Source organism: Selenomonas sp. ND2010 (assembly GCF_000702005.1).
GTDB lineage: Bacteria > Bacillota > Negativicutes > Selenomonadales > Selenomonadaceae > Selenomonas_A.
This window is the reverse complement of sequence record NZ_KL370847.1, coordinates 88886-174115: the sequence shown is the minus strand read 5'-3', so window position 1 is coordinate 174115 and position 85230 is coordinate 88886. Positions and strand designations below refer to the sequence as shown.

74 protein-coding genes (1 of these 74 running past the window's edge) are annotated in these 85230 nt (G+C 45.8%); 6 read left to right on the top strand and 68 right to left on the bottom strand.

Annotated elements, in window-relative coordinates; all coding sequences use genetic code 11:
- On the top strand, window positions 1-200 hold a 200-nt coding region (locus T504_RS0112790), incomplete at its 5' end, for a transposase (protein WP_033171407.1).
- Between the two features lie 172 nt (window positions 201-372).
- Here T504_RS0112790 and serA read toward each other — a convergent pair.
- Window positions 373-1956 (bottom strand): phosphoglycerate dehydrogenase, encoded by a 1584-nt coding sequence (serA, locus tag T504_RS0112785; RefSeq protein ID WP_033171406.1) that lies wholly within the window; start codon window positions 1954-1956, stop codon window positions 373-375.
- A 504-nt stretch (window positions 1957-2460) separates the two neighbouring features.
- Between serA and serC the strand changes: the two genes are divergently transcribed.
- A complete protein-coding gene (serC, locus tag T504_RS0112780) occupies window positions 2461-3552 on the top strand; it encodes a 3-phosphoserine/phosphohydroxythreonine transaminase (protein ID WP_033171405.1) in 1092 nt (363 codons plus the stop codon).
- Window positions 3553-4266: 714 nt separating this feature from the next.
- Here serC and T504_RS0112775 read toward each other — a convergent pair.
- Entirely contained in the window at window positions 4267-5250 is a 984-nt protein-coding gene (locus T504_RS0112775; protein WP_033171404.1) for a sensor domain-containing diguanylate cyclase, read from the bottom strand.
- Window positions 5251-5423: 173 nt separating this feature from the next.
- On the opposite strand from T504_RS0112775, the gene T504_RS0112770 reads away from it, so the two are divergent.
- Together T504_RS0112770 and T504_RS14680 are read left to right on the top strand one after the other, a co-directional pair.
- Window positions 5424-6206: a DeoR/GlpR family DNA-binding transcription regulator gene (locus T504_RS0112770; RefSeq protein WP_369793651.1), complete on the top strand. Its 783-nt coding sequence runs from the start codon at window positions 5424-5426 to the stop codon at window positions 6204-6206.
- Between the two features lie 133 nt (window positions 6207-6339).
- The gene (locus T504_RS14680; protein WP_156033552.1) at window positions 6340-6492 is read left to right on the top strand and encodes a hypothetical protein; all 153 of its coding nucleotides are present in this window, start codon (window positions 6340-6342) and stop codon (window positions 6490-6492) included.
- Between the two features lie 36 nt (window positions 6493-6528).
- Here T504_RS14680 and T504_RS0112765 read toward each other — a convergent pair whose 3' ends face one another.
- From T504_RS0112765 to T504_RS0112735, 7 genes are all read right to left on the bottom strand, one after another.
- On the bottom strand, window positions 6529-8178 hold the full coding sequence (locus T504_RS0112765; protein ID WP_081823472.1) for a DUF4127 family protein: 1650 nt from the start codon (window positions 8176-8178) through the stop codon (window positions 6529-6531).
- A 69-nt stretch (window positions 8179-8247) separates the two neighbouring features.
- Window positions 8248-8937 (bottom strand): hypothetical protein, encoded by a 690-nt coding sequence (locus T504_RS0112760; protein WP_033171403.1) that lies wholly within the window; start codon window positions 8935-8937, stop codon window positions 8248-8250.
- Between the two features lie 5 nt (window positions 8938-8942).
- Window positions 8943-9632 carry a DUF2225 domain-containing protein gene (locus tag T504_RS0112755; RefSeq protein ID WP_033171402.1) on the bottom strand — a complete coding sequence of 230 codons (690 nt, stop codon included), beginning with the start codon at window positions 9630-9632 and terminating at the stop codon, window positions 8943-8945.
- 86 nt (window positions 9633-9718) lie between these two features.
- A complete protein-coding gene (locus T504_RS0112750; RefSeq protein ID WP_033171401.1) occupies window positions 9719-10936 on the bottom strand; it encodes an ABC transporter permease in 1218 nt (405 codons plus the stop codon).
- Window positions 10926-11648 (bottom strand): ABC transporter ATP-binding protein, encoded by a 723-nt coding sequence (locus T504_RS0112745; protein ID WP_033171400.1) that lies wholly within the window; start codon window positions 11646-11648, stop codon window positions 10926-10928. Before T504_RS0112745 ends, T504_RS0112750 begins: the two co-directional genes overlap by 11 nt.
- Before the next feature lie 22 nt (window positions 11649-11670).
- Entirely contained in the window at window positions 11671-12798 is a 1128-nt protein-coding gene (locus T504_RS0112740) for an efflux RND transporter periplasmic adaptor subunit (RefSeq protein ID WP_033171399.1), read from the bottom strand.
- The gene (locus tag T504_RS0112735) at window positions 12795-14228 is read right to left on the bottom strand and encodes a TolC family protein (protein WP_072022748.1); all 1434 of its coding nucleotides are present in this window, start codon (window positions 14226-14228) and stop codon (window positions 12795-12797) included. Before T504_RS0112735 ends, T504_RS0112740 begins: the two co-directional genes overlap by 4 nt.
- Window positions 14229-14400: 172 nt before the next feature.
- Between T504_RS0112735 and recQ the strand changes: the two genes are divergently transcribed.
- Window positions 14401-16182, top strand: coding sequence for a DNA helicase RecQ (gene recQ, locus T504_RS0112730; RefSeq protein WP_033171398.1), 1782 nt, complete (start codon window positions 14401-14403; stop codon window positions 16180-16182).
- A gap of 200 nt (window positions 16183-16382) precedes the next feature.
- Here recQ and T504_RS0112725 read toward each other — a convergent pair whose 3' ends face one another.
- The 44 genes from T504_RS0112725 to T504_RS0112510 all read right to left on the bottom strand — a co-directional run bounded on the left by T504_RS0112725 (window position 16383) and on the right by T504_RS0112510 (window position 66789).
- A complete protein-coding gene (locus T504_RS0112725; RefSeq protein ID WP_033171397.1) occupies window positions 16383-17528 on the bottom strand; it encodes a S41 family peptidase in 1146 nt (381 codons plus the stop codon).
- Window positions 17529-17562: 34 nt separating this feature from the next.
- On the bottom strand, window positions 17563-18687 hold the full coding sequence (locus T504_RS0112720) for a murein hydrolase activator EnvC family protein (protein ID WP_033171451.1): 1125 nt from the start codon (window positions 18685-18687) through the stop codon (window positions 17563-17565).
- Window positions 18688-18706: 19 nt separating this feature from the next.
- A complete protein-coding gene (ftsX, locus tag T504_RS0112715) occupies window positions 18707-19594 on the bottom strand; it encodes a permease-like cell division protein FtsX (protein WP_033171396.1) in 888 nt (295 codons plus the stop codon).
- Window positions 19584-20270: a cell division ATP-binding protein FtsE gene (gene ftsE / locus T504_RS0112710; protein ID WP_033171395.1), complete on the bottom strand. Its 687-nt coding sequence runs from the start codon at window positions 20268-20270 to the stop codon at window positions 19584-19586. Before ftsE ends, ftsX begins: the two co-directional genes overlap by 11 nt.
- 110 nt (window positions 20271-20380) lie before the next feature.
- Entirely contained in the window at window positions 20381-21472 is a 1092-nt protein-coding gene (csaB, locus tag T504_RS0112705; RefSeq protein WP_033171394.1) for a polysaccharide pyruvyl transferase CsaB, read from the bottom strand.
- On the bottom strand, window positions 21469-23529 hold the full coding sequence (locus T504_RS0112700) for a DUF5693 family protein (RefSeq protein ID WP_033171393.1): 2061 nt from the start codon (window positions 23527-23529) through the stop codon (window positions 21469-21471). The genes csaB and T504_RS0112700 overlap by 4 nt, the downstream gene beginning before the upstream one ends.
- A gap of 12 nt (window positions 23530-23541) precedes the next feature.
- Entirely contained in the window at window positions 23542-24237 is a 696-nt protein-coding gene (locus tag T504_RS0112695; protein WP_187620251.1) for an LmeA family phospholipid-binding protein, read from the bottom strand.
- 58 nt (window positions 24238-24295) lie between these two features.
- A complete protein-coding gene (prfB, locus tag T504_RS0112690) occupies window positions 24296-25402 on the bottom strand; it encodes a peptide chain release factor 2 (protein ID WP_033171392.1) in 1107 nt (368 codons plus the stop codon).
- Between the two features lie 36 nt (window positions 25403-25438).
- A complete protein-coding gene (secA, locus tag T504_RS0112685; RefSeq protein ID WP_033171391.1) occupies window positions 25439-28063 on the bottom strand; it encodes a preprotein translocase subunit SecA in 2625 nt (874 codons plus the stop codon).
- Between the two features lie 162 nt (window positions 28064-28225).
- Entirely contained in the window at window positions 28226-28768 is a 543-nt protein-coding gene (hpf, locus tag T504_RS0112680; protein WP_033171390.1) for a ribosome hibernation-promoting factor, HPF/YfiA family, read from the bottom strand.
- Window positions 28769-28988: 220 nt separating this feature from the next.
- On the bottom strand, window positions 28989-29189 hold the full coding sequence (locus tag T504_RS0112675; RefSeq protein WP_033171389.1) for a cold shock domain-containing protein: 201 nt from the start codon (window positions 29187-29189) through the stop codon (window positions 28989-28991).
- 152 nt (window positions 29190-29341) lie between these two features.
- Window positions 29342-30061, bottom strand: a complete 720-nt coding sequence (locus T504_RS0112670) for an amino acid ABC transporter ATP-binding protein (RefSeq protein ID WP_033171388.1) — start codon at window positions 30059-30061, stop codon at window positions 29342-29344.
- Window positions 30048-30713 carry an amino acid ABC transporter permease gene (locus tag T504_RS0112665; RefSeq protein WP_033171387.1) on the bottom strand — a complete coding sequence of 222 codons (666 nt, stop codon included), beginning with the start codon at window positions 30711-30713 and terminating at the stop codon, window positions 30048-30050. Before T504_RS0112665 ends, T504_RS0112670 begins: the two co-directional genes overlap by 14 nt.
- Window positions 30714-30894: 181 nt before the next feature.
- Window positions 30895-31680: a basic amino acid ABC transporter substrate-binding protein gene (locus tag T504_RS0112660; protein WP_033171386.1), complete on the bottom strand. Its 786-nt coding sequence runs from the start codon at window positions 31678-31680 to the stop codon at window positions 30895-30897.
- 126 nt (window positions 31681-31806) lie between these two features.
- Window positions 31807-32097, bottom strand: coding sequence for a zinc-ribbon domain containing protein (locus T504_RS0112655; RefSeq protein ID WP_033171385.1), 291 nt, complete (start codon window positions 32095-32097; stop codon window positions 31807-31809).
- A 142-nt stretch (window positions 32098-32239) separates the two neighbouring features.
- Window positions 32240-33958, bottom strand: a complete 1719-nt coding sequence (locus T504_RS0112650) for an O-linked N-acetylglucosamine transferase, SPINDLY family protein (RefSeq protein ID WP_033171384.1) — start codon at window positions 33956-33958, stop codon at window positions 32240-32242.
- Window positions 33959-34076: 118 nt separating this feature from the next.
- On the bottom strand, window positions 34077-34781 hold the full coding sequence (locus T504_RS0112645) for a glycosyltransferase family protein (RefSeq protein ID WP_197018724.1): 705 nt from the start codon (window positions 34779-34781) through the stop codon (window positions 34077-34079).
- Between the two features lie 9 nt (window positions 34782-34790).
- Window positions 34791-35729, bottom strand: a complete 939-nt coding sequence (locus T504_RS0112640) for a methyltransferase domain-containing protein (protein ID WP_033171382.1) — start codon at window positions 35727-35729, stop codon at window positions 34791-34793.
- Complete coding sequence (locus tag T504_RS0112635) at window positions 35729-37000, bottom strand: glycosyltransferase family 9 protein (protein ID WP_033171381.1); 1272 nt, start codon at window positions 36998-37000, stop codon at window positions 35729-35731. The genes T504_RS0112640 and T504_RS0112635 overlap by 1 nt, the downstream gene beginning before the upstream one ends.
- Window positions 37001-37028: 28 nt before the next feature.
- On the bottom strand, window positions 37029-38144 hold the full coding sequence (gene glf, locus T504_RS0112630) for a UDP-galactopyranose mutase (RefSeq protein ID WP_197018723.1): 1116 nt from the start codon (window positions 38142-38144) through the stop codon (window positions 37029-37031).
- Window positions 38145-38170: 26 nt separating this feature from the next.
- Window positions 38171-39010, bottom strand: a complete 840-nt coding sequence (locus T504_RS14060) for a class I SAM-dependent methyltransferase (protein WP_051635393.1) — start codon at window positions 39008-39010, stop codon at window positions 38171-38173.
- Window positions 39011-39021: 11 nt separating this feature from the next.
- Window positions 39022-40608, bottom strand: coding sequence for an O-linked N-acetylglucosamine transferase, SPINDLY family protein (locus tag T504_RS0112620; RefSeq protein WP_051635392.1), 1587 nt, complete (start codon window positions 40606-40608; stop codon window positions 39022-39024).
- Window positions 40609-40624: 16 nt separating this feature from the next.
- Entirely contained in the window at window positions 40625-41389 is a 765-nt protein-coding gene (locus T504_RS0112615; RefSeq protein ID WP_197018722.1) for a nucleotidyl transferase AbiEii/AbiGii toxin family protein, read from the bottom strand.
- A gap of 109 nt (window positions 41390-41498) precedes the next feature.
- The gene (locus T504_RS0112610; protein WP_033171380.1) at window positions 41499-42083 is read right to left on the bottom strand and encodes a type IV toxin-antitoxin system AbiEi family antitoxin domain-containing protein; all 585 of its coding nucleotides are present in this window, start codon (window positions 42081-42083) and stop codon (window positions 41499-41501) included.
- Between the two features lie 77 nt (window positions 42084-42160).
- Complete coding sequence (locus T504_RS0112605; RefSeq protein ID WP_033171379.1) at window positions 42161-43105, bottom strand: sugar phosphate isomerase/epimerase family protein; 945 nt, start codon at window positions 43103-43105, stop codon at window positions 42161-42163.
- Entirely contained in the window at window positions 43102-44349 is a 1248-nt protein-coding gene (locus T504_RS0112600) for a sugar phosphate isomerase/epimerase family protein (RefSeq protein ID WP_033171378.1), read from the bottom strand. The genes T504_RS0112605 and T504_RS0112600 overlap by 4 nt, the downstream gene beginning before the upstream one ends.
- A gap of 22 nt (window positions 44350-44371) precedes the next feature.
- The gene (locus T504_RS0112595) at window positions 44372-45289 is read right to left on the bottom strand and encodes a nucleotidyl transferase AbiEii/AbiGii toxin family protein (protein WP_033171377.1); all 918 of its coding nucleotides are present in this window, start codon (window positions 45287-45289) and stop codon (window positions 44372-44374) included.
- Complete coding sequence (locus T504_RS0112590; RefSeq protein ID WP_033171376.1) at window positions 45276-45905, bottom strand: DUF6088 family protein; 630 nt, start codon at window positions 45903-45905, stop codon at window positions 45276-45278. The genes T504_RS0112595 and T504_RS0112590 overlap by 14 nt, the downstream gene beginning before the upstream one ends.
- Before the next feature lie 87 nt (window positions 45906-45992).
- Window positions 45993-48239, bottom strand: a complete 2247-nt coding sequence (locus T504_RS14835) for an adenylyltransferase/cytidyltransferase family protein (protein WP_197018721.1) — start codon at window positions 48237-48239, stop codon at window positions 45993-45995.
- Between the two features lie 48 nt (window positions 48240-48287).
- Window positions 48288-49622, bottom strand: coding sequence for a glycosyltransferase family 2 protein (locus T504_RS14055; protein ID WP_051635391.1), 1335 nt, complete (start codon window positions 49620-49622; stop codon window positions 48288-48290).
- Window positions 49623-49635: 13 nt separating this feature from the next.
- Window positions 49636-50874, bottom strand: a complete 1239-nt coding sequence (locus T504_RS14050; protein ID WP_051635390.1) for a glycosyltransferase family 2 protein — start codon at window positions 50872-50874, stop codon at window positions 49636-49638.
- A 63-nt stretch (window positions 50875-50937) separates the two neighbouring features.
- Window positions 50938-52560: a CDP-glycerol glycerophosphotransferase family protein gene (locus T504_RS0112570; protein ID WP_033171375.1), complete on the bottom strand. Its 1623-nt coding sequence runs from the start codon at window positions 52558-52560 to the stop codon at window positions 50938-50940.
- A gap of 21 nt (window positions 52561-52581) precedes the next feature.
- The gene (locus T504_RS14045; protein ID WP_051635389.1) at window positions 52582-53940 is read right to left on the bottom strand and encodes a glycosyltransferase family 2 protein; all 1359 of its coding nucleotides are present in this window, start codon (window positions 53938-53940) and stop codon (window positions 52582-52584) included.
- 136 nt (window positions 53941-54076) lie between these two features.
- Complete coding sequence (locus T504_RS14040; RefSeq protein ID WP_051635388.1) at window positions 54077-55330, bottom strand: glycosyltransferase family 2 protein; 1254 nt, start codon at window positions 55328-55330, stop codon at window positions 54077-54079.
- Window positions 55331-55413: 83 nt separating this feature from the next.
- The gene (locus T504_RS0112555) at window positions 55414-55899 is read right to left on the bottom strand and encodes a DUF1919 domain-containing protein (RefSeq protein ID WP_304412688.1); all 486 of its coding nucleotides are present in this window, start codon (window positions 55897-55899) and stop codon (window positions 55414-55416) included.
- Window positions 55851-56240: a hypothetical protein gene (locus T504_RS0112550; protein ID WP_033171373.1), complete on the bottom strand. Its 390-nt coding sequence runs from the start codon at window positions 56238-56240 to the stop codon at window positions 55851-55853. Before T504_RS0112550 ends, T504_RS0112555 begins: the two co-directional genes overlap by 49 nt.
- A 17-nt stretch (window positions 56241-56257) precedes the next feature.
- On the bottom strand, window positions 56258-57685 hold the full coding sequence (locus T504_RS0112545; protein WP_033171372.1) for a glycosyltransferase family 4 protein: 1428 nt from the start codon (window positions 57683-57685) through the stop codon (window positions 56258-56260).
- A 121-nt stretch (window positions 57686-57806) separates the two neighbouring features.
- Window positions 57807-59342, bottom strand: coding sequence for a glycoside hydrolase family 99-like domain-containing protein (locus T504_RS0112540; protein ID WP_051635387.1), 1536 nt, complete (start codon window positions 59340-59342; stop codon window positions 57807-57809).
- Window positions 59343-59345: 3 nt separating this feature from the next.
- Window positions 59346-60347: an FkbM family methyltransferase gene (locus T504_RS14035; RefSeq protein ID WP_051635386.1), complete on the bottom strand. Its 1002-nt coding sequence runs from the start codon at window positions 60345-60347 to the stop codon at window positions 59346-59348.
- A gap of 130 nt (window positions 60348-60477) precedes the next feature.
- Window positions 60478-61365 (bottom strand): TylF/MycF/NovP-related O-methyltransferase, encoded by an 888-nt coding sequence (locus T504_RS0112530; RefSeq protein WP_033171371.1) that lies wholly within the window; start codon window positions 61363-61365, stop codon window positions 60478-60480.
- A 108-nt stretch (window positions 61366-61473) separates the two neighbouring features.
- Window positions 61474-62874 carry a glycosyltransferase family 9 protein gene (locus T504_RS0112525; RefSeq protein WP_033171370.1) on the bottom strand — a complete coding sequence of 467 codons (1401 nt, stop codon included), beginning with the start codon at window positions 62872-62874 and terminating at the stop codon, window positions 61474-61476.
- Between the two features lie 47 nt (window positions 62875-62921).
- The gene (locus T504_RS0112520; protein ID WP_033171369.1) at window positions 62922-64133 is read right to left on the bottom strand and encodes a radical SAM/SPASM domain-containing protein; all 1212 of its coding nucleotides are present in this window, start codon (window positions 64131-64133) and stop codon (window positions 62922-62924) included.
- Between the two features lie 21 nt (window positions 64134-64154).
- Window positions 64155-65210, bottom strand: a complete 1056-nt coding sequence (locus T504_RS14030; protein WP_051635385.1) for a glycosyltransferase family 32 protein — start codon at window positions 65208-65210, stop codon at window positions 64155-64157.
- 376 nt (window positions 65211-65586) lie between these two features.
- The gene (locus tag T504_RS0112510; protein WP_033171368.1) at window positions 65587-66789 is read right to left on the bottom strand and encodes a CDP-glycerol glycerophosphotransferase family protein; all 1203 of its coding nucleotides are present in this window, start codon (window positions 66787-66789) and stop codon (window positions 65587-65589) included.
- Window positions 66790-67021: 232 nt separating this feature from the next.
- Here T504_RS0112510 and T504_RS0112505 point away from each other — a divergent pair, with 232 nt between their 5' ends.
- The gene (locus T504_RS0112505; RefSeq protein WP_231473918.1) at window positions 67022-67840 is read left to right on the top strand and encodes an Rpn family recombination-promoting nuclease/putative transposase; all 819 of its coding nucleotides are present in this window, start codon (window positions 67022-67024) and stop codon (window positions 67838-67840) included.
- Window positions 67841-67975: 135 nt separating this feature from the next.
- Here T504_RS0112505 and T504_RS15125 read toward each other — a convergent pair whose 3' ends face one another.
- The 15 genes from T504_RS15125 to T504_RS0112435 all read right to left on the bottom strand — a co-directional run.
- Window positions 67976-68128 carry an IS3 family transposase gene (locus T504_RS15125; RefSeq protein WP_156033551.1) on the bottom strand — a complete coding sequence of 51 codons (153 nt, stop codon included), beginning with the start codon at window positions 68126-68128 and terminating at the stop codon, window positions 67976-67978.
- A 37-nt stretch (window positions 68129-68165) separates the two neighbouring features.
- Window positions 68166-69089 carry an NAD-dependent epimerase/dehydratase family protein gene (locus tag T504_RS0112500; protein ID WP_033171366.1) on the bottom strand — a complete coding sequence of 308 codons (924 nt, stop codon included), beginning with the start codon at window positions 69087-69089 and terminating at the stop codon, window positions 68166-68168.
- Window positions 69086-69574, bottom strand: coding sequence for a hypothetical protein (locus T504_RS0112495; protein WP_033171365.1), 489 nt, complete (start codon window positions 69572-69574; stop codon window positions 69086-69088). The genes T504_RS0112500 and T504_RS0112495 overlap by 4 nt, the downstream gene beginning before the upstream one ends.
- Before the next feature lie 508 nt (window positions 69575-70082).
- On the bottom strand, window positions 70083-70829 hold the full coding sequence (locus T504_RS0112490; RefSeq protein ID WP_033171364.1) for a glycerophosphodiester phosphodiesterase family protein: 747 nt from the start codon (window positions 70827-70829) through the stop codon (window positions 70083-70085).
- Window positions 70826-72196 carry a Gfo/Idh/MocA family oxidoreductase gene (locus tag T504_RS0112485; protein WP_033171363.1) on the bottom strand — a complete coding sequence of 457 codons (1371 nt, stop codon included), beginning with the start codon at window positions 72194-72196 and terminating at the stop codon, window positions 70826-70828. The genes T504_RS0112490 and T504_RS0112485 overlap by 4 nt, the downstream gene beginning before the upstream one ends.
- Window positions 72196-74691, bottom strand: a complete 2496-nt coding sequence (locus T504_RS14025) for a hypothetical protein (protein WP_051635383.1) — start codon at window positions 74689-74691, stop codon at window positions 72196-72198. The genes T504_RS0112485 and T504_RS14025 overlap by 1 nt, the downstream gene beginning before the upstream one ends.
- Window positions 74692-74767: 76 nt before the next feature.
- Complete coding sequence (locus T504_RS0112475) at window positions 74768-75907, bottom strand: FkbM family methyltransferase (protein ID WP_033171362.1); 1140 nt, start codon at window positions 75905-75907, stop codon at window positions 74768-74770.
- Between the two features lie 5 nt (window positions 75908-75912).
- A complete protein-coding gene (locus T504_RS0112470) occupies window positions 75913-77139 on the bottom strand; it encodes an autotransporter strand-loop-strand O-heptosyltransferase (protein ID WP_051635382.1) in 1227 nt (408 codons plus the stop codon).
- 15 nt (window positions 77140-77154) lie between these two features.
- A complete protein-coding gene (locus T504_RS0112465; RefSeq protein ID WP_033171361.1) occupies window positions 77155-78738 on the bottom strand; it encodes a glycosyltransferase family 2 protein in 1584 nt (527 codons plus the stop codon).
- 18 nt (window positions 78739-78756) lie between these two features.
- Window positions 78757-79983, bottom strand: coding sequence for a glycosyltransferase family 8 protein (locus T504_RS0112460; protein WP_033171360.1), 1227 nt, complete (start codon window positions 79981-79983; stop codon window positions 78757-78759).
- Between the two features lie 19 nt (window positions 79984-80002).
- A complete protein-coding gene (locus tag T504_RS14020; protein WP_051635381.1) occupies window positions 80003-81172 on the bottom strand; it encodes a DUF5672 family protein in 1170 nt (389 codons plus the stop codon).
- Window positions 81169-82515 carry a glycosyltransferase family 9 protein gene (locus T504_RS0112450; RefSeq protein WP_033171359.1) on the bottom strand — a complete coding sequence of 449 codons (1347 nt, stop codon included), beginning with the start codon at window positions 82513-82515 and terminating at the stop codon, window positions 81169-81171. The genes T504_RS14020 and T504_RS0112450 overlap by 4 nt, the downstream gene beginning before the upstream one ends.
- A gap of 8 nt (window positions 82516-82523) precedes the next feature.
- A complete protein-coding gene (locus T504_RS0112445) occupies window positions 82524-83672 on the bottom strand; it encodes a glycosyltransferase family 2 protein (protein ID WP_051635380.1) in 1149 nt (382 codons plus the stop codon).
- A gap of 4 nt (window positions 83673-83676) precedes the next feature.
- A complete protein-coding gene (locus T504_RS0112440; RefSeq protein WP_051635379.1) occupies window positions 83677-84876 on the bottom strand; it encodes an autotransporter strand-loop-strand O-heptosyltransferase in 1200 nt (399 codons plus the stop codon).
- On the bottom strand, window positions 84873-85230 hold the end of the coding sequence (locus T504_RS0112435) for a glycosyltransferase family 2 protein (protein ID WP_051635378.1). The gene runs 632 nt beyond the window's last position; 358 of the gene's 990 nt are visible here — the last part of the coding sequence; its start codon lies off the right edge, out of view — the gene reads right to left on this strand; the stop codon is at window positions 84873-84875. The genes T504_RS0112440 and T504_RS0112435 overlap by 4 nt, the downstream gene beginning before the upstream one ends.

The window sequence follows — 85230 nt, the reverse complement described above, 5'->3', positions numbered from 1 at the left end:
ATCGCAGCATTCAGGCAGAAGGAGCCTTTGCCGTGGTAAAAGCGGATATGAGCTTCCGCCGATTTTTAACCCGTGGCAATAAAAATGTCCTTGTGGAAACGATGCTGCTTGCAATGGCTTATAACATTCAAAAGCTGCATTGCAAAATACAGGCAGAAAAGCTTAACCGGCACTTAATCCCTGTGGATAACGCTGCTTAAAAAATCAAAGAGCGCAAGAAACAAAGACGATTTTCAGACCGTCTGGTGTCTTGCGCTCAAAATTCCTGTATTTTGCTCTTACTTTTAAGATATCGTCAAGTTGAAAAGCTAATGGGGCTGTGCATAAGTAATTTCTCACTCATGCAACAGCCCCTCTTGCTATTGTCAATCCTTAAATGGTATAAAAATTAACGAGCTTAGCATCGGAAATGCCATCCATTCCCTTGATAACTTCCATGACGGCTGTCGGGATGTCATTGTCGATGGTCAAAACCATGAGACTCATTCCCTCTACCTCCGTCTTGCCTACCTGCATAGCCGAAATATTGATGCCATTATTGCCGAGCAGGGAACCAATCGTACCGATAACACCCGGACGGTTGATATGCGGGCAAACCAGAATGCGAGCATGCGGATCGACATCGACACGGAACTTGTTGATGCGAACGATACGGCCTTCCGTACCAAACAACGTGCCCTGCACCGAAAGTTCTTTTCCGCCAGCCACAGCTTTGACCGTAATGAGGTTCGTGAAATCCTCGACTTCGCGTTCCTTGACTTCCATGACTTTAATTCCGCGTTCTTTGGCCATTCCCGGAGCATTTACATAGTTTACTTCATTTTCCATAATCGGATTCAGCATGCCCTTGACCACTGCCGTCGTAAGCATCCCCGTATTGACCTCGGTGATTTCGCCATTATAGATAACTTCGACCTTCTCTACCGGACCATCGGCCAATGATACCACCGTACCTCCCAGACGCTCAGCCAGCGTAAGATACGGTTTGATTACCTTCATGACCTGCGGAGATACCGGCGCCATATTTACTGCTGTTGATACGGGCTGACCTTTCAGTGCGGCCAATATGCCCTCGGAAACATCCAGCGATACCCCGATCTGAGCTTCGACCGTCGATGCACCAAGATGCGGCGTCAAAACGATGCCCGGTACACCGACCAGCGGATGGTCTGGGCCCACCGGCTCACTGGTGTAAACATCGATAGCCGCACCAGCTACAATCCCCTGTTTTACTGCCTCAGCCAAATCTTCCTCGACGATAATACCACCGCGGGCACAGTTGACCAGGCGTACGCCTTTCTTCATTTTCTTCATCTGCTCCATGCCAATCATGCCTTTGGTATCCGGCGTCAATGGCATATGCACCGTGATGAAATCCGATTTGGTAATGACATCCTCAAACGTGCCAATCGTAACGCCCAAAGATTTGGCACGTTCTTCATTAATATAGGGGTCGTAAGCAATGACATCCATATCGAAGGCCATAGCGCGTTTGGCAACGCCAGCACCGATACGGCCCATACCGATTACGCCTAACGTTTTGCCGCGAAGCTCAACGCCAACATACTGCTTGCGATTCCACTCGCCCTTCTGCATGGTCTCGTTGGCAATCGGAATATTGCGCGACATCGAAAGCATCATTGCCATGGTATGCTCCGTAGCCGCAATCGTATTTCCACCCGGAGAATTGATGACGATAATGCCCTTAGCCGTAGCAGCGGGAATATCGATATTATCGACACCGACACCAGCACGGCCAATAATCTTGAGTTTCTCGGCCCGCGCAATCACTTCTGCCGTGACCTTGGAGGCCGAGCGCACCATCAATGCATCATACTCTGGGATGATTTCCAGCAGCTCTTCGGCGGAAATCTTATCTTTGACATCGACATCGAATTCTTTCTTTAAAAGCTCAATACCTTTTGGGGAAATACCATCTGCAGCCAAAACCTTCATATCCATCGCTCCTCCAATATCTTTGTGGAAAACACTTTCCTCGTTAATTTCTACACAGACAAAACAAAAACCTCTTGAAAATAAAAAATGCCCCGTCCCAATTTGGGACGAAGCTATCAGTTCCGTGGTGCCACCCAAGTGATATCCGAAAATATCTCTCTTGCCGCTGTATCGGGCGCCCCGTCTGACTCATCGCCAGCCGCTCCAAGGCGGAACAACAGCTTTTCCCTCTGACTCGCACCTTCCGTCAGTTCTCTTTGCGGGCAACCACTATTGCTTCCTCTTCCTCGCGTTATCTGTTCCTATTCTCCTGTGCATAACCGTATTATAGCTCCTCCGCCTCTCATCGTCAAGTGTGTTTTTCAGAAAAACAAATTTTATTTTCTCGCTTGCTTTTCATAAATTTCCGCGTTAAAATATAACAAAACGCCTGATGTCCGCAAGTCACGGACGCTCCGTTTTATAACAACGTAAAGAATCATCAGGATTTTAGGAGGTTATCCCATGGAAGCAGACCGCGTTTATAATTTTAACCCAGGTCCGGCCACACTGCCCCTGGAAGTTCTCAAAGAAGCTCAAGCTGAATTCTTGAATTTCCACCACAGTGGCATGTCTATCCTGGAAATCAGCCATCGTGCCAAACAGTATGATGAAGTTCACCAGCAGGCAAAAGCTGACATCAAAGAGCTCATGGGGCTCGGCGATGACTACGAAGTCCTGTTTTGTCAGGGCGGCGCCAGCCAACAGTTTGCCATGATTCCGCTAAACTTTGCTACCAAAGAGCATCCGGGAAGTTATGTACTCTCAGGCAGCTTTGCTACCAAGGCTTACCAGGAAGCAGAACTTCTCGGCGTTGGAGAAATCGCCGCTTCCTCTAAGGATGTGGATTTCCGCCATATCCCCACACAGGATGAACTCAAAATCAATCCGGAAGCTTCCTACGTTCACCTCTGCTATAATAACACCATCTATGGCACAGAGTATCATTACGTACCGGATACCAAGGGAGTTCCCCTCATTGCCGACATGTCCTCCGACATGCTTTCCCGTCCCGTAGATTTTAAGAAATTTGACTTTATCTATGCCGGGGTCCAGAAAAATCTCGGACCAGCTGGCGTTGTTCTCGTCGTTGCTAAAAAGGACATGCTCGCCCAAAGTCCGGAAACCCTGCCAACGATGCTTCGTTACAGCACGTTCCTCAAAAAGGACTCGCTCTACAACACGCCACCGGCATTCTGCATCTACATGGTCGGCAAGGTTGCTGCCTGGATCAAAGCCAACGGCGGCCTCGGCGAAATGGAAAAACGCAATCAGAAAAAGGCCAAAGTCGTTTACGATGCCATCGACAATTCGAACGGTTTCTATCGTGGCCACGCGGACAAAGACAGCCGTTCCTTCATGAATGTCACCTTCCGCCTGCCCAGCGAAGAACTCGAAAAGAAATTCGTTGCCGAAGCCCTCGAACATCAACTCAGTGGCGTCAAAGGCCATCGCAGTGTCGGCGGCATGCGCGCCTCGATTTACAACGCTATGCCGTATGAAGGTGCCCTTCGCCTTGCCGAATTCATGGAAAAATTCCGCAAGGAAAACGCTTGACTTATCCATAACAAAAAGGGACTGAGAAAAATCCCTTTATATTGGCATAAAATATAGAAGCCTCCATAAGATGGATTCATCTACCTTATGGAGGCTTCTATGAATTTATCCAGGCACTTTTTACAAATTACAGTTTGCAGGGGAGTAGTACCCAGTTCATGTTCGAGGTAAGTTACCGGCGGCGGGGGCCCCAGTACCAACGCTCCACCGGTGACAACCCGCTACAAGAAATTTTTGCCTTTTAATTAAGAGTTGGAAAACAGTTAAACGCGCTTCGCTTGGACGAAACTGCTTTTCCAACGAGAACGCAGGCAAAAATTTCTTGCTTCACGCGGAACGTCAAGGCTACGCTTATGGTACTGGGGCCCCCGCCGCCTCGGTTAGAGTCGGCACGAAGCTACTATGCCCTCGGAGGGTGAAGCTTGGGAAACTCGCCACATCCTCAGCCGCCGCTAGGGGCAGTGCCATAAACGAAGCGTTTGATGTTTTCCGTGAAGAACGAAATTTTTATCCTCACTTTTTGTCGAAAAATTGCTACCGTTCAAGCGAAGCGCGTTTTGCAACTTTTTCGATGCTTAATTAAAGATAAAAATTTCGTTTAGGAAAACATCTCCCGTGGAGTGTTGGCACTGTCCCTAGCAGCGGCGAAGTGCTGTTTCGAATGAGATTCTTGTAACCTGCAAACTGTAATTTCACAGCTCCTTTTTTCGCTCCCTATTCGGCCACGCAACTGGTATTGCGGCCCTGTGCCTTGGCTGCATAAAGCACCTTATCGGCGCGGCCATAGACATCCGCAAAATCCTCCTGATTCCTGACCATCACACCGCCGATGCTAATGGTTACCCCCATCCCCAAATCCGCTTCTTCAAAATTTTTTACCGCCACGGAATTGAGCCGTTCACAGAAATCACACAAAAAATCATAACCAGCAATCTTCGGCAGATAAATGCAAAATTCATCTCCCCCCAAACGTCCTATGACATCAGTTTCACGTATCGACGAACGAAGGCTCTCCGTGAGCTTTTGCAGCACGCGGTCCCCAGTCATATGCCCCATAGTATCATTGATTTCCTTGAAATGATCCACATCAAGCATAACAAAACCACTTACTGCCCGTTCTGGACGTTCCTTGAGCATACGTTCAATAAGGAACCGCACCGTTCCGGAATTATACACCGCAGTCAGGCCATCAAGCTCCGCCCGGGCGCGCAAGGCCTCTTCCTCATGCACCTCGCGAGTGACATCCATCAGGATGCCCACCGTCGAGCATAAATTGCCATGCTTATCATTAAAGGAATTGCAACGAACGCGGAAAATTCCCGTACTACCGTCCTGCCGTACCAATTCCAAATTCTGCTCGTTCTCTGCTGCCTCTAGGATGCGCGGAATATTTTCAAGGCCCTTTCGAAGTTGTGGATTTCTCGTATTCCCCATTACCTTCGAAAACTGAAAGATATGCCTAGGAATCCCCAACATCACCGAAAAATGCTCCGATAGCAACAGCTCATCATTGACCGCATCGTACTCAAACATATACATATCCGATGCGCCCAGCACCCACCAATAACGCTCCTGTCGGGAATGAAGCTGAAGCCTCGCATAAAAAAGCTCCCCGAGCAGTAACAGGATGACTATGCCCATCACTATGATTATCCCCCATAGTGCCTCATTGCTGAAACTGCCTACGATATCTCCCATAGGATCTCCTCATTTATTTTCCTCGTATTTCTTATCATTCTAAACTTCTTTTAATTTTACTACAACCGTCCTTCAATCGCAAGGACTATTTTCCTATTCAGAAAGATTCTCCCAGCCGATTTCCTGCCCCGCTACCTTTTCCCGTTTCTTCAGCTGTGTTATAATCTATCTAGATGACGGAAGTATTTATGGAAAAGGTAGGATTTTATACTATGCACATGAGACACTCTCAACTTTTGAACATTGTCAACCAAAAAAAACGGGTTGCAGTCACCGAACTAGCCAAAGCACTTGACGTATCCGAGGTAACCGTCCGCAAAGATTTAAATCTCTTGGAACACAAGGGACTTCTCCGCCGCGAACACGGCTATGCGGCCATGACTTCCAGTGACGATATCGCCAACCACCTTTCCTTCAATTATGAACGCAAACGCCTCATTGCCCATCGCGCAGCCGAGAGCATTCACAACGGCGAAACCGTCATGATTGAATCCGGTGGCTGCTGTGCTCTACTGGCCGAAGAACTGGCGGCTAACCGCCGTGACATCACGATTATTACCAACTCAGCATTTATCGCGGATTTCATCCGCAAACAGCCCAACGCCCATGTCATCCTGCTTGGTGGCGAATACCAGAACGAGTCCCAGGTTATGGTCGGTCCGATGATTCGCAATTGCGTAAAGGACTTCTACGTCAACAAATTCTTTGTTGGCACCGATGGCCTCAATGAACAGGGATTCATGTCTAATGACCTCATGCGGGCCGAAGCAGCTCGCGCCATGGCCGAAAGTGCCGGTCAGATCATCGTTCTCACCGAATCCACCAAGTTCAAATCCAGCGGCGTTGTCTCCTTGCTCCCCTTGGATAAAATAAGCGCGGTTTACACCGATGACCAGGCTGACAGTGAATCACTGACCATGCTGAATAACCACGGCATTCACGTTTACCCATTCTGATTCACTTCCTCGTGAAATTTATCGCCCCCGAGTCAAAAAAGACCTTGCGAAATTACAGAAACCTGCTATAATTGTTTCTTGTGAGTTGGTACTAATACGAACTTACAAATTCATAAACAGGAGGTAAATAGTAATGCGCGACTTGGCAAAAGTCCTCGGTCAGGAAATCGATAGTCTTGAGTTCCGTGCCGCTTGGGAAGAAAGTTCCATGGAATATGATTTTATGGATCGTATTGTAACGGTATGCGCCCAGGTAGCTCGTAACGCGGAAAAGAACAACGGTTGATACGTTGCTGAAATAAATAAGGCATCCCTTCGAACCTTAACGAAGGGATGCCTTTTTTTTGCGTTTTTTTACGTTTTTCTTGACGGGCTGCGTTAATCTCTGGAAGAAGTGGACTTCTTTATGTTCACTTCTTGCGATGTCTGCCTCAAACATACGGTTCCAGGGGAAAGTCACCTGTATCTCTTCCAAACTTTTGAACTTGGGAAGATTCTTTTCTGCGAATCGGGAAATCCATTGCGCTGTACGAATGCCCACAGCCTTGCGTTTCTCATCCAGGCTGCCATAATAGCCCTCACCGCGAAGCCAACTAAGTTGGCGCTGCACCGTATTGCGTACATTGCTCTGATATACCCAATCATCCAAATATCGGGTCAAAAGCAGCTCCTCGATATCCTCAGCCTTCATGTACTTGGTCAACACGCCAGCACCGATCACAAAGCCAGTGCTATTCGTTGCCGTATTCCAGCCAGCATAAGCCCGGATCCTAAAGAGCAGGTCACGCTTTTTCAGCTCTTCCATCAACGCATTATCCGCGCCATTCGCATAGATGATATCCGCAATTCCTACCGGATAGCCCTTTTCCACATACTCTTTCACCAAGTCCGCAAAATAAACCGAACTGTGGCGCGCCGAATCACTGTCATTCGACGGGTCATTCGCCTCATAGGTCTTGCCTTGGATATCGGTGTTGACCATCAAGACCAAATCCGCCTGCGAAGGGTCCGTTGTAAGGGTCCCATAAGCCGCCGTAACGGCAGAACGAATGGAATCGCTGATTTTCTCATCGGAATAGGCAGGAACCGTATTGGCGCCACGCCCCCAGTTATATTTCACATAAACCGACGGCATTTTCTGATGTGCAATGTTTACGGCCCGCGAAATAAGCAACATTCCCATTTCGTCAATACCAGCCATAATCTGAAAACGCGCATTATCAAGATCCTGGCTCTCTTCCATCAAATGACGGCTTTCCTTATGGGTCTGGGAATAAGGAGCATTATCATCCCGGCCTAGGATCAGATAATTGAACGTATCCTCCCGTGCCATCCGGATGAGTTTTTCATTAACCGAATAGTTTTTCTTCCGTCGGCCCAGCCAATCCTTGAGATCTGCGGAGGGAATCAATTCCTGCAAGAATGCGGCTTCTTTCTGCTCACGCCTGGTTAGGCCAGTTAGTTCTTCCTTATCCTTTAGCACCGTATAACGAAAAATATCGGAACCATAGCTTCGATAGTAATCTGGCTCTTCGCGTCCGGAGGCTTCTCCCGATTTCGGCGTTCGCATGATAGAGCCAAAAACGTAAAGTGGCAGCTTGGGATATGCTTGATGCAGTTTGCGGAACCGCTCGGTGCGGATTAAGAGCTCTGCCTCTGAGCAATTATGCTTGCGGGATCCCACCAGACTGCCATACAGCATAGAATCCGAAGAAATCACTGCCGCATCGGCATCATCAAGGTTATCCTCCAGCCAGCGCCAAAGCTCCTCCGGATTTCCCAGATTCTGCCGGTCACCCAGTATTTTATCCGGCGGTACTACCACCTCAATGCCTAGTTTTTGGGCTACCTCAGTTGTCTGTTTGTCCGATATTGGCCGGTTATCATGAGGCACATAAATAATCTTCTGCAGCGCAGACGTTTCCTTATCCTTGTGCCGTGCAGAAGCTGCTGGCAATAGCGTAACCATCATCAACAGCACAGCCAGCACCGACAGAATTCGTCGTCTCAACGAATCGCGCTCCCTTCTTTGTGTTTTCGTTTAGTCTTCCGTCCCATCCGCTACCAACTGCATGAGCACGTTTTTCACGGAATCCGGAACGTTTAGTTTGGTCTGAAATTCAATTCCGCCCTCTTTGGGAACTGCCCCTTCCACCTCGATGAGATCCAGCAAGCGATAGCCCTGAAACTCCGCTTTGCCAAAATCCGAGGCCGCCAAAACTTTACTGTAATCGATATTTATCGTATTCCGGTGAATATTCACCGGCAAATCATCGGATATCTCGATTTTTCCCACCAAACGCTCCGCCATCGACAGCGAAATACGCGAAAACACCCAGGACATGAGTCCATGAGAAGGAATATTGCGCTCTCTGACCCGATAAACCGCATAGGACTTATCTCCGGAATGAACAAATTCCTTGATTTCCCCAGACAATTCAATCTTGCCTACCGAAGTGGTATCCGTCACGATGTCCATGCGGCCATTCGCATGCGATACCACTTTGAGCGCCGTTACCCGGCCATTGGCAGGAATTCGCTGTGCAATCGCCTCATTCACCACCTCATCCGGGACAAACAGTTTCCCCTGGCTGATTTCCTGCAGGGATTCCCGATTCCAGGTATGCTGAATGATCTGAATCACTGGACCATAATCCTGAACCTTCTCTTCAAGTTTTGACCAATCAATCGTTTGCAACTGTTCCTGCCAACTGGCGGGTAAATCAATCATATTCTTTATGCCTCCGGTTCATCGCCCTTAAGCTGGCGGATATCCTGCCACAAATCACGGGCGCGTTTATAAATCTGGACCTCGTTATTGCGAATATTCTGGTCCCCAATGATACGAGAAATGTACTGCGTGGCTTTTTCATAATCCTTCATGCGGAAATAAATCGCACCGACCAAATACATAGCCATCGAATCCGACATGCCGTTAATCGGATAGCGTTCCGTCATCAGCGATCTGTCATATAGTTCGGCCGCCCGTTTGAGCATTTCATTCTCATTTTCTTCATCCTCGGCATCGCGATAAATCCACGCGAGCTCCAAATAAAGTCCGGCGCGTTTTGCCAGTGGCTGATCCGTCAATTCGGCATAGAAAATAGCCAACTTGAACGAAGCCACTGCCTCTGGCGTTTTGCGCTCTTCCACGAACTCCAGCCCCAGCTTACGCTTGGCAAGGAACTCCTGGATTTTACGCTTGTGAAGCTCCGGAATCGTTCCTAAAAAGGTCTTCTCATCCGCAGCGAAACCACATTTCTCACAAAACCAAATCTTATAGAAATACGGATTGAATCGCTGATAATGAACGCAGAAATCTTCATCCATGTGATCCATCAACAGCTTGGATTTTGTCTTTACCACACGCGTCGATTCCCCACAAATCGGGCACGTTTTCTCGACAACAAAAGTAAATTCTCCCATAATGTCCCCCTTATGATAATTGATTCCTTTTAGACAATATATTTAGCATACCACACAAATCTGGAAAAATAAATGAAGGAGACACCTCATTCATACCGCAGCGCTTCAATCGGGTCAAGCTTCGCGGCTTTCCGAGCTGGATAGATGCCAAAGAACAATCCAGTTCCTACGGCAAACACAAAGGAAATAACAATCGGTGTCACGGTAATGACCGTCTTGAAATTCCCCACTGTTGCGATAATCTGCGAGGCTGCACAACCGAATACAATGCCGATTATGCCGCCGATGACACCGATGACCATAGACTCGATGAGAAACTGCGTCATGATATTCATAAACGTAGCCCCAAGTGCCTTGCGGATACCGATTTCCCGGGTACGCTCCGTCACCGAGACCATCATGATGTTCATGATGCCAATGCCGCCAACGAGCAGGGAAATCCCCGCAATCGCCCCCAAGAGCATCGTCAACATGGCCGTAGACTGGCTGACCGTCTCCATGAGACTCGTGAGGTTGCGGACGTTAAAATCATTTTCCTTATCCCCCACCAGATGATGACGGGTGCGCAAAAGCGTCTCTACCTCCGCCTGCACCTGATCCATGTATTTCTGGTCGCTGACCTGGATGTTAATCGACTGAACATACGTAATGCCCAGCATTCGCTCCTGCGCAGTCGTAATCGGCACATAAATCATATCGTCCTGGTCCTGTCCCATGGAAGACTGCCCCTTGGAATCGAGCAAGCCGATAACTTTATAGGGTTGGTTGTTAATGCGGATATTCTTGCCTACCGGATTTTCCTGATCGAAAAGATTTTCCGCCACCGTCGTACCGATAACCGCCACACGGCTTCGCTTATTCATATCATTTAACGAAATAAACGAGCCGTTGCTGATAGAAAGCGAGCGGATTGCCATGAACTCCGGCGTTACACCCTGCACGGACGTCTTCCAGTTATTATTGCCATAGACGACCTGATAGGAACTCGACACCGAGGGCGATACGTAATCGATGTTTTTGATTTTTTCCTTGATTGCCGTGGCATCGTCATATTTCAACGTCTGCATAGACCCAGCACCGCCACGCGTACCGCCACGATTCGACGAACCTGGCGATACAATCAGCATATTGGAACCCAGGCTGGCAATGGAACTCGTGACATTGCTGCGCACGCCCATACCAACCGATACCAGCGCGATAACCGCCCCAACACCAATAATGATGCCCAGCATAGTCAGCAGGCTTCGCATCTTATTCGCATAAAGGGAAGTGAGTGCCATCTGGAAGCTTTCTCTAAACAACATCCATGACCACACCCTTTCCTTCATCACGGGTTATCTTGCCATCCCGCACTAAGAGCTGCCGGCTCGCACAAGCAGCAATTTCCGGCTCATGCGTAACCAGGATAATCGTTCGCCCCTTCTCATGCATAGCCTCGAAGATATCCATGATTTCCCTAGTCGATTTGGTATCCAAATTACCTGTAGGCTCATCGGCCATAATGATATGCGGGTCATTGACCAGTGCCCGGGCAATCGCTACGCGCTGGCGCTGACCACCAGACAACTCATTGGGCTGATGGTCGGCGCGGTCACCAAGGCCTACCGCCTCCAGATAATGCTGCGCGCGCTCCAGCCGCTCCTTGCGGCCAACTCCCGCATAAACCAAGGGAAGCGCCACATTTTCCAGGGCCGATATCCGGGACAGCAGATTGAAGTTCTGGAAGACAAAACCGATTTTCTTATTGCGCGTTATCGCCAAAGCATCATCACTAAGTCCCGAAACCTCCTCGCCATCCAGCTTATAAGACCCTTCGCTGGGTCTGTCCAGACATCCCAGGATATTCATCAGCGTCGACTTTCCGGAACCTGACGGCCCCATGAGAGCAGCAAACTCCCCCTGATAAATATTGGTGGTGATTCCGTCTAGCGCTGCCAGCGTTTCTCCACCAATATGATAGAGTTTACGAATGCCGGAAAGCTGTATCGTTGGATAACGATCTTCCGTTTTTTCCATAGGAAACCTCACCTTCCGTGCCTTACATAGGCGGCCCGCCCGGGCCATTTTGCTTTTTTGCCGTTGCCGAGCTCTTCTTGGCCGTATACGTGCTTACCACCTGTTCCCCTTCGTAGAGGCCATCGATAATCTCTACATACTCATCGCTGTAGATTCCCGTCTGGACATAGCGGTTCTCCTGCTTACCATCCGGATTCTTGACAATAACATACGAACCGTTGGAATCCGTTTTCAACGTCGAGATGGGCACGGCCAGCACATCATCCTTGCTGGCGGTATTGATTTCCACCCGGGCTGTCATGGCTGGCAGCAGGAGATTGTCCGGGTCATCCACGTCAAGGGTTACGTAGTAATAAATAACGCTGGCCGACGACGAACTCGACGACGAACTCGACTTCGTATCCCAGCTATTGCTCGTATCGGTCTGCGAAATATTGGCTACTCGCGCCGTAAACGTACGCCCCGTATAAGTATCTACCGTAAACGTAGCAGTCTGCCCCACCTTGATGCTGCCGATATCCGTTTCATCGACCTTGGCCTGAATCTGCTTGCTGGACAAATCGGCAATGCGCATGATTACCGTCGGATTATCCGAACCCTGCGTGGCCATAGTTCCGGCAGTCTTTGGCTCACCGACAACCACACCGGACATTGGTGCCGTGATGGTCATCTCGTTCATATCGGACTCTGCTTCCGAGAGTGCCGATACTGCCGTATCGTAATTCAAAGCCGCATCTTCCAGCTCTGCCTGCGTATTGGCACCGATGCTGTAAAGATAGCTGACGCGATCGTACTTGGCTTTTGTATTCGTTACCTTGAACTTGGCCTGATCGCGTTTTGCTTCGTAATCCTTACCATCGAGCAAAGCCACGGTCTGTCCAGCCGTTACCTGTTCATTTTCCTTTACCAGCACTTGCTTGATACGTGCCGTGACCTTGGAACTTACCTCAACGGAATTCACGGGACGAATCGTTCCCGTCGCTGATACCGTTGACTTCATATTCATGCGGACAACTTCAGTCGTTTCCACTGCCGCCGCTTTCTTGGCCTGCTGCTGTCCCTGGTAGTATTTCCAGCCGCCAAAGGCTGCTGCCGCCAAAACCAGGACAGCGATTCCTGCCTTGACCTTCCAATCGAATTTAAGTTTCATTTCGCTTCCTCATCTCTTTCTGCCTGTTTCTGTTCTGCGGCCCGCAATGCTGCAGCCGTATCCCCAGCGCGTTCTGCTACCGAAGACGCCGAAAGCGTCGTATCCACATCGGTCTCCAGTTCTGCGGCAGAAGCCCGTTCACTGGCATTCAGCCCCATTCCCATGGCATTTTCCACCGTGGCTTTATAACGGGCATAATCGTACTGCGCACTGATCTGATTCAACCGCGCCGTCGACAAGGCCTCCTGGGCGTCGATGATATCGAGCATCAAGCCTTCGCCAGCACGATACTTTTCGCGGGCGATATAGTAATCCTGTTCGGCCTGATTGACCGCATCCTTGGTGGAGTTGAATCGCTTCTCCGCCTCACGCATGCTATAATATGCCTGTCGTACCGAAAGGTCGATATCTTCCTTATCCTTCAACAGATTGAGACGGGCCACATCATAATCGGTCTTAGCCGATTTCACCTCAGCCCGCGTAAGACCACCATCAAAGATATTCCACGACAAGCCAACCCCAGCCGAAGCTCCATGGCTTGACGAACTGGACGGCTTATAGCGTTCCGTTTGATCGAGTCCCAGGCTGACCTTTACCGATGGCAAATAGCCTGCTTTCGCGGCTTTTATCGCCTGCTCCTGCTGTTCCAGCTTATATTGATCGATCAGCAAATCCTTGCGATTTTTATAGGCGTAATCAATACAATCATTCATATCGATGCCAAACACATCATAGGAAAAATCCGAAGTGAGATTCAAGGGTTCCGTGCGATCCATATTCATATAGTTGCGCAGCGTCGCCAAATCCACTTCGTAATTATTCTCAGCCTTGATGAGATTCTGCTGAGCATTGCTGAGCTCTACCGAAGAGCGGATTACATCAATCCGCGCCTTGGCACCTGCCGAATAAAGCTGATTGACATTGTTGTAGTGTTCCTTATATTTATCGACAGTCTCCTGACGAACCCCTACCGTCTTCTTGGCTTCCAACGCATTATAATATGCCTTGATTACATTTAGTTTAAGATTCTCGCGGTCGCGTTCCGTCTGTAAATCGGCCGCCTTCACCCCAATCTTAGCTTGTTTGATATTGGCCTGATTTTTTCCGCCAGAATAAATGGGCACCGAAACCGTTGCCGCCAATTTTCCCGACGCATCCGTTGCTCCCGAATCTTTCTTTTCGGCATTCAACTCGCCAGTAACAGACGGAGCAATACCATTCTGTACTTTCGCCTTAGCCAGTTTATATTTCGCAGAATCCTCGCCCTTCTGCGTGACTTTAAGTCCCGTATTCTCCGAAAGCGCACGATTGATGGCATCCTGAAGTGAAACATCAGCCGCCATAGCTTCCGGCATCATCATAAACATAGCACCAGCCAAAGCCAGTGCCAGGTGTTTCTTTTTATTTTTCATGATGCGATGATAATTCATGAAGGTTTCCTCCTACAGGTTCGTTTGAAAAAAGTCCATTTTCTCTAATTCTATACTTTACTACAAATTCCTCCAACTGTCTGAACCTATTTTATCAGATTATGATAGAATAGAATAGTTGCGTAAACATAAAGAAACGCTAAGAAAACCATTAAGATAGGAGCCATATTCCATGGACAACCCATATTTTGACCAGGCGCTGAAACTTCTGCGCCGCTTCTACGGCTATCCCAGTTTCCGCCCAGCGCAGGAACCGATAATAAACAGCCTGCTTTCCGGCAAAGACACCGTTGCCATTATGCCAACTGGCGCTGGCAAAAGCATCTGCTTTCAGATTCCTGCTATGATTTTCCCGGGACTGACCCTCGTCATCTCCCCCTTGATTTCCCTGATGAAGGACCAGGTCGATGCCCTGGCCGAGCAGGGCATTCCAGCAACCTACATCAACAGCACACTATCTCTGGCAGAATCCGACGCGCGATTAAATGCCATCGCCGCGGGTCAGTACAAACTGGTCTATGTCGCCCCGGAGCGTCTCGATACCAGCTACTTTCAGTATATCCTTGAACATCAGACCATCTCCATGGTTGCCGTGGACGAAGCCCACTGCCTATCCCAATGGGGCCATGACTTCCGCCCCAGCTATCGTCAGATTGCTCCCTTTATCGCAGGTCTCCCACGCCGCCCGCTGGTCGCCGCCTTTACCGCTACCGCTACGCCGGAAGTAAAAGATGACATCATAACCCTACTCGACCTAAAGGCCCCGCAAATTCACGTCACGGGATTTGACCGCCCCAACCTCTACTTTGAAGTTCGCCGCGGCGAGGACAAGAAAAAATTCATCGTCAACTACGTCAAAAATCATCCGGAGGAATCCGGCATTATCTATGCCGCCACCCGCAAGGAAGTCGACAAAGTCTACGACCTGCTGAAAAAAAAGAAACTTGCCGTCGGACGCTACCATGCGGGCCTTACCGAAAAACAGCGCACCAAGGCGCAAGATGACTTTCTCTACGACAACATTCAGGTCATCGTTGCCACCAACGCCTTCGGTATGGGAATCGACAAGAGCAACGTCCGCTATGTCATCCACTACAACATGCCCAAGAACATCGAAGCCTATTATCAGGAAGCAGGCCGTGCAGGCCGTGATGGCGAGCCGGGCACCTGCATCCTGCTCTTTTCCCCTCAGGACCCCATGACCCAGAAATACCTTATCGATGTGTCCATAGAAGACCCCCAGCGCAAGGCCCATAACCTCGGTCGCCTGCAAAAAATGGTCGACTACTGCCACACCCCGGAATGCCTGCGCCATTTCATCATCCATTATTTCGGCGATGCTACCGCTCCTGAAACCTGCGGCAACTGTGGCAACTGCAAAGCCGGTCTTGAGCGCATTGACGTCACCATCGACGCCCAAAAAGTCTTCTCCTGCATCTACCGCATGCGCGAACGCTTTGGGCTGACCCTTGTCGCCCAAGTTCTCAAAGGCTCCCAGGATAAACGAGTCAAACAGTTCCACTTCGAGGAACTATCCACCTACGGCCTCATGAAAGAACGCAGTCTCGCTGACATCAAACTTTTGATTCAGCGCTTCATCGCCACCGACTATCTAGCCCTGACGGAAAGCCAGTATCCTGTACTTACCCTGCAGCCCAGTGCCTATGCCGTACTAAAAGGGCAGGAAAAAGTCTATCAAGCTGTACCGAAACCAGAACAGGAAAAAGAGCCGGCCGCACCAGAACTCTTCGATTACCTCCGCGCCCTGCGCAAAGAAATCGCCACCCGTGACCACATCCCGCCATACGTGGTATTCTCCGATGCCACCCTGCGCGACATGTGCCGCGTTCAGCCCGAAACCCTCGACGAAATGCTAACCGTCAAAGGTATCGGCGAACTGAAACTCGAAAAATACGGCGAAGCCTTCCTGCAATGCATAAAGGAACATCGATAAATTTTGATTTCCTCCCTCAACTCAGAAAACAAATCCTTGGCAGAAACGCTGCCTGCTTGATTCATAGGAATCCGATTCAAAAAACCATGAAACGGTGTAGCACGCGATACCCTAGAAATCATTTTATTCTATTCCATCGACAAAAAGAGCAAGCAATCTTTCGATTTGCTTGCTCTTTTGACTGATATTGCTTTATCGATTTATGGCATCTTTCCCTGCAATACTTCTTTTGCTTTTTCTAACTGCACATCCGTCGTGTCGCCTTCTTGGAAATCGATGGCTACATCTGGTTCGATGCCGATACCGTCGATGCAGCGGCCATTTGGTGTGTAGTATTTGGCAATGGTGAGTTTCAGGCCATCATCGTCAAAAAGCGGAACTACTACCTGCACCGACCCTTTGCCATACGACTTGGTTCCCACCAACGTACCGGCTCCCGTATCCTGCAGGGCACCGGCTAAGATTTCCGAAGCGCTGGCACTGTTGCCATCAATCAGCACGACAACTGGCACCTTTGGTGTCTCCAAATTCGAATCATGTTCCTCTTTGGAACCATCGCGCTGAACCACCGAAACGATTGGGCCTTTTGGCACCACCATATTGGCCACTTCCACACAGCTCTTGATGAGTCCGCCTGGATTCTCGCGCAAATCGATGATAAGTCCCTTCATGCCGGCTTCTTCCAGCTTTTGAAACTCCTCTTGGAATTCCTTGCCGGTATTCTCGCCGAAGGAGGCGATGCGAATATAGCCCATCTCCGTCCCTTCCAGCATCTTACCTTTCGCCGAACGGATGGTGATAGTGTCACGCTTAATGGTGTAGTCCTCGTTTTCACTGCCCGCCCGATGGATTGTCAGCTTGACTTCCGTACCGACTTCACCGCGAATATGCATGGAAACTTCCTCCGGCTGATATTCGCTGACGGGCACATCATCCACCGCTACAATCTCGTCGTTGGCCTTGAGTCCTGCCGCCTCTCCCGGCGTCCCCTCGAGAACCGAGACAATCGTGACTTTATTATCCTTGAATCCCATGGTCACGCCGATGCCGCCGAAGGCACCTGCTGTATGTTCCTTAAGGGATTTGTACATATCCGCCTTCATATAGATGGAATGCGGGTCTCCCAATGATTTGACCATGCCATCAATGGCGCCATCCATCAGTGACTGCGAATCCACTTCATTTACATACCGGAGTTCTATCATACGCTTGACGCCCAGGAAACGAACCATATCTAAAGTACGCTGTCCATCAAGGCCCAATAAAGCCGCGAGTCCCATCAGCGTCAGCATGCTGGAAATGACCGCAGTCGCCAAGATTCCCAAGACGATTTTCTTTTTCTTCAAACTATGCACCTTCTATCTAATGACCGGTCAATCGTTACAAGTAATTATAAGGGCTCACCGGTTCACCGCCGCTTCGAACCTCAAAATGACAATGGGGCCCCGTGCTATTCCCCGTTGAACCACAGTAGGCGATAGTCTCGCCCTGGCTGACCTGCTGGCCAGCGGATACAGCCAAGGACTGATTGTGGCCGTAAAGGGTGGTAATACCGCCGCCGTGATTGATGATGACCGTATTGCCATAGCCGGAAATCCAGCCCGCATATTCCACGGTGCCGGACTGGGCCGCCGCAATGGGAGTGCCATAATCAGCACCGATATCGATTCCGCTGTGGTATTTACGCGTACCGGAAATCGGATGGGTACGCCAGCCAAACTCCGAGGTCACAGTTCCCCCTACCGGCCAAATCATCGAACCATCCCCCGACACAGGCATATTGGACATGCTGCTGCGCTGGAGCATCAGGGCAATCTGCTTGGAGGCCGCCATGAGTTCATCGTACTCACGGTCAACCGTCGCCTTATCCGACTTCATCTTATCGATGAGTTCCTGACGGCGGCGCACCTTTTCCTCCATAACTTGTTTCGCCTGCCGAGCCTTTAACTCCTGTTCCTCCCGGATTTTTTTATCCTTTTCCAAGCTTGCCTGGGTGGTCTCGATATCCTGTTTTTCATCGAGAACGCCGTGTACCAGGTCATAATCCTGCCGAATGATTTTCTTCAGCAAATCCATGCGGGTCATGAAGTCCGAAAAATCCTTGGCCCCAAACAGGACATCCAGATACGAAATCTGGCCATTGATATAGATATCGCGAACGCGTTTGGACAGACGGGCACTTTTTACCTCATAATCTGCCTTTACTTCCTTTAACCGCGCTTCATTATCGGCCATACGGCTCGTTGTCTCGTCAAAGGCTTCTTTGCACTTTTTGTGTTCATTTATCGCCGTTTCGGCTTCTTCATCCAGCAGGCGCTTTTCCTCCGACAGGGATTCCAGCTTTTGAGATAATGCCTCACTAGCAGCCTTTTTCTGTTCAGCCTTGCGCTCGTAATCGGCCTTGTCATCCTCCAGCGACGCCAATACCGTATGCGCAGGCACCGAAGCCAAAACACCTGCCGCCAGAATTGCCGCCAGCAGGCGCTGCCTTGTATTCTTCTTCATCATTTTGTTCCTCCCGACCTTACGCCTTCAGGAACCGCTTCAACGAGATTGCCGATCCCAGGGCACCGATTATCATACCGGATAATACGATGACCACGGTGACGTAAGTCATAAAGGGATACTGGGGCATCAACGGGAAAAAGGCCAGGGTACTGTAGATTTTCGCCGCCATAGCTGCATAGAAGCTGCGCAGGGCTACTGCAGCAATGACACCGCCCACAAAGCCCAGAACTACTCCTTCCAGCACGAAGGGCCAGCGAATGAACCAGTCCGTTGCCCCCACGTATTTCATGATGGCAATTTCCTTCCGGCGGGCAAATACCGTTAGCCGGATCGTATTGGAAATGATAAAAAGCGTCGCTCCAGCTAAGAGAACCATCAGTGCCAAGCCAAACAAGCGGATAAGCCGCGTGATATCAAAGAGGTGCTGAACCACATCCTGCCCGTACTTAGCGGACTCTACTCCGTCCATCTTTTCGATGACCTTGGCCGCAGTCTCAACCATATCAGGATGGGATACCGTAAGCTCAAAGGCGTTTGGAAGTGGATTTTTATCCCCCAACGCCTCCAGCAGATATTTCTGGTCACCCAGGCGCTCAGACAAGCGCTCCTTAGCCTCTTCCCGGCTCACGTATTTCACCGATTCAATGCCTTGCATCTTCTCGATGTCCTGCTTGATTTCCTCACGCTGCGTCGGCATGACCTTATCCTCCAGATAAACGCTGATCTGTACTTCAGACTCCAAGGTTGCCGCCAGCCGATTCATATTGAGCACCAAAGTCAGGAAAACGCCGAGTACAAACAAGGACACCGCCACGGTACCAATGGAGGCAAAGGACATCCAGTTGTTGCGCTTCAACGAGCGGGCAACCTCCTGGATGTAGTATTCCCCATTCCTAAGCTTCATAGCCATAGCCTCCTCTCAGCTGGTCACGGACGATTTGACCGTTTTCGATAGCAATGACGCGTTTTTTCATCGTATCGACAATCGCCCGATCATGCGTTGCCATGACGATCGTCGTCCCCGCTTTATTGATGCGCTTGAAGATATCCATGATATCCCAGCTCGTATCAGGGTCCAGATTGCCCGTCGGTTCATCGGCGATGACGATTGCCGGATCGTTGACAATCGCCCGGGCAATCGCCACGCGCTGCTGCTCACCACCGGAAAGCTGGGAGGGGAAGCATTTATACTTATCCCGCAAGCCTACCACATCCAGCACCGAGTTGACACTTCGCTGCATCAGACGACGCGGTGCTTCGATAACCTGCATGGCAAAGGCTACATTCTCAAACACCGTCTTATCCGGCAGCAGGCGATAGTCCTGAAAGATAACGCCGAGCTCGCGGCGCAGATAAGGCACCTCCCGATGCTCCATATGCACGACATCGTGACCGTTGACCATCAGCTTACCGCTGGTGGGCAGCTCCTCCCGAAACAGCATCTTGATAAAGGTGGATTTGCCGGCACCACTGGCACCAACGATAAAGACGAATTCGCCCTTCTTGATATCGACATTGACATGGTCTAAGGCTACCGTGCCTGTGTCGTATTGTTTACAAATATTGCGCATATGTATCATAAGATTCTCATCCTTTACATACTTATACTTTCAAAAAACACTGTCTTTTATTTTACCATACAAATCTTAAAATTAGCAAAAAAGCCCTCCTAATAGAGGAAGGCTTTTTATTATTTATGGGCCAAATTCAACGCAAGTTCCGCGTTGCTTGCCGCTTGGTCGCGGAGCTTCACCAGCAGTTCTGCATTCTGCTGGCGGAAGGTCTGCTTGTCGTTCCACTTCCGGCGAATCTCCGCCATCAGTTCATCGGCTGTCACATCGCGCAAATTGCCAACAGGCTCTTCACCGATTGACTGCAGGAAGCGGTCAATTTTGGGGTCATAGGATATTCCAATCATCGGGACTCCCATTACGCCTGCAAAAATCAACGCATGAAGGCGAATCCCCAGCATGAGATCCATATTGCCAACGATTGACAGGAACTCACTCGTTGTATATTCATCTTTGAGGACGGTACAAGGTTCTTTTGTCCTCGCCGCAATAGCCTGCGCTGCCCGAACATCATCGGGGAACTGCATGGGAACAAAGACGACCCGGGCACCTAGTTCCCGAACCACCCGGTCCGAAACCTCTGCCAACACCTCTTTGTAGTGGGTCCAGCCCAGCCATTCACGAACGGAGATGCCCACCACCGGCTTGGCTCCATCGGCGTGATAGGCCTTGAATATCGCCCGCCCCGCTTCACGGTCCACCGGATGGATGGCCAGCACGGGGTCAGCCGTGCAATGAATCGGCGGCTTGTGAATTCCCAGCCGGGAAAGCTCCGCTAAAGACCCTTGGTCGCGAACGGTTATGAGATCCACTCGATTGCCAATCCATTTCATAGCAAAGGCCGCAACTCGTCCCAGGATAGGACCAATCCCCTGCGCATAAAGCATCACTTTGGTACCCAGGAATCGCGCCAGAAAAATGATTGCCAGATAATAATAGAGACTGCGCCGGCTCGTGACATTCTGCAACAGACTGCCACCACCGCTGATCAAAAGATCCGCCTGGCGAAGTTCGCGAATGATGGCGGGCAGCCCCAGCCAGGAAATCGCCGCAACGCCATGACGTTTGCGCGTATCTTCGGGATTTGCAGAAATCACCGTAATATGAAGTTTTGGGTCGAGATCTCCGAGGACCTCCAGCATTGCGGCCAGCATTGCCTCGTCACCGGCATTCTTCGAGCCGTAATATCCCGATACGACGATCCTGCTCATGAATCTGCCCTACTCCCCTTTGCTTTTGCCAAAATAACCTGCCAAAGTTCCACCAAAACCATGGCAATCGCACCGATGCCAGCGCCCATAACAATACCACCAATGCCGCGCATAAACGACATATAAACCGGTGTACGCATATGCGCAAACGTCTCAACCATAGACCCCTGACCAATCGTAGCCACGAGAACCAAGGCAAAGAAAACCATCGTCGGCCACTTCCGCAGAACAGCCATAGCAGCCAGCATGAAGGCCGGATGACCGATCAAGAGCTCTTTCGTCCGCGGACGGGCATAGAATGCCTGCTCCAGGAAAGCCCGGAACCGAAGTTCCGACTGTGCTACCGGCATACCAGACGTATGACCACTGCGGGCCACAAAAATAACACCAGCCACCAGCACAAAGAACAACATCAGCAGCGTCTTAACGCGAACCGGCATATCGAGAATCTTCTTGAGCTGATTGAGCACGCCATCCGTATCATCCATTTTGCCATCAAAAATGTCAAAACGCTGCAGGAAAGCAATGCCGACCAAAATCAATGGCATGACAAAGGTCAGTTTGATACCGCGGAAAATCTGGAATTCCAACAGATATTCCGTATCTGCCAGCGAACCAGACAGATATGCGGCACCAACGTACGACATAGCGCCCGTAACAAAAAGTGCCAGGGCTGCCGTGATGATCAAACGCGGCAGAGCGACTCCCGCTTTATTCTTGAACGAACGAATGCGGTCAAGCTGGAAGATAACCGCGAGGGCGGGGAAAACATTGGCGCTGGCCAATGCCGCCAGCACGCGGATTTTCGTGCCATTTCCCATCACCATCGGCACCGCTGCAGCCAGCGCAAACACGGCAAACAGCAAGTACGCATATTTCGGCCGCGCATTGAGCCAAGGAATCACCAAGGTCAGATACAGGACCACCGCAGCCGCCACACCTACCATTACCAGGGCGCGAAGCACCTTGCTCGGGTAGAATGGTACAAAGGTAGCAGCCGGTCCAATGGTATAGCCATGTGCTACCAACTTGTCATGCGTATCGCGGAAATATTTCATATTCGTCTCAAGAAGCGTCATGTCCGGAGACGGCGTATCGTAGATGCGCATGAGGTCAATGCGGATATTGCGTTCTTCATCCGTATTCGACCAACGCTCAACGATTGCATCAATCTTTAATTTGGGCTGCTCATCTTTCGGAACCGAATAGAGGCGGGCCACTTTATCATACCCAAGCCCTTTGGCGACTTCCTCCATCCCGCTCTGCTTGAAGAACTGCAGCTGGGTCGTTGCCTCGATGAGGCCAAAGGTCAAATTGCGATCCTTCATCTCATCGATCGTAGTCTGCAACGCTTTCGGGGCACCAAGTACCTGCTTGCCCGAGAATACGATTTCCGAAACCTTATAACCATCCAAACGGTCAAAAACAGCCTGAACATCTTCCGGCGTGCAGTCCTCGTAATTGCTCGGCCGCGCCAGGACATAGAATCCGGCATCATTTACCGCTTTGAGTTCATCGGTTGGCATACCAATGTTCATCTTCAAGAAGGATTCGTAATGGGCTTTTACTGCCATGACTTCTTCCGTCCCGACCGTAAACAGCTCCACTCGGTCATTTCCCAAACGGCGTGGAAGATCCTCTTTGAGTTCTTTCCAGGTCTGGGCATCGTGACCGACAACATAGACTTCATTGCCCTTAATCTTGCCAGCAGCAATGAGATTCTGCCAGAGAAGATCCGCTAAACGGCCACTATGATAGTCTGCGAGCAACTGACTGCCGGCAATAGCCGTTGCCTTACCATTCTCATTGAACTTCTTAAACGTCGTTTCATATACAGCCAGCGAAGTGATACCAGCGTCTTTCGCCTGACGCAGAACATCCTCGGCCGGCAATCCTTCACGGTCAGCCAGCTCCAAAAGACCCTCGTAATCAATCGCCATATCTACTTGGCGATTTTGCTGTTCCACACCATGGCGCTGAAAACCGATAGCGAGCGCAGCCACCAGGCCGATAACAATTGGCAGTATCAGCCATCGGTTGTACTTGAATACCTTCATTATTTTTCCACCTTATTCCTTGTTATCCCGGCTGGCAGTAAGGATTACTGCCCCATCGGTCTGCTCTACCTGACGGATTTTCATGCCAAAGGGCAGTTTATTCGGTGCCGTCAGCTGGATATTGCCAAACATGTCGCCGAGCTTGGCCGTACCGATACGGGTATTTTTCATATCAAGTCTCGTCATGAAAAAATACAACGAGCCACTGTCTTCGAGAATCTTCCCCTCCATCTCGATATCGGCCACGCGGCCAAAGACCTTCGCATTAGCCGTCACCAGAATCCGCTCCCGGTTGATATCGACTTGGACATTCTCGATTTTGTCAATCTTGCGCTGGAGGACTTCGCGCAGATTTTCCTCATCCACGATTCCCTTTAAGGTAAGTTCCTCCGCATTTTGCACTTGAACGCCTTCCTCTCGGAACAGAGCCGGCATATCGAGCTGGACATTGCGGCCTTTAAGCGTCAATTCCTTCAAGTAGACCTGTCCCACCTTAGCTTGATGCAGCACGGCATCCAGGTTTTGAATCCGCCCCAACGCCAACAAGGCCGACGGACTCGAGCCAAGGGTCACCTGGACATCTTGAGTAGCAGCCCGCTGCCCCAGTTTGGTCCGGAAGGTTGACTGTGCCAGAAACGGCAGCACCGTTTCGCTTGACACGATTAATATTATGAATAACAAGCCCAGAATAGTCAAGCTTTTTCGCAAATCAAATCCCTCACAATGGAACAAGGAGCCAGGAACTACCATCCTGACTCCTCAAAAATCAAAATTCGTGATTGGCCTTGGCATTCAAGAATGCGCGAATGAACGGATCGATTTCGCCATCCATGACGGCCTGGACATTACCCGTTTCATGATTCGTGCGATGATCCTTGACCATGGTGTACGGCTGGAATACATACGAACGAATCTGGCTGCCCCACTCGATATTCTGCTGGTCGCCCTCGAGTTTGGCAAGCTCTGCTTCCTTCTTCTCGAGCTCGAGTTCAAAGAGTTTTGCACGGAGCATTTTGAGGCACTGTTCGCGGTTCTGGAGCTGTGAACGCTCATTCTGACACTGAACGACGATACCCGTCGGCTCATGCGTCATGCGAACTGCCGAAGACGTCTTATTGATGTGCTGACCACCGGCACCAGACGCGCGGTAGGTATCGACGCGAACATCCGACATATTGATGTCGACCTCAACGGCATCGTCGATTTCCGGCATAATATCGCAGGCCGAGAACGACGTATGACGGCGGGCGTTGGCATCAAACGGCGAAATGCGCACGAGACGATGAACACCTTTTTCCGATTTCAAGAAACCATAGGCATTGTGTCCCTTGATAAAGAGCGTTGCCGACTTAACACCAGCTTCATCGCCCGGCAGCAAGTCTGCCGTCTCAACGGTAAATCCATGACGCTCAGCCCAACGGCCATACATGCGCAGAAGCATCTGCGTCCAATCCTGCGCCTCCGTTCCGCCGGCACCAGCGTGCAGCGTAAGGATGGCATTGTTGGCATCATAGGGACCAGAGAGCAAGACCTCGAGCTGGAGGGCTTCCAGGCCTTCGGCTACCGCATCGAGCTCAGCCTTGATTTCCTCTTCCATGCTCTGGTCGTCTTCTTCCATGCCCATCTCGAACATGGTCTCAGCATCTTCATACTTACTCAAAAGACTCTTATACTTGTCCACGCTGATCTTGACATCGTTGAGTTCCTGATTGATTTTCTGTGCCTGCTCGGCATCGTCCCAGAAAGTCGGCTCGCCCATCTTATACTCGAGTTCGGCGATTTTCTCTTCCTTTGCCGGAACTTCCAGGGATACTTCCATCTGGGAAAGTTTTTCCTTGAGCTCTCCCAGTTGTGGTTTTAAATCTTCTAACATGGTTCCACCTTTACTTTATCGCAAATCACTGCTGGCTTATTCGTTTCTGCCACAACAGTTCTTATACTTCTTGCCACTGCCACAAGGACATGGATCATTGCGGCCAACTTTCTGACCGTCGTTTGTCACCGGCTTTTTCTTTGCGCCGGCAGCACTGACTTCATCGCCATGGGAAGCCTGCGCATTCTGCAGATGGTCGGAAAGCTGGGAACGCTGCTGCTCGATAGTCTTCTCGAGCTTCTGTTTCTGCGTCTCGTTAGCAGCGGGGGCCTCGCCCTCCGGCTGTGTTTCCATTGCCTGCTGCTGTTCCGGCGTGATGATGCTTACATGATACATCATCGAAGCGATCTGATCCTGAATTGCAGCTTCCATCTCCTCAAACATGTCAAGGGCTTCGATTTTATACTCGACAAGCGGGTTGCGCTGACCATAGGCCCGGAGGTTGATACCCTCACGCAGCATGTCCATATGGTCGAGGTGCTCCATCCATTTGTTATCTACGACGCGAAGCATAACGACTTTCTCGAGTTCGCGCATATTCTCTTCGCCAAAAAGGAGCTCGCGCTGATGATAGCCGTCTTCGGCAACTTTCTCCAGCTCTTCCTTGAGATCATCACGACTCATAGCAGCAAGTTCTTCCTTCTTGAGTCGTCCTGCCGGAGCGTAAATCTTCTCGGCATCCTCGATGAGTCCATCGAGCTGCCACTCCTCCGGATACAGCTGCTCATTGGCATACTGATTCATCTCGTCTTTGATGATATGCTTGACCATTCCCATGATGTTCTCGCGCAGGTTATCCCCCGTGAGAATCTTGCGGCGTTCACCATACATGACTTCACGCTGCTGATTCATGACATCATCGTACTCGAGGACATGTTTACGAATGTCGAAGTTACGCGCCTCCACCTTCTTCTGGGCATGTTCGATGGAGTTGGTGATGAGCTTATGCTCGATTGGCTCATCTTCCTCCATACCGAGCTTGTCCATCATGCCCGAGATGCGATCCGAAGCGAAAAGACGCAACAAGTCATCTTCGAGCGACAGGAAGAAGCGGGACTCACCCGGATCACCCTGACGGCCCGAACGGCCGCGCAGCTGATTATCGATGCGACGGGACTCATGGCGCTCTGTACCAACGATGAAGAGACCACCGAGCTCGGCTACCCCTTCACCCAGTTTGATATCCGTACCACGGCCTGCCATGTTGGTAGCGATGGTAACCGCGCCACGCTGGCCAGCATCGGCAATGATTTCCGCCTCTTTCTCATGGAACTTCGCATTGAGAACATTGTGCGGAATGCCGCGTTTATGGAGTACCGCACTGAGTTCCTCAGACTGCGTGATAGACGTCGTACCGATAAGCACCGGCTGACCCTTCTTATGCAGCTGTTCCACCAATTTACCAACGGCTTTGTACTTCGCCTTTTTCGTCTTGTAGATGAGATCCGGATGATCGATACGCTGTACCGGCCGGTTGGTCGGTACTACGATAACCGGCAGATTGTAAATCTTCAGGAACTCGTCTTCCTCGGTCTTAGCCGTACCAGTCATACCGCCCAGCTTGTCATACATGCGGAAGTAGTTCTGGAACGTAATCGTAGCCAGCGTCTGGGATTCACGCTGAATCTTGACGCCTTCCTTTGCCTCGATTGCCTGATGCAAACCATCGGAGTAACGGCGGCCTTCCATGAGGCGTCCCGTAAACTCATCGACGATGATGACCTCATCCCCACGAACGACATAGTCGCGGTCGCGCTTCATCAGTGCCTTCGCGCGAAGTGCTGCCGTGAAGCAGTGGGAAAGCTCGATATTTTCCGGTGCATACAGATTATTGATGCCAAGGATTTTCTCGATTTTCGGAACCACACTATCGGCTGGAGCAACGGTCTTCTGCTTCTCATCGACCGTATAATCCGTCCCCTCTTTGAGTCCGGCTACCGCTCTGGCCATAACCGCGTACATATCCGTGGATTTTGCACCAGGGCCGGAAATGATAAGCGGCGTACGTGCCTCATCGATCAGGATCGAGTCAACCTCATCGACGATGGCGAAGTTGAGCTCACGCTGAACCATCTGGTCTGGGTAGATAACCATGTTATCACGCAGGTAATCGAAACCAAACTCGTTATTCGTACCAAACGTAACATCACAGCCATATGCATATTTGCGCTCTGGGAAATCCATATCATGAACGACAAGACCAACCGTAAGGCCAAGATAACGGTAGAGCTTGCCCATCTCTTCGCTGTCGCGACGAGCCAGGTAGTCATTGACCGTAATCATGTGAACGCCCTTGCCAGCCAACGCGTTGAGGTAAACCGGCAGCGTTGCGACAAGAGTCTTACCTTCACCGGTACGCATCTCGGCAATTTTGCCTTCATGCAGGCACATACCACCGATGAGCTGAACATCGAAGTGACGCATGCCCAACACGCGGCGCGATGCCTCGCGTACGACCGCGAAAGCCTCCGGCAGGAGATCATCCATCGTTTCCCCAGCCGCCAGACGCTCTCTGAACTTATTCGTATAGCCAGTCAGCTTATCATCCGTCAGATTCTGCATCTGCGGCTCGAGTGCGTTGATTTTCTCGACGACCTCGCGATAACGGGCTATCTCTTTATCGTTATTGTCACCTAAGAATCTTTTGAGAAATCCCAGCAAACAAAATCACTCCACTTCATTAATAGTCTTACCTTACAATATTAACAAACTGCTTGCTATAAGTCAATTAATGCAAGATTATTATCCAACTCTTTTCCTATATATAATAAGGAAAGGCATCAAAAAAGACCTTCCCCGCAGGGAAGGTCCGAATTTTCCATGTTAGTTTCCGGATTCGATCAGGCCATAATTGCCATCCGTACGCTTGTAGACGACGTTGACTTCTTCCGTCTCAGAATCACGGAACACGAAGAAGTTGTGGTTCAGAAGATTCATCTGCATAACAGCTTCCTGAACATCCATCGGTTTTACGATGAATCGTTTCGTCTTCACGACCTTGTACTCCTCATCCTCCTGTTTTTCCGGGATAACCGAAGACTGCAACGCCTCAGCCTTAAATCCGCCACCACGGAATCGACGAGCCAGTTTCGTTTTCTGTTTGTGAATCTGACGCTCCAGTTTTTCTACGACCAGATCAATTGACGTGTACATGTCCATCGTGGCTTCCTCGCCGCGAAGCAGGATTCCGCCCTGGACCGGCACCGTAACCTCCACAATATGGCGGCCTTTGGATACCGTGAGAAGCACCGAAATGTCACCGACATTTTCAAAGTACTTCGTGACTTTGCCAACGCGTTTCTCTACGTACTCACGCAGGGAAGGAGTGATTTCAATGTTCTTGCCTCTTACAGTGAATGTTGCCATAAGACACATCCCCTTTCTTATGATGGACCACGGCTTTTGCCATGGCTCTAATCGTATTAACCTGCCTTTCAGAAGGTTTATACTCATAGTATTCGCCACAATAACCATAATCCCTTCTTTTCCTGCTAAGAAAAATCTGAAATTTCTATGAAAGAATTCACCGTTCCCATCAATCCATCAAAAAATCCCAGTTCTGCGAACTGGGATTCATCGTCAATTATTAGGCAGTCTTTACGACATTCGAAGCCTGCGGGCCACGTGCACCTTCCACGATATCAAACTCTACCGCCTGACCTTCGCTGAGTGTCTTAAACCCTTCGTCCTGAATTGCCGAAAAATGTACAAATACATCATCGCCGTCTTCACGAGCAATGAAGCCATAGCCTTTTTCTGCACTAAACCATTTAACTTTGCCAACCATTGAGATTCCTCCTAAGTAGAAACTACCTTTTCCACATTTATCCTGTGGTCACTATCAATTATAATTGTTAGTAATTAAACTGTCAATATTTCTTATATCTATCAGGAGGCTTTTGAACGATATTTTGTCTTTATACAGTGTACAAATAAAAATCAAAGTACCTTCGATAAAAACATTTTTGTGCGTTCCTGCTGAGGATTTTCGAATACCTCTTTCGGATCGCCCTGCTCAATGATGCGTCCTTCATCGACAAACAACAGGCGATCGCCAACTTCACGGGCAAACCCCATTTCATGGGTGACGATAACCATCGTCATCCCAGCTTTCGCTAGCTTACGCATGACATCCAGTACCTCGCCTACCATTTCCGGATCAAGCGCCGAGGTCGGTTCGTCAAATAGCATGACCTTTGGCTTCATCGCCAGCGCCCGTGCAATCGCTACACGCTGCTGCTGACCGCCGGAAAGCTGCGTCGGATAATTGTCTGCTTTATCTGCCACTCCGACGCGGGCTAAAAGTTCTCTAGCTTCCTTCTCGGCTGCCTCACGCGAAACCTTCCGCACCTTCATCGGCGCCAGCATGATGTTTTCCAGGACCGTCATATGCGGGAACAGATTAAAGCGCTGGAAAACCATGCCAACTTCTTCGCGGACCTTGTTGATATTGGCTTCCCCATCCAGCAGGATGCCATCCACAGTGACCTTTCCCTTGGTGGGAACTTCCAAATAGTTCATGCAACGCAGAAGCGTACTCTTACCTGAGCCAGAAGGCCCGATGATGACAACGACTTCTTTTTCTTTGACATTAAGGTCAACGCCCTTCAAAACATGGACATCACCATACGATTTATACAGGTTCTCAATGTTTATCATCAGTCTTGAACCTCCATTCCAGATAAGCGACAAAACGGGAAATCGACAGCGTCATGATCAAATAGATAATGGCAACGCACGTCCAAATCTCCACCGAAGCATACGTCTTAGCAATGATCAGCTGTCCGCGACGAGTGAGCTCCTCAAAGCCGATAACCGAAACCAGAGAAGAATCCTTGAGCAACGCGATAAACTCATTGCCGAGCTGCGGAATAACACGTTTGAATGCCTGGGGGATGATGATATACCGCATCGTTTGTACCCAAGTCATGCCCAGCGAACGGCCAGCCTCCATCTGCCCCTTATCAATCGACTGAATTCCCGAACGGAAAATCTCAGCAACATAAGCACCAGAATTCAACCCACACGCGCTGATTGCGGCCACATACGGATCACTGCGCTGACCGGTCAAAAGCGGCAACGCAAAATAAACGAGAAAAATCTGAATCAAAAGCGGTGTGCCGCGGAAAAAATCCACATAAATTGCCGCGAGGATACGGAATACGCGAATACGGACCAGACGGGCAATCCCCATGAATAACCCAATGATGATACCGACAGCCACCGAAAGTGCCGTAATCTTAATCGTAATCCCTGCGCCCAACAACAGGAGGGGGAACGAATCCTGCACCAGCTGGAAATTAAAATCCATAATTCTTCACCTAATTCCTCTAAATCATCTATTACTTAATAAATATTCAACCAACTGTAAACCTATAAACCTATTATATTTCAATGTCCTCCGCCTGTCAACATCGAGGTTATTTGTCTTTTGAGCAAAAAAAATCATCGGTGAAATTTATCACCGATGATTTTTTATACATTTTTTATGATTATTTTTTCTCGCCAAACCATTTTGCGAAAATCTTATCGTATTCGCCATTCTCTTTGAGTTTCTTCAGAGCTGCATTGATTTTCTCCTGCAGTTCTTTGTTATCTTTGCCGATAGCGATACCATAATCCTCAGCCGTCAGTCTCTCCTCGAGAGCTTTGACGCCCTGTGCGCCGTTCTTCGTGATGAAATAATCGTTGACCGGACGGTCATTTACAACAGCATCAACACCGCCTGCTTTGAGTTCCATGAAGCAGTCAGCCGGCGTATTGAGGACTTTGACCTCGACGCCTTCAATCTTCTTGACTTCTGCCTCGCTGGTCGTGCCAATCTGAACCGCAACCTTCTTGCCCTTGAGATCGGCGAATTTCGTGATTGCCTTCTCATCATTGCGGACAACCATCGTCAAACCGGACTGATAATACGGATCCGAGAAGAGTACATTCTGTTTGCGCTCGTCATTAATCGTCATACCAGAGATGATGACATCGATGTTCTTGCCCTGCAAAGCCGGAATCAAACCATCGAAGCCCAGATTCTGAATCTCCACTTCATAACCCATCTCTTTGGCGATTGCACGGATCAGATCCATATCGAATCCCTGATACTCTTTCTGGCTCTCATCCTGGAACTCGAACGGAGCAAAATCGATAGAAGAACCAACCTTGAGCACCTTCGCTTCCGAGCTGCTGCTCGATGACGTATTGCTGCTGCCACCGCAGCCAGCCAGTGCAAATACCGCAAATGCGCAGACAGCGATACCTGCCAGTACCTTTTTCATTTTCATGAAAATCCCTACTTTCTCAAATTATTATACGTTACACTGAAACAAATAAAGCCCGAGCGTTTCGCTCGGGCTCCATTGCTCACGCACATTTATTATTATAGCACACACTGAGCAAACTTCAAGAGATTACTCTCTTTCCGCTCTTTTTTTGTTGAAGCAGTCACGGCAATATACCGGACGATCATTTTTCGGCTCAAACGGAACTTCCGTCTCCTTGCCGCATTCTGCACAAGTTACCTTGAACATCTGGCGCTGCTCGCCACCTTCACGAGTGCGGCGACGCTTGTCACGGCAGTCACGGCAACGTGCCGGTTCGTTCTCGAAACCCTTCTCAGCGTAGAATTCCTGCTCACCAGCAGTGAACGTGAACTCTTTACCACAGTCTTTGCATACGAGTGTCTTGTCTTCGAAAGCCATAAGATAATCCCCTTACTAGAAAAAATAAAATAAACTAAGATGTCCCCACTTCTCAAAGTGTTATAAAACGCTAAGAATCAAGAACGTCCCATACGTTATTATACTTGACTACTGTCAAAAATGCAAGTTTTTTTGTTATAGTTTAATTTGTGCAAAAATTCTTCCATATCTGACGATAGCCATTTTGCAGCTCATTCATGTATTTTTTACTATCCATGAGCGGCGATTTGAGTAAATTAGCCCGCAAACCAGAATGATATGCTCCCACCAATTCCGGCGATTTCCCCAGCTGAACGGCCCGGCGCACATAGTTCAAATCATTTTCCACAACGAGCTCCCGCACGCCAGCATTCGTGAGGATTGACGCACCAAACCGGGATCCGTGGCTGCGTCCGCGCAGGCTTACCACCGGTACCCCCATATAAAGCGCCTCGCAAGTTGTGAGGCCACCATTGTAGGGCATCGCATCCAGCGCAATATCGATATCCCGATACTGTTCCAGATAATCGGGACTGTACGGGCGAAGTTCAATCCGCGCCATATTTACCCCCAGGCGGGCCAACCGTTCCCTCACAATAGCCTGTCCAGAGGGAATGCTGCAGATTTTCCCCTTGATGACCAAGCGGGAATCCGCCACCTGATCCAAAATACTGCGCCACATGAGCAATGTCTCATCCGTCACCTTGGCAAAGTTATTAAAGCTGCCAAAGGTGACATACCCATTGCGCAAACACGGTGCCTCAGTGCCCGCTGCTGGTATCTCCCGGGCAAATCCCGGACGATAGCAAAGATGGGAACTCGGAAGACGCAGGATCTTCTCCGTAAAGCCTTCCGCGGTAACCTCCCCGGTAGGCAGACATACCTCATCGGACAGGAAGTAATCCACAGTCGACAACCCTGTCGTATTCATGTAGCCAATCCCAGCCAGCTGGACAGGCGCCGGCCGAAAAGCCATAATCGGCAGGCAACTCCCCTGGGTATGCCCGGATAAATCCATCAGGATATCAATCTGGTCTTCAGCTATGAGCCGGGCCGCAGTCCGCGGGCTGCGGCCTCTGAGGTCACGCCAGTGGACATGGCAGGCCCGTATCTTCTTCGTGACGTGGTCGGAACGCCCTGTCGAGTAACAGTAAACCGAAAAATGCTCGCCATCATACTCTTTTAGCAGCGGTTCCAAAAAAGATGCCACCGCATGCTCGCGAAAATCTGGTGACAAATAACCGATACGAAGCTTTTTTTCCGGCAGTTTCTTCACATCCTCATGAAGATATGGCGTAATCGAAAGCATCGGCTCATACGCTTCTGCAGCTCCACGGCTCTCATAGATCGACTGCTCCCGATAATTGCGCATAAAGAGGTACTTACTGTACATCTCTGCCTTCTCCAGCGGGTCCTCACAGATTTCACTACGAGCCAAAAGCTCATCAGCCGCTTTATCCGGCCTGGCTGCCAAATACTCAGCATCTGCCAGCCAGCCACGAGTTTTCTTTAGGATATGTGTCAATACCCCAAAGTATGCATCATCTGGTTCCAGTGCATCTCGCTTGTGCTGTACTTCCGCAATAATCTCCTGAAGCAGTGGAATTTCCTCATCCAAACGGAACTCCACAGCAGCCAAACCAGCTTTTACCATGCGTCCCCGCAAATGCCTTGGCTTCTTGGCTAGGATTTCCTCCACCAGTGCCTGCGCTTCCTCGCGTTCACCGGAATACAGGGCGGCCTCAGCCATGACAGCTGCACCGTCCATACTATCCGCATCCATATCCCACAACTCTTTTGCACAGGCGCGCATCCCCTTCGGGTCGCCCTCTGCTGCAAACTTGTCTGCCAAGCTAAGCCAATTCAAAGCATCGTGATCCATTCCAAAAGAACTCCTAATTTGTCTCATAGTTTCGCATATTTTCCTATATTCTACAAAGTTGATTAATTTCCTGCTTCTCTTTACAAAAAAAGCCCTTCCAATTAGGAAAGGCCTTCTCTTACACTTCCGGATTCAATTCCCCACCGTATTCTTTTACAAAGATCTTCTGATATCCTTTATACTCCTTCGCCAGTGGTTTTTCCTTCGGACAATGGATACACCAGAAATCTTTTTCTTGATTGGGAACCACAACTTTGAGCCCACGCCGCTGCATCTCCTTGCAAAGCGACGTATCATAGAGATGGAATCCCGTAAACAAATCCTCGCGCCACGGAATGTCATACTGCGTCGCGATAAAGAGACCATCGACAGCCTCCACCTCTTGGCAGTTTCCCTCCGGCTCTCGGCAATGCGAATCCACGACACTCTCGGGTTCGCAGGCGTGAAGCACGCGGCCATACGTCCGCAAACCGTCCCACCAGACACCGCTTCGCGGCAAACTGCGGCAGCCAATCACACCGACTGCTCCTACGTTTTCCTCGACAAAAAGCTGGCGCAAATCCGCCACCAGATTCTTATTGACCACCAACGTATCCTGATGCAGGTAGACCTTGTATTTTGCATCGGACTGATTCATGCCGCTGTTGTATCCCGCACACATCGACGCCGCCCCCCGCACAGGAATAAATTCAGCCGTCATTCCTGCCGGGATCTTGAGACTCTCCAAATAAAGGCGGCATTCGCTGTACCATTCCTCACTATTGACGCAGGTAATGAAGGCTACCTTTGTGTCGTCCAAATCTTTTTTTATCGTCAAATCCATCCTCAACCCTCACTTCATTCCCTGCAGCTCCTGCTCGATTTTATCAATCCACCGAAGCTCATCATGCGAAGTAGCATTTTCGCGCGTGCATTCGAGCATCGCCAAAATCTCATCGAGCTCCCGACGCGAATACTTCATCAACCGCCGATAAAACGATTCCGGATGGAACACCGCCTGACGGATAAAGTTCGCCACATAGTCAGCAAACAACGCCGACTGTTCGTAAAACGCCCAGAACAAGCGGCACTGATTTTCCGCATCCACATCATACTCAATACGATGCAGATAATCCGAAAGCTCCTTGCGCTGCTCTTTCGTATACATCGACTTCAAAAGTGCCATCTCCGGCATGGAACGTTCCGCCCTTACCAGCCAAAACTCCGTCTCCAAATCCTCATGGATGTTTTCAAAACCAGCAGCCACCAGCCGCTCCACAATATCATCCTCAGCCCGGCGAAGCTGCGGCCGCACGCGGACATTTTTATAATAAGACGCATAAAGCAGCCGTTCAAAATCCGTTTTGGCATAGAGCCTGGTTACCAGATGGTAAAAATGCCCCTCCATCATCTCCTCAAGCACGGACCAATGACGGATATTGCGAAAGCTTGTCAAAAAAGCCCCTGTCTGTTTCAGATACATCGAAAATCCAGCCGCAATATCCTGCGGATTCGCCACGGCCTCGAGCGTCAAATCCGAAATGATGTAATCGAAATACTCGCGCTCAAACGGCAGTCGCTCCGACAGATAGTCCAACACACAAAAATCCACCTGACAATCCTGGTACGGTTCGATTGCTTCCTCTTCTGCCGCTACCGCAAAAATCTCTGCCTGCGGAAACATCTGCCGAAGCTCCGGCAGATAATAAAGGCTCTCCACCACCAAAATCCGATACGGCACACCACTTGCCTGCAAAAATCCCAAAAGTTCCGGCTTTATCTCTTCGGCCATTACATTCCTCCATCTGTCTGTGCCAACATTGCTACAGCTTTTACGATATCCTCTGGTTTTACCTGTTTGATGCAATGACTGTATCTTTCTTTGCAGCCACCATAATTCAATTCCTTCGCACAATCACCCATTTGCTCATCCGGGCAGCAGATTACATAATTCGTCTGCCAAGGCGCAAATCTTTGATTCTCACTGAGCACGCCCGCTAAACTGCCACAAAAATCATCCGCTTCCCGCGAAACCATGACAACGGGCAAACCAGCTGCCGCCGCCATATGCATGACGCCAGTATCATTGCCGATATACATATCGCAAAACGACAAGACTGCCGCCGTCTCGAGAACCGATGTCTGCCCAGCCAGGTTACAGGTAAGCGCCTCCGGCAATAGTGCCTGCAGACTTTGGGCCTCTTCCTGCTCTTTCGTTCCACCCAGCAGGACAAAATATACCTCCCACCTCCGGCCAATCTCCCGAAGTGCCTCTGCATATTTTTCTACAGGATATTTGCGGCTATCCTGGCCAGCCCCCAAACCGATTGCCATCATAAAACGGCCAGACTGACGCCCCTCCTGCAACAAGCATTCTGCCCTACGCACATCGGCCTCACTATACCAGATTTCCATGCGTTCGTCTGCCACATCCATTTCCAGCAGCCGCAGCAAATACAGCATCCGCTCTGCCTCATGGATGATATCTGCTGGAATGACATACGAATCCGTCATCAAAGCCGATTCCATCCGAGTGTCTTTCACTGGATATCCATATACAGTATCGACATTACAGCTATATCCCACACGCCTTTTAGAACCACTCAGATATGCCGCCAGTTGGGATGCTGTCTTATCGTCGCCCCATTGCGGGCAGATGCTGATGGCATAGCGCTCAGACCAGAAGTTCTCTGCACAAAGCTGCAAAAGCTCAGCAAAGAATCTTTTCTTGTCGATGTAGAACAACAGCTTATCAAGAACCAATATCCGATTGACATAGGGACACTTCTGCACCAACGGATAGATTGCGGGACTGACCAAAAGCGTGATATACGCCGCCGGATGATTGCGCCGTACCTCCCGAACAAAAGCTGTCGTAAGGACCATATCCCCCATCGCATCCAGCCGTATCAGCAGGATATGCTGCTGACCCTTGCTGTGTTCGTCACGGAAGCCCTGCCTAGCAAACACCGGCTCGAAAGCCTGGACAAGACCTTGCCAATCCCACTTGGCAAAATCTGCCCCTTGCGCATATTTCTCTGCCACCTGCACCAAAGTCTCCATCCGGTTCACCCCCTGGCAAACTATTACTTTATTCTTCAGCTGCTTCTCTCTTCACCGCTGACAATGCCGTCTCGATGACTTTATCCATGTCGTAGTATTTATACATTGCCAACCTGCCGCCAAGAATCAGCTTATCCTCCTTCGCCGCCAGTTCGGCATATTTTTCATAAAGCTGCTGATTCCGTTCGTCATTGACCGGATAATAGGCCTCTTCGCCTGGCTTCCACTCCTGCGGATACTCGCGGGTCACATAGGTTACCGGCTGCGTGCCGAACTCAAAGTGCTTGTGCTCGATAATGCGGGTATACGGAACTTCCGCCGCCGTATAGTTCATGACCGCCACACCTTGATGATTTTCCTGTTCCAGCCGCTCCGTCTCAAACTTCAGGCCGCGATACTCCAGCCGCCCGAGCTGATAGGCAAAATATTCATCCAAGGCTCCTGTATAGACCACCTTGCGAGCCACGCCTTCATACTCCCCTCGGGATGCATTATAGTCGACGCCAGTCCTTACCTCGATGCCCTCCAGCAATCCCGCGATGATCTTATTATAGCCACCGATAGGGATTCCCTGATACAGTGCATTGAAATAGTTATTGTCATAAGTATAGCGCACGGGCAGCCGCTTGATGATGAAGGCTGGCAGCTCGGTACACTTGCGGCCCCACTGCTTCTCCGTATATCCCTGGATCAGCTTCTCATAGATATCACGGCCCACCAGCGAGATGGCCTGCTCCTCGAGATTCCGCGGCTCACCCTCTATCTCAGCCCGCTGCGCGGCAATCTTTGCCGCTGCCTCAGCCGGCGTCGTCACGCCCCACATGGCATGGAACGTATTCATATTGAAGGGCAGATTGTAAAGTTCCCCACGGAAATTAGCCACCGGCGAATTCACATACTGATTGAAGTCCGCAAACTGGTTCACATACTGCCATACTTCTTTGTTATTCGTATGGAAGATATGTGCGCCGTATACATGCACATTGATGCCATCCCGCTCCTCGCAGCGGATATTGCCGCCCACGGCCTCACGCTTCTCTAGCACCAGGCACTTCTTGCCCCGCTTCGTCATTTCATGCGCAAACACCGCACCAAACAGACCCGAGCCTACAATCAAATAATCAAATCCATCCTGTCGCATCATGTTCTACTCCCGACTCCTTATCTATCCTATGATTTCAGACCGATTCTTCTCTGTTCTCCTAGTACATAATCCGGCCGAGCTGGATCATTCGCCTGATCCAATTCACGTGGAAGGATCACTGCCGCCTCCATATCCACCGAATACAGCTGCTTATTCACCAGCGTAAGCTCCAAAGTATCTGGTATCACCTGTCCTGCCACCGTGAGTGCAAAACCGCAATTGTTCCCATGCACATGCACCAGATAATGGGTCTGGTTCAGTTTGTGCAACACGCTTAAGATCTGCGCCCGCTTTTGGTCGGTATGCGCTTTGATCAAATCATGTATCTCTAACACAATTTGGTCGAACTGAGTCAATAGCAAAGGATTTACTTGCTCCAAGCCGCCCCATTCTGCGCCCTCCACATCCATCTTCAATAACATATGCTCCTCCTGCATATGTTGGTTTTTCCATAGGAACCAATCCAGGAAGTGCAGCGGCGACTCATCCCCCGCCTTATCGGCCAGCCCTTTCTTGAACCAATGGAATTCCTTCCGCTCATACGGCAAGGCGTTAATTGTGTGGTCATACATATAAACATCATAGCCACGATTAGCTATATCTTCATCCCAGGAAACATCCGTATTGATTCCAAAGGAATAGGCAACTTTCCCGTGAAAATCATCCAACATCAAATAACCGCCATCATATTCCCGGCCGATACGGCAGAACGACTTTCCCAGCGGATTCACTATCGGCAGCTCTTGCCAAAGCAATCGATAGAAATCTACCGATGCATCTAAATCGATTTCAACAGGAACCGATATAAATCCCCCTTCAACGCCCGATACGCTGACATATCTGTTTCCCGAAAAATGAATGTTCATAAGCTGCCTCCTTATGCCTCATAACACCTTTTTTCATGAAGCCGCCAATACAAGGCTTCCAGTGCCCGCATATACACATCGCCATCCATAAGCGGCGACGCCTGCATCATCCGACGAAGATTTGCCCGCAGCAATGAGAGCAATTCCGAGTCGCCTGCAATCTTCACGGCAATGTCCACATAGCCTTCCGCATCCTCAGCCACCAGTTCCTGCAAGCCCAAGTTTGCTAGGAAACTATAGCCGAATCTTGCCCCATGGCGATTGCCCTTGAGCGTCACCACTGGTACGCCCATATACAGAGCCTCACAAGTCGTAAGACCGCCTGGATACGGACTGGTATCCAAAGCGATATCCATATCATTATATTGTTCGAGATAATCCTTCGATAATCCTCTAAACTCGATGCGCTCCATCGGCATCCCGAGCCGCTCAAAACGCTGCCGTGTATAGGAAATTCCCTCCTCAATCCCCAGAAGCGAGTGTTTAAGCAGCAAACGCGAATCCGGCACACGCTGCAGGATTTCCTTCCAAACCAATAGCATGCCATCATTGACCTTGGCGAAATTATTGAAGCAGCCAAAGGTCACATAACCGTTTTTAAGGCATGGCAGACTTCCCACTGCAGGGAATCTGCTAAAAGGCTGATAGCAGAAATGGCTATGTGGCAGTCGCAAAAGTTTTTCGGTAAAGTATGGCGAAGATTCCTCCGGAGAACAATAAACATCCGATAAAAAGCCCTGCATCTGCTGCATCCCCGTGCTATTGAAATAGCCAATGCCAGAAATCTGCACCGGCGCCGGCTGGAAAGCGAAAATCGGCAAAGCATTCTCAGCCGAATGCCCCGCCAAATCCACCAACACATCGATTTCATCGGCACGTATCTGCTGCGCAATCTCTGATAGCGAGCAATCCGAAACATCCCGCCAGACATCACAGCCCTGCCGCAAGGCATTTGTCACTCCGTCTGGCCGCCTCACCAGTGAGTACCCATAAACGCTAAACCGTGCCGCATCGTAGTGGCAAAACAATGGCCGCACAAACTGTGCCACCGCATGATCCCGCAAATCAGCCGACAAATACCCCACACGTATCTTCTTATGCTGCCAGCCTGCCGCCGGATACGGCTCTATCGCCAAATCTGCTAACAACTTACGATACAGCGCATATAGCGACTGCATGTATTCCGCAGTAACACCATCGATGGCATTGGCCGAAAATAGCGCATTACTGCACTCCACGAGCTTCTGCTCCTTATCCGGCTCAAGCTCCACAGATTTTTTAAACGCTTCTACCGAAAGCTCGCTCTCCCCAAGCCGCCGCAACACCGAGCCCAACATACTCCAGGCATCAGCCAAAAGTTTTGCCTCACCTGAATCCGCAAAACGTTCCAGCAGCTCCTCCAGCACCTTGACTTCTGACACATACTTCTGCTGGTCGCGCAGGATATACGCCATAAGCAGCATCCCACGCAAAGATTTCATGCTACTTTGCTGCCAAAACTCATCCAGCAACTTTTCCGCCTCAATCAAACGCCTTTGTTTCCATAAGCGGAACGCATTCCGATAAGCCTCGATTAACCGCTGACGCCCATTTTCCATATCCCAACCACCTTAACTATATCGCTTCTACTTGGCTTGATAAAGCTCTAAAAAAATCTGTTCCCCAAAGCTGCAATTTTTCTTCCGTTTTGATAAAACTCCTCACATCCTGCTTTGCCTGTTCATAATCGATCGAATCAAATCTCTCAGCCAACATATTCCTCAAATCCTGAATGGTCAAAGTATCTTCCTTATTCCAGTGTCCAGTCTGCTCCAGGCGCTTTTGTAAATGGAACAGATTGACCTTTGTCCTATTCGTAATATACCAGACAAAGTCATAAATGTCTCGCCCTTTTACCCTGTTTCGCCAATTTCGACAAAGCACAGCATGTAATTTACCGGCAAACAACGACGGTTCATCATACAATCGAACCATGTAAGGAACAGGGCGCAGGCCGTACTTGATATCATACGAAGCGCCCGCAGGAGGATTCGTATCAATCTCCATCTTGATTTTTATTACCTCATGTGGTGCAATCCCTGGAAATCCACGCTCCTCTTTATCCCATATCGTAATCAATTGGATTATGGTTTCGCCCTTGATAAATGCCGACTGAACGTCGGTTTGATTGGCCTTGATCTTTTTAGAAACCGACATTTCCAGGCCATGACTTGCCAAAGCTTCCTCCACATAGGAAAAATATTTCTCCAACGAAAAGTCCGCATTCGGCTCAGCTAGGGAAAAATCCATATCTTCAGAAAAACGATCCAGCCCGTAAAAGATCCGCAATGACGTCCCACCATAAAAAGCCGCTTTTTGAAAAAAATCACTGTGGCTCAATCCATATAACGCAATCTCCTGGACAATCTCTTTCAGCGCATTCCTATAGTCATCCGCCGTCTGTGGTTTATAGAACTTCATATAGTCATTCAATAACGTATCCACCAGCTCACCGCCCCTTGTCCAATAATTCCCCTAGCAAATTCAAAGTGCGCCGTCTATAGCGTGGCACCAGCTGCTGTAGCTCTTGTCGATTTAGCTGCGCAAAAGCTTCCTCATCAATACGCAAATCAGCAAACAACAATTCCCTCAATGCCTTTTGACTATATACGGGTTTCTGAACATACAGCATATCGCATAATGCCTTTTCTGGCGATGCAATTGCATAAAACATATCATTCTCCCTCTCACACTTAACCCCAAGCGGAAAAGCAGCCGCAGGAATATCACGATATGTAAAAACGCCCAAATCATTTTTATATATCTTGGAACGATTCTTCCGAAAAGTAGCTGAGGTACAAGCGTAAACACGCTCCGGAATCAAACCATATCTTGAAAGCGCAGTTTCAAACGAGATATACGACGGCCCATATATAACACCTGCTACTAGATATGAGGAAATTTTAGTGGTTGTTACATATAATCCTCTTCGCAAACGAAAAAGATTCCCCTCCTGAACCATTCGCTTGATTTTCATATCAGGATTGGCATAACCAGAAAAAGAATCTAATAAATCATATGTCGTTCTAATCATATCACTTTCCTCCACTAACTATAATTATATGATAGTTAGTGGAGGAAATCAAGATATCTTCAAATACTCTAAATGAGTTAAACAGAAATTCGTGTAGCAAAATACTGTCCAATCTTATGAATAAACTTCAAGGCATCCTCTTTCATCGCATCCGGAAATGCCGTCAACACCGGTGCCGTTTCAAAACTCAATACACCTTGATACTCAATATTCTGCAAGCCACGGATAAAACCTTCCCAATCCGTGGACGATGCATTTTCCCGCGTCCGCGTGAACGTAAAGGGGATCTGATGCAGATCCAGCCGCCCATCGTTATCATGGATATGCAGCACCTTCAGCCGATTACCAAGCCGCGTAAGAAAATACTCGAAATCAAGGCCTACCAGGTTCGCATGACCCGTATCAAAACAGAAGCCCAGCACCTCAGCACCATACTGCTCATTGATGCGGTCAATCCGCTCGACAGCCTTATCCACATTACAGCACGGTCCCTCAACGATATGGCCATTCAAGTTGTCATAAAGATTCTCGATACAGACCGTTATTCCCATCTCCTTGGCCATCGGTGCCAGATAATGAATGAACCGCTCCGTCTCCGCCCACTCGGCCTCCTCAGCACCAAGGAAATACGTAAGCTTGAACCCATGGATTACGATATACGGACAGTCAAAGAACTTGCAAAGCTGCATACTCTTGGGCGCCATTTCCTCCCATAGATAACGGTTGAGCTCGTTATTCCCCTGCGGCACATAGGCAGGATAGGGCATATGCATCTGCCCAATCGTGATGCCTATCTTCGCAGCCGCCTGCTTATGCGGCTGGAAAAACGCCTCGAGCTCCGCCATTGACTTGTCAAAGAAATGGCTATTCTTCATTTTATAGATATCCGTATTCCGCATATAACCATTCAAACTGAAATCCACATGCGAAAACCCAGCCTCCCGCAAAAGCTGAAAACCAATCCCCGGACAGGCATCATCGATTGCCTCTTTCGTCTGTACACCAATTCCCCGTACCGTCATCCCTTCACCTGCTCTTTCCACGCATCCGACTCTAGCCGCTCAAAATGAAACGACGGCATGAACTCATCATTAAACCGCTCAATGGGATTCTTCAGTCCCATATCCCGCAGCTGTCGCTCGATTTCTTCATAATATATATTGCAGATAAATATCGCACAATCCTCCGGCAAACTCCGTAAATCCTCCGGCGCATGCACCAAAAGCCCACAGAACTCTTTCCCCCAGACCTGCGGATTATTGTCACAAGTATAAAGCGGTGGAAATTCCTCGCCATAGCATTTCATATAAGCCCGGCACATATTCCCCGCACCAAACAATACCCGACTGGAATAACGCCGCAAACATTCCTCCATCTGCACCTGCCAGGTCAGATACTCTGCCACCTTATGCGCAAAGGATAGCATCGCAGGACGCAACAACCCTGACAAAGCCGTAAGCGTCGTCCGGAAATCCAGTACCGCAACGCCAGAAAAATGTACTGCCCGCAATCCGCGGATAAGATTCAGCCAATCCATGCGCGAACCGCCGCCATGCGCCGACGAAAACGGCAGCAGCGAATCGTCATGAACGCCATCGTTTTCCCGCAGGATAACCGCCTGCAAGCGTGCCCCCAAAGCAGTCACGAAATCATACATATTGATTCCTATGAGGTTACACACCCCCGCATCAAGACAAAAGCCCAACACCTCTGCCCCTAACGCCGCATTGATTTCATCGACAAATGCCACCGCCTGCGCTGGCTCACCACAGAAGCCCCGCACCAAATGACCATTCATATCCCTGTAGCTGTTCACCACGAGCAAGCGTAGCTTTACCGCTTGCGCCACTTGCCCCAGCCGCAGAAAGTATTCACGATTCTTCGCTGCATTCTCCGCATAACTGCCACCAGCCAAGCCGCACACCACTAGAGTCTCAATCCCATATTCCGCAGCCTTTTGGATGCAGATTTCCGCCAGTCTTCTCTCCAGCTCTTCCCTATCGGCAATCGTCTGCTCCGGCTGAAAATGCGGAGCAAAAGCCAGGCTAAGCGGCATTCCCTGTCGCTTAGCCTCCTCAACATATCGATTGGCCCACTCCTGCCAGTGTGCCTCACTCTCGCTCCGCCGCGTTTTCACAGCGAAACCACCCGCAAACAGCCCAAAATCCAGCACAGTCTCAGCAAAGCCACTCTGACCAAGCTTTTCCAATCCACCGCGCGGCCGTCTAGACTCAACAATCCCCATGGGAGAACCAATTACCTTCATATCTTACACCTCCCCTCCCTTACTATACTCCTCTAGATGTGAATATCCCACTTTCAACGATCTTCTCTATCGCCGTTATCGCTTGTTCATAAGGTATTCGTGTAAATAACAACATTTCCGTTATTTTCTCATAATCAGTTTTAAAATAACTTGTACTTACTATCTCCGCTAAAATCTTTGTTGGATTATGTTCCTCTTGCACAGAAACACAGCGGCTATCCTTAAGTCTTTCGTTGCGAACTTCCTCCACCAACTGTCTATCTATGTCAGCCAGTGAAATATGCTCTAGAATTTGGTAGATATCATAAATATGACGGGAATATCTTTCCGACTGCCCAGCCAGATAATAATCACACAAAGCAAAAACCTTATCCACAAAGGTTCTTCTTATGTCCATCACCAACATCGTGAACGGCTCTAATTCAAATTCCCTAACCGCATCCTCATCATATTTCGCTAAAGTTTCACCTACAAATGAATCGATTTTTCCTTGTATCACAGGAAACGCTAATATAGTTATAAACGTCTCTACAATAATCTGCGGTCGCACCGTCGACGTAGCAAACACAGATTCGTACTCGAAAACGTAACGATTAAAATTTCGCCTTCTTTGAATCTGCTCTTTATTCTGTAGCTTGAGCCCTATAGTCTCACCAACAGCCATAATCGTATCCGCCATTTCACGACGCTGTCCCTGAGTAAGATGCTGTGATACAGTCAAATCGATATCTTCCGAAAATCTATCAATCACCTTATAACACTTAGACAGCGAAGTGCCTCCCTTAAAGATAAAACCTATCGCTGATTCTGAAAGCTTTCTAAGCATCATCGTCACATAATAATCTTTTTCCAGCATACCGACATCAATTCTCTTTTGATGCTCATCATCTGTTTGCGCCAAGATATCCTCAAAGGCTTCTTTATCCTTATGTAAAAGCACTATAAGCCTCCATTAAAACAATGTTCTCAATCGCTTCCTTAGGATATTCCTTAATAATACTCTGCACTTGAGTCGCCCTAATATTATTTTTTCGTACAAAATCCTGAATCATCCTCTTGGTATCTTCCCAATCATATTCAGAATACCGATTTACAACCGTTAATAAATCAAGCAACTCCATTGCCTTGATATTGTCCTTCGTAATTCTCACCCGTGGTGCCTTCAAGTACACAGTTCTTTCGCCCACATTGATTTTACGTTTTTTACTCGAAGTAGCGTTGGTAACTATGGTTTTCACCGCTGCCATCTGCGTTGTTATTCCCGCCAGATTTGCTAACGCCAAATCAGAATAATAGCCATTAGGCTCCGCCTCATCCCCTAGATATTTACTCTGGATTACCTTCTCAGAACTTAACTTCTTTTTCCCAAAAAAACGAGACTCCTTGGGAAAGTAATATACGCCGTGCCCCCATTTTTCAACGATTCCCTGATTCTTCCATCGCTTCAGCGCCTGAACCACCGTGTTGACATCCAAGGACAACCGTTCCGCAATTGCCTGTGCAAACAGCGGCGTATCCTCTCCATATATCACTCTTACTTGCTCCTGCAGGACCATACTTACTCACCACCTATAATGATATTATATTATTTTTTACCAACATGGTCAAAAAAGATGACATTAAAAAATTACTTCATTTCACTTTTATATCAACCGTTCCGTAATCAATTTCTTGAGCTTTGTCGACGACGTACTCTGCGTATACGGGAAGAATACCATCGTGCTGCCCCGTTCCTCCAGCCACTCTTTCTTTCGCAACCACACCGGATCATGCTCATAGTCGCTGCCAGAGAATTGTACATCGAAGTGATAAAGCTTCCAAGCCATATTGGTATCCGGATGCTCGAAGGGGATTTCATGTGCCTCATCCACGTAGCGGCAAGCTCGCACCATTTCCAAGCGCTCCTCAAACGGCACAAAAGGCTCCACCTTCTTGCCCTCACGCACCTGACGGTCAGAAACCACGCCAACAATCAGATAATCGCACTGTTCCTTTGCCCGGCGCAAGAGATTCAAATGCCCGATATGGAACAGGTCAAACACCCCAGCTACATAGCCAACATGGTATTTCTTTTTCTCTTCCGCTGCATCCGGCTTCACATTATCCGTTATAGGTGTTCGCGGAATTGCATACGACTTGCCCGGATCAAAAATACTGTAATCGTCAATTTGCATGGACTCCAATTGCTCCATGACCGGCAAGAAATTCTTGATGCAAACAAGAACCTTGTACTCTCCTGAGTCCATATTCTCCAAGAGTACCGGAGACTGAACCTTTACCCCATGAATCTCCGTCCCCCAGGCAGCTTCATTATTGTCCACGATTGCATATACCGGATAACGGACACGGTAAAGATCCATATACTCTCTGGCATATCTGCCACTGCCAAAGAGAATTATTTTCTTGCTATCGGCATCCTGGAAAATATCAAAAAACAATCTGCGATAGTCACGCCCCAAACAGTTCATATAACTCCGATTTGCTGCTACCAAACCATTATCCCGCCGTACTAAGCGGTGGTAATCTGCCAGAGGTTCCTTCTGCAGCAACTCCCGCAGGAAAGCCCACTCCATCTCCAACCATCTTTGCTTCTCCTCCAGCAAACCATAGCGGGCATATAAATCATCTTTCGAAAGTATCTTCTCCAGCTCAGAATTCCCTGCATAGAATGTTGCAATCATACGTGTCAGTACCACATTCACGGGATAATTCTCTGCCGAAAACTCCTGATCAAAGAAAACAAATTGTCCATCTAGATAAAAGCTATTCAGCGGAACCATATCGAGAAAAGCCTCGTCAAAAAGCTCAGTTTCCCCCGTATTTCCCTTCGCATCTGTAAACTCTCCCCAATGTATTGGCGAAGATGCTAAAATAGCCTCCCGAAAAGCATCCATGGCCTGCAGGAAAGCTTCTTTATCCCGTTGGAGCAAATCTTTTAAATAAACTTGCCCCGTAACCGAATCGATATATGGCATGATATAGCGGCCATCCGCATCCAAATGACCTTCTACCACGGGCACGCCCTGCTCCTGTAATTTCTTCATATGCTGCGCCAAACGTCTCAGCCGTGCCATCCCTTTCGGATAAGCAGCCTCTTTGCTGACCGTTCCGTCCGCATGTATCACCGTCATCATAGCATTGTCTTTGCCCCGCTCCAATGACGACGTAACATAAAGCGCATCCGCAAAATCTGCCTTAGGCGAACATTCAATCAAATAAGCATTCGCCATAGCATGAAACAGTCCATTATCCGCTAACGTACGATACAAAGACTCTTCCTGTAAAAAAACCGACCGAGGATTATGGTAGCTGGGAAAAAGTCTATTAGCCAAATCTTCTTTCGGCAATTGTCCATCAGCGAACAGGAATACCGGCTCCTCCAGATTCGGCAGAACCGAATAAAACTTTCGCCGTGACCAACCAGCAGTATCCAGCATGCTCTCAATCTCGCCTCGGGCATACATCCGTCCCCACGAAGATTGTCCCTGTCGGTAATCCTCTATCCCATCAAATATTTTATTAGTATACAGGTCACGATCCCCGCAAAAATAGCGCATCCCCAGGCGATTATTCATTGCCAGCAACAGCACGCCATCCTCTACCAGTAATTGGCGAAGCCCTACCAAAACTTCTACCGGATCAATTGCTTGCTCTAAAGTGCTTATCGCTACCACATAATCAAATTTACCTTCTATGCTGCTTATCTGTTCAAGACCTGCAGTAACCACATCCATCTGAAAGACCTGCCGCAGCATATCCGCCATAGAACCATCTTCGTCCAGGCACAAAACTCTGCTCCCATGTCGAAACGGATACCAGCGAAGCAGTGCCGTAGGCAGCTCCGCAATCATTCCCGCCCATTTTGCCTTAGTTGTCTCTTCTAAAAACATAGTTTTTCCTCAATTCACTTCATACATCTTGTCAATAAACACCACAAATCAAAGCTGTTTACGCAACATTTGATCCATACGATATACGTGTTTAAATCCATATTTGACCAAGTTTTTATATAGCTCATACTGAAGCGATTCCGTCACAGCGATGACTACAGCCCCAGACGCAGCGTATTGTTGGAGGTCCTGGAGTTCCTGTACAGGAATCCCACCACACCTATCAATGGATTCATCTTTTTGCGTTACAGCAAAGCAAGTAACCGGAATACCTCTGGCCTGCAGTCGCTCATGAAGCCATTGCCCTACTTTCCCGGCTCCATATATTATCAATTGAGGATACTTGGTAAGACCAGTAATCCACCCATCCACATACAGATCTTCATTTTGAAATTCACAAAGTTCAAAGCGCGGATCATGTAATTCTTTGGCACTTGACAAGAAAAAGGCGTATAAATCTTCATGCATACGGCTAATTTTGTCCCATACATCAGGACGGAATACACCTTTTTTAATACGCCCTGCATGAAAATCAGTCGCAAAAGAATTGGCCATCTTTAGCAGCAATGCATATTGATAAGGTGCTGCCACACGATAATAATGATTCAGATAATCTCCATATTTCGTAGCAACAAAATTCTGTTCAAGAACCGGAAAATGTTTCCATTCCTCTTCCAATATTTCTTCCAACCACTCATATTCATCAAATACGTTCATTATCCGACGCGGATTATGCATAGATGAATCCCCATTGTCCCGACGATAATACACAAACGCATCTGGTAATAAATATATTCGCTTGGCTTTTACCCATACTTGTATCGCGAAGGATATATCCTGGAAAGCTGCACCTGTTGTTTCATGAAAATATATTTTCTGCTGCTCTAGAAAGGAACGACGATAAATCCCCGCCCAAATAGCCTCTGCCCGATCAATAATCTTAGGATACGTCAGTGCATTAAATACACATTCGTTAGGGTAATCATGCAATAAATCCTTAAATTCCGTCCTATCTTCATAAAAATGATAGTAGTTCGCCTTGACCACATCAGCATCTTGCTCAATTGCGGCTTTGTATAATTTTTCAAAAGCCTCCTGAGCGATAAAATCATCGCTCTCCAGTATACCTACATATTCACCTTCTGCTTGAGAAAGTGCCACATTCATTGTGTTGCCATATCCAGTATTTCGCTTATGAATAACCTTGATTCTGGAATCCTTTACTGCATATTCGTCAATAATTTTGCCACTGGAATCCGTGGATCCGTCATCAACCACAATAATTTCGATATCCTGCAATGTTTGTACCAGGAGGCTGTCAAGGCACTTAGCTAAATATCGCTCAACGTTATAAACTGGAACTAATATTGAAACTTTCGGCATTATAAATCCTCCATTACAAATACGCTAACGATAAAATTGAAGCCATATCTTTTTTATATGACTTTATGCAGACTATCTTGTCTTTCGGTACATTCCATTGCTCATGAAGCTCCTTAACTGCATCTTCAGCAACAGATTTATTGTATATTGCTACGACAAGATAATCATAATCCACATCATTTATAGCAGAAATAGGCTTCACTTCATATTTCAGCCTTTCCATATAATCACTTGCTATAGTCTTATTCTTCTTTGGCATATCATAGTTCTTATCTACCACTGCAACTATGTCATCCATGTGGCCTTGCAGCCAAAACTCCTTGTATAATGCCTGCCCGCAGGCTCCTGCTCCGTAAACAATAATTCTATTTCCATATAGTTTTTCCATTTCTGGAAAACACCAAGAACTAATCTGTCCTAAATCTATGCCATATAAGCCACGAAGCACTCTATTATTCAGATAAATAGCATTTTGATATAATTGCGGCATCAAAACATCTCGATGAGGAGAATTGTCAAAGGCCTCTTTTAAATTAGAAAACAATCGATACATATTTTCTGGTTCATTTTCATTAGGCTTTAATTCAGCAGAACTGACACGTTTGACATAATGATAAAAAGGCTTACGCATTATGTAAATACTATGGCAAGCCAAACAACACCTATATAAAATCATCTCATCTTCACAATAAAAGACTCGCGTATCAATTTCTTTTACAATTTTTTTTAATATGCTTGCACGAAACAATTTAGGAACTAGATAACAACGCATTGCTTTCATATTTATCGAAAAATCATGTAACATAGTTGGATATATATCCTTACGAAGATTCGTATACAAACCTTGTTCATAATTGTCGTAGTCAATCCATTCATTACCATCTACACCATGAACCAAAACATCTGACGATACCAAATCGCAGTCATTTTCTATCATAGTATTATATAACGAGCTATACATATCCGACTCTATCCAATCATCGCTATCGACAAAACCTATATATTCTCCAGTTGCCCATTCTACACCATTCTTTCGAACAGTAGCTATTCCTTTATGCTCACATTTATAGATTTTTATTCTATTATCTTTCTCTGCGTATTCAGACATTATTTCATAGCTATTATCTGAAGAACCATCATCAAGCAATAAAATTTCTAAATCTTTATAAGTTTGTGCAATAATACTACTCAAGCATTTGCTTAGGTATTTTTCAACATTATACACTGGTACAATTATAGAAATTTTAGCCATTTAACCACCCCCAGTTAAAGTTATAATCCCATATATAATAATTTCCGAATCGCAAAGATTATCCTATTTCATACTCGATTCATAATTTGTCATTTTTTCTTCTTTTACTTTTTCGTCAATTAAATCGGAAATAAATTTTGCAGCGCGCTCTGCCGCATGTCCATCTTCACGAACTCCATATTTATTAAAGAAAACTTTTACATCATTTTTATACTTTTGTTCATCAAAATCAACAATGTTTTTCCGTAACTCTTCATTACTTTTAGCAATAGGAAACGGCAATGTTTCATAATCGATATAAAAATCTCTTTCCTGCGACGTATATTCTTCTAAATCTGTAGCAAAAAGAAAAACTGGAATATTGATATATGCTGGCTCAAACATAATACTAGAATAATCTGTAACAAGTGCATCACACGCCGCTACTAATTCCTCTGCATCTTGATAATTACTAACATCAATAACATAATCGGGTATGACTATTTCTTTACTATACTTCGCTACCATTGGGTGAAGACGCAAAAGAATACACCAATCTCCCCCGAATCTAGACTTCATGGATTGACAAGCCATTTCAAAATCCAATTCATGTCGATAACCAACATTTGACATATCCTTGCCTGTTCGCCTAAAGGTAGGAGCATACAAAAGAAGTTTTTTTCCTTTTAACTCCTGATAATCATTAAAGAAGGGCATTTTTCTATCATTTCTAAATAAAATATCCGACCTAGGTGAACCTATCCGTATATATTTATCATCTATATTAAAACCGCTACGACAAGTTTCCTCATCAAATTCACTTCCGACCATAATGTAGTCGATATGCTGTTTATAACTCAAAATAGCATCTTTAACAGTCTGATTTTCTCCGACAGCTTTCTCATCCAATGCAAACTTTTTCAACGTAATACTAGACCAGTGTTTTAAACCAATACCAATATGTCCATACTTTTTAGCAACAGTAGGAAAGCCACTACCTCCACTATCACCTATCCAAACATAAGAAGTCTTATATTCAAACTCACGTGCGCATCTATTTTCCATAAGTCTTTTCACTATTTTATTATCAAGTTTTGTATACCAATTCTTTACAATCCACACAATTTGAAGATCCGTACGCATAGACAAAAGACATCTAACTATCTCCTTAGCGTGGCCTGCGCCATCACAGTCACTATAAATACATATTTTTTTAGGATTTATAGCATTCATTTGTATATTTTTCAACCATACGTCTCGACTATACATTGAAATATTATGATGATATATTCTTTCCATCATCTCCATACAAAAAACAGAATAATATTTCTTTATACCATAGCTTTCTAATTCTTTTGCTATCTCATCAAAATAGTTAAAGCTAGAAATAAGAACTATAGGATTTTTATCACCACTGTTTTCTAATTCTTTTGGTTTTTCTATAGTCACCGAACAACAGCCGTCGAAATCAGCGGTAAGCATTGACAGTGTTAATCCTTGTACTTCTTCTTTATTATCAAACGCCCTCTCAACCTTTGAAAAATTACCATATTTGAAAAAATATAAATCCGCTCCTGCTCCTATACCGAATAAATAAAACTTTCCTTTTCCCACATCGATTTCAAAATCTCGCCATGTCTTGTTATAAATATTCAACGGCAAATTTTTATATCCTTTTCTAGCTATTATTTTGTCTATCGAATCCATTTTAATATACTCCATCTTTCCTTAATCAGCGTTACATTTGCCACAAAGTAGCAATCTATCTTTTGCTTTTTCCAAATTACGACCATCAAAAAAGCCTTGTCTAAGCATTGGTGCCAAATAAAAATTTTTAGCGCCATTTTTTTTCAACGCTGACCTAATTTCGTATAAATATTTTCGGGATACCCCTAAAAATATTCGCATATTAGGAAGACTGTCTAAAACATCATCTATACTATATACTCTTGTTCCAGCGATTTCTACAATATCATTACCCTTTTCAGAAACAATAAATCCTTCTACTTTAATATTTAAATGAGATAAATATTTATGCAATGTTTTTCCTACTTTTCCAGCTCCGTAAATATAGGCCACATTGTCTCCGACAAATGACTTACATTTCATATTATATCTTTTTTGAGTTGCAGAAACAAATTCATTAATCTTTGTATTTAAAATTAATCTGCTCAGTTTTTTTTCTTTTATGTTAAGCCAATTTTCATCTATTTGTTGCAATGCACTTTGCAAGTCAAGATATATTTGTTTTTCCAGCCGCGATGGTATTTTTTTATTATAAAACAAACCACCAAGCCTAGCTACCAACAACGTAAAATACAAGTATAGTAAATAATTACGAACAGGTGAAGTATATATGTCCATTTTACCCAGTATCATCCGAACTGCTTTTGAAAACTCTAGTGAACTATCCACCGAATTATCATGTGTCATACTTGCAGGATGCAATCGATAATGATACAAGTCATACGGTAAATATGATACTTTATTTGCTCTTGGAAACACAAGACAAGAAGTAACGAAGTCATCCCCAAGACTGATTTCACTAGGAAATACGGTTTCATCTAATAATTCTCTCTTGAAAAGCTTACTCCACAAATCCCAACCTATTACTCTTGTTGTAAGAAAGTTCATCATGGCATCTTGCGATTTCATAATTTTTTTTTTCCACTTTTTTCGCCCAGGCATTTGCGGGCTTCCACAGCACTCAGGAATAAAGCATACCATTGTAATATCAACATCATCGGACATTGCCTCAACTAAACACTCATACATATCAGGCTCGATCCAATCATCACTATCAACAAATCCAATGTATCTTCCAGTAGCTTGCTTATATCCCGCTAATCGTGCTGCATGAGCGCCAAGATTCTTTTGATGTATCACCTTAAATCTACTATCGGCAGCTACATATCTATCACATATTTCTCCTGAACTATCCGTCGAACCGTCATCTACTAATATGCATTCAAACTTCCTGTAACTCTGCATTGCAATTGACCCTAGACATTCTGGTAAATACTTCGATACATTGTATACAGGAACAATAATGCTGACAACTGGCTTTTCTTTATTTTCTATTTTCATTTACAACACCTTCTAAGCAAGTTATCATTCAAATAGCAGCTACAAATAATACGATAATCATCCGTACTCCTCTAAAAACATCCACACTAACTGAATATACTACAACATCATAATGCCGTAACATTTTTCTTGTCCATTATAGTTCCCCTGCCATAATTACGTTTTTGAATCCCAATCTATATGCATTATTCGCCAACTCTTGCTGTAGTTTTGATCCAACAGCAATAATAACAACATTTTTTTTGTGTTCGTCCGCCAAATCTGAAATCGATGAAACATATGCCGATTTGATATTATTATAGCACTCATTTCTTTTTTTAGTTATCGCCACTTTATAATTATAGAATCCATATTCCCGTAATAGACTAATAATTTCTGTTCCAACATTTCCATTTCCATAAACGATTATCTCTTTACACCCCATCAGTTTTTTTATACTATCAAGTGAAATTTTTCCTTCTATATGTTTGTATCCAGCTCTTATTATTGTCTTCCACTCAAGCAATTCAATAAAACTGATATCATGTGAGTGTTTAATATCTTCACCGCGCAAGCTTCCCTTAATCATTTTATCACGAGCTAACTGCCGAACATAACAAATAAAATTTAGTACTGATGCTATAAAGTCTTTTTCTAAAGCACCATCATATCGTTCTATATTTTCTATAATATCAACATTTCCTCTAATTAAGCCAATTACTTTTCTTGTTTCCATTATCATAGTCGTAATAGAATTATCTCTCCGTCTATATAGATAACAATTACGACGCAAAAAAGCCATTCTATCTGCCCACATCAATGCACAAATAGAAAATGGATTATCTTCATGCAATATACCTTCTCTAAAGAACAAATTATGTGACAATAAAAACTTTCTTTTCCACAAGCAAAGGACCGCCATAAGCTGTAAATCATTATTATTGGTTTGCAATGTAAATAATTCTTGCCCAGTGTATACACTGGTATAGTCATATTTGTGGGGATGAAATTCTGTTAAATTATTATGATTAATTGTTGTTTCATTTTTGCTATCTAAGTCAAACATTACTCCATCGACTTTAGTTTCCACAGCTTTATTATATAAAGCAACCAAGCTACCTTCAGTAAGCATATCATCAGAATCAACAAACATAATGTAGTTACCGCTGGCTATTTCTAAACCTCTATTACGTGAATATGATAATCCCATATTTCGTTTATTGTGGATGACTTTGACTCGTTTATCTTTAGAGGCATATTCATTAAGAATAGCCACAGATTTATCTGTACTGCAATCGTCTATCCCAATAATCTCTATATCTACTAGCGATTGACTTAATATGCTATCTAAGCACTCCGACAAATATTCCTCTACATTATAGACAGGAACAATCACACTGATTTTTGGCATAAACACACATCCATATCTTACTTAAATCTATATTCTATATTACCTTCTAACAGCAGAGCCCATACAGCATAATATATAAGACGTCACGCTGCCATACTCAATACATATTCCCACAATTTCGTATTTTTGTTCTTTCTCTCTATATATGGCTTAACTGGTATTATTGACGGAGAAGTATACCCTTCTTCTCCTACAAAGCACACTTTCTTTTTAAATGGAAGCTGATTAAATTCTTTTATACATTGATCAGAATGTGTATACATCATCACAAGTAGATTATCCCAGTTTATGCGCTCTACACGTTTATACCATGCTGTTTCTCCTTCTTCAATGCTATGACAATGATTCATATGTAATTTTATATCCCCTAGATAAAATACTGGATAATCAAATTTTTCTACTGGATTAACTTCTGTATTACAATATATTAGTGGTTCTTTTATATATCCTCGTAAATCATGTAACAACCGTAAATAATCATCATTCTCTATATACATATTTATAAATGGCGACTGGAACCTCATACACAAATAATTATACGTAACTCCAGCCCAACAATTATTTGATATGATAGAAACCGGATTTTTATCAATTGAGTATATTTTTTAAATGAAAAATTTTCCAAAAATAGTGCCTTGGATGATATTATTTTCTCTTTATCTATTCCTAATGAAACTGCTACAGTATAAATATCATAATATGCATTGTTTGCAGCTACTATAACATAATCAAAGTCTACTGCTCTCAACTTAGCCTTTGGTATAAATTTTATGCCATCAACAAATGAATAATAATTATCATCTGATGTTAATCTAACAATACTTATATCGCCTATTGTTTCCATATATTTCAAGCTACTCAAACATGCATTATAACCTTTCCCGGTCCCCCATATCAAAATTTTATACACCACTATGTCTCCTTGAGTTAGCATCCCTTTTTATATTCTTGAATAGTCTTATTAATTTCCATTTCCAATCTATCACCAAATATTTTCATACTAAAAATTTTGTCATACACCTCTCTAGCTGCCTGTCGCATATTATCCAGTTCATTAATATTCTGTATAACATACCTCATTTTTTCTGATAACTTAGTTGCATCATCAGAAGGAATAACAAATCCATTTACTCCGTCTAACATATAATCTGCAATACCTGTTGCATCCGTTGTAATACATATTTTACTATGCATCATCCCCTCTATAACAGCAATTGAAAGTGTCTCTTCACGCGATGGGCATACCACAACATCAATTTTTCCAAACGTTTTCCTCAAAGCAATACGATCTAGTTCACCTGTAAAGATGACTTCCGGCAATCGTATCGCTTTATCCTTGATTGCAGTTGAATATTTATTTTTATAACAAGCTCCTATTATTAAGAACCTAGCTTTTCCCCTAATATCAACAGAAAGGCTCTCAATTGCCTCCAAAAAAATATCTTGCGCCTTTCTCTCTTCTATACCACCAATTACAGCAAATACACACGGTTTATCCACAGTACTTCCATAAACATAATTAGATTCATCTGGTATTCCTAATGGCAATATCGAGTCTATACAATTAGGATAATATTTTTCAAACGCATCAGCTGCCCACTTTGAAACAGCAGATACACGCGCTTTAAAAAAACTCCTTGGGCTATCATATTCGGAAAAAATTGTTCGATTACTATCATATACACCTGCATATTTTTTACCATTTTCATGTATCCACCATAAAGTCGGTATATAGTTGCATAGCTCACAAGCTATACGAATATTCGGAAAGGTGTTTATTATAGCAATATCATAATCAATAAATTGTTTATATTTTTCTCTTTCAAGAAATTTCAACGATTTATTGATCTTTACATCAACACCATGCTGCAGAAGATTTTCTTTTATACTCTCATTGCACGATAATGTTAATAATGTAACATCATATCCTCTAAAAGACAATTCCTTCGCAACATGGCATATTGCCATTGAACTGCCATCATATCCTACAGATATTGCTATTAACAATATTCTTAATCTGCCAGATTCTTTTTTTACTTTAGAAACAAAAACTTCCGTTTCATCTCCCGACAAATACGCATAATACGCTTCCCAGCACATTATCTTATCGTTCGGAATACCAAGTCTTAATAACTGTTCTCTCATTTCTACGTAACTTACACTCATTATGACTATAGTATCCCATTCTTTTCCACTTATTTCTTCCGGTAAATATACAGGCTTATCCTCAAACGACCGTATAGCATCAGCCCTGTTATCAACAAACCCAACAATCGTATCGTATTTGTTACACTCTTCAATATAACCTTTACGATTTAGGTAAAAGTTACCAATACCAAATATTAACAGTTTCATATATTTATCCCTAAACATAGTTTTTAATCAAAAATCTAACTAAAATGATTGCTATACATTCAGTATATTAAATAATATTCCCACCATTTCTATAAAGAAAAATCCCTTTTCTTTATAAAATTTAAAAGATAAACAGTCTATCAATTGGTATTATATCAACATCAGATATTTTTTTAATTTCACTTGCAATATTATCATAATCATATAACACAGTTACAATCACAACATCCACTTTAGGTAAGTTTTCCTGCAAAGTATATAATGGTATGCCATCTGCCTTTCTTTCTATCTGCCGATCTATGACATATTTCACATCAAAACCTTTTTTTTGTAACTGAAATACCAAATGCTTACCTAACATTCCATAACCATAAACAGCAACGCTATCATATCCCGCTTTTTTCAAATAAGTTAAAGGTGTATCACTTTTCTCTAACATGCCAACCCAAAGATCTAACACACGCCAATAACTACGATATCTATCAAGTGAATGCCTAAGTGATAAATTTTCCTCAAACAAAAAAGCATTGTTAGTAACATCTCGAACATCTAAATCATTTACATTTAAGCGTTCAACATCTTTCTTTGCTTGAAGAAATGCTTCTAGAAATCCATAACCAAACTTTTCATCTGGTTCTAGATACATCCCCTCTCCCCATTCGTTCCAAGCATTTATAAAAACAAAGGGGGAATCATTTTTTTCCGCTTTCAAAAGTAATTTTTTTATTCCTTCATAAAAAACATATGGGCTACGATAACGAATAACTGAGCCACCATGTCCACGCCGTGGTGTATCATCATAACCTACAAATCCGCCGAGAGAAGCATTTACAGGGACATCTTTTTGTATAAGCTTACCCCAAACTTCTTGATAATCAAGGCTCTTCATAACATTGTCTTTATTGTTATATTTTTCTGGAAATAAACGTATAATAGTATCTGCCGGTTCATGTATATTCAATCCCTTAAGACCATATTCACTCACATCCTGAACCATCGAACCTATAGTATATAATCCTGGAAAACCATCTTTTCTAGCCAAATCATCCCATCTTTCAACCATTTGCCTCAAACATGGGATATTATCTGGTCTATGAAACATAAAAACTGGCATTTCATTATATTTTATATAGCGCTTGTCATGAAAGAATTTTGCCAAGTAGTTATAATGATCATCCCAATCGCGCTCATCACCATATTCCTGTTTTAACAATACGCCATCATTATCATTTAAATTTGGTAAGTTTTTTTCATATTTCTCTGACCAAGAATTACCATCACCAGTTGAAATTTTACTCCAAGAACGAACCCATGATTCATTGGCCCATGAAAAGCAAAACGGCATATCGATATCCTTCCAGTCCAAAAGATTTTCAGCAGGCTGTTCTAGGATTTTTCTTCCGTCCTTGAAATAGTAATGATAAAAACACATTCCATCTATTTTATATTTCTTCATCAACTGAGACTGCCAGTGCATAGTTTTCTTGTCCAACAAATCATAATAATATTCATTTAACGGAACCCGAGGCTGCTCATGTTCATCAAACATTTTTTCAGCACTTTTTACAGCTATCCACTCGGTAAAGCCTTCTCCCCACCATTCATCGTTTTCTTTTACCCTATGAAATTGTGGCAGATACATAGCAATAACTCTCATTTATTACCTCACCTGTTCTGCGTGAAAAACTCTATATTTCTGTAACAAAGCTTCAACTGAGATAAATTTATCATCCAATTCCTTATGCTCATCTGCAACATAATAACGGTTGACGCCATGTGAAAATACGAAATGATATGCCTTATTTAGGAGCAATCCCTCCCACTCTTCATAACACGGCATATCTGTATTAGGCAATGTAGACTCCATCACAATACACCAAGGTCTATAGCTATCAAAATCTGCCCCTAGAAGGACTTCTTTTTCTGCACCTTCAACATCAACTTTCAGAAAATGAATGGGTTGATTATCTCCAATGTATTTTTTACAAATATCCCGTAAGGTATATACGTCTATGGTAATGCTCTGCTTGTTATATGCATCAACACCATATTCTTTTAATGTACTGCCTTCCCCAGTTGTCATTCCCTGCAAGTATAATGTCATCTGTGAATTTTCTTTGCCAATACCTGCGCAAACAACAATATCCCGTGGTCGTTCTATTGGATATAATTCTGCCAATTCAGGAATAGGCTCAATATTTATTCCAGACCCACCATGATCATAAATCAATTTTGTTACCGAAGATGTCCACGGATCATTAGCTCCAACATCGATATAGAAAATGTCTTTATTATCGTGAAAGATATTGTACAATATTACATCTTCCATATCATCCAAATGTGAATATGAAACTATCGTTTCTCTTTTGTTATATTTCCAAAGATCCGTCGCATCAAATATAGAATATCTTTTAACTCCAACATCATGTAGTTGTTTTACAATGGCTGCTTGATATTTATCACCACAAACTACAAATACATGATAATTTTCCTTTTTGTTCAAAAAATCATCAATACCAATCACCGGAATGCCATCTATGTTTGTACCCCATTTCCCAGGATTATTATCTATAAAATAACAAACGTTTTTATTTTTTGATTTAAAAAAATTCAGCGCTTGCTTTCCTATTTTCCCAGCTCCAAATAAAGCAATAGATTCCATGCTACAAATCGCCCTCCTCTCATCAAAGACAAATATATACATTTTGTAATCATTACCTACTGTACATCATTCAAGTACTTTATAACTAAAAAAAGGTATACCCTTACCATAAATTTTAGTATGCATTTTTCTATTTCACAATGGCCAAGCTCAAATAATCAGCAATAGGGAATTTATGAAGTATTATTCCATTCTTGTCTTCATAATCATTAATCGCCCGTTTCACACCTGGCAAATCCGGATTAAAATAATCATGCACTAATATTACTCCCCCAGGAACCATTTGTGGATAGAAAAATTCTAGTCCTGCTAATATTGGTGCATATAAATCTGTGTCAAGATTTACGAAACAAAATTTATCTACAACATTCACTGCACTATCAGGAAAATATCCAACATGAAATTCGCACTGCTGAATATACAGCATACGGTTCTTTACAATATCTATATTTGTTGATAAAAAACAATTCTTTGTATTAAACACACTTTTATTGAAAGCATCATCACTAAAATTACGTTCAGCTTCTAAATCTTTTTCAGAGAATCCTTCAAATGTATCAAAAAGATAAAGCTTTCTATCTGAAAAATACTTATTTATGTAGTAAGCAAATTCACCTCTATTCACTCCACATTCAGCTACATTGCCATTCATATTTATAGTTTTTACATATTCAGCAAAAGAAGCCAACCACACAACACGCCTATCGCTTTCTTCATCATAACGATTAATCGCCGAAAAAACTTTTGTCCTCAGCTCATTATTTTCAACTAAAAAAATGACCTTATCCATATCCACAGACAACCCCAGCAATTGATCTTTGATTGCTCTTCTGTCTTCAAAGTATTGATTAGAAACCACCAATAAATCATATTCTATTTCTTTCATTTTAGAAGGGGGCCACGCCTTTACTGAAGCATTGTTGTCAATATAACCCAAAAATTCATCATCACTATAATCTTGAATATACTTTCGTAATGTTTGGCCATTGCCACCCGCTCCCCACACTAAAATTTTCATTTTATATCACCTCTAAAAAAATACATTTACATTTAACATTCAATTTTAACAAACTACCATTTAATCTATCATATCTCTATAGCGAATCATATTCAACTCACCAACAAACTATAGAATATTGCTCAAATAATTATCAACTTCTTTATACACCATATCTACACTTATTGCTTCCATACATGCCGGCGTTTCCAGATAACGTGCACACTGATAAAAATTGCTCTCAACGCCACAGCAATTATGACAATCACCAGCTTTTATGTTAATATTAGTGGGATAACCAAAAGCTTTTATTGATGTTGGTCCAAATAAAACAACGCATTTTGTCCCCAATTGTGTCGCTATATGTACCAAACCTCCCTCAATATCTATATGCAAAAACGAATTAAGTAATACATACTTCACCAGCTCTAAGTTTTCCCCCAACAAATAATTGTCACAATTCGTTATTTTATCTGCTTCTACAACACCTAACTGTATAATTTTTAATCGTGGATATTTTTTCTTAATTTTATCAACAAGCTCAGAAAATCTGCCTAAAGGCCATTGTTTTGATATATTATTGCTACCTATTCCATTGCCAAAATTTATAGTTATATAATCGCTTAGATATTGCTGATCGAACTTCATCTTCCACTCTTCTCGTAATGGAATATCAACATGAGTATCGTTGATGGCTAAAACACTCTCGAAATAATCAGGAAAATGATATATCATTTTATTTGCATAATCTGCTCTTTCAAAAAAAATACGCAAGCGCTCATTCACCGCACAATCATCATTATATTTTTGAACAGATTTATATAATTTTTTCATTATATGAGCAAATTTGTTATCAAATGTTTTTATTTCTTCAAATTTAAAGGAGAAAAAATTCAATATAAACTGTATTGAAACAGCTATATGGTAACTATCATAGCAAGAATAAAATGTCCCTTTACTCGGTGTAATAATTGCATTTATTCCATCATTTTGATCATAAAAGATTGATGCCATATCGTTACTACAATATATATCTATATTCAAATATGTTGAAAAACATTGCAACTGCTTTATAAATCTCTTAGAAATAATAACATCACCAATTCCACTTGGTACTTGAACTGCCACCGATATACCTTTTCTTTCAAATGCTAATATCTCTCCCCCACTTTTCATATTTTTAACATATAACGAATCTATTTCTTTCCTTTTACCAACAAAAACGATCTTATCTTGCGGTACATTAAATTTACTTAAATCATCTATTATTTTATTGTTATATGTCGGATTTTTCATTGCAATAATAATGTAATCAAATTTCATTTTCGTTACTTCTTTTAAACTAAAAACCGGAACTACTAAATTATTTATATTAGCAGCATTTTTATCCACAAAGCCAATAACTCTACAATAATTTGTGATTTTTATTTGTTTTAAATATTCTATACCTGTATTTCCAGCTCCGTATATTAAAACATCCGACTTCGCTCTAATTTTCTCGAACGGGAATAAAAACGTATACTCTTGCATTGCAAAATCACTCTCAATAAAACACGCCACAAACTCTATTTTTTATATTATATATCAAAACTTTGAGCATATACACATTTACGGCAAAGTAAGTCTCCTTCATTTTTATTTTCTTCTATAACCTTGCCCATTGTTATACCTCTTAAAACCTCTTCATAATCTTGGCTTTTTAAATTTCCTAATACACGTTTCATACCAAAATCCATACAACACAGTAACAAATCTCCATTAGGCAACAATACATTATGATTCATATTTAATGCTCGTGTACAATAAATATTATTTTCATTTGCCACTACAGACTGTAATTCATCTCCTTCCAAATTTCCAGCTCTATCAATCAATTGCCAGGAAATAGGGAAGCGATTCTCAATCAATTTTACAACATCTGGATTAGGTTCTGCTTGACAATTAGCCATGTCAACAAATGGCATACCATCCTTTTTTTTCTTCAAAATTACATATTGCAGTATTTCAAAATATTCTTTCGTTAATGGTATATTAGCATATTTCTTTACATCCGGTATATGTAAAACCACAAACTTAAAAGGGATATCTTCAATTTGTTTAAAGCCTTCCAATGTTAATCCAACCAAAGTAGTAAACAGTCGAATATCTCGTCCCTTTTCATAAGCATATTTGATCATTTCAACACCATCATGTGCTAAAAACGGCTCAACAAACCCCGAAAAATCTATTATACAATCCTCTGGTGTTTTATCTACATAGTATTTAAAATCATCTATACTCATTTCCTTTTTACAATCACGATTTAGTTTATTATATGTTCTCAAAAACAATTCCTGTGGACAAAAATGACAATTAACACTACACCCAATCCGTGGAGTTATTTCAATAACTGGACGAAAAAACGTCTCATCAAAAAGTTCTTCTGCATATTTAGGTAATTTAATATATGAATTTACCCCTCTACTATTCATTTCATCTTCTAATATTTTTTGTGCCGATGGCTTTATTGCTAATAAATAAACGTATTTTTGTCTTCTATTTACCAATTCATCTATTGTATGTACTCGAATTCCGAACATTTTATCACGATTATATTTTATATTTGTTACGCCGATTGCTGCTATCGGAATATTATTATTTCTCAACATCTGACATATCTTCATTCCGTACATACCAGCTCCATATACAACTATACTATAGTCTTGTTTCATATAATTATTAACAGCACTGATATATTCACTTTTAATATTATCTAAAACTGCTTTTTTCTGACTATATGATTCCCGCACTAATATCCCCCATCTCTACCATCAATCAACTGTCTTTTTTCTAATCGATTTGCTAAACCACGATAAATTTCCCCAATGAATCCAGAATGTTTTTTTATTAACACGAGACTCTTCATTCAAATAATCACGCCCCTGAAATATTGCTGGATATATATTCATTCCTTCAAAGCACTGGAATTTATCGCTTGTCTTATACCCCAATTTTCTCAATACTTCATACTGATGAGAATTACAACTGCGTCTATCTATATTTCCATCACTATTACGAAAATGTAACGAATTATAATAGTCTCTAAATTTGCGAATAATTTCGCACCCAGGCTTAGCACCAAATCCCGAACCTAAATTTAACGTTAAACTTGAATCCACACAACCAAAGCAATCTTGATATAGTAATTCATCTAATGATCTCTTTAATTCGATATCTGTATCTAAATATATTCCCCCATATTTATATAAAACATCTAAACGCAAATAGTCAGGAACATATCCATACAATTTTGACTCATATGCTTCTCTTAGGTATGTAATTTTATTCATGTCATAGTTTTTTTCATTCCATTCTACAATTTCGAAATCTGGACAGTATTTTTTCCAATTACTAATATTATCGACAACTTCCTTAGGTTTCTCCCCACCGACCCAAACATAATGGATTTTTTTTGGTATTACCGGATAAGTATAGTCTTTGACGATTCTCGAGTAGTCAGAATTTATAAATACATTATGTGCCAACTCTGCGTAGGAATAAACCTCTATCCTGTGATAAAAATCACATTTTTCTAGCTGCTTGTAGATTTCATTGTGAGAAAAAGCCGTAATAATAATGACTGTATTATCAGTCATTCTACTAGCAACATCATCTATAGAATAAATATTTATTTGTGCGCTATCTAACTTTAATACCGAGCCATGTTTTTTATTATCAATATATCCGATCATATTGGAGAATAAGCCCTTATCCAGCATGAATTTCCCCATTCTTTCTCCTTGAATTCCCGCACCAAAGAGGAATACCCGTTTATCCTTTAAGTGCTCAAAAAAAGCATCTAATCCATGCCACTGTATATTATCCATTATTCCCTCACTAAACACGTTATAATTGTTAATAACATGAATCAATTTTCCACATCTAAACAGATAATTTGATCAAAACATTTTCAAATCTATCAAAAAAAAAAAACAATTAAACAACAAACCATACCGCTTTGTCTTGCATATTTAAATTTCTTTTTTGCTGATAAAATATTCATATTTACCTTCATATTATAAAAAAACTATTTACCTACATCATCTAAACAGTTTTACTCTCCATACTCCTGTTAAAAAGCCATAAAACTGTAATAATTACCAACTCTTATTTAGTGCCTTTTACCAATCACCATTTTTCTGCTAGAAGACATTTTGAAAAGTCTTAAATAACATAGTTCCCAGCAATGTCACTCTGCTTATACTATCCCTTCAGCGTTTCCTCAATAATATCTACAATTTGCTTAGATGCTTGTCCATCTTCCTTTAGTTCGGTAATTTTCCACAATTTTTGCAATGCTTTTTTATAACCTTCCAGTTCAAAGCTATTCATTCGCCTACACAGTTCATCCATATTTTCTGCATAAGGAAACGGCAGCCCCTCTAAATTCCAACTAAGTTGTCCCCGCTCCTTGATATACTCTTTTAAATCATAGACATATAAAAAAACCGGCAGGTTCATAAACGCCGCATCAAAAGCCAACGCAGAATAGTCTGTCAGCAGGAAATCTGCTGCGCCCAAAGTCTCGCACATGTCTTCCTCACGGCTGGCATCTATTATGGTTCCTGTTTTGTCTGTCAATCCTAACGATATATGACGGGCCGTCAGCTGCGGATGAAGCCGCAGAACAATTACCCAGTTGACGCCGAAGCGCTTTTCCAAAGCTTCCTTCAACATTCTGAAATCTGGCATCTTATTTTGCATAGCCGGATCGCGCTCTGTCCCCTGACTCCCGCTTCGGAATGTCGGCGCGTACATTGCAATCTTTGTATCTTTAGCTAAACCATATTTTTCGCGAAATTTGCGCCGGATATTGTCTCTATCATTAATCAGTGCATCCACCCGAGCTGAGCCGGTACGTATCATTTCTCCATGATACAGCATTCCGAGCGCTGCATGTTCTTCCACCCAGGCAGAGTTAGTGACAAACAAATCAATCATACGCGAATCATGTTCTGTTACCATTCGGGCAATCTTCGAGAATGACGCCCCACGCTCAAGGCCTATCGGCTTTATGGCAATGCTTGCATGCCAGGTTTGCAAATAGAACTGCCCTGGCCTTTTCCGGCATTCGAGCTGTTTGCGGCTATTATCCACCCAGACAGCCGCCGTTGAAAGTTCATAGGCACGATTTTTAAGTGTATTCTTTACCTTGCGAATGCCGGCTGAAAATTCCTTGCTCATATCATCGACAAGCCAGACAAGATCTAAATCCTGCCGGCGGCGCAACAGTTCCAAGGCAATGTATTTCGGATTGCAGGAAAAGCCGGTTGTTCCTTCAATGGTGGTAAAAACTATCTTCTTGGGATCGATGGGATACTTGCGGCAATAATAAAATTCCCGCGCCTGCTTCCTTCCCTGTCGCAAGCGGCGACGTATATATCTGTCCTCTTTTGATAGCTTCAAAATCCTTCGTCCTCTCTTCCTACAATATAATAAATATATTCGACTTCCAGCCTTTTTCTCCTTCTTTTGTATTCATCGCCTCCTATCTCATCTCAGCAGGAAACGCTTATGTATACTTTCTGTTTTATAGAATTTATGTTTGCCTTATGATATAATATATATAAGAACATAAGTTTTATAAAAACATTACTCTTGCAACACTTCCTGCATTTTTCTATAATTAAGAAAGAAGGTGTCTAAAACGTTATCACAAGACGCGTTGCGCCGACAACGAAACCTGGCACGCATCCAGCGCTTCAAATTGTTGGATGATACCTTTTTCAACAGTTGTTTCGACGGGTATCCAAAAGGAATGGAATTGCTTCTGCGTATCATCAAGGTACGTAATGATTTAAAGATTGTAGATATGGTGACCCAAAATACCGTTCCCAATCTTTACGGGCGTGAAGTTCGTTTTGATGTATTTGCCAAAGACAACGAGGGAGTCGCCTACGATTTTGAAGTACAACGAAGCGATACTGGAGCTGTGCCTCTTCGAGCCCGTTATAACAGCAGTTTACTTGATGCTATGGAGGTACAGAAAAATACCCATTGGAAAGATTTGCCAAAAACCTGCGTAATATTCATTACCGAACACGATATTTTAAAGGGCGCTAAACCAATCTACCATATTCACCGAACCATTCACGAGATGGAACATTCTATGTTCCATGATGGTGCTGATATCATCTACGTAAATACCGCGTGCCAATCCATCGATTATCCACTCGGCCGGTTAATGCATGATTTTCACTGTACCAATGCCGACGATATGTACTATCCTGAATTGGCAGAACGAGTCCGTTTCTACAAGACCAATGATAAAGGGGTGACTAAGATGTGTGAAATCATGAACGAAGTATTAAACGAGGGACTTGCCGAGGGACGCATAGACGGGTTACTGACGGCAGTCCGCAATTTGATGGCGGCTCAGCATCTAAGTGCCCAAGAAGCCATGAACATCCTTAACATTCCTAACGAACTGCGTGAAATTCTCCTCTCAAAGTTGTAAAGTTCTTTAGACTACGCAGTAAATGATTCAAATGAAAGCCGTGGAGACACCTTATCTCCACGGCTTTCATCTATTATATATGCTTTGAGCTAATCGTAATGGTCAAGCAACATTGTAACACTTAGTGATATTTTTTCATACTTCCCCTTGCGTAACGTAAGGGGTTAGTCCACCGTTATAAGAATATGTCCGCTTACGGTTGTATTTTCCATAAATGAACTGGTAAACACCATATTTTAGCTTCTCTACAGTCTTGAATTTCCGCAAATAGAAATACTCATGTTTCAATGATTACACTTTAACGTTTTTCCTATCAACTATTCTTTTAAAAAAATTCCATCGTTCGCTTCAAGCCATCTTGCAGTGATACCTCTGGTTTCCATCCTAATCCGCGCATAGCCTTTTCATTCGAAAGTATTGAACGATAAATATCACCTTCGCGTCCTGGCCCAAACTTCGGAATAAGTTTCTTCCCAGAAACCTCACTCATAACCCGTACCAAATCCAGTAAGCTTGTTTCGGTCTGCGTACTTAAATTGTATATATTATTTACATTCGTCGTAGTTATCGCTTTGCAAATACCACGTGCGATATCACCTGCATACACGAAATCTCGGGTCTGCGTGCCATCACCATAAATCGTAATATTCTGACCAGATGCGATGCGTTTGGCAAATATGCTGATAATTCCGCCTTCACCACGGTCACCTTGACGCTCACCATAAACATTTGCGAATCGGCAAACAACATAATCCAAACCATACAGCTCATGATAAAGCTGCAGATATTTTTCTACAGTTATCTTAGTTAAACCATAGAAAGACATCGGCGTAAGTTTTTCATTCTCCCGGATAGGCAACTTATCCTCAGTCACATCACCATAAACAGCTGCTGTAGAAGAAAAAATCACTCGTTTTACACCGCTATTACGGGCTGCCTCCAAAATATTAACTGTCCCCATTATGTTCTTTGATGCATCAAGCTCAGGATCTTTTATGGATACATCCACCATAGTCTGAGCGGCCAAATGCACGATAACGTCAAAGTATGCCGTCTCAATCTTCTCTCTAGCGTTCTTACTCCTGACATCCATTTCCCAGCAATCGCACTTTTCCTTACAGCCCTGCAAATGCTGCCAAGACCCGGAACTCACATCATCCAATACCGTTATTTCATTTTTTTCTTTTAATAGTTGGCGCACCAAATGGGAACCAATAAATCCTGCGCCCCCTGTCACTAAAATCTTCATAGTGTAGTCTCCTTCTGCTGAAACGACTGTGCGTTATTAGTGATTTTGCATTTATCGCATTTTTTCCAACCATCTTCCCACCGCAAATAGAATAGCAAAAACGGATCTAGAATGTACAATGTTCCCTCTTTCCAATCTATTGTATCTGGTTCAAGTACAGATTCCTTGATAATCGCTTCAGCATGACCAATATTCTTACTCAAGTTAGGTGTCGGAGGCAGCTGGCTTTGACCAATGAATTTTGCTAGCCTTTCCTTGATTTCATCTACCGTTAATTTCAATGTTGGCGGGTCTTCACAGATAGCTAACAGCAACAACCGATAAATATCCCCAGTCCGGCCATCGGCAAAGGTATATTCTTTTCTGCGGCTCTTTCCCTTACTAGGCCCCTTTAATACATTATTTACTACATCGGCATAATTCGGATAATGATACGAGGTTTCCGCAAAGGCGGCCCGGATATCATCATATGAGATTGCTTCCAATTTATTATACCCACTAGATAAGCGAGATTAGAGCAATTCTCCTGCATGAGCTGCGGCGATGTCGCACTTTCTTCCGCAATGTAGGATAGCATTTCCTCACTTAACTGAATGCCTAGAAGCTCAAATCCATTGGCAGCAATTTGCCGCAGTTCCGCCTCCTTCGCTATTTTATATTATAATTATATATTTTTTCATTCTATTGCTCAATAAAAATCATTTCTTCATGCCTTTATTAACCAATATAAAAATCAGTTGACTTTTTATGATATTTTATAGACAATAGATACAGCCTCTTGAAAAGGAGGTGAATCTGTGTTTTCTTTTTTCGTGAGTGTCTTAGCATCTCTTATTGCTAGTATTCTGTTCGAATTACTCAAACATATGCTACATAAGTGATATGTTATAGACACGCAAAAAGCCCCTTGGCGAAGGTAAGAGGTTGCCAAGGGGCTTCTTGTATCTGTGTTTTCTTTTCGTACTTTCATTATTGCATAATAACACTACTCTGTCAAGCTACAACATCATTCCTTACATACGCCTCCGGCTCGTTGATGAATATATCTGTTATGCCTTGAGCTTCTAGTTTTGACAAGTCAAGTTTCGTCCCTGTCGGCTTTTCGGGATACAGGTGGCCGGTGAACCATGCGCGGACTATTTGACCGGTCAGTTCTTCACGAGTCCGATCCATTGCCCGCCAGAAGGGATGAATGGCGGCACCAGGAAAGTTTTTCTGCTTGAACAAGCAGTCTGAAGCATTGACATCGAGTATGCCCAGCTTAGCGGCAGGCGAGAGATTATGTACTACTTCCAAACTCTTGGTATAAAAGCTCGAGTAGACGATGTTGTCTTCTATCCCACGCTTTTGGATGAATTCGACGATTTTCTGCTCAATGCCTGGATAGTGATAAACATTGTTCTTTATCTCGATATTTACCTGCAGACCTGCTTGGATATACGGCGCAAGCAAATCAAATACTTCCTCGACCGTCGGTATATGTTCGACCTTCGGCGTTCCTGTGGCGATATGCAGGCAGGATAATTCCTGTAAGGTAAAATCACGGATATTGCCAATGCCATCGGTGGTGCGATCGACGCGTTCATCGTGGCATACAACCATTTGCTGATCTTTTGTCAGCTGAATGTCCAGCTCTATCCCCGTCAGTCCATGTTTATGGAGTTCGGCGGCTTTTTCAAAAGCGGTCAGCGTGTTTTCCGGATAGCGCTGGCTACAGCCGCGGTGTGCCCAAAATTTCATACGATAACTGTTCCTTCCTCGATTCTGGTCTGTTTGCGCCAGGCCAGGAATTTCTCCATGATATCGGCAAAGGCAATGGAGTCTGTCCGCGTGAGCTTAAAGCCGCCACGCGGATTGCCGTTGATGGCCGAGACAAAATCACTTAATTCGTAGCGCAGGCCATCCCCCAAATACTTGGTATAGACCTTTTCATTCTGCGTGAAATCTTCATAGCAAATTTCAAATTCCGTCGTCTTCCACCACGGCGCGGGCACAAAGATATAGCCACGCGTCCCCGAAATCAGCAGATGACCATCAGATTTTACCTTGAGGCCGGTTTTAGCCGTCGCCATGCTATGCGGGTAGCGGAAATAAGCCTTGGTATAGAGGTCAACGCCATTTGCTGCCTTAAAGCACTCGAAGCGGATATCTTGGTAATCCTTACCGAGCAGCTTAATGATGGGCAGCAGATTGTAGCTGCCATACTCGGTGAAGCTACCACCATGTTCGGCATTGGTGAGCTCGCGCATCGAGTCTTTGGGGAATATGCGCGTAAAGCAGGATTCTACATCGCGAATCTCGCCAATAACACCGCTCTGTACCATCGACAGCAGGCGGATAAAGCCTGGCGTATAGGCCGTCTTTATGGCCTCCATAAGCACCAGCCCGCGCTCCTCGGCCAGCGCAAACAGTTCCTCAGCCTCGGTCTTTTTCAGCGTCATCGGCTTTTCGCAAAGCACATGCTTGCCATGTTCCAGCGCCTTTTTCGCATAGATATAGTGGAACTCATGCGGCACGCAGATGTCTACGGCATCGACATGTTCGTAGAATTCTTCTTCATCAGCCGTGTAGAACTCACACTCCATCTCCTCCGCGAAGCGTTTGGCACTTTCGATATGCGGGTTGAATACCCCCGTGAGCTCCATGCCGCTGACGTATTTTGCCTCGGGCACGAAGCGCCGCGCAATGCGGCCGCTGCCGATGAGGCCCATGCGGATGATTTTATGATTATGCGTGCGTTTCATCGTGCTCGAAATGCCCTTAGTACGCTCGAGGTAACGGACTTCGCAGAAATCCTTGAGATAGTCGAATTTTCCCGTCCAGTCTGACCCCAGCACGAAGATATCCGCCCCGTATTTTTGGATATCTTCAACCTTCTGGCCGATATGGTCCTCCACGATGACCTCATCGGCAAAGCCGCTTTTCTTGACATTTTCAATGCGCGTCATCAAAGAATCGACAACATTCAGCTTGCCTCGTGCCTCGTCAAAGCTCTCCGTGGTAACACCGACAATCAGATAGTCGCCCAATGCCTTAGCTCGTTTGAGCAGCCGGTAGTGGCCTTCATGAAAGAGGTCAAAGGTACCGTATGTTATGACTTTTTTCATTACCTCTCGCCTCCTTTTTTCGCATCAAGTTGTTCCGAGATATATTGGTGGATAGCAATTCCTGCCGTACCATCGATATGCGCGGCAATCTCACTGTATGCTTCCAGCTGAGCACTGCGCGAAAAGCCCTGCTCCGCAAAACCTCTTTGCAGGAAATCCTCCAGTGTATTGTACGCATCCTCAAGACAGCCATACCGCAACCACTCCGAAATACGGCCGAACCCTTTTCGCAATTTCTGCCGGCTCGCTGGTTCCAGTGCCAGCGGATATTCGATGAACTGATTGGTCCGCCCATTAAAACGATAGACACGGCGCTCGGGGATATAATAGATTTTTTCCTTATCCAGGAAACCTGCACAGCCCCAAACCGGCAGATAGCCATTATCCGTCCGGCAAGTTGCCTTGAACGGTACTTGCCACTCCGAAAATTCACCGGTGCTCTTATCAAGCTTCAAGAAGCGATTGCCCCAGAATGGTGCCAGATAAACTGTATCGCCTGCTACCGTCAGACTGCTCCAAGGATTCATCTCACATTCAAACCTCAGCGGCACATGCTCCGAGTGGAAATTCTCCGGCACATCCGCATAGACTTTTATCGTTCCCGTACGCGGATTCCAGCAGCGGATGGTATAGCCCTTGCGCGGCAGGCACCAGATTTCTTCGCCATCCGGCATCAGTACCAAGCAGCCATTTTCATCCTGCTCATCCAGATTGAGAAGTTCCACCTGCAAGGTCACCGCATCAATCAGCAGGATGCGGCCATCAGTCGGTGATGCAATAGCGAGCATATCCTGCCATACACAACTGCCGCCTACGGTCCAGCTGCCATCTACCTCCTGGGCTATGACGTCTGCATAGCCATCGATATAGTCCAGCTGGCCATTCATTATATCATAACGGACAATCGCCGGATAACGGATGGGTATCAAGAAAATATATGGGCCAATCTGCCATGCTCCAGCAAAGCGTGCTGCAGTACTGCAACGATCGTGCAGCGGAATCCGCCGCACGACGCGATGGTCAGCCACCAGCAGTATTTCCTGGCCATTGGCCGGACAAATCACCACATAGTCCTCTGTCTCAAAGACGCGTCCATAATAAGCGCCGCTTGTATATGCCGACAAGTTGCAGTAAAACTCATACTGACCATCCATCTTTGGTGACCACAACAAGTCATTGTTTCCGGTCACAATCCATTTCAAGTTATCGGTCAGATTAAGATTGCCACGCCAATCTTCAGGTTCCGGCAGCCGGTCGATGAGATTGTTGAAAATAAACATCGGCTTTCCTGCCACACCAAACAGTGACGTCACACTGGTGCCCGAGTCACCGATATAGACATCCGACCAAGCGATTGCCGTATCGATATCCGGCGTATCATCGTAGATGCCAATCTGATGCTCCAGGTAGTATTGTTTGAGCTGATGGAAGAATGGCAAAAAGTCCTTACGCATCGAGCGGAATGTCGTCTCCAATAGCGGATGCGGCCGCCATAGCAGACAGGCCTCCGGATGTTTTTCGAAGGTACGGAATACGTACTCCATCTTTTTCAGGAAGGCCCACGGATTGTTAATCATCCCCGCCAAACTGGTATTATAGAAATACACGGTCTTTCCCGCCAGCCGGCTCTTCCACGCTGCTGGCGGCTCTGGCCGCTCTTTGCAAATCCGGACAATCCGGTCAAACTTTGGGGAGCCAAGCGGCAGGATTTTGGCCCGATCGACCTGCGGATCATAGAATTCCTTCAGTGATTCCGCCTGCACGATAATATAGTCCACATTCTGATAGGCAAAGCAGAATCGCTGCCCATCCCCCATACCGCCTGCAGTCGCAAAGTAGGGAATATAGACCAGGATATCCGTATATTTCTTCAATTCTTCCGAATAGTACTGCGGCGCCACACTTGTCGCCATATTGCCGTTATCGTAGGGATTATGGATGTATATTACTTCTGGATGCATTTCCGCCAGCGTTACATGCTGATAGTCGAGAATTGGCACATAATCCGGGAACAAAGCTCCCTCGTAATGCATCGTGCCAAAGGTATAGTCCGTCTTCCGTTCAAAATAGGGAATCGGCATCACATAAGCTTCACAGGATTCATCGGCCTCAGCTGCCAGCCAGACACTTTCTAGGCTGTCCCACATAGAAGCCTTATACGGCATGAATAAAATAATCCGGCGGCATTTTTCCTTCTGCATCGCCTTGATGGCAACATCCAGAATATCCTGGCAGAGTGCACTGGATTCTTTGCGCTCTGCTGCCGCCATCTGTTGCCAGTCTCTCCCTAAAACCTGAAGCAGCCCATCAAAAATCTGATGATAAAAATCATACCGTTCCGCACTCAGCTGCAACCGGCAACAGTCATCAGTACTTGACAGGATGTCCCTGAGCTCTGTGCCTGGTTCCCGTCCTACCCGCCGCAGACTCCCCATGGCAATTGCCGCTGTCTTCAATTGTTGTACCAGCTGACGTTTCTGGCTCCATCCCAACATCCTTCTTCACCTCTTGTACATACTATGTCTTATCTTTTATACATTCGACAATTGCCCGGCCATTCCCTTTTATTTCTTAGGAACAGCAATACAGCACTGTCTCGCAGGACGTGGGAATCTTATACCCCAGCCCATATTCCCGCAGCAACGCCTTGTCCTGTTCCGAGAGCCAGTAATCCGTGACGTCTATGGGATAGTGACGGAATTCAAAGCGGTAGCTTGGGCAAAGTGCGGAGACGTATTCGCGCAAATCCCATAGATCATAGGGACGATGATAGGCACTGATAGCCATCTTTGGCTTCCATTTCAGGATGGAGGCCGCCGCGCCCTCTAGAACCTCCCGTTCAGCCCCTTCGACGTCGAGCTTGATATAATCCACACGCGGAAGGTTTGCCCGCTCGACATACGCATCGACGGAAATAAAGTGTGCCTTCTCGGCACCATGGTCCAGCTTGCAGCTGGCGGTGCCACCGCTGTTATAATGCGCATCGGCCTCCACATTGGAAAGGCCCATATTTTCGACCACAAAACCGTATTGCTCGGCTTTGGCCTGGCAGACTTCATAGTTTCTCCTATCCATCTCAAAGGCATAGACTTTCGCCCCGAGCGAGGCAAACAATCTTGCTGTACCGCCATCATAAGCACCGCCGTCAATCGCAATGTCATCTTCCTGCGGGATAAAGCTTTCGAGCATATACTGCGGTTCCGGCGCAAAGTGATAGTCCCGGATCTGCCAGGACACATTGCCGGCAATCGCCGCCAGATAGGACTTTTTCGATTCTTCCTGACCAAGGCAGGCATAGGTCTCATAAAGCCGTGGCAAATTATCAAAGATAAAATCCCTTATATTGATTGCGTCCTGCAAATGGCCCAGGTTGATAGAATCCACGCCCAAGGGGGCCAGTACCTTATCGAGCACGGGCAGCCACATCTGCGGATGCAGCAGCATGATTTTCACTTCGCGCGGGTCTGACAGGAATTCTTTAAGCCCCACGACACGGCAAGCAGGATAATTAATTTCGCCAACGTTTTTGTCCCAAGTGCAGATTGTCGTTACGTTCATGCCCCATTCCCGCACTGCGTCGATATTACCGGACGCGAATGGTTCCATAGGATAAAAATACGCACAGGGAATCTGCTGTTCCTTGATTGCCTCCATCGAATCCTCATAGTTGCGATGATACAGTTTCTTGACCATCGTTAGGAAATCTTTCATTGCCTTCACCCTTCTATCTCTCCATATGATACACGATCTTGCAATAACCGTTCGATCGTCCCGATGACCAGCTGTGGGGTAATTTTCTTTGAGCATTCGTATTCCCGCGCGGTTCCCTTATGGTAGGGACATTTATCCTCCCGCCAGTCCACGCGCAAATCGTTATAACAGCCATGGCAAACCTGCCGATTCTGCACCCGATAGGGCGTATCGAATTCCGAATAGGGCAGCGATATGCCGCCAATCAACACCACTGGGCACCCAGCTGCATGGGCCAGCCACGACAGGCCACTTGATAGGCCAATAAAAAAGTCTGCATAGGCCAGCATATTGACGCGATCCATCAACGTGTAAGCCCCAGACATATCCTCGGCCCCTGCGGGCATCTCAATATGCAGGCCATCGCTGTTGGTTGCCCGCTCGCGGTCGATGCAGATGACCCGATAGCCAAGTTGTTTCAGATAGTCCACAACCTGCTCCCAGCCCTGCGGATGCAGCCAGCATTTGCGTGCCCCCGAAGCCTGCACCGCGATACAGACATAGGGCTCCCCTATCGCCCGCGGCTGGGTTGGCTCATAGATAACATTCTCTGCCGCCCGATACAGCCCCAACAATTCCCGGCCGATATACGAAACAGGCAAAGACCGGCTGTCGTCCGGCATCAAAAACGGCGGTGTCTGAAAGGCACCGATATGATAGGTCGCATAGGCATCTTCGGGGAATTCTTCCACCACGGTAAATTCCGGATAGTAGTTTGCCAGGATTTCGCGGAATGCCGGTTTATCGAGAATCACGCCACGGCATTTCCACTGCTGCACAAAGGCCCGGAGGTAGGGCAGCAGCATGATGATATCGCCGAGCACATCGCCTTCTAAAACAAAGCAAACCGTCTGCCCTGCCGCATCATAGGTATGCGCAAAGACCAGCTGCCCTGCCTTTTTCACCTCAATCTGCCAGCGAATGAAATACTGCTCCATCGAAATAAGTACCGTTTCCGATGCTTGTCCATCGAAAAACACCTGCCCGCTGTCCGCATCGGTAATCCTGACCTGCCAATCACCAGCAGGAACTGCCACCCTCACACCGGCATTAAAATCGAGTTTTAGTCCTTCAATGCCCGTGTCGCCCTTGACCATCCCTGCCAATTCATCATAACGGACAAAGATTCCGCTGTCTTCGGCGGTAAAATCCTTCACGCCCGAATAAAAATACAATACCGGCCATAAGTGCATCCTGCCAACTCCTCTCTACAGCTGACTATGCATTTCCACCAACGGAGTATCCATCGCGCCAATGATGGCATCCTGAAGCACGGCCTGCCAAAACGCCTGCCATTGCGGCTCTCCGTCCTGCAGGAATTTCCGGCCAAAATCGCACCGCTGCATCGTCTGCCGCCGGAACAAAGGCGCGGACAAGCCGCCCGTCAACAGTGCCTGGTGCTCTTGCAGATATTGCCGATAGACATTGCCATCGCCAATGGCAAAACCGTCCGGCAGCTGCAAATCCACCAGCGTTCCCCGCTCTTTTGCCGGTTGCAAAGCAGGATAATCCAGACTATTCGTCAGCACGAAATCAATATTGCCATGACGCGCCAGCGTCGTAACCATCGGCTGTATTTTATGCTTCGCTAAAATATCGCCAGGGAACACCCATTGGATGAATTCACCATCTGCGGACTCCCATAAATCCTTCCAGAGAATATCTCCCTGCTCCTGCAGATAGATAATATCCTTCGTGGTCTTTTCCGACTGCTCTTCCAAGAATCCGAGCAGCCAATCGTCACGACTTGCTGTTTCTCCCAACGGGAATACGATAAGGTTCACCTGCGGATAATCCTCCGCCACCACGCTGGCAAAGGACTGCTGAAAGGGCTCCTGCTCTCCAATATAGGGCAGCAGGAGCGATACCTTATGCTGTTCACTGGCAGCCTGCTGCTCACTATAAGCATTGGCCAGCTGTTCGGCCGCCAGCAGGACATTGCGAAGCAGCACGGCTTCGCCGCTCTGTGCCCTCGTATACGAAAGCTGCAGCGCCTTACAGGCTGGTGCCAGCCGCACAATCTGGCCTTGCTTTAACAACGGGCGGCTCGTTTTCTCGCCTGCCAGCAACCGATAGAACCCCTGCCGCCAATGATTGGCCAGGTTCGTCTGCCGTGAGTATTTGGCCACATTGGCCAGCCACCCCACTGCGGCTTTTGACGCGGCCTGCTCGCTGCTGCGCCAGGGAAAATGGGCCAGATGCACACCATTTAGCGGCAGCGGCTTCAACCGCTGCAAACCGTCGATTGCCGGAAGCAGAGCATGATGATTGCCTTGGCTCAGACGGAAACCTGTCTTTTCCCAAGCCTCACGCCCCAAGAGAAGTTTCCCGAGTTCTTCAGACTGGCTTTCCCGCTGGCTTTCCATTGCCAGGATAAACTGCTGTCCATGATATTCTTCTACAGTCTGATAAGTAACCCATGGCAGCTGATAAATATCAGATGGCGTACAAACGGAAAGCAGCGCCTCGCGACACCAGCCCATATCCTGCTCCCCATCCGGCAGCAGGAATTCATCGGCATCAAGCGGCAGAACAAAGTCTCTCCCCGCCGCAAAAGCCTGCTCCATCAGGTCTGTCATGACCTCAGCCTGTGCCTGCTCCGATTCGGAAAACTGCTGCACAGTGAGCGGCAAGCCCTCTGCTGCTAATTGCTGCAAGATCTCATAGGTACCATCCGTACTGGCATGGTCTACTATATAAAGTTTATCCGCAAAACTTGCGGCATGGCGCACAAAGCTTTCGATGATATCCGCTTCGTTGCGTACCATCGAGATTACCGCTATCTGCATCATGATCATCCTTTCCTCAGTTTATAGATTACGGATCAGTGCTGGTGAACGGAAAAGATGACCGCTGTATTTCTCCGGCAGAAGCAGCCAACCATCCATAAAATCCTGCCCCTCCTGCCAACCTGCCGCTAAAAGTTCCTGCTTTATTTTCTCATACTGTCCCGAAAACAAGATGTAGAGCCTGCGTCCCGCAGGACTTACGCGCTCATATTGGCACAGGCGTCCCGCCCAATCCATATCACTGCGCATCGTAAGGTAACGATCCTTCCCTCCCAAATTGAAAAGTTCCTGAATCGCTTTCTGTGAGGCTTCATTGGCGCAAAATATCCGCTGCCTTTGACTGGCAACGCTGAATACCTGCCGCGCCAGCTCCAGATCGATATCATGTTGCCGCTCCATCTGCGCAAAACAACGATAGAGGAAGTCTTCGTCGCACCATGGCGTCTGGGAAAACATCGTATAGAATAGCCGATCATAGACGTCGTCTTCCCGCAAACCGAGACTTCCCGCATCATAATGATAAACTGCGGGTACCAACTGCTGGATTTTACGAAACTGCAAAGCTGGCACAAACGCATTATAGGCAATATTCAAATGTTTATAGCCGTTAGCAAAATATGCATTGAGGATATCCTGATCGTAAAACACAAATCCTTCGAGCTGTTTTAACCGCTTGATGCCTGCCCGCAGGATATCGCCCTGCGCCAAAAACTTCTCACGGTCTACAAGCAATACCCCGGAGTTAAAATAATCACGGCCATCCAGCCAGCCTGCTGCCACCATCGGATTATCCGCCGGATCTCCTGCCTCATCATACTCTGCTACCGCAGCCAGCGGATATTCCTCCAGGCTCTCCTGCCACAAACCAGCGATATCCATATGAATTACGGTATCGGCATCAAAATAAATAAACCGCGACACTGCTGGCGGCAATAACCGTGCCGCCAACAAGCGGTAAAAGGCCGCATAAGTATAACGCGATACCCCAGCCTGAGGTAATTCCTGCCGCAAATAGTCAAGCTCCGCCGCTGCCAGCACTTCCACATTGTAAAACGAAAGCTGCTGGCCAAAATGCATGGCCGCCTGGTGAAACCTCACCTTTTCTTCTTCCCGCAACGTCCCATCATGCAACAGATGGATATGCAGATCCTTCTCCTCGTGCTGCTCGCAAAGCGACCATAATGACGTTCCCAGAAACTTACTATACGTCCCCTTCTCATCAGCTATCGCATAGCAAATATCAATCATTCTATCCTACACTCCTCAATTACAGACCTGCCCTTCGCTCAGCTTCATGACCTAATAATAACATTTCCCGCAGAGCAGTACCCGTGCGATGCTTTACCTGAGATTCCAGCCGTTTTGCCAGCCGATCCCCCCACCATAACTGTAACGACGTAAAGTTTCCTGCTGAAATCGTACGCCGTATGCCCTCCTCGACAGTTTGCTGGAATAGGTCACTTATCATGCCAGCCTGCCCACGATCCCCTTCAGCCATATGCCAAAGCTGGAATAAATCGTACGTCTGCTGCTGCCAAGTCTTATGCCCTTCGTCATACTGCTGCAAATAGTCAAGCATCAAATCAAGTGCACCGCGAAAATCCTTCCGCTGCCAGCAGCCATAGACACGCGGCAGATTAGCCTGCTGGTGCACCTGCCATTTCCGCACGATATCCCTGCGGCCAAAATCATTACTGATAAGCCCCTTCAAAGGATAGCCCTCACGCGCAAGGATACGCTCCCAAAAAACTGCATCCATCTTATTCCAGCCATGCGCGCCGAATGGCCGCCAACCAGCCAGCATGCGCGGATAGGCATGCTGGATATTTTCCTGCACCGCAAATTCCAAGGCCGTTTTCACATCCGGCACCGTAAAATCCAACTGCGGATTTTTTCCGCAATAACCCCAAAACGCATCTTCACAATCGAGAAGTTCCCCGCTCCAAGGGTGATCTTCGGCCTGCAACCTTTGCCATACGGGAACCATTGCCCGGCAAGCCGCTACGCGCCGCAAGGAAAAACCACCATTGCCTACGCGCGCACCGATTGCATGCCATAGCGGCGTCAGCCGCCGCACCGGTGCACCGATATAGTCATAGCCCCTTCGACAGAACTCTGCCAAACGGTCAGAAAATACGAAGGCATCGAGCTGATAGATCAGCACATATTCATAAGCGGCAAAGCGGTCATAAAACTCTGCTGAGAGCATCAAGGCGCTATAGCCGGTAACGCTCTGGAAATAAATATCTGCAAAGGCTTCTTTACCGATTCCTGTTTCTAATTCTCCATAAGCTAGCTGCAGGGATTCCGGATGGATAAAGTACAGTGGATAATTTCCCAGCACTTTGCGCAGCTGCCGCATAGCTACAACGTCTGTAAGCGTAGGTTCAGCTTTATAAACCGGAATCACTACTGCTACTAACTTCTTATGACTCATAGCACCTGCTCCTGATTGATACATAACAAACTATTCTCTCCGCGCTGACACCGCTCACGCAAGATTTCAAAACCTTGGCGCATAGCTCTTACTTCGACCTGACAAATACAATGCGCCTCATTCATAGAACAACAGCCATGTTCTGAACGCTTCGGCCTGCATTCTGGCAAAGCATTTGCTGGCTGGACGAATACGGCCGGTACCTGCCAAGGATAAAAAACTGCTGACACATCATCAGGACCAATCGGAAATTCCGCTGGATAGCAACACGGCATCAGCACGGGCTTATCCAACGCAGCCGCCATATGCATATTCCCCGTATCGTTGCCAATATAAGCCTCACAGTAATCCATCACCGCAGCGCTCTCACAATAGGTAAGGCAACTCACAAAATTCCTGATTTTTGTTTCATCGCCTTCTAAAGCACGATAAGCTGTCAGGAAACGTGCCACTTCCTGCTCATCCGCTGCACCACCGCCCAACAATACAAAACGCATTGCCGGATAATCATGCAGCAGCCACACCACAAGTTCGGCATATTTTTCTGGCGGCCAGTGATTAAATGCTCCCTGTCCGCCCATGATTACAGCATAAAGAGGTGTTGCCGCCTGTATCCAGTCAGCCAATACAGCTTTTGCCTTCGCCAAGTCCGCTGGCTGGCACCATATTTCCAGACTTCTATCGTTTACCCTTTCCCCCCACGCTCCATCCAATACGCCTAAATACCGTTCACAGGAATGGCTATTTTTTTCCTGATATGATACGGGCCGATTGATGAACGGCTCCACCACATCATACGGTATGTCACCATGCCAAAATGTTGACTTCTGCACACGGCTGATATCATATGCTACACGCTCCTTAGCTCCACTCAAATACGCGAGCTGCACCGCACTGCCATAATGTGGGAATACAAAGGCCAAATCAAAATGATAGGGCAGAAGCTTTGCACAAAATCCCTGATTCCATTCATAAAGCGATAGGAAATCATTCCAATCGCATTGACGCAGATTCGGTATGACCTCATCTACATACGGACAGGCCTCAGCCAAAGCTAAAGCCCGCGGAAAAAGCACCAGCACGATATGTGCCAATGGATAATGCTGGCGGATAGCCCGCAGACATGGCGACAAATTGATGAAATCCCCCACGCCCGCATCATGGATAATCAGGATGTTCCGCGGCGATTCTGGCATTGCCGTACGATACCCATGCCGCACAAAATACGGCTCCATATACTGGATAAAATCATGCGTATTAAATTCCTTCGTTTGCTTTATCTGTTCTTCATAAACTGCGATGCCCTGCTGTATATCCTCAATCGCCCGCATATCTATCACCATCCCTGTATTCAAGCATCCTCTACATTGCGCTGCTCACAATACGAATGCTGATCATCATAATAATAGAGTTTTCCCAGCGGTTTTAAGCGCCGGGCAAGTTTTTCCAGCACCTGCTTGCTGTCCGGAATCGTCCGCACATTGCCCAGTACCAGGATAATATCCTGCCTTGCGGGAATCGCAGCACTGATATTTTCCCATTGGGGCACATAGCGGATAGGAAAATCCTGCACAGCGTTCGCCTTATCCGCAACATTTAGTACCACTCCAGAAAGGTGCAGCTGCGGATATTTGCGCTTCAAATTGCACAAATCGAGACCCACACTGCAGCGTACCAGCAGAACATGCTTGCCTGCATCCTCTGGCTGCAGCACATCCGTAATCCCATGGAATACTTTATGGTCTGGCGATACCTGCCATTTCTGCATGAATTTTGCTTCGTTTTCCTCTAGGATTCTGGCAAAGCGTTCCTTTCTGGCCTTGGCTTGCTCAGAATCTAGTGCCTGCTTGAATGAGGCACTGCCGAAATGATGGATAAACGTATCGGCGCACAAAAGCAGCCGGTAACCTGCCTGACGGATTGTATACGAATAGTCATCATCCTCGTAATTTCCCGGCGAGTAACGCTCGTCCATACCGCCAATCTTATCGTATACTACGCGTTTCAACAGGAAGCAAAAACCAACCAATGTTGGCCAGCTGTACCACTTCTGCGCATCGCTGTGGTTGTATCCTGTTGCAAACTGCTGCAGTTCCTCTACGGTCTGGTAATCCACCGCAATCGACTGGCCATTGCTGCAGTTATTGGTCACGCAGCTGACCGCGCCGATATCTTTCCCGCTGTAAAGTGCCTGCTGCAGATTATCCAGCCAGTGTGGCGTCACAATCGTATCGCTGTTGAGCAGCAATAAATCATTTCCTGGCGCGGCGGCCTTCATGCCTTGATTGCAGCCGGCTGGAAAGCCAACATTTTCCGGATTAGCGATGAGCTTTATTTCATGCTGCTCCTTGAGCCATTCCAACGAACCATCCGTAGAAGCATTATCTACCACGATAATCTCATAGCTATTTTTTCTCGTATAAGCGCGAATACTTTCGATACAAAACTGCGTATACGAAAGCGTATTATAGCTAAGTATTATAATGCTCGTTTTTCTCATAACATTATTCTCCAACCAGCAGGCACCTCTGTACCTGCTGCCAAACTTGTTCTGCGGTTATCTCCATGGAACATTCCATTTCCCGTTCCGTGCCCTGATGATACGGGCAAAAATAATTCTTATCGTCAACGCGCAAGTCATTATGGCAGCCATGACAGACCTGATAGTTGATGACCCGATACGGCGTAAAGAATTCATTTGACGGCAGGGTAAAGCCGCTGATCATCACCACCGGCGTCCCTGCCGCATAGGCTAGCCAGGAAAGCCCGCTCGACACGCCAATGAAGCAGGCCGCCCCATTGAGCAATGCCAGGCGTTCATCCAGCGGCCGCCGTCCGGTATAATCTTCGGCCCCTTTAGGAATCCCCACATGATAACTCCCCTGTCGCAGTTCCCGATCGCCATCGATGCAAAGCACGCGATAGCCTGCCTGTTTCAGCCGCTTGATGATGATTTCCCAGCCCTGCGGATAATGCCAGCACTTATTGACCCCCGAAGCCTGGGTAGCAATACATACATAAGGCTCTTCTATTAAGGGATTCCGCCCCGCAGCCGTAAGCTGCAACTTCCTTGGCACAACCGGCAGATGCAACAGAACACCGCCAAGCTGCGTGAGCGGCACCGAGCGCGCATCCGTTGGCGATAAGATTGGCGCATCCTGAAAGATCCCCAGCACAAAGGCCGCATAGGCATCTTCTGGCAGTTTCTCCACCATGGGAAATTGCGGCCAACAGACGTCAAACAGCGGCGCGAAATTTTCCTGCCGCTCGCAGACAACCCGGCAATGATATTTTTCTTGAAAGGCCAAAACGTAAGGCATAACCGCCAGCATATCGCCCAAAGCATTGCCGAGATAGAAGTATACGGTTTGCTCCGTAACATCCAGGCGATGCGCAAATACCATGCTGCCACTTTGATAGACTTCTACCTGCCAGGGAATATAATATTTTTCCATGGAAGCCAGTAGCTGATTGCTGACCTCTCCCTCAAAATACACCTGGCCGCTTTCACTGTCGCTCACGCGGACGGCAAAATCCCCAGCCGGTACTTCAAGACGCAGTCCAAAATTAAAGTCAAGTTTAAGCCCGAGGATGCCAGTCTCCCCTTTGACTTCGCCGGCCTTTTCCATCAGCCGGACTAACAGCGCCTGATGGTATTCATTCATTTCATTTTGCGCAGCACTAAAAAACACGATTGGTTTCATTCTTCTTCATCCTTAAGCTGATATTGTTGCATCACACAATAATCCAGCAATAACATCACAAAATCCTGCTGTTCCTTAAAGTATTCCTGACAGTATGGACCGATTTCCTGATTGATTTGTTCCAAGGAATAGCACTTAGAGACAGGCAGCATATGCCGCTTTAGGAATATGCCGAAAAAATAAGCTTTTATCCGCTGCTTGAGCTCCGGATTCTGCTGGAAAAGCTCCATCCCTGCCATCCATTGCTCGCAGGCCAATAATGTCTTTATCCCCGACAGCCAGTACTGCTTTATCTTAGACAAATCCTGTCCGCGTGACAACGACTGCTCCCGCACATGATAGTGATAGTCCGTG

Coding starts and splice junctions, on each gene's coding strand:
- serA (WP_033171406.1), bottom strand. CDS start 1,956: ATGAAGGTTTTGGCTGCAGATGGTATTTCCCCAAAAGGTATTGAGCTT.
- serC (WP_033171405.1), top strand. CDS start 2,461: ATGGAAGCAGACCGCGTTTATAATTTTAACCCAGGTCCGGCCACACTG.
- T504_RS0112775 (WP_033171404.1), bottom strand. CDS start 5,250: ATGGGAGATATCGTAGGCAGTTTCAGCAATGAGGCACTATGGGGGATA.
- T504_RS0112770 (WP_369793651.1), top strand. CDS start 5,424: ATGACGGAAGTATTTATGGAAAAGGTAGGATTTTATACTATGCACATG.
- T504_RS14680 (WP_156033552.1), top strand. CDS start 6,340: ATGCGCGACTTGGCAAAAGTCCTCGGTCAGGAAATCGATAGTCTTGAG.
- T504_RS0112765 (WP_081823472.1), bottom strand. CDS start 8,178: ATGATGGTTACGCTATTGCCAGCAGCTTCTGCACGGCACAAGGATAAG.
- T504_RS0112760 (WP_033171403.1), bottom strand. CDS start 8,937: ATGATTGATTTACCCGCCAGTTGGCAGGAACAGTTGCAAACGATTGAT.
- T504_RS0112755 (WP_033171402.1), bottom strand. CDS start 9,632: ATGGGAGAATTTACTTTTGTTGTCGAGAAAACGTGCCCGATTTGTGGG.
- T504_RS0112750 (WP_033171401.1), bottom strand. CDS start 10,936: ATGTTGTTTAGAGAAAGCTTCCAGATGGCACTCACTTCCCTTTATGCG.
- T504_RS0112745 (WP_033171400.1), bottom strand. CDS start 11,648: ATGGAAAAAACGGAAGATCGTTATCCAACGATACAGCTTTCCGGCATT.
- T504_RS0112740 (WP_033171399.1), bottom strand. CDS start 12,798: ATGAAACTTAAATTCGATTGGAAGGTCAAGGCAGGAATCGCTGTCCTG.
- T504_RS0112735 (WP_072022748.1), bottom strand. CDS start 14,228: ATGAATTATCATCGCATCATGAAAAATAAAAAGAAACACCTGGCACTG.
- recQ (WP_033171398.1), top strand. CDS start 14,401: ATGGACAACCCATATTTTGACCAGGCGCTGAAACTTCTGCGCCGCTTC.
- T504_RS0112720 (WP_033171451.1), bottom strand. CDS start 18,687: ATGAAGAAGAATACAAGGCAGCGCCTGCTGGCGGCAATTCTGGCGGCA.
- ftsX (WP_033171396.1), bottom strand. CDS start 19,594: ATGAAGCTTAGGAATGGGGAATACTACATCCAGGAGGTTGCCCGCTCG.
- ftsE (WP_033171395.1), bottom strand. CDS start 20,270: ATGATACATATGCGCAATATTTGTAAACAATACGACACAGGCACGGTA.
- csaB (WP_033171394.1), bottom strand. CDS start 21,472: ATGAGCAGGATCGTCGTATCGGGATATTACGGCTCGAAGAATGCCGGT.
- T504_RS0112700 (WP_033171393.1), bottom strand. CDS start 23,529: ATGAAGGTATTCAAGTACAACCGATGGCTGATACTGCCAATTGTTATC.
- prfB (WP_033171392.1), bottom strand. CDS start 25,402: ATGTTAGAAGATTTAAAACCACAACTGGGAGAGCTCAAGGAAAAACTT.
- hpf (WP_033171390.1), bottom strand. CDS start 28,768: ATGGCAACATTCACTGTAAGAGGCAAGAACATTGAAATCACTCCTTCC.
- T504_RS0112675 (WP_033171389.1), bottom strand. CDS start 29,189: ATGGTTGGCAAAGTTAAATGGTTTAGTGCAGAAAAAGGCTATGGCTTC.
- T504_RS0112670 (WP_033171388.1), bottom strand. CDS start 30,061: ATGATAAACATTGAGAACCTGTATAAATCGTATGGTGATGTCCATGTT.
- T504_RS0112665 (WP_033171387.1), bottom strand. CDS start 30,713: ATGGATTTTAATTTCCAGCTGGTGCAGGATTCGTTCCCCCTCCTGTTG.
- T504_RS0112660 (WP_033171386.1), bottom strand. CDS start 31,680: ATGAAAATGAAAAAGGTACTGGCAGGTATCGCTGTCTGCGCATTTGCG.
- T504_RS0112655 (WP_033171385.1), bottom strand. CDS start 32,097: ATGGCTTTCGAAGACAAGACACTCGTATGCAAAGACTGTGGTAAAGAG.
- T504_RS0112650 (WP_033171384.1), bottom strand. CDS start 33,958: ATGGATCACGATGCTTTGAATTGGCTTAGCTTGGCAGACAAGTTTGCA.
- T504_RS0112645 (WP_197018724.1), bottom strand. CDS start 34,781: ATGGATTTGACGATAAAAAAAGATTTGGACGACACAAAGGTAGCCTTC.
- T504_RS0112640 (WP_033171382.1), bottom strand. CDS start 35,729: ATGGCCGAAGAGATAAAGCCGGAACTTTTGGGATTTTTGCAGGCAAGT.
- T504_RS0112635 (WP_033171381.1), bottom strand. CDS start 37,000: ATGGAGACTTTGGTGCAGGTGGCAGAGAAATATGCGCAAGGGGCAGAT.
- glf (WP_197018723.1), bottom strand. CDS start 38,144: ATGATGCGACAGGATGGATTTGATTATTTGATTGTAGGCTCGGGTCTG.
- T504_RS14060 (WP_051635393.1), bottom strand. CDS start 39,010: ATGAACATTCATTTTTCGGGAAACAGATATGTCAGCGTATCGGGCGTT.
- T504_RS0112620 (WP_051635392.1), bottom strand. CDS start 40,608: ATGGAAAATGGGCGTCAGCGGTTAATCGAGGCTTATCGGAATGCGTTC.
- T504_RS0112610 (WP_033171380.1), bottom strand. CDS start 42,083: ATGATTAGAACGACATATGATTTATTAGATTCTTTTTCTGGTTATGCC.
- T504_RS0112605 (WP_033171379.1), bottom strand. CDS start 43,105: ATGACGGTACGGGGAATTGGTGTACAGACGAAAGAGGCAATCGATGAT.
- T504_RS0112600 (WP_033171378.1), bottom strand. CDS start 44,349: ATGAAGGTAATTGGTTCTCCCATGGGGATTGTTGAGTCTAGACGGCCG.
- T504_RS0112590 (WP_033171376.1), bottom strand. CDS start 45,905: ATGGTCCTGCAGGAGCAAGTAAGAGTGATATATGGAGAGGATACGCCG.
- T504_RS14835 (WP_197018721.1), bottom strand. CDS start 48,239: ATGTTTTTAGAAGAGACAACTAAGGCAAAATGGGCGGGAATGATTGCG.
- T504_RS14055 (WP_051635391.1), bottom strand. CDS start 49,622: ATGCCGAAAGTTTCAATATTAGTTCCAGTTTATAACGTTGAGCGATAT.
- T504_RS14050 (WP_051635390.1), bottom strand. CDS start 50,874: ATGGCTAAAATTTCTATAATTGTACCAGTGTATAATGTTGAAAAATAC.
- T504_RS0112570 (WP_033171375.1), bottom strand. CDS start 52,560: ATGGATTCGATAGACAAAATAATAGCTAGAAAAGGATATAAAAATTTG.
- T504_RS14045 (WP_051635389.1), bottom strand. CDS start 53,940: ATGAAAATAGAAAATAAAGAAAAGCCAGTTGTCAGCATTATTGTTCCT.
- T504_RS14040 (WP_051635388.1), bottom strand. CDS start 55,330: ATGCCAAAAATCAGTGTGATTGTTCCTGTCTATAATGTAGAGGAATAT.
- T504_RS0112545 (WP_033171372.1), bottom strand. CDS start 57,685: ATGAAACTGTTAATATTTGGTATTGGTAACTTTTACCTAAATCGTAAA.
- T504_RS0112540 (WP_051635387.1), bottom strand. CDS start 59,342: ATGAGAGTTATTGCTATGTATCTGCCACAATTTCATAGGGTAAAAGAA.
- T504_RS14035 (WP_051635386.1), bottom strand. CDS start 60,347: ATGGAATCTATTGCTTTATTTGGAGCTGGGAAAATAGGAAAGCAAGCG.
- T504_RS0112530 (WP_033171371.1), bottom strand. CDS start 61,365: ATGAAAATTTTAGTGTGGGGAGCGGGTGGCAATGGCCAAACATTACGA.
- T504_RS0112525 (WP_033171370.1), bottom strand. CDS start 62,874: ATGCAAGAGTATACGTTTTTATTCCCGTTCGAGAAAATTAGAGCGAAG.
- T504_RS14030 (WP_051635385.1), bottom strand. CDS start 65,210: ATGGATAATATACAGTGGCATGGATTAGATGCTTTTTTTGAGCACTTA.
- T504_RS0112500 (WP_033171366.1), bottom strand. CDS start 69,089: ATGAAGATTTTAGTGACAGGGGGCGCAGGATTTATTGGTTCCCATTTG.
- T504_RS0112490 (WP_033171364.1), bottom strand. CDS start 70,829: ATGAAATTTTGGGCACACCGCGGCTGTAGCCAGCGCTATCCGGAAAAC.
- T504_RS0112485 (WP_033171363.1), bottom strand. CDS start 72,196: ATGAAAAAAGTCATAACATACGGTACCTTTGACCTCTTTCATGAAGGC.
- T504_RS14025 (WP_051635383.1), bottom strand. CDS start 74,691: ATGTTGGGATGGAGCCAGAAACGTCAGCTGGTACAACAATTGAAGACA.
- T504_RS0112475 (WP_033171362.1), bottom strand. CDS start 75,907: ATGAAAGATTTCCTAACGATGGTCAAGAAACTGTATCATCGCAACTAT.
- T504_RS0112470 (WP_051635382.1), bottom strand. CDS start 77,139: ATGCACTTATGGCCGGTATTGTATTTTTATTCGGGCGTGAAGGATTTT.
- T504_RS0112465 (WP_033171361.1), bottom strand. CDS start 78,738: ATGATGCAGATAGCGGTAATCTCGATGGTACGCAACGAAGCGGATATC.
- T504_RS0112460 (WP_033171360.1), bottom strand. CDS start 79,983: ATGATTGATATTTGCTATGCGATAGCTGATGAGAAGGGGACGTATAGT.
- T504_RS14020 (WP_051635381.1), bottom strand. CDS start 81,172: ATGAGTCATAAGAAGTTAGTAGCAGTAGTGATTCCGGTTTATAAAGCT.
- T504_RS0112450 (WP_033171359.1), bottom strand. CDS start 82,515: ATGGTGATAGATATGCGGGCGATTGAGGATATACAGCAGGGCATCGCA.
- T504_RS0112445 (WP_051635380.1), bottom strand. CDS start 83,672: ATGAGAAAAACGAGCATTATAATACTTAGCTATAATACGCTTTCGTAT.
- T504_RS0112440 (WP_051635379.1), bottom strand. CDS start 84,876: ATGAAACCAATCGTGTTTTTTAGTGCTGCGCAAAATGAAATGAATGAA.